The organism is Pseudomonas sp. FW305-3-2-15-E-TSA4, from assembly GCF_058787295.1.
This window is the reverse complement of sequence record NZ_JBYSZP010000004.1, coordinates 55,809-169,298: the sequence shown is the minus strand read 5'-3', so window position 1 is coordinate 169,298 and position 113,490 is coordinate 55,809. Positions and strand designations below refer to the sequence as shown.

The 113,490-nt window shown below is 60.0% G+C and carries 104 protein-coding genes, 1 tRNA gene and 4 pseudogenes (2 of these 109 running past the window's edge); 63 read left to right on the top strand and 46 right to left on the bottom strand.

The window, feature by feature from the left end; all coding sequences use genetic code 11:
* Window positions 1-304: the 5' portion of a histone-like nucleoid-structuring protein MvaT gene (mvaT, locus tag AC3WMV_RS07005; RefSeq protein WP_003227581.1), read on the bottom strand. The gene continues 74 nt to the left of window position 1, outside the view; only the first 304 of its 378 coding nucleotides appear in the window; its start codon is at window positions 302-304; the stop codon falls past the left edge of the window.
* Between the two features lie 338 nt (window positions 305-642).
* On the opposite strand from mvaT, the gene purU reads away from it, so the two are divergent.
* On the top strand, window positions 643-1,491 hold the full coding sequence (purU, locus tag AC3WMV_RS07000) for a formyltetrahydrofolate deformylase (RefSeq protein WP_003227580.1): 849 nt from the start codon (window positions 643-645) through the stop codon (window positions 1,489-1,491).
* An 88-nt stretch (window positions 1,492-1,579) separates the two neighbouring features.
* Window positions 1,580-1,756, top strand: a complete 177-nt coding sequence (locus AC3WMV_RS06995) for a hypothetical protein (protein ID WP_167797083.1) — start codon at window positions 1,580-1,582, stop codon at window positions 1,754-1,756.
* Here AC3WMV_RS06995 and gpgF read toward each other — a convergent pair.
* From gpgF to AC3WMV_RS06970, 5 genes and pseudogenes are all read right to left on the bottom strand, one after another.
* Entirely contained in the window at window positions 1,719-2,738 is a 1,020-nt protein-coding gene (gene gpgF / locus AC3WMV_RS06990) for a glucosaminyl phosphatidylglycerol flippase (RefSeq protein WP_103367414.1), read from the bottom strand. The genes AC3WMV_RS06995 and gpgF overlap by 38 nt on opposite strands.
* On the bottom strand, window positions 2,735-3,511 hold the full coding sequence (gene gpgD, locus AC3WMV_RS06985; protein WP_103367415.1) for an N-acetylglucosaminyl phosphatidylglycerol deacetylase: 777 nt from the start codon (window positions 3,509-3,511) through the stop codon (window positions 2,735-2,737). Before gpgD ends, gpgF begins: the two co-directional genes overlap by 4 nt.
* On the bottom strand, window positions 3,504-4,616 hold the full coding sequence (gene gpgS, locus AC3WMV_RS06980) for an N-acetylglucosaminyl phosphatidylglycerol synthase (RefSeq protein WP_103367416.1): 1,113 nt from the start codon (window positions 4,614-4,616) through the stop codon (window positions 3,504-3,506). The genes gpgD and gpgS overlap by 8 nt, the downstream gene beginning before the upstream one ends.
* 210 nt (window positions 4,617-4,826) lie before the next feature.
* Window positions 4,827-5,591 (bottom strand): methyl-accepting chemotaxis protein, encoded by a 765-nt coding sequence (locus tag AC3WMV_RS06975; RefSeq protein WP_371043227.1) that lies wholly within the window; start codon window positions 5,589-5,591, stop codon window positions 4,827-4,829.
* Window positions 5,592-5,684: 93 nt separating this feature from the next.
* Window positions 5,685-6,716, bottom strand: a pseudogene (locus AC3WMV_RS06970) (HAMP domain-containing protein); the annotation flags it as partial.
* Window positions 6,717-6,902: 186 nt separating this feature from the next.
* Between AC3WMV_RS06970 and AC3WMV_RS06965 the strand changes: the two are divergent.
* Complete coding sequence (locus AC3WMV_RS06965) at window positions 6,903-8,390, top strand: helicase HerA-like domain-containing protein (protein WP_103367417.1); 1,488 nt, start codon at window positions 6,903-6,905, stop codon at window positions 8,388-8,390.
* Window positions 8,391-8,517: 127 nt separating this feature from the next.
* On the opposite strand, the gene AC3WMV_RS06960 is transcribed toward AC3WMV_RS06965, so the two are convergent.
* Window positions 8,518-8,973, bottom strand: a complete 456-nt coding sequence (locus AC3WMV_RS06960) for a DUF721 domain-containing protein (protein WP_096795098.1) — start codon at window positions 8,971-8,973, stop codon at window positions 8,518-8,520.
* 307 nt (window positions 8,974-9,280) lie between these two features.
* Between AC3WMV_RS06960 and secA the strand changes: the two genes are divergently transcribed.
* From secA to AC3WMV_RS06940, 4 genes are all read left to right on the top strand, one after another.
* On the top strand, window positions 9,281-12,016 hold the full coding sequence (gene secA / locus AC3WMV_RS06955; RefSeq protein WP_027612522.1) for a preprotein translocase subunit SecA: 2,736 nt from the start codon (window positions 9,281-9,283) through the stop codon (window positions 12,014-12,016).
* Between the two features lie 122 nt (window positions 12,017-12,138).
* Window positions 12,139-13,356, top strand: a complete 1,218-nt coding sequence (gene argJ / locus AC3WMV_RS06950) for a bifunctional glutamate N-acetyltransferase/amino-acid acetyltransferase ArgJ (protein ID WP_103367418.1) — start codon at window positions 12,139-12,141, stop codon at window positions 13,354-13,356.
* Window positions 13,357-13,642: 286 nt separating this feature from the next.
* Window positions 13,643-14,275, top strand: coding sequence for a glutathione S-transferase family protein (locus tag AC3WMV_RS06945; protein WP_096795096.1), 633 nt, complete (start codon window positions 13,643-13,645; stop codon window positions 14,273-14,275).
* On the top strand, window positions 14,272-15,216 hold the full coding sequence (locus AC3WMV_RS06940) for a Nudix family hydrolase (RefSeq protein ID WP_103367420.1): 945 nt from the start codon (window positions 14,272-14,274) through the stop codon (window positions 15,214-15,216). The genes AC3WMV_RS06945 and AC3WMV_RS06940 overlap by 4 nt, the downstream gene beginning before the upstream one ends.
* A gap of 125 nt (window positions 15,217-15,341) precedes the next feature.
* On the opposite strand, the gene AC3WMV_RS06935 is transcribed toward AC3WMV_RS06940, so the two are convergent.
* The 3 genes from AC3WMV_RS06935 to AC3WMV_RS06925 are packed head-to-tail and all read right to left on the bottom strand — an operon-like array spanning window position 15,342 to window position 18,929.
* A complete protein-coding gene (locus AC3WMV_RS06935) occupies window positions 15,342-15,926 on the bottom strand; it encodes a cob(I)yrinic acid a,c-diamide adenosyltransferase (protein ID WP_027612526.1) in 585 nt (194 codons plus the stop codon).
* A gap of 3 nt (window positions 15,927-15,929) precedes the next feature.
* Window positions 15,930-17,966, bottom strand: coding sequence for a sensor histidine kinase (locus tag AC3WMV_RS06930; RefSeq protein WP_007962086.1), 2,037 nt, complete (start codon window positions 17,964-17,966; stop codon window positions 15,930-15,932).
* Window positions 17,967-18,011: 45 nt separating this feature from the next.
* Window positions 18,012-18,929: a putative 2-dehydropantoate 2-reductase gene (locus tag AC3WMV_RS06925; RefSeq protein WP_103367421.1), complete on the bottom strand. Its 918-nt coding sequence runs from the start codon at window positions 18,927-18,929 to the stop codon at window positions 18,012-18,014.
* 140 nt (window positions 18,930-19,069) lie between these two features.
* Here AC3WMV_RS06925 and AC3WMV_RS06920 point away from each other — a divergent pair, with 140 nt between their 5' ends.
* A complete protein-coding gene (locus tag AC3WMV_RS06920) occupies window positions 19,070-19,555 on the top strand; it encodes a YajQ family cyclic di-GMP-binding protein (RefSeq protein WP_003227548.1) in 486 nt (161 codons plus the stop codon).
* 184 nt (window positions 19,556-19,739) lie between these two features.
* A complete protein-coding gene (locus tag AC3WMV_RS06915) occupies window positions 19,740-20,582 on the top strand; it encodes a mechanosensitive ion channel family protein (RefSeq protein WP_027612528.1) in 843 nt (280 codons plus the stop codon).
* A 245-nt stretch (window positions 20,583-20,827) separates the two neighbouring features.
* Here the strand turns inward: AC3WMV_RS06915 and AC3WMV_RS06910 are convergent, their stop codons facing one another.
* Window positions 20,828-22,171, bottom strand: a complete 1,344-nt coding sequence (locus AC3WMV_RS06910; protein WP_103367422.1) for an OprD family porin — start codon at window positions 22,169-22,171, stop codon at window positions 20,828-20,830.
* 897 nt (window positions 22,172-23,068) lie between these two features.
* Between AC3WMV_RS06910 and AC3WMV_RS06905 the strand changes: the two genes are divergently transcribed.
* Entirely contained in the window at window positions 23,069-23,494 is a 426-nt protein-coding gene (locus AC3WMV_RS06905; protein ID WP_027612530.1) for an HIT family protein, read from the top strand.
* 3 nt (window positions 23,495-23,497) lie between these two features.
* Window positions 23,498-23,704: a SlyX family protein gene (locus AC3WMV_RS06900; protein ID WP_007962092.1), complete on the top strand. Its 207-nt coding sequence runs from the start codon at window positions 23,498-23,500 to the stop codon at window positions 23,702-23,704.
* A 73-nt stretch (window positions 23,705-23,777) separates the two neighbouring features.
* Here AC3WMV_RS06900 and AC3WMV_RS06895 read toward each other — a convergent pair whose 3' ends face one another.
* Complete coding sequence (locus AC3WMV_RS06895; protein ID WP_027612531.1) at window positions 23,778-24,380, bottom strand: cold-shock protein; 603 nt, start codon at window positions 24,378-24,380, stop codon at window positions 23,778-23,780.
* 310 nt (window positions 24,381-24,690) lie between these two features.
* Between AC3WMV_RS06895 and AC3WMV_RS06890 the strand changes: the two genes are divergently transcribed.
* The 19 genes from AC3WMV_RS06890 to nadA all read left to right on the top strand — a co-directional run bounded on the left by AC3WMV_RS06890 (window position 24,691) and on the right by nadA (window position 39,758).
* Window positions 24,691-25,161 carry a Dps family protein gene (locus AC3WMV_RS06890; protein WP_007912745.1) on the top strand — a complete coding sequence of 157 codons (471 nt, stop codon included), beginning with the start codon at window positions 24,691-24,693 and terminating at the stop codon, window positions 25,159-25,161.
* 186 nt (window positions 25,162-25,347) lie between these two features.
* Window positions 25,348-25,683 (top strand): ribbon-helix-helix domain-containing protein, encoded by a 336-nt coding sequence (locus tag AC3WMV_RS06885; RefSeq protein WP_027612532.1) that lies wholly within the window; start codon window positions 25,348-25,350, stop codon window positions 25,681-25,683.
* 133 nt (window positions 25,684-25,816) lie between these two features.
* Window positions 25,817-26,038, top strand: a complete 222-nt coding sequence (locus AC3WMV_RS06880) for an FmdB family zinc ribbon protein (RefSeq protein ID WP_003227532.1) — start codon at window positions 25,817-25,819, stop codon at window positions 26,036-26,038.
* 100 nt (window positions 26,039-26,138) lie between these two features.
* Window positions 26,139-27,914: an aspartate--tRNA ligase gene (gene aspS / locus AC3WMV_RS06875; protein ID WP_003227530.1), complete on the top strand. Its 1,776-nt coding sequence runs from the start codon at window positions 26,139-26,141 to the stop codon at window positions 27,912-27,914.
* A 127-nt stretch (window positions 27,915-28,041) separates the two neighbouring features.
* Window positions 28,042-28,788 (top strand): YebC/PmpR family DNA-binding transcriptional regulator, encoded by a 747-nt coding sequence (locus tag AC3WMV_RS06870; RefSeq protein WP_003227527.1) that lies wholly within the window; start codon window positions 28,042-28,044, stop codon window positions 28,786-28,788.
* Between the two features lie 158 nt (window positions 28,789-28,946).
* Window positions 28,947-29,474 (top strand): crossover junction endodeoxyribonuclease RuvC, encoded by a 528-nt coding sequence (gene ruvC / locus AC3WMV_RS06865; RefSeq protein WP_007962095.1) that lies wholly within the window; start codon window positions 28,947-28,949, stop codon window positions 29,472-29,474.
* Between the two features lie 114 nt (window positions 29,475-29,588).
* Window positions 29,589-30,197 carry a Holliday junction branch migration protein RuvA gene (gene ruvA / locus AC3WMV_RS06860; protein ID WP_003227522.1) on the top strand — a complete coding sequence of 203 codons (609 nt, stop codon included), beginning with the start codon at window positions 29,589-29,591 and terminating at the stop codon, window positions 30,195-30,197.
* A complete protein-coding gene (gene ruvB / locus AC3WMV_RS06855) occupies window positions 30,198-31,259 on the top strand; it encodes a Holliday junction branch migration DNA helicase RuvB (protein WP_007962024.1) in 1,062 nt (353 codons plus the stop codon).
* 127 nt (window positions 31,260-31,386) lie between these two features.
* On the top strand, window positions 31,387-31,854 hold the full coding sequence (gene ybgC, locus AC3WMV_RS06850) for a tol-pal system-associated acyl-CoA thioesterase (protein ID WP_027612533.1): 468 nt from the start codon (window positions 31,387-31,389) through the stop codon (window positions 31,852-31,854).
* Complete coding sequence (tolQ, locus tag AC3WMV_RS06845) at window positions 31,844-32,539, top strand: protein TolQ (RefSeq protein ID WP_007912733.1); 696 nt, start codon at window positions 31,844-31,846, stop codon at window positions 32,537-32,539. Before ybgC ends, tolQ begins: the two co-directional genes overlap by 11 nt.
* A gap of 23 nt (window positions 32,540-32,562) precedes the next feature.
* A complete protein-coding gene (tolR, locus tag AC3WMV_RS06840) occupies window positions 32,563-33,015 on the top strand; it encodes a protein TolR (RefSeq protein WP_161794900.1) in 453 nt (150 codons plus the stop codon).
* Window positions 33,015-34,091 carry a cell envelope integrity protein TolA gene (gene tolA, locus AC3WMV_RS06835; RefSeq protein WP_041068568.1) on the top strand — a complete coding sequence of 359 codons (1,077 nt, stop codon included), beginning with the start codon at window positions 33,015-33,017 and terminating at the stop codon, window positions 34,089-34,091. The genes tolR and tolA overlap by 1 nt, the downstream gene beginning before the upstream one ends.
* Window positions 34,092-34,108: 17 nt before the next feature.
* Entirely contained in the window at window positions 34,109-35,389 is a 1,281-nt protein-coding gene (tolB, locus tag AC3WMV_RS06830; RefSeq protein ID WP_164747834.1) for a Tol-Pal system beta propeller repeat protein TolB, read from the top strand.
* Between the two features lie 52 nt (window positions 35,390-35,441).
* On the top strand, window positions 35,442-35,939 hold the full coding sequence (pal, locus tag AC3WMV_RS06825) for a peptidoglycan-associated lipoprotein Pal (protein WP_003178634.1): 498 nt from the start codon (window positions 35,442-35,444) through the stop codon (window positions 35,937-35,939).
* Between the two features lie 6 nt (window positions 35,940-35,945).
* Complete coding sequence (gene ybgF, locus AC3WMV_RS06820; protein WP_047296035.1) at window positions 35,946-36,782, top strand: tol-pal system protein YbgF; 837 nt, start codon at window positions 35,946-35,948, stop codon at window positions 36,780-36,782.
* 166 nt (window positions 36,783-36,948) lie between these two features.
* Window positions 36,949-37,596, top strand: coding sequence for a 7-carboxy-7-deazaguanine synthase QueE (gene queE / locus AC3WMV_RS06815; RefSeq protein ID WP_027612537.1), 648 nt, complete (start codon window positions 36,949-36,951; stop codon window positions 37,594-37,596).
* A gap of 1 nt (window position 37,597) precedes the next feature.
* Window positions 37,598-38,290 carry a 7-cyano-7-deazaguanine synthase QueC gene (gene queC, locus AC3WMV_RS06810; RefSeq protein WP_103367424.1) on the top strand — a complete coding sequence of 231 codons (693 nt, stop codon included), beginning with the start codon at window positions 37,598-37,600 and terminating at the stop codon, window positions 38,288-38,290.
* Between the two features lie 62 nt (window positions 38,291-38,352).
* Window positions 38,353-38,428 (top strand) — tRNA-Lys (locus AC3WMV_RS06805).
* 271 nt (window positions 38,429-38,699) lie between these two features.
* Entirely contained in the window at window positions 38,700-39,758 is a 1,059-nt protein-coding gene (gene nadA, locus AC3WMV_RS06800) for a quinolinate synthase NadA (protein ID WP_003227499.1), read from the top strand.
* A 136-nt stretch (window positions 39,759-39,894) separates the two neighbouring features.
* Here the strand turns inward: nadA and AC3WMV_RS06795 are convergent, their stop codons facing one another.
* The 12 genes from AC3WMV_RS06795 to arcD (AC3WMV_RS06740) all read right to left on the bottom strand — a co-directional run bounded on the left by AC3WMV_RS06795 (window position 39,895) and on the right by arcD (AC3WMV_RS06740) (window position 54,664).
* The gene (locus AC3WMV_RS06795) at window positions 39,895-40,383 is read right to left on the bottom strand and encodes an RDD family protein (protein WP_097085944.1); all 489 of its coding nucleotides are present in this window, start codon (window positions 40,381-40,383) and stop codon (window positions 39,895-39,897) included.
* Window positions 40,384-40,480: 97 nt separating this feature from the next.
* Window positions 40,481-40,693, bottom strand: a complete 213-nt coding sequence (locus tag AC3WMV_RS06790; RefSeq protein WP_007934683.1) for a cold-shock protein — start codon at window positions 40,691-40,693, stop codon at window positions 40,481-40,483.
* A 403-nt stretch (window positions 40,694-41,096) separates the two neighbouring features.
* Complete coding sequence (gcvT, locus tag AC3WMV_RS06785; RefSeq protein WP_096795084.1) at window positions 41,097-42,221, bottom strand: glycine cleavage system aminomethyltransferase GcvT; 1,125 nt, start codon at window positions 42,219-42,221, stop codon at window positions 41,097-41,099.
* 134 nt (window positions 42,222-42,355) lie between these two features.
* Entirely contained in the window at window positions 42,356-43,732 is a 1,377-nt protein-coding gene (locus AC3WMV_RS06780; RefSeq protein ID WP_103367425.1) for an L-serine ammonia-lyase, read from the bottom strand.
* Window positions 43,733-43,932: 200 nt separating this feature from the next.
* Window positions 43,933-46,785 carry an aminomethyl-transferring glycine dehydrogenase gene (gcvP, locus tag AC3WMV_RS06775; RefSeq protein WP_103367426.1) on the bottom strand — a complete coding sequence of 951 codons (2,853 nt, stop codon included), beginning with the start codon at window positions 46,783-46,785 and terminating at the stop codon, window positions 43,933-43,935.
* 11 nt (window positions 46,786-46,796) lie between these two features.
* On the bottom strand, window positions 46,797-47,180 hold the full coding sequence (gcvH, locus tag AC3WMV_RS06770; RefSeq protein ID WP_103367427.1) for a glycine cleavage system protein GcvH: 384 nt from the start codon (window positions 47,178-47,180) through the stop codon (window positions 46,797-46,799).
* 439 nt (window positions 47,181-47,619) lie between these two features.
* A complete protein-coding gene (gcsR, locus tag AC3WMV_RS06765) occupies window positions 47,620-49,128 on the bottom strand; it encodes a transcriptional regulator GcsR (protein ID WP_027612544.1) in 1,509 nt (502 codons plus the stop codon).
* A 209-nt stretch (window positions 49,129-49,337) separates the two neighbouring features.
* Window positions 49,338-49,700, bottom strand: coding sequence for a DUF5064 family protein (locus AC3WMV_RS06760; RefSeq protein WP_007908047.1), 363 nt, complete (start codon window positions 49,698-49,700; stop codon window positions 49,338-49,340).
* A gap of 61 nt (window positions 49,701-49,761) precedes the next feature.
* Complete coding sequence (gene arcC / locus AC3WMV_RS06755) at window positions 49,762-50,691, bottom strand: carbamate kinase (RefSeq protein ID WP_027612546.1); 930 nt, start codon at window positions 50,689-50,691, stop codon at window positions 49,762-49,764.
* Window positions 50,692-50,868: 177 nt separating this feature from the next.
* A complete protein-coding gene (locus tag AC3WMV_RS06750; protein ID WP_003227481.1) occupies window positions 50,869-51,879 on the bottom strand; it encodes an ornithine carbamoyltransferase in 1,011 nt (336 codons plus the stop codon).
* 69 nt (window positions 51,880-51,948) lie between these two features.
* Window positions 51,949-53,205, bottom strand: coding sequence for an arginine deiminase (gene arcA, locus AC3WMV_RS06745; RefSeq protein WP_027612548.1), 1,257 nt, complete (start codon window positions 53,203-53,205; stop codon window positions 51,949-51,951).
* 31 nt (window positions 53,206-53,236) lie between these two features.
* Window positions 53,237-54,664 carry an arginine-ornithine antiporter gene (gene arcD / locus AC3WMV_RS06740; RefSeq protein ID WP_097085936.1) on the bottom strand — a complete coding sequence of 476 codons (1,428 nt, stop codon included), beginning with the start codon at window positions 54,662-54,664 and terminating at the stop codon, window positions 53,237-53,239.
* Window positions 54,665-55,254: 590 nt separating this feature from the next.
* Here arcD (AC3WMV_RS06740) and arcD (AC3WMV_RS06735) point away from each other — a divergent pair.
* On the top strand, window positions 55,255-56,682 hold the full coding sequence (gene arcD, locus AC3WMV_RS06735; RefSeq protein WP_027612550.1) for an arginine-ornithine antiporter: 1,428 nt from the start codon (window positions 55,255-55,257) through the stop codon (window positions 56,680-56,682).
* 117 nt (window positions 56,683-56,799) lie between these two features.
* Here the strand turns inward: arcD (AC3WMV_RS06735) and AC3WMV_RS06730 are convergent, their stop codons facing one another.
* The 9 genes and pseudogenes from AC3WMV_RS06730 to gap form a co-directional block, all read right to left on the bottom strand.
* Window positions 56,800-58,146 (bottom strand): CoA transferase, encoded by a 1,347-nt coding sequence (locus tag AC3WMV_RS06730; protein ID WP_103367429.1) that lies wholly within the window; start codon window positions 58,144-58,146, stop codon window positions 56,800-56,802.
* Window positions 58,147-58,335: 189 nt separating this feature from the next.
* A pseudogene (locus AC3WMV_RS06725) lies at window positions 58,336-58,860 on the bottom strand (methyl-accepting chemotaxis protein); the annotation flags it as partial.
* A gap of 333 nt (window positions 58,861-59,193) precedes the next feature.
* A pseudogene (locus tag AC3WMV_RS06720) lies at window positions 59,194-60,210 on the bottom strand (methyl-accepting chemotaxis protein); the annotation flags it as partial.
* A gap of 657 nt (window positions 60,211-60,867) precedes the next feature.
* Window positions 60,868-61,263 carry a YbaN family protein gene (locus AC3WMV_RS06715; protein WP_097085930.1) on the bottom strand — a complete coding sequence of 132 codons (396 nt, stop codon included), beginning with the start codon at window positions 61,261-61,263 and terminating at the stop codon, window positions 60,868-60,870.
* A 165-nt stretch (window positions 61,264-61,428) separates the two neighbouring features.
* Window positions 61,429-62,025, bottom strand: coding sequence for a biliverdin-producing heme oxygenase (locus tag AC3WMV_RS06710; protein WP_103367431.1), 597 nt, complete (start codon window positions 62,023-62,025; stop codon window positions 61,429-61,431).
* A 111-nt stretch (window positions 62,026-62,136) separates the two neighbouring features.
* Window positions 62,137-64,722, bottom strand: coding sequence for a TonB-dependent receptor (locus AC3WMV_RS06705; protein ID WP_103367432.1), 2,586 nt, complete (start codon window positions 64,720-64,722; stop codon window positions 62,137-62,139).
* 122 nt (window positions 64,723-64,844) lie between these two features.
* The gene (locus AC3WMV_RS06700; RefSeq protein WP_103367433.1) at window positions 64,845-65,810 is read right to left on the bottom strand and encodes a FecR family protein; all 966 of its coding nucleotides are present in this window, start codon (window positions 65,808-65,810) and stop codon (window positions 64,845-64,847) included.
* A 124-nt stretch (window positions 65,811-65,934) separates the two neighbouring features.
* Window positions 65,935-66,453: an RNA polymerase sigma factor gene (locus AC3WMV_RS06695; protein ID WP_047599555.1), complete on the bottom strand. Its 519-nt coding sequence runs from the start codon at window positions 66,451-66,453 to the stop codon at window positions 65,935-65,937.
* 191 nt (window positions 66,454-66,644) lie between these two features.
* Window positions 66,645-67,646, bottom strand: coding sequence for a type I glyceraldehyde-3-phosphate dehydrogenase (gene gap / locus AC3WMV_RS06690; protein WP_095137054.1), 1,002 nt, complete (start codon window positions 67,644-67,646; stop codon window positions 66,645-66,647).
* 220 nt (window positions 67,647-67,866) lie between these two features.
* Between gap and edd the strand changes: the two genes are divergently transcribed.
* The 11 genes from edd (at window position 67,867) to AC3WMV_RS06635 (ending at window position 81,486) form a co-directional block, all read left to right on the top strand.
* Window positions 67,867-69,693, top strand: a complete 1,827-nt coding sequence (gene edd / locus AC3WMV_RS06685; RefSeq protein ID WP_047599558.1) for a phosphogluconate dehydratase — start codon at window positions 67,867-67,869, stop codon at window positions 69,691-69,693.
* On the top strand, window positions 69,690-70,640 hold the full coding sequence (locus AC3WMV_RS06680) for a glucokinase (protein ID WP_103367434.1): 951 nt from the start codon (window positions 69,690-69,692) through the stop codon (window positions 70,638-70,640). The genes edd and AC3WMV_RS06680 overlap by 4 nt, the downstream gene beginning before the upstream one ends.
* Window positions 70,641-70,817: 177 nt before the next feature.
* Window positions 70,818-71,549 carry a response regulator gene (locus AC3WMV_RS06675; RefSeq protein ID WP_007917879.1) on the top strand — a complete coding sequence of 244 codons (732 nt, stop codon included), beginning with the start codon at window positions 70,818-70,820 and terminating at the stop codon, window positions 71,547-71,549.
* Window positions 71,539-73,008 (top strand): ATP-binding protein, encoded by a 1,470-nt coding sequence (locus AC3WMV_RS06670; RefSeq protein ID WP_027612561.1) that lies wholly within the window; start codon window positions 71,539-71,541, stop codon window positions 73,006-73,008. The genes AC3WMV_RS06675 and AC3WMV_RS06670 overlap by 11 nt, the downstream gene beginning before the upstream one ends.
* A 225-nt stretch (window positions 73,009-73,233) precedes the next feature.
* The gene (locus AC3WMV_RS06665) at window positions 73,234-74,493 is read left to right on the top strand and encodes a D-mannose isomerase (protein ID WP_103369645.1); all 1,260 of its coding nucleotides are present in this window, start codon (window positions 73,234-73,236) and stop codon (window positions 74,491-74,493) included.
* 118 nt (window positions 74,494-74,611) lie between these two features.
* Window positions 74,612-75,913, top strand: a complete 1,302-nt coding sequence (locus AC3WMV_RS06660; protein WP_027612563.1) for an ABC transporter substrate-binding protein — start codon at window positions 74,612-74,614, stop codon at window positions 75,911-75,913.
* A 153-nt stretch (window positions 75,914-76,066) separates the two neighbouring features.
* The gene (locus AC3WMV_RS06655) at window positions 76,067-76,975 is read left to right on the top strand and encodes a carbohydrate ABC transporter permease (protein WP_007917874.1); all 909 of its coding nucleotides are present in this window, start codon (window positions 76,067-76,069) and stop codon (window positions 76,973-76,975) included.
* Window positions 76,968-77,813 carry a carbohydrate ABC transporter permease gene (locus AC3WMV_RS06650; RefSeq protein ID WP_007969317.1) on the top strand — a complete coding sequence of 282 codons (846 nt, stop codon included), beginning with the start codon at window positions 76,968-76,970 and terminating at the stop codon, window positions 77,811-77,813. The genes AC3WMV_RS06655 and AC3WMV_RS06650 overlap by 8 nt, the downstream gene beginning before the upstream one ends.
* A gap of 2 nt (window positions 77,814-77,815) precedes the next feature.
* Window positions 77,816-78,976, top strand: coding sequence for an ABC transporter ATP-binding protein (locus AC3WMV_RS06645; protein ID WP_103369644.1), 1,161 nt, complete (start codon window positions 77,816-77,818; stop codon window positions 78,974-78,976).
* A 193-nt stretch (window positions 78,977-79,169) separates the two neighbouring features.
* Entirely contained in the window at window positions 79,170-80,519 is a 1,350-nt protein-coding gene (locus AC3WMV_RS06640) for a carbohydrate porin (protein WP_027612565.1), read from the top strand.
* Window positions 80,520-80,631: 112 nt separating this feature from the next.
* On the top strand, window positions 80,632-81,486 hold the full coding sequence (locus AC3WMV_RS06635; RefSeq protein ID WP_007969321.1) for a D-hexose-6-phosphate mutarotase: 855 nt from the start codon (window positions 80,632-80,634) through the stop codon (window positions 81,484-81,486).
* A gap of 137 nt (window positions 81,487-81,623) precedes the next feature.
* Here AC3WMV_RS06635 and AC3WMV_RS06630 read toward each other — a convergent pair whose 3' ends face one another.
* Window positions 81,624-82,484: a MurR/RpiR family transcriptional regulator gene (locus AC3WMV_RS06630; RefSeq protein WP_169842436.1), complete on the bottom strand. Its 861-nt coding sequence runs from the start codon at window positions 82,482-82,484 to the stop codon at window positions 81,624-81,626.
* A 226-nt stretch (window positions 82,485-82,710) separates the two neighbouring features.
* Between AC3WMV_RS06630 and zwf the strand changes: the two genes are divergently transcribed.
* The 4 genes from zwf to AC3WMV_RS06610 all read left to right on the top strand — a co-directional run bounded on the left by zwf (window position 82,711) and on the right by AC3WMV_RS06610 (window position 86,461).
* Window positions 82,711-84,177 (top strand): glucose-6-phosphate dehydrogenase, encoded by a 1,467-nt coding sequence (zwf, locus tag AC3WMV_RS06625; RefSeq protein WP_097085913.1) that lies wholly within the window; start codon window positions 82,711-82,713, stop codon window positions 84,175-84,177.
* Complete coding sequence (pgl, locus tag AC3WMV_RS06620; protein ID WP_103369643.1) at window positions 84,164-84,877, top strand: 6-phosphogluconolactonase; 714 nt, start codon at window positions 84,164-84,166, stop codon at window positions 84,875-84,877. Before zwf ends, pgl begins: the two co-directional genes overlap by 14 nt.
* Before the next feature lie 17 nt (window positions 84,878-84,894).
* Window positions 84,895-85,560: a bifunctional 4-hydroxy-2-oxoglutarate aldolase/2-dehydro-3-deoxy-phosphogluconate aldolase gene (locus tag AC3WMV_RS06615; protein WP_003227433.1), complete on the top strand. Its 666-nt coding sequence runs from the start codon at window positions 84,895-84,897 to the stop codon at window positions 85,558-85,560.
* A 175-nt stretch (window positions 85,561-85,735) separates the two neighbouring features.
* Window positions 85,736-86,461 carry an intradiol ring-cleavage dioxygenase gene (locus tag AC3WMV_RS06610; protein WP_027612569.1) on the top strand — a complete coding sequence of 242 codons (726 nt, stop codon included), beginning with the start codon at window positions 85,736-85,738 and terminating at the stop codon, window positions 86,459-86,461.
* 5 nt (window positions 86,462-86,466) lie between these two features.
* On the opposite strand, the gene AC3WMV_RS06605 is transcribed toward AC3WMV_RS06610, so the two are convergent.
* Together AC3WMV_RS06605 and AC3WMV_RS06600 are read right to left on the bottom strand one after the other, a co-directional pair.
* Window positions 86,467-87,648, bottom strand: coding sequence for an aminotransferase class V-fold PLP-dependent enzyme (locus tag AC3WMV_RS06605; RefSeq protein ID WP_027612570.1), 1,182 nt, complete (start codon window positions 87,646-87,648; stop codon window positions 86,467-86,469).
* Window positions 87,649-87,675: 27 nt separating this feature from the next.
* Window positions 87,676-87,912, bottom strand: coding sequence for a DUF3820 family protein (locus AC3WMV_RS06600; RefSeq protein WP_003227425.1), 237 nt, complete (start codon window positions 87,910-87,912; stop codon window positions 87,676-87,678).
* Window positions 87,913-88,118: 206 nt separating this feature from the next.
* On the opposite strand from AC3WMV_RS06600, the gene AC3WMV_RS06595 reads away from it, so the two are divergent.
* Window positions 88,119-88,586, top strand: a complete 468-nt coding sequence (locus AC3WMV_RS06595; protein WP_003227422.1) for a ferritin-like domain-containing protein — start codon at window positions 88,119-88,121, stop codon at window positions 88,584-88,586.
* A 124-nt stretch (window positions 88,587-88,710) separates the two neighbouring features.
* On the opposite strand, the gene AC3WMV_RS06590 is transcribed toward AC3WMV_RS06595, so the two are convergent.
* Window positions 88,711-89,181: a MaoC family dehydratase gene (locus tag AC3WMV_RS06590; protein WP_003227420.1), complete on the bottom strand. Its 471-nt coding sequence runs from the start codon at window positions 89,179-89,181 to the stop codon at window positions 88,711-88,713.
* 41 nt (window positions 89,182-89,222) lie between these two features.
* Window positions 89,223-90,167 carry an alpha/beta hydrolase gene (locus AC3WMV_RS06585; RefSeq protein WP_103369642.1) on the bottom strand — a complete coding sequence of 315 codons (945 nt, stop codon included), beginning with the start codon at window positions 90,165-90,167 and terminating at the stop codon, window positions 89,223-89,225.
* A gap of 241 nt (window positions 90,168-90,408) precedes the next feature.
* Here AC3WMV_RS06585 and fadD2 point away from each other — a divergent pair, with 241 nt between their 5' ends.
* Complete coding sequence (gene fadD2 / locus AC3WMV_RS06580; RefSeq protein WP_103369641.1) at window positions 90,409-92,097, top strand: long-chain-fatty-acid--CoA ligase FadD2; 1,689 nt, start codon at window positions 90,409-90,411, stop codon at window positions 92,095-92,097.
* A gap of 362 nt (window positions 92,098-92,459) precedes the next feature.
* Window positions 92,460-94,157: a long-chain-fatty-acid--CoA ligase FadD1 gene (gene fadD1, locus AC3WMV_RS06575; protein ID WP_003227414.1), complete on the top strand. Its 1,698-nt coding sequence runs from the start codon at window positions 92,460-92,462 to the stop codon at window positions 94,155-94,157.
* Window positions 94,158-94,321: 164 nt separating this feature from the next.
* Here the strand turns inward: fadD1 and AC3WMV_RS06570 are convergent, their stop codons facing one another.
* Complete coding sequence (locus AC3WMV_RS06570) at window positions 94,322-94,699, bottom strand: hypothetical protein (protein WP_007969330.1); 378 nt, start codon at window positions 94,697-94,699, stop codon at window positions 94,322-94,324.
* A gap of 196 nt (window positions 94,700-94,895) precedes the next feature.
* Here AC3WMV_RS06570 and AC3WMV_RS06565 point away from each other — a divergent pair, with 196 nt between their 5' ends.
* The 3 genes from AC3WMV_RS06565 (at window position 94,896) to def (ending at window position 96,743) form a co-directional block, all read left to right on the top strand.
* Window positions 94,896-95,087 carry a CsbD family protein gene (locus AC3WMV_RS06565; RefSeq protein ID WP_027612573.1) on the top strand — a complete coding sequence of 64 codons (192 nt, stop codon included), beginning with the start codon at window positions 94,896-94,898 and terminating at the stop codon, window positions 95,085-95,087.
* A 163-nt stretch (window positions 95,088-95,250) separates the two neighbouring features.
* Complete coding sequence (locus tag AC3WMV_RS06560; RefSeq protein ID WP_096795060.1) at window positions 95,251-96,207, top strand: YihY/virulence factor BrkB family protein; 957 nt, start codon at window positions 95,251-95,253, stop codon at window positions 96,205-96,207.
* The gene (gene def, locus AC3WMV_RS06555) at window positions 96,204-96,743 is read left to right on the top strand and encodes a peptide deformylase (RefSeq protein WP_003227403.1); all 540 of its coding nucleotides are present in this window, start codon (window positions 96,204-96,206) and stop codon (window positions 96,741-96,743) included. Before AC3WMV_RS06560 ends, def begins: the two co-directional genes overlap by 4 nt.
* Before the next feature lie 129 nt (window positions 96,744-96,872).
* Here def and AC3WMV_RS06550 read toward each other — a convergent pair whose 3' ends face one another.
* Complete coding sequence (locus AC3WMV_RS06550) at window positions 96,873-97,292, bottom strand: GNAT family N-acetyltransferase (protein WP_103369640.1); 420 nt, start codon at window positions 97,290-97,292, stop codon at window positions 96,873-96,875.
* A 324-nt stretch (window positions 97,293-97,616) separates the two neighbouring features.
* Between AC3WMV_RS06550 and AC3WMV_RS06545 the strand changes: the two genes are divergently transcribed.
* The 4 genes from AC3WMV_RS06545 (at window position 97,617) to AC3WMV_RS06530 (ending at window position 101,169) form a co-directional block, all read left to right on the top strand.
* Window positions 97,617-98,558, top strand: a complete 942-nt coding sequence (locus AC3WMV_RS06545) for a fatty acid desaturase (RefSeq protein ID WP_096795058.1) — start codon at window positions 97,617-97,619, stop codon at window positions 98,556-98,558.
* 157 nt (window positions 98,559-98,715) lie between these two features.
* Window positions 98,716-99,507 carry a phosphate/phosphite/phosphonate ABC transporter substrate-binding protein gene (locus tag AC3WMV_RS06540; protein ID WP_103369639.1) on the top strand — a complete coding sequence of 264 codons (792 nt, stop codon included), beginning with the start codon at window positions 98,716-98,718 and terminating at the stop codon, window positions 99,505-99,507.
* Window positions 99,508-99,631: 124 nt separating this feature from the next.
* Window positions 99,632-100,159 carry a sigma-70 family RNA polymerase sigma factor gene (locus AC3WMV_RS06535; RefSeq protein WP_027612579.1) on the top strand — a complete coding sequence of 176 codons (528 nt, stop codon included), beginning with the start codon at window positions 99,632-99,634 and terminating at the stop codon, window positions 100,157-100,159.
* Window positions 100,156-101,169 carry an ABC transporter substrate-binding protein gene (locus tag AC3WMV_RS06530; protein ID WP_027612580.1) on the top strand — a complete coding sequence of 338 codons (1,014 nt, stop codon included), beginning with the start codon at window positions 100,156-100,158 and terminating at the stop codon, window positions 101,167-101,169. The genes AC3WMV_RS06535 and AC3WMV_RS06530 overlap by 4 nt, the downstream gene beginning before the upstream one ends.
* 125 nt (window positions 101,170-101,294) lie before the next feature.
* Here the strand turns inward: AC3WMV_RS06530 and gstA are convergent, their stop codons facing one another.
* Window positions 101,295-101,888, bottom strand: coding sequence for a glutathione transferase GstA (gene gstA, locus AC3WMV_RS06525; RefSeq protein WP_103368939.1), 594 nt, complete (start codon window positions 101,886-101,888; stop codon window positions 101,295-101,297).
* 99 nt (window positions 101,889-101,987) lie between these two features.
* On the opposite strand from gstA, the gene AC3WMV_RS06520 reads away from it, so the two are divergent.
* From AC3WMV_RS06520 to AC3WMV_RS06510, 3 genes and pseudogenes are all read left to right on the top strand, one after another.
* A complete protein-coding gene (locus AC3WMV_RS06520) occupies window positions 101,988-102,878 on the top strand; it encodes a LysR family transcriptional regulator (protein WP_103368940.1) in 891 nt (296 codons plus the stop codon).
* A gap of 348 nt (window positions 102,879-103,226) precedes the next feature.
* A pseudogene (locus AC3WMV_RS06515) lies at window positions 103,227-104,060 on the top strand (PAS domain-containing protein); the annotation flags it as partial.
* Between the two features lie 3 nt (window positions 104,061-104,063).
* Window positions 104,064-104,603, top strand: a complete 540-nt coding sequence (locus AC3WMV_RS06510; RefSeq protein WP_256214240.1) for a methyl-accepting chemotaxis protein — start codon at window positions 104,064-104,066, stop codon at window positions 104,601-104,603.
* A gap of 126 nt (window positions 104,604-104,729) precedes the next feature.
* Here the strand turns inward: AC3WMV_RS06510 and AC3WMV_RS06505 are convergent, their stop codons facing one another.
* From AC3WMV_RS06505 to AC3WMV_RS06495, 3 genes are all read right to left on the bottom strand, one after another.
* On the bottom strand, window positions 104,730-105,287 hold the full coding sequence (locus AC3WMV_RS06505) for a hypothetical protein (RefSeq protein ID WP_103368968.1): 558 nt from the start codon (window positions 105,285-105,287) through the stop codon (window positions 104,730-104,732).
* Window positions 105,288-105,442: 155 nt separating this feature from the next.
* Window positions 105,443-106,867 carry an MFS transporter gene (locus AC3WMV_RS06500; protein ID WP_103368941.1) on the bottom strand — a complete coding sequence of 475 codons (1,425 nt, stop codon included), beginning with the start codon at window positions 106,865-106,867 and terminating at the stop codon, window positions 105,443-105,445.
* Between the two features lie 125 nt (window positions 106,868-106,992).
* Window positions 106,993-107,433, bottom strand: a complete 441-nt coding sequence (locus tag AC3WMV_RS06495; protein WP_097085888.1) for a PACE efflux transporter — start codon at window positions 107,431-107,433, stop codon at window positions 106,993-106,995.
* 121 nt (window positions 107,434-107,554) lie between these two features.
* Between AC3WMV_RS06495 and AC3WMV_RS06490 the strand changes: the two genes are divergently transcribed.
* Window positions 107,555-108,427 (top strand): LysR family transcriptional regulator, encoded by an 873-nt coding sequence (locus AC3WMV_RS06490; protein WP_103368942.1) that lies wholly within the window; start codon window positions 107,555-107,557, stop codon window positions 108,425-108,427.
* Between the two features lie 158 nt (window positions 108,428-108,585).
* Here AC3WMV_RS06490 and gntR read toward each other — a convergent pair whose 3' ends face one another.
* Window positions 108,586-109,617, bottom strand: coding sequence for an HTH-type transcriptional regulator GntR (gene gntR / locus AC3WMV_RS06485; RefSeq protein WP_047295927.1), 1,032 nt, complete (start codon window positions 109,615-109,617; stop codon window positions 108,586-108,588).
* A gap of 216 nt (window positions 109,618-109,833) precedes the next feature.
* Between gntR and AC3WMV_RS06480 the strand changes: the two genes are divergently transcribed.
* Together AC3WMV_RS06480 and AC3WMV_RS06475 are read left to right on the top strand one after the other, a co-directional pair.
* On the top strand, window positions 109,834-110,367 hold the full coding sequence (locus AC3WMV_RS06480) for a gluconokinase (RefSeq protein ID WP_027612589.1): 534 nt from the start codon (window positions 109,834-109,836) through the stop codon (window positions 110,365-110,367).
* 82 nt (window positions 110,368-110,449) lie between these two features.
* The gene (locus AC3WMV_RS06475) at window positions 110,450-111,805 is read left to right on the top strand and encodes a GntP family permease (protein WP_097085886.1); all 1,356 of its coding nucleotides are present in this window, start codon (window positions 110,450-110,452) and stop codon (window positions 111,803-111,805) included.
* Between the two features lie 183 nt (window positions 111,806-111,988).
* On the opposite strand, the gene alaC is transcribed toward AC3WMV_RS06475, so the two are convergent.
* The gene (alaC, locus tag AC3WMV_RS06470) at window positions 111,989-113,206 is read right to left on the bottom strand and encodes an alanine transaminase (RefSeq protein WP_098965217.1); all 1,218 of its coding nucleotides are present in this window, start codon (window positions 113,204-113,206) and stop codon (window positions 111,989-111,991) included.
* A 137-nt stretch (window positions 113,207-113,343) separates the two neighbouring features.
* Here alaC and AC3WMV_RS06465 point away from each other — a divergent pair, with 137 nt between their 5' ends.
* Window positions 113,344-113,490, top strand: partial view of a LysE family translocator gene (locus tag AC3WMV_RS06465; protein WP_007969355.1) — the start only. It continues 516 nt past the right edge of the window; 147 of the gene's 663 nt are visible here — the first part of the coding sequence; the start codon lies at window positions 113,344-113,346; its stop codon lies off the right edge, out of view.

Below are 113,490 nucleotides of genomic sequence, written 5' to 3'. Positions count from 1 at the left end.
GGTTGCCACCTTTGGTTTCGATGACTTCGCCGTTATGCGGGTTTTTGTATTGTTTAACTTTGCGCGCGCGCTTGGTGCCGGTAGTTTTTACTGCGGCGCCACGGGTGCCTTTGGTTTTCGATTCCGGATCCAGCAGGGCGATGATGTCGCGCAGGGACTTGGAGTATTCGCCCATCAGGGTGCGCAGTTTGCCTTCGAATTCCAGCTCGGCTTGCAGTTTGTCGTCTTGCGACAGGTTCTTCAAACGCGCTTGCAGCTCTTTGATTGCTTCTTCGGTGGCGCGATATTCGTTGATCAAGGACATGGTAACTACCTTATGCAGATGTGTTGAATGGCAGGGGACAGTGCCGCAATAATAGTCAGGCTGTTTCATCAAGTAAACATTTAACCGGTTTTTTTATTTGAATTAGTTGCAAGGAATAACCGGTAAATTGAATGGTCATTTAAATAATGTGATGCAGTCATCACGAATATTCACAATTATCTGGCCGAACAGCTTCACTGCAGGACTATCGTTTCGCCGCGCGTGGCGTCAGGCGTCGCGAATCGGGCCTGCGTGCGGACATGTGGTCATCAATACTGCAGTTTCCGCGCACACTCGCTAGAATGGCCGCCTTTGCGAAGTTCTGGAGTTTTCCCCCCATGCGCACCTTTCGGTTGGTGATTTCCTGCCCTGACCGCGTTGGCATCGTTGCCAAAGTCAGTAACTTTCTGGCATCCCACAACGGCTGGATCACCGAAGCGAGCCACCACTCGGATAATCAGAACGGCTGGTTCTTCATGCGTCACGAGATCCGCGCCGATTCGCTGCCGTTCGGTATTGAAGTGCTGCGCGAGAAGTTTGCGCCGATCGCCGAAGAGTTCTCGATGGACTGGCGCATCACCGACACCGAGCAGAAGAAACGCGTGGTGCTGATGGCCAGCCGCGAATCCCACTGCCTGGCCGACTTGCTGCACCGCTGGCACAGCGACGAGCTCGATTGCGAAATCTCCTGCGTGATTTCCAACCACAATGACCTGCGCAGCATGGTCGAGTGGCACGGCATTCCTTATTACCATGTCCCGGTCAATCCGCAGGACAAGGAGCCGGCGTTCGCCGAAGTCTCGCGTCTGGTCAAACAGCACGATGCCGAAGTGGTGGTGCTGGCGCGCTACATGCAGATCCTGCCGCCGGCCCTGTGCCGCGAATACGCGCACAAGGTGATCAACATTCACCACAGCTTCCTGCCGTCGTTCGTCGGCGCCAAGCCGTACCATCAGGCGTCGCTGCGCGGCGTGAAGCTGATCGGCGCGACTTGCCACTACGTGACCGAAGAGCTGGACGCCGGCCCGATCATCGAGCAGGACGTGGTGCGTGTCAGCCACAGCGACAGCATCGAAGACATGGTGCGTTTCGGCCGTGACGTCGAGAAGATGGTGTTGGCCCGAGGCTTGCGTTATCACCTCGAAGACCGTGTGCTGGTGCACGGCAACAAGACCGTGGTGTTCTGATCGAACCTGCGCGTACTTGAATAAAGAAGGGCTTGGGCGTTCAATCGTCCCAGGCCCTTTTTTCGTTTCAGCCCTTGAGGAACTGCCCGTGAGCGACCCATTGGACAAAGCCACTTCGAAAGCGCCTGCCACCCTGGGGGAGGGCTGTTTGAGCCGCTACGACCCGGATGACCTGAGCCCGGAGGACGGCACCGAGTTTCCCGGCGCCGCCGAGCTGTGGGAGCAGCTCAAGGAGCAGGCGGACGAACCTGAGAAGCCTGCCTGATCTTCAACAGCTTCTTGAGCAGCGGCCGCCCGAGCATCAATAGAAACACCGGGCCGCCCACCACCAGATAGAAATAGAACGTCACCACCCGCCAGATCAGAATCGCTGCCGCCGCAGTGGATTTGCCGACCATCGGCGCCAGCAGCGCCGCCGAGGTCAGCTCTGCGGCGCCCGCACCACCGGGCAACAGGCTCATTTGACCAGCCCCCAGCGATAGCATCTGCACCAGAAAACTCCAGGCCCACTGCAGATCCGCGCCCAGTCCGCGCAGGGCCAGATACAACACGCTGTAGCGTAGCAGCCAGTGCATGCAGGTCAGGGCGAACACCTTGACCAGGGTTTGCCACGGCAACTTGAGGGTGTCGATAAACGCGTCGAGAAAATGCAGCAGCTTGCGCGCCCAGCGCCGACGCGTGGCCGGTTGCACGTTGAGGCGGGCAAGCAGGCGTCCGCTCAGAAGGATCAGGCGGCGGTGGTAGCGCGCCAGCAGCACGCAACTGAACAGCCCACCGAACAGTGACACGGCGCTGACCATCAGCAACCACTCCAGGCGGTCACTGAGATGCTGAAACAACGCGTAAATCAGGATGCCGCTCAGGGCGCAGAGAAAGAACAGCAGATCGCTCAACTGATCCATGGCAAACACTGCGCTGCCACGGGCCGGGCGTACGCCGCAGCGCGCCAGCAACGCCATGATCGTCAGCGGTCCGCCACTGCCGCCGGGAGTGGCGCAGTAGGCGAACTCGGCGGCCATGACCACGCCGAGACTTTTCAGCGGCGTTACCTGATCGCGCTGATCACCCAGCAGCAGGCGCAGACGCAGGGTGTTGATGCCCCAGCAGAGCAGAATCATGCCGAACATGATCAGCAGCCATTGCAGGGGGAAACTTTGCAGGCGCGCACCGATCTCGCCGCCGCCGAGCAACACCGGGATCAGTACAGCAGCGAGCAGGCCGATCAACAACACAATGCCGCGACTCATGCAGCGCGCTCCATTCGCTCGCGTTGCTCGGCGAGCCAGTCGATTTTGGTCATGGGCGTGCGTCCTTCTGCCAGCAGCCGTTCAAGGGTTCGTAGCCAGTAATCACGCGCGAAGGCGTGGCGCATGTCTACCGGGTGCAAGCCTAGACGAATCACCGCGGCGTCGCGCCACTGCTGTTCGCGTTGCTCGCTGACGAGTTTTGACAGACCCCGGCGCCAGGCGCTGCGCGCACTCCACACCAGACCCGGGGCGTTGATGGCGGTGAAATCCGGTAATTGATAAAGATGTAGCGGGTCGCTGGTGTAGCTCAATGGTGTTTCGCGAAGGGCCTGGCGCGTGCCCTCGCTCATCAGCCATGCCGGGGCGACGAAGCCGTGCAACGGCCAGTCATTGCGCCGGAACAGTTCGATGCCGTCGCGCAGTCGCGCCAGGGCGGCTTCGTGGGACAGGCGATAAAACTCCCCTTCGTGGGTATAGATTCGGCGCATGAACCAGTCGCGGGGTGTGGCTGGCGCTGGCTCGCGGTCGTCATGGTAATAGCCGTGCAAGGCCAGTTCATCGCCACGGGCCAGCCGCTCGCCGAGCATTCGGCAAAACGCGGGATGATCCTCAAGCGCGTCGTGGCCATGGAAATCCGGAACGACCAGCCAGGTCATCGGCACGCCGCCCATTGCATCGACCGCCTCGACAAATGGTCGATAATCCGCCCAGGTCGACGGTGCCACGTCGTGCAGCACCAGCAGCACTGCGCGGTCATTCAAGGAATCAGCCATTGGCCACCCTGGGCAGAGAGGGACCGAGCACCGCGTGGTAATGGCCGAGCAGGCTGTCGACCACGCTGTCCCAGGAATAACGCCGTTCAACGTGTTGCCGCGCCTGTTGGCCGAGTTTCACGCAGCCGCGACTGAACAGCTCGCGCACGGCATTGGCCATGGCTTGTGGGTTGTTCGGCGCACAGAGCAAGCCGCAGTCGTCGGCGACGATCTCTTCAAACGCCCCGGCCGCCACCGCGACCACCGGAATCCCGCAGGCCATGGCTTCAAGGATCACCAGGCCAAAGGTTTCCTGGTCACCGGCATGCAGGAGGGCATCGGCGCTGGCCATCAACCGGGCCACGGTGGCGGCGGGACAGAACCCGTCGATCACGCTGACATTGTCCGGAACCACGGCCGGCATCGACGAGCCAACCAGCAGCAGGTGATAGCGTGGGCCGAGGCGCTGCATGCATTTGAGCAGCACTGGCAGGTTCTTCTCTTTGGAACCGCGCCCGGCAAAGATCAGCAGACGAGTGTCTTCGGCAATTCCCAGTTCGGCGCGCAGGCCGTTGTCGCGGGCGTCAGGGTGAAAGGTTTGCAGATCCACGCCCAATGGCTGCACGAATACATTGCGCACCCCCAAACCGGTGAGCTTGTCGGCCATCACCTGGCTGGGCGCCAGCACTCGATCGAAGTTGCCATAGAGCTTGGTGACGTACGCCTCGACGTTCGGCGTGACCCAATGGCCCATGCGATTGCCGACCAGTAGCGGCAGGTCCGAGTGATAAAAGCCGATCACCGGCACGTCCAGTTGCCGTCGCGCGTCCAGCGCCGCCCACGCGGTGAGGTACGGGTCGCCGACTTCGATCAGATCCGGCTGCAAACCCTGCAGGACATTGCGCCATGGCGCGAGGCGCAGCGGGAAGCGATAGCCTTTGCCGAAGGGTAGGGCGGGTGCGGGCACGGTGTAGATACCATCGTTTTCACCGAAATGCGCGCCGGGAATCAGCAGGCTATGACGAATGCCCGTTTTGCCCCCCAACCGGCGATGCTTGGCATCCAGATAGGTGCGTACGCCGCCGCTGGCCGGGGCGTAGAACATGGTGATGTCGGCGATATGCACTGTGATCAACCCTCCGCTGCGTTGCACTCCCTTGGTTGACCTTTATCCAGAATAGATGTTCGGTCGGGATTGCGCGGTGGGAGTGTCAGGGAGGTGTTGTGGTGTTTGTCAGGATGCCTTCGCGAGCAAGCCCGCTCCCACAGGTATCTGCAAACGACACAGATCCGATGTGGGAGCGAGCCTGCTCGCGAAGAGGCCCGTGGCAGCGATTTAGATGCGGAAACTGCCGACCAGCTGCTTCAGGCGCGAAGCCTGCTGCTCCAGATCCGAACAGGCTCGCAACGTCGCCTGCAGGTTCTCGACGCCTTCCTGGTTCAGCGTATTGATCTCGGTGATGTCGACGTTGATGGATTCCACCACCGCGGTCTGCTCCTCGGTCGCTGTTGCCACCGACTGGTTCATTCCGTCGATTTCGCCGATACGCTGGGTCACGCTGTTGAGGCGTTCGCCGGCGAGGTTGGCGATTTCCACGCTGTCCTGGCTGTGGCGCTGGCTGTCGCTCATGGTGCTCACCGATTCACGGGCGCCGACCTGCAGCTCCTCGATCATGGTTTGCACCTGCTGCGCCGATTCCTGAGTGCGGTGCGCCAGGTTGCGCACTTCGTCGGCGACCACGGCAAAACCGCGTCCGGCCTCACCGGCACGCGCCGCTTCGATGGCGGCATTGAGCGCCAGCAGATTGGTCTGCTGGGAGATGCTGGTGATCACTTCGAGGATCTGCCCGATGTTCACGGTTTTGCTGTTCAGCGACTCGATGTTGCTGCTGGAGGCGCTGAGCATGCTCGACAGTTGATTCATCGCCTTGATGCTGCGATCCACCACTTGCTGGCCGTCTTCGGCGAGGCCGCGGGCGTCACTGGCCTGGTTCGAGGCTTGCGCGGCGTTGCGGGCGATTTCCTGGGCGGCGGCGCCCAGTTGATTGATCGCCGCGGCGACGCTGCTGGTGCGCGAAGCCTGCTGGTCGGAGTTGTACATCGACGAGTTGGACGCCGCGACCACGCGCAGCGCAACCTCGTTGACCTGGCCGGTGGCCGACGACACTTCGCGGATCGAGCCGTGAATACGCTCGACGAAACGGTTGAATGCGGTACCCAGCACGCCAAACTCATCGTTATTGACGATGGTCAGGCGCTTGGTCAGGTCGCCTTCACCGTCGGCGATGTCTTCCATGGCGCGGGTCATGACATGCAGTGGCTGGATCAGCAGGCGAATCAGCATGCCCAGCAACGCGATGATGATCACCACCGCAATCACCGTGGCAATCACCGCCGAGGTGCGGAACTCACTGAGCATCGAGAAGGCTTTGTCCTTGTCCACCGACAGCCCGATGTACCAGTTGACCGACGGCAGGCCTTTGATCGGCGCGAAGCTGACGATGCGAGTCTTGCCATCGACGGTGATTTCACTGAAATCGCTGCTGATGCGCGGGGTGTCCTGCGGATAGGCTTCTTTCAGTGATTTCATCACCAGTGCCTTGTCCGGGTGCACAAGGATCTTGCCGTCGGCGCTGACCAGGAAGGCGTAGCCCATGCCGGAGAAGTCCCGGGCGGTGAGGGTGTCGACCAGGGTTTGCAGGCTCAGGTCACCGCCGACCACGCCAACGCTCTGACCGGCCTTTTTCGAGGCGGTGGCGATGGAGATGATCAACTGGCCGGTGGCGGCGTCGATGTACGGTTCGGTCAGGGTCGACGCGCTGCTGCTCTCGGCCCCTTTATACCAAGGGCGCACCCGTGGATCGAAACCGTCCGGCATCTTCACGTCCGGACGGATGGTGAAGTGACCGGTGGCATCGCCCAGGTAAGTGGCCATGAACGTCGAGGTCAGGGATTTCTGTTCCAGCAGGCTGGCGACGTTGGCCGGGTCCGGATTGATGGCAATATTCTGGGCGGCGTTCTCGACCAGCAGAATGCGCCCGTTGAGCCAGGTCTGGATGTTATCGGCGGTGACTTCGCCCATCTCGTTGAGATAGTTGTTCAGGTCATCGCGGATCGCGTTGCGTTGCAGCCAGTCGTTGTACAGCGTGAACGAGGCGAAAGCGGCGATGACGATGAGGGCGGCGGCAAGCAAAATTTTATGGCTGAAGCGCAGGTTTTTGTTCATGGCTTGGGGTTCCGCTAAGGTCTTAATGTCCTGGGCGTGCTTTTATAAAGACGCGCAATATGGGCAAGGGTGAAACAAACTGATATTTCCGACTCTCCTTAGGGAAATGTCCGACCGACTTTTCAGTCAGGTTCTCGCCCTTATCTATCGGCCACAGCGGATTAAAGATTAACCATAGGTGACAAAATGCCTGACACATCGCAACTCGTTATCGGCGCCGATCTGGCGGGGCAACCGATTGCTCAGGCCATGCGCCTGGCTAACCGCCACGGGCTGATCGCCGGTGCGACCGGCACCGGCAAGACCGTGACTTTGCAGCGCCTTGCCGAAGCATTCAGTGACGCCGGGGTCGCGGTGTTCGCCGCCGACATCAAGGGCGATCTGTGCGGCCTGGGCGCCGCCGGCAATCCGCAGGGCAAGGTCGCCGAGCGCATCGCCGGGATGCCCTGGCTCAACCACAAGCCGCAGGCTTATCCGGTGACGCTGTGGGACATTCACGGTGAATCCGGTCATCCGTTGCGCACCACGTTGAGTGAAATGGGCCCGTTGCTGATCGGCAGCCTGCTGGAACTGACCGACAGCCAGCAGTCGGCGCTGTACGCGGCGTTTAAAGTGGCCGATCGCGAAGGCCTGTTGCTGCTGGATCTGAAAGACCTCAAGGCGCTGCTCAATCACCTCAAGGACAACCCGCAACTGTTGGGCGAAGACGCCGCGCTGATGACCACCGGTTCCAGTCAGGCACTATTGCGCCGGCTGGCGACTCTGGAGCAGCAAGGCGCTGAAGCCCTGTTCGGCGAACCTGCGCTGCAACTCGAAGACATTCTGCAACCGTCCGCCGATGGCCGTGGACGCATTCATTTGCTAGATGCCAGCCGTCTGGTACACGAGGCGCCGAAGGTCTACGCGACGTTCCTGCTGTGGCTGCTGGCCGAGCTGTTCGAGCAATTGCCGGAGCGCGGCGATGCCGACAAACCGCTGCTGGCGCTGTTCTTCGATGAAGCGCATTTGTTGTTCGGCGATACGCCCAAGGCGTTGCAGGAGCGTTTGGAGCAGGTGGTGCGGCTGATTCGCTCGAAAGGCGTGGGTGTGTATTTCGTCACCCAGTCGCCGGGCGACCTGCCGGATGACGTGCTCGCGCAACTTGGCCTGCGGATTCAGCACGGCTTGCGTGCGTTCACCGCCAAGGAACAGAAATCCCTGCGAGCGGTAGCCGATGGCTTCCGGCCGAATCCGGCGTTCGACACCTTGTCGGTACTGACCGAGCTGGGCATCGGTGAAGCACTGGTCGGGACGCTGCAGGAAAAAGGCACGCCGGAGATGGTCCAGCGGGTGCTGGTGGCGCCGCCACAGTCGCGGATCGGACCGTTGAGCGAAACCGAACGCACGATGCTGATCGCCGGGTCGCCGTTCAAGGGGCGTTATGACAAGCCGATTGATCGTGAGTCGGCATATGAAATCCTGATGGGCCGCAAGGATCTGGCGCCGGAGGCGGATGCGCCAGCGGGTAAGCCGGCAGCCGAAGAGCCGAGCCTGGCTGATCGTGCCGGAGAGTTTCTGGGCACGGCGGCGGGGCAGGCGTTGAAGTCAGCCATGCGTCAGGCGGCCAATAATCTGGGTAAACAACTGGTGCGCGGCTTGATGGGGTCGTTGCTCGGTGGCAGCAAACGGCGTTGATCCAAACTGTGGGAGCGGGCTTGCTCGCGAAAGCGGTCTGCCAGTCAACAATAATGTTGACTGAAAGGACGCCTTCGCGAGCAAGCCCGCTCCCACATTAGATAAGTGGCAGTTTTCTGGATTGAGATCAGGATTTGTCTTTGGCGTGTGCCGCCAAGCGCTCAAGTGCCGCACGCAGAGCGGGATCGCTGATCCCGTCCGCCGTGGACTGAATGGTCGCCGCCGCATTGCTCGACAGGTCCATCGTGTGCCCGACAGCCCCAGGCTGGACGATCGGTGGTCGCACGCTGAATTTGATTCGCGTCAGGTTGGCGAACTCTTCGAACAGCTGCAATTGCCGTTGCAGGCGTTTTTGCTGGTAGCGCAGGCGTGTCGCCCAATGGCCGTCGGTGACCACCAGCGACAGTTCGCCTTCACGCCACTTGGCCACATGACAGTGTGCGCGAGCGGCGGGTTGCAGTTGGCTTTCAAGCAGTCGTTGCAGATGAGCGAGGCGTTGGGCATGGCCAAGAATGGCTTTGAGCGGCTTGGCTTCGCGTAGCAGAACGGCGGGCGCTCTGGCTGTAAGGGGGCGAAATGCCATGATCGAACACCTGAAGTAACAGAGGCGCCATGTTAGCAGAAAGCAACGGAACCACTCGCCCATTGCTTTTGTCCCTGCTTTACCCATTAAATCAACAACTAACTTCTTGCCTTGATGGGTTGAAGTTGAGCAAAACGCCCTTATTTTAAGTGAGCCCCGTCAAAGCGCAGTGCCAGCATCGTGGAATATCGCCACTTTCCTCACCACCGTTTCCGGGTAGAATGCTCGTTCGCATGCGGCCATGAGGGCTGCACGGGCGACTCACGGGGCCGCCCTCCATCCCTTTAGTGTGGAAGATCCTGCCGATATGTTTGCGCCTTTGTTAAAGAAACTTTTTGGAAGCAAGAACGAGCGTGAAGTCAAACGCATGCTCAAGACGGTGCAGCTCGTCAATGCCTTCGAAGAGCAAATGGTGGCCCTTTCGGACGATCAATTGCGCGCCAAGACCAATGAGTTCAAGGCCCGTATCGCCAAAGGGGAATCCCTCGACAAGCTGTTGCCTGAAGCCTTCGCGGTCGCCCGTGAAGCCGGCAAGCGCGTCATGGGCATGCGCCACTTCGACGTCCAGTTGATCGGCGGCATGACCCTGCATGAAGGCATGATTGCCGAAATGCGTACCGGTGAGGGTAAAACCCTCGTAGCGACCCTGGGCGTTTACCTCAACGCGCTGTCCGGCAAGGGCGTGCACGTTGTAACCGTGAACGACTACCTGGCCCGCCGTGACGCCAACTGGATGCGCCCGCTGTATGAATTCCTCGGCCTGACCGTCGGCGTCGTGACGCCGTTCCAGCCGCCGGAAGAGAAGCGCGCCGCCTACGCTGCCGACATCACCTACGGTACCAACAACGAATTCGGGTTCGACTACCTGCGCGACAACATGGCGTTCAGCATGGAAGAGAAATTCCAGCGCGAACTCAATTTTGCCGTGATCGACGAAGTCGACTCCATCCTCATCGACGAAGCCCGTACCCCGCTGATCATTTCCGGTCAGGCCGAGGACAGTTCCAAGCTGTACATGGAGATCAACAAACTGATCCCGCAGCTGGAACTGCACGTCGAAGAAGTCGAAGGCCAGGTCACCAAGGCCGGTCACTACACCATCGACGAGAAGACCCGTCAGGTCGAACTCAACGAAGCCGGTCACCAGTACATCGAAGAAATGCTCACCGGCGTCGGCCTGCTGGCTGAAGGCGAGAGCCTGTACTCGGCGCATAACCTGGGCCTGCTGACCCACGTCTATTCGGGTCTGCGTGCGCACAAGCTGTTCCACCGCAACGTCGAATACATCGTGCAGGACGGTCAGGTCGTACTGGTCGACGAACACACCGGTCGTACCATGCCGGGTCGTCGTCTGTCCGAAGGCCTGCACCAGGCCATCGAAGCCAAGGAAGGTCTGAACATTCAGGCCGAGAGCCAGACTCTGGCTTCGACCACGTTCCAGAACTACTTCCGTCTGTACACCAAGCTGTCCGGCATGACCGGTACCGCCGACACCGAAGCGTTCGAATTCCACCAGATCTATGGCTTGCAGGTCATGGTGATTCCGCCGAACAAGCCGTTGGCGCGTAAAGATTTCAACGACCTGGTGTTCCTGACCGCCGAAGAGAAATACGCGGCGATCATCAATGACATCAAGGAAGGCATGGCCCAGGGCCGTCCGATCCTGGTGGGCACCGCGACCATCGAAACTTCCGAGCATGTGTCCAACCTGCTCAACAAGGAAGGCATCGAACACAAGGTGCTGAACGCCAAGTTCCACGAAAAAGAAGCCGAGATCATCGCGCAAGCCGGTCGTCCGGGCGCCCTGACCATCGCCACCAACATGGCCGGTCGTGGTACCGACATCCTGTTGGGCGGTAACTGGGAAGTGGAAGTCGCGGCGCTGGAAAACCCGAGCCCCGAGCAGATCGCCCAGATCAAGGCTGACTGGCAGAAGCGTCACCAGCAAGTGCTGGAGTCCGGCGGTCTGCAGGTGATCGCCTCTGAGCGTCACGAATCCCGTCGTATCGACAACCAGTTGCGTGGCCGTGCCGGGCGTCAGGGTGATGCCGGTTCCAGCCGCTTCTACCTGTCGCTGGAAGACAGCCTGATGCGCATCTTCGCCTCTGACCGGGTGAAGAACTTCATGAAAGCCCTGGGCATGCAGCCGGGCGAAGCGATCGAGCACCGCATGGTGACCAACGCGATCGAGAAGGCGCAGCGCAAGGTGGAAGGTCGCAACTTCGACATCCGTAAACAACTGCTCGAGTTCGACGACGTCAACAACGAACAGCGTAAAGTGATCTATCACATGCGTAACACGTTGCTGGCCGCCGACAACATCGGTGAAACCATCGCCGATTTCCGTCAGGACGTGCTCAACGCCACCGTCAGCGCGCACATTCCACCGCAATCGCTGCCAGAGCAGTGGGACGTGGCCGGTCTGGAAGCGTCGATTGCCAGCGACTTCGGGGTGAAACTGCCGATCCAGCAATGGCTCGACGAAGACGATCACCTGTACGAAGAGACCCTGCGCGAGAAGCTGATGGTCGAGCTGATGGCGGCGTACAACGAGAAAGAAGATCAGGCCGGTGCCGAAGCACTGCGCTCGTTCGAGAAGCAGATCGTTCTGCGCGTGCTCGACGACCTGTGGAAAGACCACCTGTCGACCATGGATCACCTGCGTCACGGCATCCACCTGCGTGGCTACGCCCAGAAAAATCCGAAGCAGGAATACAAGCGCGAGTCGTTCACGCTGTTCTCCGAGCTGCTGGATTCGATCAAGCGCGACTCGATCCGTGTGCTGTCGCACGTTCAGGTGCGCCGCGAAGATCCGGAAGCCGAAGAACAACGCCTGCGTGAGGAAGCCGAAGCACTGGCCGCGCGCATGCAGTTCGAACACGCCGAGGCCCCTGGTCTGGAGCAGCCGGAAGTGTTGGGTGAAGAGGTCGATGTAGCCCTCGCCACCGCGCCGGTGCGCAACGAGCAGAAGTTGGGCCGCAACGAACTGTGCTACTGCGGTTCGGGCAAGAAATTCAAGCATTGCCACGGGCAGATCCAGTAAACCCCGTTTCAATCGCTGAAATACCCGCGCCGCGACCGGCTCCTGCCGTCGCGGCGTTTTGCCATTTACACCACCGCCATCCCTGTGAGCGGTGCTGACATCATTGAGTAAGGAGCGCATTCATGGCTGTTGGTCTTGGTCCTTTGCCAACGTTGCACCCGGTTGCCGGTTTTGAACTCGGTATCGCCTCGGCCGGCATCAAGCGCCCCGGGCGCAAGGATGTGGTAGTGATGCGCTGTGCCGAAGGTTCGACCGTGGCCGGTGTGTTCACGTTGAACGCCTTTTGCGCCGCGCCGGTGATCCTGGCGAAAAAACGCGTGCACAACGACGTGCGTTACCTGCTGACCAACACCGGCAATGCCAACGCCGGTACCGGTGAGCCGGGTCTGGCGGCTGCCGAGCGCACCACCGCCAAACTGGCCGAGCTGACAGGTGTCGATGCCAGCCAGATCCTGCCGTACTCCACCGGCGTGATCGGTGAGCCGCTGCCGGTCGAGAAGATCGAAGGCGCGCTGCAGGCCGCACTGGATGATCTGTCGGAAAACAACTGGGAAGCTGCCGCCACTGGCATCATGACCACCGACACCCTGCCCAAGGGTGCCAGCCGCCAGTTCGAGCATGATGGCGTGACCATTACCGTCACCGGCATCAGCAAAGGTGCAGGCATGATTCGCCCGAACATGGCGACCATGCTCGGCTACATCGCCACCGATGCCAAAGTTTCCCGCGACGTACTGCACAACCTGATGCTCGACGGCGCGAACAAGTCGTTCAACCGCATCACCATCGACGGCGACACCTCGACCAACGACTGCTGCATGCTGATTGCCACCGGCAAGGCTGCACTGCCGGAAATCACTCGCGCCGAAGGCGAGCTGTTCAACAAGCTGAAACAGGCTGTGTTCGAAGTGTGCATGGACGTGGCCCAGGCCATCGTGCGTGACGGCGAAGGCGCGACCAAGTTCGTCACCGTTGAAGTCAACGGCGGCGGCAATCATCAGGAATGCCTCGACGTCGGTTACACCGTGGCCCACTCGCCGCTGATCAAGACCGCGCTGTTCGCCTCCGACCCGAACTGGGGCCGTATTCTGGCCGCTGTCGGCCGTGCCGGCGTGCCGAATCTGGATGTGAGCAAGATCGACGTGTTCCTTGGCGACGTGTGCATCGCCAGCCGTGGCGCACGCGCAGCAACCTACACTGAGGCACAGGGTTCGGCGGTGATGCAGCAGGAAGAGATCACCATCCGTATCGAACTGGGTCGCGGTGATTGCAGCGAAACCATCTGGACCACCGACCTGTCGCATGAATACGTGAAGATCAACGCCGAGTACCGCACCTGATCCAAGACCGGGTCGCTTCTTTCGCGAGCAGGCTCGCTCCCACAGGGGGATTTGTGACAACACGATCCAATGTGGGAGCGAGCCTGCTCGCGATGGCGTTGTATCAGGCAACATCAATGTTGAACGTGCCGGCCTCTTCGCGGGCAAGCCCGCTCCCACAGGGTTCTGTGGTGTACACGAGATTTGTGCACGACCGAAACTACTGTGGGAGCGGGCTTGCCCGCGAAAGCGTCGGCCCAGTCACCACAAGTCTTGAAGCTTTCCACTGACGAAAAGGCGCCACACCATGTCCCTGCACCTGATCATCGGCGACAAACTGCTTTCCTCCTGGTCCCTGCGCGCCGCTCTGGCGCTGGAGCTGACCGGCGCTCCCTACAGCGAAGAGCTGATCAAACTCGGCAAGCCCGACACCCGCGAGAAGCTGCTCAAGCATTCGCCGACCGCCAAGGTGCCGCTGCTGCAAACTTCTCGCGGCACCATCGCCGACTCTCTGGCGATCGCCGAATACCTGGCCGAGCAGTTCCCGTCCGAACAGCTCTGGCCAACCGACCTGTTCGCCCGTGCCCAGGCGCGATCCGCCTGCGCGCAGATGCACAGTGGCTTTTTCGCCATGCGCAATCACATGCCGTTCAACCTGAGCCATGACGCACCGCTCAACCCGGTGCCGCCAGAGGTGAAGGTCGATATCGAACGCATGCTCGCGCTGTGGGCTGAATGCCGTGCTGCCGCCACGGAGCCTGGGCCGTATCTGTTTGGCCGGGTGAGCCTGGCTGACGCGTTCTTCGCACCGATTGCCGTGCGCCTGCGGACTTACCAGGTGCAGTTGCCGACGGTTGATCAAGCCTATGTTGAAACCGTCTACCAATGGCCCGCCTTCAAGGCGTGGCAAAAGGCTGGACTGGAGGAGTTGAATCCGTGAAACGCGTACACGTCGCGGCTGCCGTCATTCGGGACGACAGCGGCAAAATCCTCATCGCCCGCCGTGCCGATACCCAGCATCAGGGCGGCTTGTGGGAATTTCCCGGCGGCAAGGTCGAGGCTGACGAATCGGTCGAAGGCGCCTTGGCGCGCGAGCTGCAGGAAGAGCTGGGTATTGTCGTTGGCGCCGCTCGTCCACTGATTAAGGTCCGCCATGATTACCCCGACAAGCAGGTATTGCTGGATGTCTGGGAAGTGTCTCAGTTCACCGGTGAGCCACACGGTGCCGAAGGTCAGCCACTGGCCTGGGTGACCGCCAAGGATCTGCTGAACTACGAGTTCCCGGCGGCCAATCAGTCGATCGTGGCCGCGGCGCGCCTGCCCGGCGAATACCTGATCACGCCGGACGATCTGGAAGCCCCGGCCTTGCTGCGCGGCATTCAGAAGGCGATTGCCGGCGGGATCAAACTGATCCAGTTGCGCGCGCCGAACGGCTATGACCCCAAATACCGCGATCTGGCGGTGGATGCAGCCGGTCTGTGTGCCGGCAAGGCGCAGTTGATGATCAAGGGGCCGTTCGAATGGCTCGGCGATTTCCCGTCTGCCGGTTGGCACATCACCGCCGCACAACTGCGCAAATACGCCGAAGCAGGGCGGCCGTTGCCGCCTGAGCGCTGGTTGGCGGCTTCGTGCCACAACGCTGAAGAACTGGCACTGGCCGAGCAGATGGGCGTGGATTTCGTCACCCTGTCGCCGGTTCAACCAACCTTGACCCACCCGGATGCGCAGCCATTGGGCTGGGATCAGGCTTCGACGTTGATCGAGGGCTTCAGCAAGCCGGTGTTCTTGCTCGGCGGGGTCGGCCCGGCGGAGCGCGAGAAAGCGTGGGGCGTTGGGGCTCAGGGTGTGGCGGGGATTCGCGCGTTCTGGCCAGAAGCTTGATTATGTTGTGAGGCTGATGGCCTCTTCGCGAGCAAGCCCGCTCCCACATTTTGACTGCATTCCAACTGGATGAATGCAATCAAAATGTGGGAGCGGGCTTGCTCGCGAAGGCGTCCTTACAGGCGCTATATATCTGAAGGCTTCGCCGCCGGTTGCCACAAAATCTCCGCAATCCCCTGCCGCCGCGCAATCAACCTTGCGGCCACGAACAACAGATCCGACAGCCGATTGATATACGCCAAACCAACCCCGGCCAACGGCTCGATCGCGTTCAAATGCTGACAACGCCGCTCGGCACTGCGCGCCAGACTGCGGCACACATGGGCCTGGGCAATCAGCATCGAACCGCCCGGCAGAATGAAATTCTCCAGCGGCCCCAATTCCTCGTTCCACACATCAATCGCCGCTTCCAGGCGCTCGATTTCTGCCGTGTTCAACGCCTGATATTCCGGCATCGCCAGCTCACCGCCAAGATCAAACAGACGATGCTGACAAGGCGCGAGCACGTCGATCAGTTCATTCAATCCCGGGAATGCCTCACGTTCGGCGATCAACCCGGCCAGCAGCACACCGACCTGACTGTTCAGCGTATCGACTTCGCCAATCGCTTCGATGCGCGGGTGATCCTTGGGCACGCGGCGGCCATCGCCCAGGCCGGTTTCGCCAGTGTCGCCGGTGCGGGTGTAGATCTTCGACAAGCGAAAGCCCATGGGTTACCTCGGTAGTTGATTGGTTTCGGCGGCGATGGCCGCCGGTTGGGTCAGTGGCAGGCGCAACGTGAAGCAGGTGCCCTGGCCCGGCGCCGATTGCACTTCCATCTGCCCTTTGTGGTTGTTGGTGATGATGAAGTACGACACCGACAGCCCCAGCCCTGTGCCCTGGCCGATTTCCTTGGTGGTGAAGAACGGCTCGAAGGTGCGTTTGCGCACGTTTTCGCTCATGCCGATGCCGTTGTCCTCGACCTGAATCTCGGCCCATGGCGGATTGAGTTTGGTGCGCAGGATGATCCGCCCCGGCTCGCTGTCATCTTCGCGCTGATGAATGGCTTGTGCAGCGTTTTTCAGCAGGTTGAGCAACACTTGTTCCAGTTCGTTGGCGGTGCCCGGCACCGGGCCGAGCGCCGGGTCGAACTGGCGGATGATCGCCTGGCCCTTGAAGTCGAAACCGATCGCCAGATCGAAGTCGTTACCGGCAATTTCCACCGCCTGATCAATCAGCGCCGGCAGATCGCAGGGGGCCATTTGCCTAGTGCTGCGGCGGCTGAAACTGAGCATGTGCGTGACGATTTTTGCCGCCCGCGCGCCGGCCTGCTGGATGCCGTCGAGCAGTTTCGGCACTTCGCGGCTCTGCAGGTAACGGTTGACCGTGTCCAGTTCGATGCCGAGCTGTTCAGCGGTTTCGAGGTTTTTTGGCAGATCTGCCGACAGCCGCCGCCGAATGTTCTGCACGTTGTGCAGGATCGCGCCCAGCGGGTTGTTGATCTCATGGGCCATGCCGGCGGCGAGGCCACCGACCGAGAGCATCTTCTCCGACTGCACCATCATTTCTTCCAGCGACAGGCGCTGGGTGATGTCGTCGATACGGATCACCACACCGCGCCCTGCACCGCCCATCAGTGGGTAGAAGGTCAGGGCGTAGTGCTTGGGCTCGTCGTCCTTGAACCAGGTCACCCGCTCGATCTTCGCCACGGTGTGTTCTTCGACCGTTTGCTTCAGTTGTGGCAGAAACGGCTTGAGCGGTTCGAAGGCGAGGAAGATCGGTTGGTTCAGCGCCTCATCCAGGCGCGTCCCGGAGAGGGCGCTGGCCTCCTGGTTCCACTGGGTCACGTAGAGTTGCTCGTCGAGAGCAATCAGCGCCGAGGGCATGGAGTCGATGATGCTGTTGAGGTAGTTCTGGAATCCGGTGAGCTTCTTCTCGATCTTGCTCCGAACCTGGACTTCCAGCTCCAGTTTTCGGTTGGTGTGGCGGGTTTCTTCGGCCAGGCCCTGGGCCTGATCGTAGGCGGCCTGCGAGTCATCGCGGGCCCGTTTGAGCTGCTGTTCGCGGGCTTCGATGCGCGAGAGCATGGTGTTGAACGCCTCGGCGAGGCTGCCGATTTCATCGTGGTTGCCGCGTGAGGCGCGCAGGGCATAGTTCTCTTCGCGAGTGACCTGACGCGACAGTTCTTCCAGCTCATGGATCGGGCGGGTGATCAGGCGTTTGATCTGCCGCGCAATCACCAGCCACAGCAGCACACTGAAAATCAGGATGCCGAGACTGGCAGTCAGGGTGCCGGTGTAGAACGCCATCGGCAGTTCACTGCTGGCGACCAGCAGCAAGTGCCCGGGCGCGGTGCCGGGGCGGGGCAGGGTGATCAACTGATTGCTGCGAAACTCGGTGAGCTGCCAGGCTTCGACGTGTCGATAGCGTTCCGGCAGATTGAGCTTGTCGCCACGCTGCACCTGGGCGATGCGGTCACCCTTGCCGTCATACAACGCGGCGGCGCGCAGTGGCGAATAGCTGTCGAGTTCCTTGAGCAGGCGTTCGGCGCTCTGGGGCGACTCGAGGGCTTGTGCGACCAGGCTCGGGTTGGAGATCAGCCGGCCGATGGTCTGCAAAGCTTGCGGCGCCATGCTTTCCTGAGAGATGTAATAGGCGGCGCTGATAAAGGTCAGGTTGGCGACCAGCAGGACGGTGGTCAACAACACCAGCAGGGCGGCCAGCAGTTTCTGGCCGACCGGCAGGTTTTCAAGGCGCTGGCGCAATGGCATCAGGTTTATCGCAGCAAAGGAACAAGTGGCCAGCGTAGCCGCTGCTCAGTCGCTGGGCAATCCAAGGCTGTGCAGATGAGCGATCAGACGCTGCTGCAATTGATTGAGGTGTGGCAGGTTCAACTGGTGACGGGTGGCGACTTTGCAGGCGTGGCCCAGCAGGTAACTGATTTCGGTGCGGCGCTGGTTCGCCACGTCCTGATACATCGACGAGTAATTGGCTGCGGTGGCGTGAATCACCCGCTCGACTTCCTGTTGCAGATTGACCGCTGCGGCCGGTTGACCGCAGTGCTCCAGTAATTCGGCCAGCTCGTTGCACAGCGTGGCGACTTCGCATTGATGCTGTTCCAGCCCGCCGTTACGGCAATCGTGGAGCACGGTCAGCGGATTGATCGCGCAATTGAGCGCCAGTTTGCGCCACAGCCGGGTGAGGATGTCGGTGCTCCATTCGTGGGGAATGTTCGCCGCTTGCAGGTCGTCCAGCCAGATCGGCGCCACCGGATGGCCGGCATCACCCAGCCAGGTGAAACCGTGGCCGGCAAACACCACGCGCCAGTCGCCGTCGCGGAACGCGCCTTCGGTGCTGGAGGCGCTGATGCAGCGTGCCTGCGGAACCACCGCTGCGACGGCGTCCTGACTGCCGAGGCCGTTCTGCAGCAGGATCAGCTCGGCATCTGCGCTCAGGCGCGGGGCGAGGCGGGCGACGGCGCTTTCGGCGTCATAGGCCTTGCAGGCGACCAGCAGGCGGCGGATCGGCTCCGGGTCGTCCGCCGTTTGCGCGGGGACGGCATAGGTAGTGGCTGCGCCGTGTTCGACCAGCGTCAGGCCGCCGGCCACCTGATAGCTGCGCAAACGCTCGGCATCCCGCACGATCAGCCGCACCGGCAGACCGGCCCGAGCCAGACGCGTGGCCCACAGGGTGCCAAGGCTGCCGGCGCCGAGAACGTGCCAGGGGGTGGACATCAGTTTTTCACTCGGTAAGGTACTGGCATGCAAGGCTCGCCGTATCGCTGGGAAAAGACCCGTTATAATGAGCCGGATTTTAACCGCAAGCCAAGCGCGCTCCCTCCTGATCGAGCGCGCCTTTTTATTGGAGAGATTACATGCCGTCGTTCGACGTGGTATCCGAACTGGACAAACACGAGCTGACCAACGCGGTCGAGAACGCCGTGAAGGAACTTGATCGTCGCTATGACCTGAAAGGCAAAGGCAGCTTCGAGTTCAAGGAAAAGGACCTGACCGTCAATCTGACCGCTGAAGCCGGGTTCCAGCTGGAAGCGATGATCGAGATCCTCAAGCTGGCTCTGACCAAGCGCAAGATTGATGTGCAGTGCCTTGAAGTCAAAGATGCTTACGCCTCGGGCAAGCTGATGAAGCAGGACGCCATTCTCAAAGAAGGCATCGACAAGGAGCTGGCGAAGAAGATCGTCGCTCACATCAAGGACGCCAAGCTCAAGGTACAGGCCGCCATTCAGGGCGAGCAGGTGCGTGTGACCGGCAAGAAGCGTGATGACCTGCAGGAAGCCATCGCGGCCCTGCGCGCCAAGGAATTCGGCATGCCACTGCAGTTCAACAACTTCCGCGACTAAGTCCGGTCAGAAGATTTGTGGGAGCGAGCCTGCTCGCGAAGGCGGCGTGTCAGTCAACCTCCTGGCTGAATGACACACCGCCTTCGCGAGCAGGCTCGCTCCCACATTTGATTTATGTGCACCCCGGCGGGTTTCTGCCGCTTATCTTTCGCGTGCCGAATGGCCGGAAATCAGGAGATGGAAGATGGATTTGAATGCTGAGGTAGACAACCTGGTCAAGGCGTCCCAGGCGTGGATTCCGATGATCATGGAATACGGCAGCCGTGTGTTGCTGGCGGTGATTACCCTGGCCATTGGCTGGTGGCTGATCAACAAGGTCACGCAAAAACTCGGCGGTCTGCTGGCCCTGCGTAATGCCGACCTGGCGCTGCAAGGCTTCATCAGCAGTCTGGCGAACATCATTCTCAAAGTGCTGCTGATCGTAAGTGTGGCCTCGATGATCGGCGTGGAAACCACCTCGTTCGTGGCCGCGATTGGTGCTGCCGGTCTGGCGATCGGTCTGGCGTTGCAGGGCAGCCTGGCGAACTTCGCCGGCGGCGTGCTGATTCTGTTGTTCCGTCCGTTCCGTATCGGTGACTGGATCGAAGCGCAAGGTGTGGCGGGTACGGTCGACAGCATCCAGATTTTCCACACCGTGCTGCGTACCGGTGACAACAAGACCATCATCGTCCCGAACGGCAATCTGTCGAACGGCATCATCACCAACACCAACCGTCAGCCAACCCGCAAAGTGGTGTTTGACGTGGGTGTGGATTACGAAGCTGATCTGCAAAAGGCCCGTCAGGTGCTGCTGGATCTGGCCAAGGATGAGCGCGTATTGCAGGACCCTGCGCCACAAGCGGTCATTTCGACGTTGGGTGACAGTTCGATCACTGTTTCCCTGCGTGTGTGGGTTAAAACTGCAGACTATTGGGACGTGATGTTCATGTTTAACGAACAGTCGCGTGACCGTTTGAAAACTGCCGGAATTGATATTCCGTTTCCACAGCGGGTTATCCGAGTAGTTCAGGAATCGGCTGTTCAGTAATACCACTGATACTTGGCTTCGCGGTCAGTTAATGAGTGGACTAACCCAAGAGCTGTTCGCACTCTTGGGTTTTTTATGCCCGATCTAGATGTTCGTTGGCTAATAAGTAGCTAGCTAATATTATTTGTTCGGTCAGAAACAGGAAGGCAGGAGTGAACTTGATTCATAAAAAAACCGCTCACCTGAGTCAGGTGAGCGGTTCTTGTTAGAGCAAAGCTCTACAGTACCTCAGCTGTATATCCCGATTAGAGGATGTTCAGTGGGTACTCGACGATCAGACGGGTGTCGTTGTTGTCAGACGCGTAGCCGCTGTAAGCGCCGTTCGAACGGTACATGGCGTAACGCAGACGGAACGACAGATCCTTGGCTGGACCTTCCTGGATCACGTACTTGGACTCGGCGTTCCACTCGTTCTCTTTACCTTCACCCAGACCGTTGGTCTTGATGTTGTCACCCTTCACGTAGCGGGTCATGAAGCTCAGGCCAGGAACGCCATAGGTCTTCATGTTCAGGTCGTAACGAGCTTGCCAGGAGCGTTCTTCACGGCCCACGAAGTCGGAGATCTGAATGGAGTTGGCAACGAAGATGGTGCTGTTGCCGTCAACGCCATAGTAGTAGGCATTGTCGCCGCTGGAGCGCTGGTGCGCGACGGTGAATTTGTGCGCGCCGATGCTGTATGCAGCAGCCAGGGACCACAGTTTGTTGTCCACACCACTGGTGCCGTCGCCGATAGCGTCAACCAGATCGCCGCGCTTCTCGCCTTCGGTTTTATAACCGTTGAAGTCGAAGTTCAGAGACTGTTCTTCGTTGATTGGCAGGGTGTAGTTCAGATTGATGTATTGCTTTTTAAAGTACTGGTCGGCATCCGAAGCGGCCAATGCACCGGTGAAATTGTCGGTGAAGGCATAGCTTGCGCCGAAGATATTGATGTTGGTCAGGCCTTTGCCGCCAAAACCGTTTTCATCAGGCAGACCGCCGATGCTGTCGCGGCCCATGCCGGTTTGCTTGCTCAGGGAGGTGAAGCGACCTGCGCTCAGTTCCAGGCCTTTGATCTCTTTGGAAGTGATCAGGGTACCGGTAGCCACTTCTGGCAACAGACGGCTGTCGTCAGTGGCGAAGACCGGGCTGGCAACGAATTGCTGACCGTATTTCAGAACGGTGTCGGATACGCGGAATTTGACTGCGCCGCCGATCTTGCCTTGGGATTTTTCCGGGTTGCCGTCACTGTCGACTGCAAACAGGCCGTTACCACGACGACCCGAGCCACCGTCCAGTTTGACCGAACCCATGGCCATGGCATCGAGACCGAAACCTACGGTGCCTTGAGTGAAGCCCGATTCGTAGGTCAGCAGTTGGCTGACACCGGTGTCCTGGCGATAGCCGCTTTCAAAACCCGGGGTGCCGTCTTTCTTTGCAACGTTACCGGCACCATTTTTGTAATCGCGGTTCATGTATTCCATACGAGTCTTCAGTTTCAGACTCTGGTCTTCCAGGAACCCTTTGGCGTCATCCTGCGAAGATGCCATTGCGAACTGCGAGGTGCCTGCTGCAACAGCCAGGGCGATCATGCTCCACTTCATCACGCGCATCGTGATTTGCTCCTTTGGTTTTTAGAAGAGTACTGCCGTCCCACCTGTTTTATTATCTGGGCGGCTCTTTCTTTTTGTGTCGGCGCAAACTTATATCACGCCGACAATGTTGGCGATACTTGCTAATCCAACCTTTCACCTTCTTTACGACGCTGTCGCAGATGGCTTTGTAGATGTCGCAAATTCACAGTACCGATGCAATCGGATCGACAACTTTCTCGCTGTTTTTCTAGCCTTTTGCATCGCTAAAAAAGAGTCCCTGGCAAAACACTTGAATCTCCATCGGGCAACCCTGCCACTGTTTTTGTTGGGCCTAAGGCTCCCACTTCCCGTGGTGCGCTTATAGTCCATATGGGTACGAATGCAACAAGCGTGCACAAACTGCTTTCTCTATGCGGTTATTTTTCTGAACACTCGTCACTCGCTGTAAAAACCTCATAAATACTGGGCCTCAAGCCCTTCTTTATCAGGGCTTGACGCCATCCCTCGCTTGGTGTTGTCGAGCAGGTTCGTGCGCGCGACAACGAAAAACGTTACCGGTTCACCCCGCCGGTGAGTATTCGGCGGATGCCCGACGCACTGAGCGTAGACGCGCTGTGCGGTTTTGGTGCAAAAATTTTTCCAGTTGTTCCGGATTCATACAGTTTGAGCGGGAGCAGGGGATGAACGCTTTGGGCTTTTCTGGTCATTTCATTGTGCTGCACCGCGCAGTCGGTTCCGTCATGGTGCGTGCCGCCCGAAAATGTCGCATGCAGGAGCGTTGAGCAATGTCTGTCCTGGCACGCTCATCGTGAAGCCCGGCGCATTCGCAGGTATGCTGCCTGCCTGTCGCTTGGCGTCATGTCTGTCTGGATGGCCGCTAAGCTGAATTGTGTAGATCAGCCGGGAGTGCACGCAGTGTTTGCTTTAGATTCACGACTTCAACAGGACACCCTGACCATCGGCGATTTCCCGCTCTGCCGGCTGCTGCTGTCCAACGATGCCAATTACCCGTGGTTCATCCTGGTGCCTCGTCGCGACGATATCAGCGAGTTGTTTCAGTTGGATGTCGCCGACCAGCAGCAGTTGTGGCAGGAAACCACGGCGCTGGCCGAGTTGCTCAAGGACTTGTTCGATGCCGACAAGCTGAACGTCGCGACGCTGGGCAACGTTGTCAGCCAGTTGCATATGCATGTGATCGTGCGCAAGCGTGACGATGCGGCATGGCCGGCGCCGGTCTGGGGCAAACACCCGGCCAAACCCTACAGCGCCGAGCAGGTCGCGAGCATTCGTGAGCGGCTGCGTCTGGTGCTGACCGAACACTTCACGTTTCTGGAGGGTTGAACCATGAACCTTGAAGAACGCGTCACCGATCTGGAAAGCCGTCTGGCTTTTCAGGATGACACCATTCAGGCGTTGAACGACGAACTGGTGGCGCAGCAGCGGGTGATCGAGCGCCTGCAGTTGCAAATGGCGGCGTTGCTCAAGCGTCAGGAGGAGATGGTCGGGCAGTTCGATTCTTTCGAGGAAGAGGCGCCACCACCGCATTACTGATGCCAACACCTTTATGCAGGCGTAAAAAAAACCGCGAGCAGCCTGGCTGTTCGCGGTTTTTTATTGCCTTGGATCAGCGACGCGGCAGGGCGGCGATCACGTCCTCGGCTTGCAGGCCTTTGTCCCGATTCATCACCGAGAACTCCACGCGCTGGCCTTCGACCAGTACGCGGTGGCCTTCGCCACGGATTGCACGAAAGTGCACGAAAATATCATCGCCGGAATCCCGGGAGATAAAGCCGAAGCCTTTGGAGGTGTTGAACCACTTGACGGTACCGGTATCGCGGTTGCTCATGTCATAGGTAGTCGGTGCAGCGGCCGGTGAAGACTTGTAGAAGCTGATGGCCAGATGCAGGACCACGGCAACCAGAGCGATCACCAGGCTGAACAACACCGCCGGTTGACCGGCGATGACTGGCATCGGTGCGATCAGGGTCAGGGTTTGCAGGACGACAGTCAGCACGAGAAGAGCGCTGACCAGATTTTGCAGATGCTGGCGCGGGCCTTTGTTCCAGTAAGGAATCACTGGAGCGATGACCAGATTCAGCAGGCCGAAAAAGGCCAGGTAAAGTGCATCGGGTTGTTGCAGGTAAGGAACGGCTTCGGATTTCAAGCTAGGTATGAACGACAGCAGCAAGGCCGCTGCGCCCATTAGCAGGTGGACGATTTTCAACATTTTGATTGGCTCACGTTATGACGGCTCACAAGGAAGAGCTGAAGGCGCACGGTTCGCTTCGGAACAATAAAGAGGCGTTGGACACGTGCCCGGCATCAGCCTATGCGCGACACCCCCGAAAAATGGGGCGTAGCGACACACTGCCTATTTAACAGCAAAGCCTGCAGCTACTCAAATTACCCCGGCCAGCGGCACGTGCCCGGTCGATTTGTCGCATGGCGAGTGAAGATTGTCGGCTGCGAGGTGGCGGCTGCCTTGCTAGAGTGGGTCTGCACCTGTTGGATGAATTCAATCGCCTTAGGGGGTAAACATGGCAATCGATATCGGTATCAGTGAAGAAGATCGCAAGTCCATCGTCGAGGGGCTGTCGCGGCTGCTGTCGGACACCTACGTGCTGTATCTGAAAACCCATAACTTCCACTGGAACGTCACCGGTCCCATGTTCCGGACCCTGCATCTGATGTTCGAAGAGCAATACAACGAGCTGGCGCTGGCGGTGGATCTGATCGCCGAGCGTATCCGCGCTCTGGGTTTTCCTGCGCCGGGTGCCTACGCGACTTACGCGCGTCTTTCCTCTATTAAAGAAGAAGTCGGGGTGCCAAGTGCCGAGGACATGATCAAGCAGTTGGTCGACGGCCAGGAAGCGGTCACCCGCACTGCTCGCGGCATCTTCCCGCTGTTGGACAAGGTCAGTGACGAGCCGACGGCCGACTTGCTGACCCAGCGCATGCAGGTGCATGAGAAGACCGCGTGGATGTTGCGCGCGTTGCTCGAGGCCTGATAGTTCGGTGCGCGGACGTCCGCAGGTGTGGATGTCCGCATACTGTTTCAAATCTTACTGAACATGTCGGCTTATCCTACGCTGCTGGGCAACTAGTCATCTGGCGCTGACTTTGCGTCTGCGTTTTTATGAAGGCACAGGATGTTGTCTTTATAAAAGCAGCGATGACAAAGGAGTGTCAGCGATATGGTAGGTGGAGACAGGCGATGCGAGCATGTCGGTTCGCAACGGGAAATGAAGGTCGATCCGTTTGTCAGCGATTTCGATTTCGAGCTGATCCGGCCGCTGGCCAGATCAGTGCGTTTGAACGGCTTTGCCACTTGCTTGAGGCTCGAGCAGGTTTACTGGAACATTCTCGGTGACATGGCTGGGCACAATGGCTGCTCGGTCAGTACGCTGCTGTCCCATGTGGACCGCGAAGTGCACCTGCGCCACGGCGGGGTGAAAAACTTCAGCGGTCTGGTACGGGTGGTGTGTGTGATGAATGGCCTGCGGGATACCCCGGCGGCCGTCATGCCCTGAACGGGCAATACTTGAAATGACGTGGCGGGCTGTGCAGTCTTACGGCTGCACAGCCCGCATTTAATGGATATAATCCCGCTCTTTCGCCGCAAAGCCCTGCGCGCGGTGGCAATCTGATCGCCGAGACACCCCCATGCCGATGTACGATTATCAATGTGCTTCCTGTGGTCATCAGTTGGAAGCCATTCAAAAGATCAGCGAGGCACCGCTGGTCGACTGCCCTGCCTGTCAGGCGCCAGAGCTCAAGAAACAGCTGTCCATGCCGGGTTTTCGCCTCAGCGGCAGCGGTTGGTACGAAACCGATTTCAAGACCGGAGCCAAGAAGAATCTGGCCGGTGGCGACAAATCTGACTAGGGTTCAGGCCCAGGTCGAACGACACGCGTGAGATTTCGCAGTGCTTGAGTGCGACGGGATCTCCACCGAATTTCGAATTACGAGAAGCGAAACCACTACCATGATGCGCAGCCATTATTGCGGCCAACTGAACGAAAGCCTGGAAGGCCAGGAAATTACCCTTTGCGGATGGGTTCACCGTCGTCGCGACCACGGCGGGGTGATTTTCCTCGATATCCGTGATCGTGATGGTCTGGCTCAGGTGGTGTTCGATCCGGATCGCGCCGAGAGCTTCGCCGCCGCCGATCGCGTGCGCAGCGAATACGTCGTGAAAATCACCGGTAAGGTGCGTCTGCGTCCGGCCGGTGCGACCAACGCCAACATGGCGTCGGGCATGATCGAAGTGTTGGGCTACGAGCTGGAAGTGCTGAACGAGTCGGAAACCCCGCCGTTCCCGCTCAACGAATACTCCGACGTCGGCGAAGAAACCCGCCTGCGCTACCGCTTCCTGGACCTGCGTCGTCCGGAAATGGCCGAGAAGCTGCGTCTGCGTTCGCGCATGACCACCAGCATCCGTCGCTTCCTCGACGAGAACGGCTTCCTCGACGTGGAAACGCCGATTCTGACCCGTGCTACCCCGGAAGGCGCCCGCGACTACCTGGTGCCGAGCCGTACTCACGCCGGTTCGTTCTTCGCGCTGCCGCAATCGCCTCAGCTGTTCAAGCAACTGCTGATGGTTGCCGGTTTCGACCGTTACTACCAGATCGCCAAATGCTTCCGCGACGAAGACCTGCGTGCCGACCGTCAGCCTGAGTTCACTCAGATCGACATCGAGACCAGCTTCCTCGACGAAAAAGACATCATGGGCCTGACCGAAGGTATGATCCGCAACCTGTTCAAGGAAGTGCTGGATCTGGAATTCGGCGAATTCCCGCACATGACCTTTGAAGAAGCCATGCGTCGTTACGGTTCCGACAAGCCGGACCTGCGTAACCCGCTGGAGCTGGTTGACGTTGCCGACCAACTCAAAGAAGTCGAATTCAAGGTGTTCAGCGGCCCGGCCAACGATCCGAAATGCCGTATCGCCGCGCTGCGCGTTCCAGGCGGGGCGAGCATGCCGCGCAAGCAGATCGACGACTACACCAAGTTCGTCGGCATCTACGGTGCCAAGGGCCTGGCGTACATCAAGGTCAACGAGCGCGCTGCCGGTGTTGAAGGTCTGCAGTCGCCGATCGTGAAGAACATCCCTGAAGCCAACCTCAACGTGATCCTCGATCGCGTCGGCGCGGTTGACGGCGACATCGTGTTCTTCGGCGCCGACAAGGCCAAGATCGTCAGCGAAGCCCTGGGTGCGCTGCGTATCAAGCTCGGCCACGACCTCGATCTGCTGACCTGCAAGTGGGCGCCAATGTGGGTCGTCGACTTCCCGATGTTCGAAGAGAACGACGACGGCAGCTTCTCTGCGCTGCACCACCCGTTCACCGCACCGAAGTGCTCCCCAGAAGAGCTGGAAGCCAATCCGGCCGGCGCTCTGTCCCGCGCCTACGACATGGTGCTCAACGGCACCGAGCTGGGTGGCGGTTCGATTCGTATCCATCGCAAGGAAATGCAACAAGCGGTGTTCCGCCTGCTGGGTATCAATGAAGCGGAACAGGAAGAGAAGTTCGGCTTCCTGCTCGACGCGCTGAAGTACGGTGCACCGCCGCACGGTGGTCTGGCCTTCGGTCTGGACCGTCTGGTGATGCTGATGACCGGCGCCCAGTCGATCCGTGAAGTGATTGCCTTCCCGAAAACCCAGAGTGCTGCGGACGTCATGACGCAAGCGCCGGGTGTGGTGGATGCCAAGGCGCTGCGCGAGCTGCACATTCGTTTGCGCGAAACGCCAAAGGCTGAGTAAGACGGGCCTGAAGGCGCATCTTCGGATGCGCCTTTTTTCTTTCTATAGAGAGCAGGTCGAGATTTTTTGTTTGCTGGCCACTGCGTGAGCAGGGCGGGCAACGTTTCAAGAGAATTCGGAGCGAGTTATGGCAGGTCATTCCAAGTGGGCGAACATCAAGCACCGCAAAGAACGTCAGGATGCCAAGAGAGGCAAGATCTTCACCAAGTGGATCCGTGAGCTGACCGTTGCGGCCCGTCAGGGCGGCGGCGATCCGGGTTCCAATCCGCGTCTGCGCCTGGCCCTGGACAAGGCCCTCGGTGCGAACATGAGCCGAGACATCATCGACCGCGCCGTTGCGCGTGGCGCCGGTGCGACCGAAGCGGACAACGTTGAAGAGCTGACCTATGAAGGTTACGGCCCAGGCGGCGTGGCGGTCATGGTCGAGTGCATGACCGACAACCGCAACCGTACCGCAGCTGCCGTGCGCCATGCGTTCAGCAAATGTGGCGGCAACCTTGGTACCGACGGTTCGGTTGCGTACCTGTTCGAACGCAAAGGGCAGATCAGCTTCGCCCCGGGCGTCGATGAAGACGCGCTGACCGAAGCGGCGCTGGAAGCCGATGCCGACGACGTGGTCAGCCATGAAGACGGCTCGATCGACGTGTTCACCTCGTTCACCAGCTTCTACGCGGTGCGTAACGCGTTGGAAGCGGCCGGGTTCAAGGGTGACGACGCAGAAATCGTCATGCAGCCGACCACCAGCGCCGAACTGGATCTGGAAGGCGCGGAGAAGGTGCTCAAGCTGATCGACATGCTCGAGGATCTGGATGACGTGCAGAACGTCTACTCCAACGCAGACATTCCCGAAGATGTGGCCGCTCAGCTCGGTTAAGAGCGACTAGGCTTCAATGTGGGAGCGGGCTTGCTCGCGAAGGCGGCGTATCAGCAAGCATCAATGCTGAATGACACACCGCCTTCGCGAGCAAGCCCGCTCCCACATTGGTTATTCGCTGTTTTGAATTTCTTGTTTTTACCGACTCCGCAGGCGTTATGACTTTAATTCTGGGTATCGACCCCGGCTCGCGCATCACCGGTTACGGGATTGTTCGCGATACCGGCCGCGGCGGCTGCATCTATGTGGCCTCGGGCTGCATCCGTACCGGCGCCGGTGAGCTGCATGAGCGGCTGCAGATCGTTTATCGCGGCGTGCGTGAAATCATTCAGACCTATGGCCCGGTGACCATGGGCATCGAAAAAGTGTTCATGGCGAAAAACGCCGACTCGGCGCTCAAACTTGGGCAGGCTCGTGGCGCGGCGATTGTGGCTGGCGCTGAAGAGTGCCTGGAGATTGCCGAGTACACCGCCACCCAGGTCAAGCAAGCTGTGGTCGGCACCGGCGCCGCCAATAAAGAACAGGTGCAGATGATGGTCATGCACATGCTCAAGCTGACCAGCAAACCGCAGATCGATGCCTCGGATGCCCTGGCCATCGCGATTTGTCACGCGCACACCCGTTCCAGCCTGCTGCCGCATGGCCTGGGTACCGCACGCAGTCGTGGCGGGCGCCTGCGTCTCTGATAGCATCAGCAATCATTTTTGCGGAATGCGGATTTCGCGCCTGGGTCGTCGGCCCGATTCCCGCCTTCCATCTGTCGCCAGCCCACGGCTGGCCAACGCTCAAGGATCTGAAACGTGATTGGACGCTTGCGCGGCACCCTGGCTGAGAAACAGCCGCCGCACCTGATTCTGGATGTAAACGGCCTCGGGTATGAGCTGGAAGTGCCCATGACCACCCTTTATCGCTTGCCGTCGGTCGGTGAACCGCTGACGCTGCACACCCATTTGGTCGTACGCGAAGACGCGCAGTTACTCTATGGTTTCGCCGGCAAGCGTGAGCGAGACTTTTTTCGCGAGTTGATCCGTCTCAATGGTGTCGGGCCGAAACTGGCCCTGGCCTTGATGTCGAGCCTGGAAGTCGATGAACTGATTCGCTGCGTGCAATCCCAGGACACCTCGGCGCTGACCAAGGTCCCGGGGGTCGGCAAGAAAACCGCTGAGCGCCTGCTGGTTGAACTGAAGGATCGCTTCAAGGCCTGGGAAACCTCGCCGGCCATGTTCGCCCTGGTGCCGAATCAGCCGGACGGCCCGGCGCCGGTCAACACCGCTGAAAACGATGCGGTCAGCGCGCTGATTTCCCTGGGCTACAAGCCGCAGGAAGCGAGCAAGGCGATTACCGCCATCAAGGACAAGAATTTGAGCAGTGAAGACCTGATCCGCCGCGCCCTGAAGGGAATGATTTAAGTGATTGAAGCTGATCGTCTGATCGCCGCCGCGCACAGCCCGCGCGAGCGCGAAGAAGTCCAGGATCGGGCCATTCGCCCGGTCAGTCTGGCCGACTATATTGGCCAGCCGACCGTGCGCGAGCAGATGGAACTGTTCATCCAGGCGGCGCGTGGTCGCAGTGAATCGCTGGATCACACGTTGATCTTCGGCCCGCCGGGTCTGGGTAAAACCACGCTGGCCAACATCATTGCCCAGGAAATGGGCGTGTCGATCAAGAGCACGTCCGGTCCGGTGCTTGAGCGTCCGGGAGATCTGGCGGCACTGCTGACCAATCTGGAACCGCACGACGTGTTGTTCATCGACGAAATCCATCGTCTGTCGCCCATCGTTGAAGAAGTGCTGTACCCGGCGATGGAAGATTTCCAGCTCGACATTATGATCGGCGAAGGGCCGGCGGCGCGCTCGATCAAGCTTGATCTGCCACCGTTCACTCTCGTTGGCGCCACGACCCGTGCCGGCATGCTGACCAACCCGTTGCGTGACCGCTTCGGTATCGTCCAGCGTCTTGAGTTCTACAGCACAGCGGATCTGGCGACGATTGTCAGTCGGTCGGCGGCGATTCTCGGTCTGCCACTGGATCCGGAGGGTTCTTTCGAAATCGCTCGTCGTGCCCGTGGTACGCCGCGAATCGCCAATCGTCTACTGCGTCGGGTGCGCGATTTTGCCGAAGTGCGCGCCAAGGGCCATATCACCAAGTCGGTGGCCGATCTGGCGTTGAACCTGCTGGACGTCGATGAACACGGTTTCGACCATCAGGACCGGCGCCTGCTGCTGACCATGATCGAGAAGTTCGATGGCGGTCCGGTGGGCATCGACAGTCTGGCGGCGGCGATCAGTGAAGAGCGCCATACCATCGAAGATGTGCTGGAGCCGTACCTGATTCAACAGGGTTACATCATGCGTACGCCACGGGGCAGGGTGGTGACACGGCATGCCTACCTGCATTTCGGTTTAAACATTCCGTCACGAATGGGTGAAATGCCTGTGGCAGACGAGTTTCTCGATGCCGTGGACGATTGATACACATTTTTTGGCGATTTATTCAGCGTTTGTACTGTCACAGGACGGTACTTTTGCGGTAAAGCCTTAAACACTGAAAAAACAGTTGCCTGGCCGGATTGGCAACCCGAGGAGTAAGCACTAGAGTATGCGCGCGCAAAACGGGCTTGAGCCGTTCGCACATCGTTGTCGCGTTTATTACGAGGACACCGATGCGGGCGGCATCGTGTATTACGTTAATTACCTCAAGTTTATGGAACGGGCTCGAACCGAGCGGCTCCGGACGCTGGGCTTTGCCCAGTCGGAACTGGCCGGGGAGGACCTGTTGTTTGTCGTGCATTCCAGCGAAGCGCGTTACCACGCGCCGGCGCGACTGGACGACGAACTGCTGGTAAGCGCTGATGTAATCGAATTGAACCGTGCCAGCCTGCGCTTCAAACAGCAGGTCAGGCGGGCCACGGATAATGTGCTGCTCTGTGAAGGGCAGTTTCTGGTGGCCTGCGTGCGCACCGACAGTTTGAAACCCCGGGCCATGCCCGAATCCTTGCGTGCGGCCTTTGCCGACGCGGGCGGCACGGGTACACACTCAAAGCAGGAGATAAAGCGTGGAAGCTAACGTCGTCGACCATTCCTCCATGTGGAGCCTGGTCAGCAATGCCAGCATCGTGGTGCAGTTGGTAATGTTGACCCTGGTGGCCGCATCGGTGACCTCATGGATCATGATCTTTCAGCGCAGCAATCTGCTGCGTGCCGGTCGACGCGCCCTGGAGAGCTTCGAAGAGCGCTTCTGGTCGGGTATCGATCTGTCCAAGCTGTACCGTCAGGCCGGCAGCAACCCTGATCCGGATTCGGGCGTAGAGCAGATCTTCCGTGCCGGTTTCAAGGAATTCTCCCGTCTGCGTCAGCAGCCAGGTGTTGACCCGGAAGCGGTGATGGAAGGTGTGGCCCGTGCCATGCGCGTTGCCATCTCCCGTGAGGAAGAGAAGCTGGAGCAGAGCCTGCCGTTCCTCGCCACCGTTGGTTCGGTCAGCCCGTACATCGGTCTGTTCGGCACCGTGTGGGGCATCATGAACTCCTTCCGCGGTCTGGCCAGCGCCCAGCAGGCGACCCTGGCCACCGTGGCCCCGGGCATCGCCGAAGCCCTGATCGCCACCGCGATCGGCCTGTTCGCCGCGATCCCGGCCGTTATCGCTTACAACCGTTTCTCTGCCCGCAGCGAAACCTTGCTGAGCCGCTACTACACCTTCGCCGATGAGTTCCAGGCGATCCTGCACCGCAAAGTGCACACCAGCGAAGAATAAGCAGGTATTTCCCGATGGCTTTAATCGCTCGAGCCCGAAACAAGCGCAAGCCGGTCGCCGAGATGAACGTGGTGCCATACATCGACGTGATGCTGGTGCTGCTGGTTATCTTCATGGTGACCGCGCCGATGCTCAATCAGGGCGTGAAAGTGGATCTGCCCAAGGTTTCCAGCGAAGCCTTGCCGCAGGACAACAACACTCAGGTGCTGACCATTTCGATCAAGGCTGACAAGACCTACTACTGGAACCTTGGCAGCGAAGTCGATACCGAAAAGCAGCAGGACAGGGCAATGACCCTGCCGCAGATGACTGACGCGGTGACCAAGATCATTCGCGCCGGCACCGAAGGCGGCAAGCGTACCCAGGTCTTTATCCGAGGCGACAAGTCGGTCGACTACGGCGCCGTGATGGGTGCCATGGGCGGGTTGCAGAAAGCCGGGGTCGGTAATGTTGGTTTGATTACCGAGGCCCCCTGATGCAGCAACAGCGAGAGCCGTCCGCCTCGGAAAGCTACTTCTGGCCTAGTGTTCTGGCGATTGTCCTGCACGTGCTGGTGTTCGGCATGCTGTTCGTCAGTTTCGCCTTCACACCCGAGTTGCCGCCGGCCAAGCCGATTGTCCAGGCGACCCTGTACCAGCTGAAATCGAAAAGTCAGGCAACCACCCAGACCAATCAGAAGATTGCGGGTGAGGCGAAGAAATCCGCCGCGCGCCAGACCGAAGTCGAGCAGATGGAACAGAAAAAGGTCGAGCAGGAAGCGGTGAAGGCTGCGGAACAAAAGAAAGAAGAAGCGGCTCAAAAGGCCGAGGAAGCCAAGAAGGCCGACGAGGCGAAGAAAGCGGACGAGGCGAAAAAGGCTGATGAAGCCAAGAAAGCCGACGATGCGAAGAAAGCCGAGGCCAAGAAGGCAGAAGAGAAACAATTGGCTGATATAGCCAAGAAGAAAGCCGAAGAAGAAGCCAAGAAGGCGGCTGAAGAAGAGGCCAAGAAAGCGGCCGCTGAAGAAGCCAAGAAGAAGATCGTCGAAGACGCGAAGAAGAAAGCCGCCGAAGACGCCAAGAAAAAAGCTGAAGCTGAAGAGGCGAAGAAGAAAGTCGCCGACGAAGCGAAGAAGAAAGCTGCTGCCGATGCTGCGAAGAAGAAATCGCAGGAAGCGGCACGTAAATCCGCTGAAGAGAAAAAGGCTCAGGCCCTGGCAGATTTGCTTTCCGACACGCCACAGCGTCAGCAGGCCTTGGCCGATGAGCAGGGTGACGAAGTCGCGGGCAGTTTCGATGACCTGATTCGTGCGCGGGCAGCGGAAGGTTGGGCGCGTCCTCCTTCGGCACGCAAAGGCATGACGGTCGTGCTGCAAATCGGCATGTTGCCGGACGGTACGGTGACTTCGGTCAGCGTGGCCAAGTCCAGTGGCGATGGTCCGTTCGATGCGTCGGCAGTCGCGGCAGTGAAGAATATTGGACGTTTGACAGAAATGCAGGGAATGAAGCCGAGCGATTTCGCTCCGTATCGTTCATTCAAGATGACATTCACACCTGAGGATCTAGCCTTGTGAGAAACCTTCTTCGAGGAATGCTGGTCGTGATCTGCTGCATGGCAGGGATCGCGATGGCTGATGAAAAGAACATTCTGGTCACCAGCGGCAGCGATCGGGCCACCCCGATCGCCGTCGTACCGTTCGGTATGCAGGGCGGTGCGGTGCTGCCGGACGATATGGCTGAAATCATTGGTAACGATTTGCGGAACTCGGGCTACTACTCGCCGATTCCAAAGCAAAACATGATCAGCCAGCCAAGCCAGCCGAGCGAAATCATCTTCCGAGACTGGAAGGCGGTGGGTGCTCAATACATGATGGTCGGCAGCATTGCTCCTGCGGGCGGTCGTCTGCAGGTGCAATGGGCACTGTTCAACGTGGCCACCGAGCAGAAAGTGGCTGACGGCAGTGTTTCCGGTACCACCGAGCAACTGCGTGACATGGCGCACTTCATCTCTGACCAGTCGTTCGAAAAACTCACCGGCATCAAAGGTGCGTTTTCGACCCGTCTGCTGTACGTGACAGCCGAGCGTTTCTCCGAGAAGAACACTCGCTACACCCTGCAGCGTTCGGACTACGACGGTGCCCGTGCCGTGACTCTGCTGCAATCGCGCGAGCCGATCCTGTCGCCGCGTTTCGCCCCGGATGGCAAGCGCATCGCCTACGTGTCGTTCGAGCAGAAGCGCCCACGGATCTTCATGCAGAACATCGACACCGGTCGCCGTGAGCAGATCACCAACTTCGAAGGCCTGAACGGCGCTCCAGCCTGGTCGCCGGATGGCAATCGCCTGGCTTTCGTACTGTCGAAAGACGGCAACCCGGACATCTATGTGATGAACCTGGGTTCGCGTCAGATCACTCGTGTGACGGCAGGTCCTGGCATCAACACCGAACCGTACTGGGGCAAGGATGGTTCGACCATCTACTTCACCTCGGACCGTGGCGGCAAGCCGCAGATCTACAAAACCAGCGCCAGCGGCGGTGGTGCCGAGCGTGTGACCTTCATTGGCAACTACAACGCCAACCCGAAGCTTTCGGCTGATGAAAAGACGCTGGTGATGATTCATCGCCAGGATGGTTTCACCAATTTCAAGGTGGCGGCCCAGGATTTGCAGCGAGGTAGTGTAAAGATCCTCACTGATAGCACTCTGGACGAGTCACCTACTGTTGCGCCCAACGGCACCATGGTAATCTACGCCACCCGCCAGCAGGGCCGGGGAGTCTTGATGCTCGTGTCCATTAATGGACGCGTGAGGCTCCCGCTTCCTACCGCACAAGGCGAAGTCAGAGAACCGTCCTGGTCCCCTTACCTGAACTGACGCGGCGCTTTACGTTTTACTTAACACACTGGGGTTCATTAGGAGTTTCACGATGGAAATGCTGAAGTTTGGTAAATTTGCTGCGCTGGCTCTGGCCATGGCTGTAGCTGTAGGTTGCTCGTCCAAAGGCGGCGACAACGCCGGTGAAGGCGCTGTTGATCCAAACGCTGGTTACGGCGCAAACACTGGTGCCGTTGACGGTTCCCTGAGCGAAGAAGCTGCTCTGCGCGCAATCACCACCTTCTACTTCGAATACGACAGCTCGGACCTGAAGCCAGAAGCCATGCGCGCTCTGGACGTTCACGCCAAAGACCTGAAAGCAAACGGCGCTCGCGTTGTTCTGGAAGGCAACACCGACGAACGTGGTACTCGTGAGTACAACATGGCACTGGGCGAGCGTCGTGCGAAAGCCGTTCAGCGCTACCTGGTACTGCAAGGTGTTTCCCCAGCTCAGCTGGAACTGGTTTCCTACGGCGAAGAGCGTCCAGTTGCTACCGGCAACGACGAGCAGTCCTGGGCTCAAAACCGTCGCGTCGAACTGCGTAAGTAATTCGATATGCGAACGTGCCGTCGTGCTGTAACTGTTCTGGCTCTCAGCCTCGCGCCGCTTGCGGCGTGGGCTGCGGTTCCTGTGGTCGATGACAACTCCGGTTATAACAATAGCGGGAGCAGTTATCCGCCTGCGGGTTACGGTACGAACGGCGCCTATGCCGGGGGAGCGGCTTCGGCCCCTGCCTCGGCACAGGGCATGCTGTTCAACCAACTGCAACAGATGCAGGATCAGATATCGCGCCAGCAAGGTGTGATCGAAGAACTGCAGAATCAGGTTGCGCGCATGAAACAGGAATCCCTGGAGCGATACCAGGATCTTGATCGGCGCATAGGATCCGGTGTTGCACCTGCCGCGACTCCTGAGAATTCTTCTGCCGGTGGCGATGCAAGTGCTGCTGCCGGTGCTGCCGCTGGCGCCGGGGCTGCTGCCGCCCAGGCACCTGCTGCAAGTAGCGAACCGGGTGATCCGGCCAAGGAAAAGCTGTATTACGATGCCGCTTTCGACCTGATCAAAGCCAAGGATTTCGACAAGGCCAGCCAGGCTTTCTCGGCATTCCTGCGCAAATACCCGAACAGCCAATACGCGGGCAATGCCCAGTACTGGTTGGGCGAAGTGAACCTGGCCAAGGGCGATCTGCAAGGTGCAGGTCAGGCTTTCGCCAAGGTGTCGCAGCTCTATCCCAAGCACGCCAAAGTGCCGGATTCGCTGTACAAGCTGGCTGATGTAGAGCGCCGCCTCGGTCACACCGACAAGGTCAAAGGCATTCTGCAACAGGTGGTTTCCCAATACCCGGGAACCTCCGCTGCTCAGTTGGCCCAACGCGACCTGCAACGCATGTAAGTGTGTTTGACCCGTTTGGAAGAAACCCGCGCTTGTCGCGGGTTTTTTCGTTAGAATTCACGCCCTTTTTCTGAAACACGCTTCTGGTGATCTACGCGTTGGCGGGGTTGCCTGAAGTGCCTGACGGAGGCGGACAGCCTGTTTAGCTGTTACGCCCGTGGCGACTATGCAAGACACATTGAGAATTACCGAAGTTTTCTACTCGTTGCAGGGGGAAACGCGGACTGCCGGGCTGCCCACGGTTTTTGTGCGCCTGACCGGTTGTCCATTGCGTTGCCAATACTGCGACAGCGCCTATGCGTTCAGCGGCGGTACGATCCGCACCCTCGACGATATCCTCGAACAAGTGGCCGGGTTTCGCCCGCGCTACGTCTGTGTGACCGGCGGTGAACCGCTGGCGCAGCCCAATGCCATCCCGTTGCTCAAGCAATTGTGTGATGCCGGTTACGAAGTGTCACTGGAAACCAGTGGTGCACTCGATATCTCGGCGGTAGATTCGCGCGTCAGTCGCGTAGTCGACTTGAAGACGCCGGACTCCAAGGAGGCGCACCGCAACCGCTACGAAAACATCGAACTGTTGACGCCCAACGATCAGGTGAAGTTTGTCATCTGCTCGCGGGACGACTATGACTGGGCGGTTTCCAAACTGATCCAGTACGGTCTCGATCAACGTGCGGGTGAAGTGCTGTTTTCCCCAAGTCATCATGACCTCAATGCCAGGGATCTGGCGGACTGGGTGGTGGCAGACAACCTGCCGGTGCGTCTGCAATTACAGCTGCACAAGTATCTTTGGAATGACGAGCCGGGGCGCTGAGATGACTGAACAACTGAACACCACCGAACAGCGTGCAGTGATTTTACTGTCGGGCGGTCTGGATTCGGCCACGGTCGTGGCGATGGCCCGAGCCGAAGGTTTCGCCTGCTACACCATGAGTTTCGATTACGGCCAGCGCTCCCATGCAGAGCTGCATGCCGCCGCGCGCGTCGCTCGCGATCTGGGTGTGGTCGAGCACAAAGTGATCGGCCTGAACCTGAACGGCATGGGCGGCTCGGCGCTGACCGACACCAGCATCGACATCCCGGAAGAGCTGGGCGAGGGCATCCCGGTGACCTACGTGCCGGCGCGCAACACCGTGTTCCTGTCGCTGGCACTGGGCTGGGCTGAAGTGCTTGGCGCGCGTGACATCTTTATCGGTGTCAACGCGGTGGACTATTCCGGTTACCCGGATTGCCGTCCGGAGTTCATCGAGTCGTTCGAGCGCATGGCCAACCTGGCGACCAAGGCGGGTGTGGAAGGCGACGGTTTCCGCATCCAGGCACCGCTGCAGAACCTGAGCAAGGCGCAGATCGTCCAGGCGGGCGTGAAGCTGGGCGTGGATTACGGCCTGACAGTTTCCTGCTATCAGGCGGACGATGAAGGCCGCGCGTGCGGCAAATGCGACAGCTGCCGCCTGCGTGCAGAAGGCTTCGCAGCGGCCGGTGTAAGCGATCCAACACCTTATTTTTGATTTTTTTCAAAAAGGTGTTGAATAGTCCTTAAAAATCAGTATTATACGCGCCACCACACAGCGGGTCGTTAGCTCAGTTGGTAGAGCAGTTGGCTTTTAACCAATTGGTCGTAGGTTCGAATCCCACACGACCCACCATATTTGGCGGTTTAGAAAATCCGGAAGGCCCACGAAAGTGAGGATTTCCGGGTTTTTTTTTGCCTGCGATTCAGGCACCTCTCCCTTGATCGTTGCCTGCGCTGACACAGGTCAGAATCATCTTTTGTATCAACGGGATATTCTGTAGCCTTGCGCAGCTTCAACGCTGTCCGTGCCTGATAATACTCACTCTCCCGGCGGTACCCTCAAGTGGTCCGGAGCCGGGTGTATACTCGACTTTCGCGCGAAAGCGCCTGCAGGTCTTGCGAACATGACGCAGATTTCCGAACGCCTTCTGGTTCAAGCCCACCTCGATGCCAAACAGCCCAAACCGCTGACTGCCGAGGAAGAGGCCTACTACCGTTCCGCCATCGCCGCCGAGCTCAAGGCTCAGGACGCGGTGCTGGTGGCCCACTTCTATTGCGATCCGGTGATTCAGGCCCTGGCCGAAGAAACCGGCGGCTGTGTGTCCGACTCCCTCGAAATGGCGCGCTTCGGCAACGCTCACCCGGCCAAGACCGTGGTGGTCGCCGGCGTAAAGTTCATGGGCGAGACCGCGAAGATCCTCAACCCGGAAAAACGCGTGCTGATGCCGACCCTGGACGCGACCTGCTCGCTGGACCTCGGTTGCCCGGTGGACGAGTTCTCGGCGTTCTGCGATCAGCACCCGGAGCGCACGGTGGTGGTGTACGCCAACACCTCGGCCGCGGTCAAAGCCCGGGCTGACTGGGTGGTAACGTCGAGCTGCGCACTGGAGATCGTCGAAAGCCTGATGGACAACGGCGAGACCATCATCTGGGGCCCGGACAAGCACCTGGGCACCTACATCCAGCGCAAGACCGGCGCCGATATGCTGCTGTGGGACGGTGCCTGCATCGTCCACGAAGAGTTCAAGTCCAAGCAGCTCGAAGACATGAAGGCGCTGTACCCGGACGCCGCGATTCTGGTGCATCCGGAGTCGCCGACCTCGGTGATCGAACTGGCGGACGCAGTAGGTTCCACCAGTCAGTTGATCGCAGCCGCGCAAAGCCTGCCGAACAAGACCCTGATCGTCGCCACCGACCGTGGCATCTTCTACAAGATGCAGCAGCTGTGCCCGGATAAGGTCTTCATCGAGGCGCCAACCGCCGGTAACGGCGCGGCGTGCCGCAGTTGCGCACATTGCCCGTGGATGGCCATGAACACCCTTGAGCGCACGCTCAAGAGCCTGAAGGAAGGGACGAACGAGATCTTTGTCGATCCGGCGCTGATTCCGCAGGCGATCCGTCCGTTGAAGCGCATGCTGGATTTCACCCAGGCGGCGCGGATGAAGCTGGCGGGTAACGCCTGAGGTCCTTCAGAAACAGCGCAAAACCTGTGGGAGCGAGCCTGCTCGCGAAGGCGGTGAATCAGCAAACATAAATGTCGGCTGATACTACGCTTTCGCGAGCAGGCTCGCTCCCACAGTGGTATTCGGTGTCTGGAAACTATTTGGTCTTCTTCGGAATCCGCACCACGCGGGTATCGGAGTAGATGTCGTGCCAGGTGCGCTTTTGCTTGTCGTACAGCGACCAGAGAAACCCTAGCCCTGCGCACAGCCACGAAGCGATCGATACCATGAAGCGCAGCAGCGCCTGCCACAGGCTGATCGCGCTGCCATCGGCGTTCTGTACGCGGATGCCCCATACCTGCATGCCCAGTGTCTGCCCGCCGTGGGTCCAGAACTTGGCGAAGAACGCAAACAGCACCAACAGCAACACTGTGGAATACAGCGGATCGCCATCCATTTTTCCGGCGTCGGTCAGCACACGCAGGCGTTCTTCACCGATGATCGCTGCCTGGATCAACTTGTAGACGAATCCGGTGACGATCAGCAGGGCAGTGCACAACAGGAAGTCATAGAACATCGCGGCCAGGCGCCGGCCGAGGCCAACAGCAGGAAAGTCGCCCTGGGGAGTGAGCAGGTTCTTCGACATGGCAGCCTCTGGACGCAAAATGAAGCGCCATTTTACGGATTCGCGCGCACAAAAAAGCCCCTGATATCAATATCAGGGGCTTTTTCGTTACAGAAGATTAACCTTCTGCTTGTACTTCATCAGCCTGCATGCCTTTCTGGCCTTGCACAGCAACGAAGGTCACTTTCTGGCCTTCTTTCAGGCTCTTGAAGCCGTTGCCCTGAATAGCGCGGAAATGCACGAACAGATCCGGACCGCTTTCTGGAGTGATAAAACCAAAACCTTTCTCGTCGTTAAACCACTTGACGGTACCGCTCTGACGTTGGGACATTTCTTATTTCCTTTGACGCATAAATTGATGACAGCCTCTTTCTCATGAAAGAGTACTGGGGCTGGTTGCAGGAGAGTAAGAAGACGTCGAGCGGGATGTAGCTAACTTGTAGGCTACTGCCCAGGTCACGATTCCAAGCTGACCCATGCAAACACAGTGGACAAACTCTACGCCAACTACGGGAGAAAAAACAAGCCCCGCGAAGGCCCCGGTTTTACTGTCCCGGCTGGCAGTTAGTCAGTCTGCTAGTGCGGCTTGGACGATTAGCTTGTTCAAAAGTTTTCGAACGTTATAAGTAAAGTTCATAATCGAATCAAATGTTAGAAAATGCACTTTTTTGTGGCGATTGCGTTACATATTAGTGCACGCATAACGCAATCGCGTTACTTATAGAAACAGTCAATCAACCACGATAGTAGCGTTGTGGAACAAATGGCATTTTGCTTACAAGCATTTGCACCTTTTTCCCACGAACGATGGCCCAGACTGGCGTATCCAGGGTGACATAAGCGCTGTCGAGGTAACCCATCGCCAACGGGCCACCCAAGGTCGGACCGAAGCCGCCGCTGCACACGCTGCCGATGATTTCGCCCGCGTCGTTGACGATTTCTGCGCCTTCACGCACCGGCGTACGTTCCTGTGGCAGCAGACCGACGCGTTTGCGCGCGACGCCATTCTGCTGCTGAGCAAAAACTGTCTCTGCCCCCGGGAAACCACCGGCCCGTGCGCCGTCGGCACGACGTGGCTTGGAGATTGCCCACAACAGGCTGGCTTCGATCGGCGTGGTCTCGGTGTTCATGTCGTGCCCGTACAGGCACAGGCCGGCTTCCAGGCGCAGCGAGTCGCGGGCGCCGAGGCCGATGGCCTGAACTTCCGGTTCGGCCAGCAGGGCGCGGGCGAGTTTTTCTGCATCGGCGGCGGGCACCGAGATTTCGAAACCGTCTTCACCGGTGTAGCCCGAACGGCTGACGAAGCAATCCACGCCCAGCAGTTGCACGCGATTGAACTGCATGAACGTCATCTTCGCCACCTCTGGCGCAAGACGCGCCAGCACGGTGACCGCAGCCGGGCCTTGCAACGCCAGCAGCGCGCGCGCTTCGAACAGCTCCGTAATGGTGCACTGATCGCCAATGTGTTTTTGCAGATGCGCCAGATCCTGATCCTTGCACGCGGCGTTGACCACCAGGAACAGCTCGTCGTTACCGAGATTGGCGACCATCAGGTCGTCGAGGATGCCGCCGTTGTCGTTGGTGAACATTGCGTAGCGCTGCATGCCCACCGGCAGGTCGATGATATCCACCGGCACCAGGGTTTCCAGAGCCTTGGCGGCATTAGCGCCGGTCAGGCGGATCTGGCCCATGTGCGAGACATCGAACAGCCCGGCCTGCTCACGGGTGTGCTGGTGTTCTTTCATCACGCCCAGCGGGTATTGCACCGGCATGTCGTAGCCGGCGAACGGCACCATGCGGGCGCCGAGTTCGATATGCAGAGCGTGCAGCGGGGTTTTCGACAGTTGTTCGGTGGACATGCGTGGCTCCTTGAAAGTTTGAGTTTGGGGGCATGGGGCTAGATTTAGATCAAGATCAAAAGCCCCTCACCCAGCCCTCTCCCAGAGGGAGAGGGGGCTAAGTGCGGTCCTCTCCCAAAGGGCGAGGACATAAATCAGCATTCGATGATGTTGACTGCCAGACCGCCGCGGGCGGTCTCTTTGTATTTGCTTTTCATGTCGGCGCCGGTCTGGCGCATGGTGCGGATGACTTTGTCGAGGGAGACGAAGTGTTGCCCGTCGCCGCGCATGGCCATGCGCACCGCGTTGATCGCTTTCACCGAACCCATGGCGTTGCGCTCGATACACGGGACCTGCACCAGCCCGCCAATCGGGTCGCAGGTCAGGCCGAGGTTGTGTTCCATGCCGATTTCCGCCGCGTTCTCGACTTGCTGCACGCTGCCGCCGAGCACTTCACACAACGCGCCGGCGGCCATCGAGCAAGCCACGCCGACCTCGCCCTGACAGCCGACTTCGGCGCCGGAGATCGAGGCGTTTTCCTTGTACAGAATGCCGATGGCGGCGGCGGTCAGCAGAAAGCGCACCACGCCGTCATCGTTCGCACCCGGGATAAAGCGCATGTAGTAATGCAGCACCGCCGGGATGATGCCCGCCGCGCCGTTGGTCGGCGCGGTGACTACACGACCACCGTTGACGTTTTCTTCGTTGACCGCCAGTGCATAAAGGTTGACCCAGTCGAGCACCGACAGCGGATCGCGCAACGCCGATTCCGGGTTCTTGCACAATTGCCGATGCAGCGCCGCCGCCCGGCGTTTGACCTTCAGCCCGCCCGGCAGAATGCCTTCGTTGCGACAGCCAGCGGCGACGCAGTCCTGCATCACTTGCCAGATTTTCAGCAGACCGGCGCGGGTTTCCGCTTCAGGGCGCCAGGCGCTTTCATTGGTCAGCATCACCTGGCTGATCGACAGACCGTAGGTGGCGCAATGGCCGAGCAAGTCCTTGGCACTTTTGAACGGGAAGGTCAGCGGTGTCGCGTCTTCGACGATGCGGTCGGCACCGGCCGCATCTTCATCGACTACAAAGCCGCCACCGACCGAGTAGTACTCGCGGCTGCGAATCTGAATACCGGCAGCATCGAAGGCGCGAAAGATCATGCCGTTGGGGTGATAGGCCAACGGTTTGCGGATCATCGCCAGGTGTTCTTTCTCGTTGAACGCGATGCTGTGTTCGCCGAGCAGGTTCAGCCGGCCATTGCCGCGAATTTCCTGCAGGCGCGCGGCGACGGTTTCGGTATCGACGGTGTCCGGGTGTTCACCTTCAAGGCCGAGCAGCACGGCTTTGTCGCTGCCGTGCCCCTTGCCGGTGGCGCCGAGCGAGCCGTACAGCTCGACTTTGACGGTGCTGGTGGCCAACAACAGGTCATCGCGGCGCAGGCCTTCGGCGAAGCGCGCAGCGGCACGCATCGGGCCGACGGTGTGGGAGCTGGAAGGGCCGATGCCAATCTTGAACAGGTCGAACACGCTTAACGACATGAGTGGTTCTCCGGTTTCTTGTTATAGGAATTGGCGGATTTTTGCGGCTGACCGCATTCCCTTGTAGGAGTGAGCCTGCTCGCGATAGCGGTGTGTCAGATAACAGTAATGTCGACTGATACACCGCTATCGCGAGCAGGCTCACTCCTACAGGGATCTGCGGTGTTTGCGGGATCAGCGATAACTGATCCCGCATCCGTTTAAGCGTAGCTTTCGATCGACGGGCAGGCGCAGACCAGGTTGCGGTCGCCGAACACGTTGTCGACGCGACCGACCGGCGGCCAGTATTTACCTTCGATCAACGACGCCACCGGATACACCGCCTGCTCGCGGCTGTACGGGTGGGTCCACTCGCCGACCAGTTCCGCTGCAGTGTGCGGGGCGTTTTTCAGCGGGTTGTCTTCCTTGTCCAGCGTGCCGTTTTCCACCGCGCGGATTTCTTCGCGGATGCGGATCATGGCGTCGCAGAAGCGGTCCAGTTCTTCCTTGGATTCACTTTCGGTCGGCTCGATCATCAGCGTGCCGGCGACCGGGAACGACATGGTCGGGGCGTGGAAGCCGAAGTCGATCAGACGCTTGGCGACGTCATCGACGCTGATGCCGCTGCTGTCTTTCAGTGGACGCAGATCGAGGATGCATTCGTGCGCCACCAGCCCGTTGCTGCCGGTGTACAGCACTGGATAGTGCTCTTCGAGGCGACGGGAAATGTAGTTGGCATTGAGGATCGCCAGTTGCGAAGCACGCTTGAGACCGGCGCCGCCCATCATGCGAATGTACATCCAGGTGATCGGCAGAATGCTTGCGCTGCCGAACGGTGCTGCGCAGACCGCGCCTTCCTTGCGTGCCATCTGGCCGTGACCCGGCAGGAACGGGGTCAGGTGCGACTTGACGCCGATCGGGCCGACACCCGGGCCGCCACCGCCGTGCGGAATGCAGAAGGTTTTGTGCAGGTTCAGGTGCGACACGTCGCCGCCGAACTTGCCCGGTGCGCAGAGGCCGACCATCGCGTTCATGTTGGCGCCGTCGATGTACACCTGGCCGCCGTTGTCATGAATGATTCCGCAGATTTCGCGGATGCCTTCTTCGAACACGCCGTGGGTCGACGGGTAGGTGATCATCAGCGCCGCGAGGTGTTCGCGGTGCTCGATGGCTTTGGCGCGCAGGTCTTCGATATCGACGTTGCCGCGCGCATCGCACGCGGTCACCACCACGCGCATGCCGGCCATGTTGGCGGTGGCCGGGTTGGTGCCGTGGGCCGACGACGGGATCAGGCAGATGTCGCGGCGCTCGTCGCCACGGCTCTGGTGGTAAGCGCGAATCGCCAAGAGACCTGCGTATTCACCCTGCGAACCGGCGTTCGGTTGCAGCGAGATCGCGTCGTAACCGGTGGCGGCGCAGAGCATCGCTTCCAGTTCATCGGTCAGTTGCTGATAACCGGCGCTTTGTGCGGCCGGGGCGAACGGGTGCAGGGCGCCGAATTCGGCCCAGGTCACCGGGATCATTTCGCTGGCGGCGTTGAGTTTCATGGTGCACGAGCCCAACGGGATCATGGTGCGATCCAGTGCCAGGTCCTTGTCCGCCAGTTTGCGCAGGTAGCGCATCAGCTCGGTTTCCGAGTGATAACGGTTGAACACCGGGTGGCTGAGGATCGGCGACTGACGTACTAGCGCCGCCGGGATGGTGCTTTTCACCGAAGTAGCCAGTGCAGTGAAGTCCGGCAGGGTCTTGCCGTCGGCGAACAGCCCCCATAGGGTTTCGATGTCAGCCTGAGTGGTGGTTTCGTCCACCGACAGGCCCAGACGCTCGGCATCGATGACTCGCAGGTTGATCTGCGCGGCATGCGCCTTGTCGTGCAGCGCGGCGGTGTGTGCGCCGGTGGCGAGGGTCAGGGTGTCGAAGAAGCTGGTCTGCTCGACTTTAGCGCCCAGTGCGCTCAGGCCCTTGGCCAGAATCGCGGTCAGGTGATGCACGCGGTTGGCGATCCGGGTCAGGCCTTTCGGGCCGTGGTACACGGCGTACATGCTGGCGATGTTGGCCAGCAGCACCTGCGCGGTGCAGATGTTCGAGGTGGCCTTCTCGCGGCGGATGTGTTGCTCGCGGGTCTGCATCGCCAGACGCAGCGCCGGCTTGCCGAAACGGTCAACCGAGACACCGACCAGACGGCCGGGCATGTCGCGCTTGAACGCATCTTTAGTCGAGAAGTAAGCCGCGTGCGGGCCACCGAAGCCCAGCGGCACGCCGAAGCGTTGTGCGGAACCGATGGCGACGTCGGCGCCGAACTCGCCCGGGGCGGTCAGCAAAGTCAGGGCCAGCAGGTCGGCAGCCACGGCCACCAGCGCGTTGGCGGCGTGGAAACGCTCGGTTAGTTCGCGGTAGTCGAACAGGTCACCGTTGCTCGCCGGGTATTGCAGCAGCGCGCCGAAAAACGGCGTGACGTCGCTCAGTTCACGCTCATCGCCAACCACCACGTCGATGCCCAGCGGCTCGGCACGGGTGCGCAGCACGTCGAGGGTTTGCGGGTGGCTGTGGATCGAGGCGAAGAACTGGTGGCTGCCCTTGTTTTTGCTCAGGCGTTTGCAGAAGGTCATGGCTTCGGCAGCGGCGGTGGCTTCGTCGAGCAGCGAGGCGTTGGCGATCGGCAGGCCGGTGAGGTCGCTGATCAGGGTCTGGAAGTTCAGCAGCGCTTCGAGACGGCCCTGGGAAATTTCCGGCTGGTACGGGGTGTAAGCGGTGTACCAGGCCGGGTTTTCCAACAGGTTGCGCAGGATCGGCGACGGCGTGTGGCAGTTGTAGTAGCCCTGGCCGATGTAGGTCTTGAACAGTTGGTTTTTGCCGGCGATGGATTTGATCATCGTCAGTGCATCGGCTTCGCTCAGGCCGTCGTCCAGGCCGAGCACGCTGGTGCCCTTGATGCTTTCCGGGATGACGCTGGCGCTCAGCGCTTCGAGCGAGTCGAAGCCGAGGCTGTTGAGCATGGCTTGCTCGTCACCGGCGCGCGGGCCGATGTGACGGGCGATGAATTCGTTGGCAGTGCCGAGGTTTACTTGGGTCATGTCGTTACTCCTCAGGCTTCGGCTTGGGCTTTGATCAGGCGGTCGTAGGCGTCTTGATCGAGCAGTTTGCCGACAGCGGCGGCGTCACTTGGCTGGAAGCGGAAGAACCAGCCTTCGCCCAGCGGATCTTCGTTGACCAGTTCCGGGCTGCCGTCCAGTGCCGGGTTCACTTCCACAACGTCACCGTCGAGCGGCATGTACACGCCGCTGGCGGCTTTCACCGATTCCACGGTGGCGGCTTCAGCGCCTTTTTCGTAAGCCTGCAGCTCAGGCAGTTGCACGAACACCACGTCGCCCAAAGCGTTCTGCGCGAAAGCGGTGATGCCGACAGTAACGCTGCCGTCAGCTTCGGTGCGCAGCCATTCGTGATCTTCAGTAAAACGCAACTCGCTCATGGAAACTCCTAAGGGGGCCAGACTCGTCTGGTGGACGCGGTGGAAGGCTTGGGCATGAAAGCCCTGATTTTATGAGCGGTTACTTAGCAAGAACGCGGCCAGATTGTATTTATATATATAAATCAAATGGTTATGTGTTTCTGGTTGTGATGGGTGTGGGGCTTCTGTAGCGAAATCGCTACAGCTTGGGGCGGGGAGAAAAGCTGAAGCGGATCAAAGCCTTGCACAGCGGTGATTGGAGGTGGGTGTATCGATATCGTTCCGCTGTAGCGCTTTCAGTACAGATGGAGGTCGGTTTTGAACGGATTTCGAATCCGTCACATGAACCCCCTGTGGGAGCGGGCTTGCTCGCGAAAGCGTCAGGTCAGTCGACATCACTGTTGAATGGCCCACCGCATTGGCGAGCAAGCCCGCTCCCACATTTTTGACCGCGTGCGGCTTACGGTTTGTTGGGAATGCCGTACTTGCGCAGTCGATGGGCAATCGCCGTGTGCGAGGTCTGCAGGCGGCTGGCCAGTTGGCGGGTCGAGGGGTAGCTGACGTAGAGTTTTTCCAGCAGCGATTTTTCGAAGGATTCGACGGCTTGTTCGAGGCTGTCGACGTCGCTGTCGGTCTGCCGCGCCACCGAGGTGCCGGCGATGTCGAGGTCGCCGATGTCGACCAGGCTGCTCTCGCAGATCGCCGCGGCGCGGAAGATCACGTTCTGCAACTGGCGCACGTTACCCGGCCAACGATTACCAAGCAGCGCCGGATAGGTACCGGGCGCAAGGCGACAGACTGGACGCTGAATCTGCGCACAAGCCTGCTGCATGAAGTAGCGCGCCAGCAGCAGAATGTCCTGGCCACGCTCACGCAGCGGCGGCACTTCAACGTTGAGTACGTTGAGGCGGTAGAACAGGTCTTCGCGGAACAGGCCTTCGCTGACCATTTTTTCCAGGTCGCGGTGGGTCGCGCTGAGGATCCGCACGTTGACCTTCACTTCACGATCGCCGCCCACTCGACGGAAGCTACCGTCGTTCAAAAAGCGCAGCAGTTTGGCTTGCAAGTACGGCGACATCTCGCCGATCTCGTCGAGAAACACCGTGCCCTGGTTGGCCAGTTCCATCAGCCCCGGTTTGCCGCCACGTTGCGCGCCGGTAAAGGCGCCGGGGGCGTAGCCGAACAGTTCGCTCTCGGCGAGGTTCTCCGGCAGGGCCGCGCAGTTCAAGGCGAGAAACGGCGCACTGTGCCGCGCACTGATCGCGTGGCAAGCGCGGGCCACCAGTTCTTTACCGGTGCCGGTTTCGCCTTGAATCAGCAGCGGTGCGTCGAGGGCTGCGACTCGTTGCGCGCGGGCCTTCAGCGTGCGGATCGCCGGGGATTCGCCGAGCAGTGCATCGAAACCTTCGGCATGGTCATGGTGCAACGCCGAGAGCTGTTCGCCGATACGGTTTGGCTGATACAGGGTCAGCAGCGCACCGGCGTCGGTGATCGGCGTGGCGTCCAGCAGCAGGGTCTGGCCATTGACGGTGATCTCGCGCAGCGGCAGGCGGAAGCCTTGTTCGAGCAGGGTTTCCAGCAGGCCGGGATCGTTGAACAGTTCCGAGACACTTTCCCCCGCCGGTTCGCGGCCGTACAGGGCGATCAGTGCCGGGTTGGCCAGCAGCACCTTGCCGGCGCTATCGAGGGCGAGTACCGGATCGGTCATCGCCGCGAGCAACGCATCGAGCTGCAGGTGCCGGCGCTGACCAGGGAGGATGTCGACCACCACCACGGCCTCCACACCGCGCACCCGAAACAACGCATCTTTGAGCTCTTCGAGCACTTGCGGGCTCAAGGTCGGTGCATCGATGTAGACGTTGGGCGGAATCATCTCCACCGCATCCAGATTGAGATTGCGCCCACCGAGGATAGCCAGGACTTCCTGGGTGATGCCGACGCGGTCGATGAAGCTGACGTGGATACGCATGGGGGCGGTTCAGTGTTCTGGAATGCGGAGGGGGGCAAGTATGCCTTGGGGCGGGCTAATGGTGAAACCGGACACAGGATTTCAGGCCAACACGGACCCTTGTAGGAGTGAGCCTGCTCGCGATAGCGGTGTGTCAGAAACAACGATGTTGACTGATACACCGCTATCGCGAGCAGGCTCACTCCTACAGGGGATGTGCAAAATCCAGGTTATTCGAAGTGCTCGAGATTGACCGGGTCGCCGGACTTCATATCAAGTTGCTTGCGGATGTCTTCAAACATCATGTCGTAATGCTTGTGAACCGAGCCGATCTGGCTGTGGGTCTTGGGAATGCCGTACTTCTCGGCGATTTTCGTCACATTGTTGGCAAAGTTGTAGGCCTCCTCTTTGGGCAGGAAGAAGGTCTCTTTCATGTCCTTGCCCTGAAGGTTGCCGTGCATCGTGAACTGTATGCCTTTGCCTTTCTGCGGATCGGTGAACACTTCATAGTCGAGGTGCACGTTGTAACTGACGTCATCCGGAGTCAGCGCGTGCCGCTCAATATGCAAATGACCGGGTTCAAACTGGGCCATGGGTTTCTCCTTTCAAGGCATGGGAGAAGGGCAGACCCTGAGCCTGCCCTTGAGTTTCTAATTATCGATAGCTGATGCCCGGCTTCGCCGTGCTGACGCGTGTACCGGCAGTACCCTGGACGATCGCTTCGATGTCCGCGAGCGAACCGATCACCGCGACCTTGCCAGTATGGCGCGCGAATTCGCAGGCTGCCTGCACCTTCGGTCCCATGGAGCCAGCGGCGAAACCGAGGCGTTCGAGTTCATCCGGGTGGGCTTCGGCGATGGCTTTCTGCGACGGCTTGCCATAGTCGACGAACGCCGCGTTGACGTCGGTGGCGATCACCAGCAAGTCAGCTTCCAGTTGCTCGGCGAGCAGCGACGAGCACAGATCCTTGTCGATTACCGCCTCGATGCCCTTGAGGTTGCGGTGCTCGTCGTACATGGTCGGAATGCCGCCGCCACCGGCGCAGATGACGATGCTGCCCTTGTCCAGCAGCCACTTGATCGGACGGATCTCGAAGATGCGTTTTGGCCGTGGGCTGGCCACCACACGACGGAACTTGTCGCCGTCCGGAGCGATGGCCCAGCCTTTTTCAGCAGCGAGTTTTTCCGCTTCAGCCTTGTCGTAGACCGGGCCGATCGGTTTGGTTGGATTCTGGAAGGCCGGGTCCTTGGCGTCGACTTCAACCTGGGTCAGCAGGGTGGCGAACGGCACTTCGAAGTCCAGCAGGTTGCCCAGTTCCTGTTCGATGATGTAGCCGATCATGCCTTCGGTTTCGGCACCGAGCACGTCCAGCGGGTAAGGGGTGACGGAGGTGTAGGCCGCTGCCTGCAGCGACAGCAGGCCGACTTGCGGGCCATTGCCGTGGGCGATGACCAGTTGATTGCCGGGATGGATCTTGGCGATTTGCTCGGTGGCGATGCGGATGTTGGCGCGCTGGTTGTCAGCGGTCATCGGCTCGCCACGACGGAGCAGGGCGTTACCGCCCAGAGCTACGACGATACGCATGGTGCATGTCCTTCTGGAAAACAGTGAAAGCTCGCAGGACGAATGCGGTCCCTGTGGGAGCCGGGCTTGCCCGCGATGGCGGTGGATCAGGCAACATTGTCGCTGGCTGACACACCGCTATCGCTGGCAAGCCAGCTCCCACAGTGACCGTGTCGTGTCAGTGAGAGCTGTATTGGTTTACAGATCAGCCAGGGTCGAGACCAGGATCGCCTTGATCGTGTGCATGCGGTTTTCCGCTTGCTCGAAGGCGATGCAGGCGGGCGACTCGAACACGTCGTCGGTGACTTCGATGCCGTTGGCCAGGTGCGGATACTGTTCGGCGATCTGTTTGCCGACCTTGGTATCGCTGTTGTGAAACGCCGGCAGGCAGTGCATGAACTTGGTGCGCGGGTTGCCGGTGGCTTTCATCAGCTCTTTGTTGACCTGGTACGGCAGCAGTTGCTGGATACGTTCGGCCCAGGCTTCAACCGGCTCGCCCATCGACACCCAGACATCGGTGTGGATGAAATCGACGCCTTTGACCGCGGCTTTCGGGTCTTCGGTCAGGGTGATGCGCGCGCCGGATTCTTCCGCGTATTTCTTGCAGCGATCGACCAGATCGTCGTGCGGCCACAGGGCTTTCGGCGCGCAGATGCGCACGTCCATGCCGAGCTTGGCGCCGACCAGCAGCAGCGAGTTGCCCATGTTGTTGCGCGCGTCGCCGAGGTAGGCGTAGCTGATTTCGTGGATCGGCTTGTCGGCGTGTTCACGCATGGTCAGCACGTCGGCGATCATTTGCGTTGGGTGATATTCGTCGGTCAGGCCGTTGAACACCGGCACCCCGGCGAACTTCGCCAGCTCTTCGACAATTTCCTGTTTGAAACCACGGTATTCGATGGCGTCGTACATGCGACCCAGCACGCGGGCCGTGTCTTTCATGCTTTCCTTGTGGCCGATCTGCGATGAGTTCGGGTCGATGTAGGTGACGTTGGCGCCTTGGTCGTAGGCCGCCACTTCGAACGCGCAACGGGTGCGGGTCGAGGTTTTTTCGAAGATCAGGGCGATGTTGTTGCCCTTGAGGTGTTGCTGCTCGGTGCCGGTGTACTTGGCGCGTTTCAGATCGCGGGACAGGTCGAGCAGATAACGCAGCTCACGTGGGGTGTGGTGTTCCAGGCTGAGCAGGTTACGGTTGTGGATGTTAAAAGCCATGATGGATCTCCTTCGGTGTCGGTTATCCCCCTGGCCGCGCTTTGTAAGTCGCGGCCAAGGCTCAGAGGTTTAGTAATCGATTGGGTCGCGGATGATCGGGCAGGTCATGCAGTGGCCGCCGCCGCGACCACGACCGAGTTCGCCAGCGCTGATGGTGATGACCTCCACGCCTGCCTTGCGCAGCAGGGTGTTGGTGTAGGTGTTGCGGTCGTAGCCGATGACCACGCCCGGTTCCACGGCCACCACGTTATTGCCGTCGTCCCATTGCTCGCGTTCGGCGGCGAAGCTGTTGCCGCCGGTTTCCACCACGCGCAGTTTCGGCAGGTTTAGCGCAGCGGCGACAGTGTCGAGGAAGCTGCCTTCTTCGCGGCGGATGTCGATGCCGCCCTGTTTGCTTTCGTCAGGACGCAGGGTGAAGGCGACGATCTGGTTGACCACTTCCGGGAAAATCGTCACCAGGTCGCGGTCGCAGAAACTGAACACGGTGTCCAGGTGCATCGCGGCGCGGGACTTCGGCAAGCCGGCGACGATGACTTTTTCCACGGCTTTGTTCTTGAACAGGTTCAGTGCCAGTTGGCCGATCGCCTGTCGCGACGAGCGTTCGCCCATGCCGATCAACACCACGCCGTTGCCGATCGGCATCACGTCGCCGCCCTCAAGGGTCGAGCTGCCATGGTCCTTGTCCGGGTCGCCGTACCAGATCTCGAAATCGGCGTTGGTGAACTGCGGGTGGAATTTGTAGATGGCGGTGGTCAGCAGGGTTTCCTGACGTCGCGCCGGCCAGTACATCGGGTTCAGCGTCACGCCACCGTAGATCCAGCAGGTGGTGTCGCGGGTGAACTGGGTGTTCGGCAGCGGCGGCAGGATAAAGCTGGAGTGGCCGAGGAAGTCGCGGAACATCTGGATGGTCTTGCCACCGAAGCTGTCCGGCAGATCATCGGCGGATACGCCACCAATCAGGTATTCGGCGATGTGTCGCGGCTCAAGGCTTTTCAGCCAGGATTTGACTTCGCTGATCAGACCCAGGCCCACCGAGTCGGCGGTGACCTTGCGCTCGAGAATCCAGTCCAGCGCTTCCGGGATGGCGACGATGTCGGTCAGCAGGTTGTGCATTTCCAGCACGTCGATCCCGCGTTCACGCATTTTGGTCACGAAGTCGAAGTGGTCGCGCTTGGCCTGGGCGACCCACAGCACGTCATCGAACAGCAGTTCATCGCAGTTGTTCGGGGTCAGGCGCTGGTGGGCCAGACCTGGGGAGCAAACCATGACTTTGCGCAGTTTGCCGGCTTCGGAATGGACGCCGTACTTAACTTTTTCCGTGGTCATTGCAGTGATCCTCCAGATTACAAATCAAGGGTTACAAGGTCAGGAAGCCGTCGTAGAGACCGTAGGCAGCCACCAGGGCACCCACGACCACTGCGGCGAAAATCAGCTTCTCGACGTTAGTGAAAATCGGTTGTTTGAGTTCCAGCTTGGCCTTGGCGAACAGGATCGCGCCGGGTGCGTAGAGCAGGGCCGAGAGCAGCAGATACTTGACCCCGCCGGCATATAGCAGCCACACCGCGTAGATCAGCGCGATGCCGCCGATAATCAGATCCTTACGTCGTTCGGCCGCGAAGCCTTCGTAGCTTTCGCCGCGTACCGCCAGCAGCAGGGCATAGGCCGCCGACCACAGGTACGGCACCAGAATCATTGAGGTGGCGAGGTAGATCAGCGACAGATAAGTGCTGGCCGAGAACAGGGTGATGATCAGGAACAGCTGGACCATCGCGTTGGTCAGCCACAGGGCGTTGACCGGTACGTGGTTGGCGTTTTCCTTGCGCAGAAACTCGGGCATGGTGTGGTCTTTGGCGGCGGCGAACATGATCTCCGCACACAGCAGCACCCACGACAGCAGCGCGCCCAGCAGCGAGATGATCAGGCCGACGCTGATCAGCACCGCGCCCCAATGACCGACCACGTGCTCAAGCACGGCGGCCATCGACGGGTTCTGCAGTTTGGCCAGTTCCGGCTGGGTCATGATGCCCAGCGACAGCACGTTGACCAGCACCAGGAACAGCAGCACGGTGATGAAACCGATGACGGTGGCCTTGCCGACGTCCGAGCGTTTTTCCGCCCGCGCCGAGAAGATGCTCGCGCCCTCGATGCCGATGAACACCCACACGGTGACCAGCATCATGTTGCGCACCTGGTTCATCACGCTGCCCAGATCCGGGTTTTTCACACCCCAGATGTCGGCGGTAAAGATGTCCAGTTTGAAGGCGAAAATCGCGATCAGGACGAACAGCAGCAGCGGCACGACTTTGGCGACGGTGGTCACCAGGTTGATGAACGCCGCTTCCTTGATCCCGCGCAGTACCAGAAAGTGCACGGCCCACAGCAGCACCGAGGCGCCGATCACCGCCGCTACCGTGTTGCCTTCGCCGAAAATCGGAAAGAAATACCCGAGGGTGCTGAACAACAGAACAAAGTAGCCAACGTTGCCCAGCCAGGCACTGATCCAGTAACCCCAGGCGGACGAGAAACCCATGTAGTCGCCAAATCCGGCCTTGGCGTAGGCGTAGACACCGCCGTCCAGGTCAGGCTTGCGATTGGCGAGTGTTTGGAAGACAAAAGCGAGGGTGAGCATGCCGACAGCGGTGATGGCCCAACCAATCAATACCGCGCCGACGTCGGCGCTGGCGGCCATGTTTTGTGGCAAAGAGAATATCCCGCCACCAATCATTGAGCCGACTACCAAGGCAACCAGTGCACCGAGTCGTAGTTTTCCGGGAGCTTCAGACATTGCATGACTCCATTGCAGGAGAGAAGAGTTCACAGCGTAGATCTGTTGTCTGTTCAATCAGCTGACATAGATCAGTGCATGGCCACATTCCATTGTTAATGAATGACTTATGAAAGAGCTGATGGCATAAAGCTGCTGCCCGAAAAGGCCCATTCCAGAGGCTTTTGGCAGATGTGGTTGGGAATTTCTCCTATTACTTTGGAATTATCACGCTAGTTGGTTTTCAGCTTTTGGCAAATTTTTCACATCTGTTTTCAGTACAGAATCGAATAATCAGGATTCGCGCACAAAAGCGATTAGTCGAGCTATGCGTTAGCGTTGTTGGCTATATATAAGAGGGGTGTTGGCGTTATTCAAAAAACGTACTTACGCTTTATCCGTTTAGTTAATACCCGGAAATAGACACACCCTGTGGCGAGGGGATTTATCCCCGAGGGGGGGCGTAGCCGCCCCAGATCCATTCAGCGCGGTGTATCAGGCAGAACGAGTTCTCAGGTTTTGGGGCGGCTATGCCGCCCATCGGGGATAAATCCCCTCGCCACAGGTATAAACAGGTTTCGAGAACCGTTGTCAGGAAAAGGGAGACTGGAATGTCGCAACCGACGCAAAAGCTGCGACTGGGTGCGTTGATCGCCCTGGTGGTGGGTTCGATGATTGGCGGGGGGATTTTTTCCCTGCCGCAGAACATGGCGGCCCGCGCCGATGCCGGGGCAATCCTGATCGGCTGGGGGATCACCGCCATCGGCATGCTGACCTTGGCCTTCGTGTTCCAGACCCTGGCCAACCGCAAGCCTGAACTGGACTCCGGCGTCTACGCCTACGCCAAGGCCGGGTTTGGCGACTACATGGGGTTTTCATCGGCCTGGGGTTACTGGATCAGCGCGTGGCTGGGCAACGTCGGTTATTTCGTCCTGTTGTTCAGCACGCTCGGTTACTTCTTCCCGGTATTCGGTCAGGGCAATACGCCGATCGCCATCGGCTGCGCGTCGGTGCTGTTGTGGGCGGTGCATTTTCTGGTGATGCGCGGGATCAAGGAGGCGGCGTTCATCAATCAGGTGACCACGGTCGCCAAGATCGTGCCGCTGATCATGTTCATCGTGATTGCCGCCGTGGCGTTCAAGGCCGACATTTTCACCCGCGACATCTGGGGCCGCAGCAACCCGAGCTTCGGCGGGGTGATGGATCAGGTGCGCAACATGATGCTGGTCACGGTGTTCGTGTTCATCGGCATCGAGGGCGCCAGCGTGTATTCGGCACGGGCGGAGAAACGCAGCGACGTCGGGCGCGCAACGGTGATCGGTTTCCTCGGCGTACTGGCGCTGTTGGTGCTGGTCAACGTGCTGTCGCTGGGGATCATGAGCCAGCCCGAACTCGCGACTTTGCAGAACCCGTCGCTGGCGGCGGTGCTGGAGCACATCGTCGGGCCGTGGGGCGCATTGTTGATCAGCCTCGGTCTGGCGGTGTCGCTGCTTGGCGCATTGCTGTCATGGGCGCTGCTGTGCGCGGAAATCCTCTTCGCCACGGCCCGGGACAAGACCATGCCGGCGTTCCTGAAAAAGGAAAACGCCAACCATGTGCCGGTCAATGCGCTGTGGCTGACCAACGTGATGATTCAGATTTTCCTGCTGATCACGCTGTTTTCCGCCGGCACCTACACCAGCCTGATCTACCTCGCTTCGTCGATGATTCTGGTGCCGTACCTGTGGTCGGCGGCGTATGCGGTGCTGCTCAGCGGACGTGGCGAAACCTACGAACATGCCTCGGCCGAACGCACCAAGGATCTGCTGATTGGCGGGATCGCCCTGTGCTACGCGGTGTGGTTGTTGTATGCCGGCGGGGTGAAATACCTGCTGCTGTCGGCGCTGCTGTATGCGCCGGGGGTGGTCCTGTTCGCCAAGGCCAAGCATGAGCAGGGCGAGCCACTGTTCACCCCGGTCGAGAAAGGTATTTTTGCCTGTGTGCTGATCGGCGCAGGGCTGGCGGCGTATGGTTTGTACAGCGGGGTGTTGTCGTTGTAGGTGGATTGATTGTGCATCGGTGGTGTCAGTGCGGGCCTCTTCGCGAGCAAGCCCGCTCCCACAGGGGAATGCATTTCAAATGTGGGAGTGAGCCTGCTCGCGATAGCGATTTCAAATTCACCACAACGGGCGATGTGAACCCAGTTCGGTGGCCGGCAACGCCCACTGCAGCGGCGTTCCGCTGATCGTCATCGGTGCCAGCAAGCGGTGCGCCGGCCCCCACGGGGTCTGCTCCAGATGCGAGTTTTGATCCTGCGCATCTTCAGCCCGCAACGCTTCGCTCGACCCCGGCTCCTGTTCGATCAATAGCTTGGCGGTACGCGCCAGCGACAAGCGCGCCGAACCACCGCGGCCCGTCTTCAATCGCTGCGTCAGAAGCCGTATCGCACTGGCCGCCATCAAATACCCGGTGCCGTGATCCAGCGCCTGCACCGGCAGCGGCGTCGGCTTGTCAGCCTGTTTCCAGCGCTGTCCGGCCTCGGCGATGCCGCTGCTCATCTGCACCAGGCTGTCGAAGCCACGGCGGTTGCGCCATGGGCCGCTCCAGCCGTAGGCATTGAGACAGATGTCGATCAGCCCCGGCGCCAGTTGTCGGCGGCGTTCGGCGCCGAAACCGAGGTGTTCCAGGGCATCGGCACGGTAGCCATGTATAAGGATATCGGCGTCCTTCAACAGGTTTTCGAACACTGCACGATCGTCCGGTTGCTGCAGGTCCAGCCGCGCACAGCGTTTGCCAAGAGTCATGTCGGGAATGACACCCGGCTCGTTCCAGCTCGGCGGATCGATGCGCAGCACGTTGGCACCGAGGCCCGCGAGAAAACGGCTGGCGGTGGGACCGGCGAGCACGCGGGTCAGGTCGAGCACCTTGAGCCCGGCCAGCGGTTGCGCCACCGAGCCTTGCCACGCGTTGGCCTTTTCATCCTGCGAATCGATGAAATGCACCAGCGGCTCGGCATTCACTGCCATCCCTTGCGGATGCTGCTGCCATTGCGCCCAGCTGCGCATTTCGGCGGCGCAGCCTTTGGCCTCGACCACCGCTTGCTCCAGATCGGCACTGCGCCATTGCGCGACTTTCGTCGCCATCGCGGCGCGATCGGCGCAGGTACCGAGCACGCTTTCAGCCGCAGCACGGTGATGTGGGGCGTTGGTGTGCAGGCGGATCCAGCCGTCCTTGGTTGCGTAGTCACCAGCGACCGGATCCCACAGCGGCGGGACTTCCCAGCCGATCGGCCGCAACGAGGTGGCAAACCAGAACGACGCCAGACGCCGATCGACTTCCACGGCGGGCAAGTGCCCGGTCTGTTGCCGGAGCAGTTCGCTGACGGCCTGACCGGCAGCGCCGATGCTGGCGCAGGCCAGGTCGGTGACGGCGAATGCCGAGGGCAGGGCGCCACTGGCGGTGAACGGAATCGGCGTGTGGGGCAAGCCGAGTGCGGCTTGAATGGACGTGAGTAAATCAGTCATCGAAGGCCCTCCGGGAGAGAGGGCGATGATAGTGCAAAAAAATCTCGGGTCAGATGAAATTCCGGCAGGTGAACACTTACCCCTGTGGGAGCGAGCCTGCTCGCGAAAGCGGTGGATCAGTCACTTTGATGTTGAATGTGCTGCCGTCTTCGCGAGCAGGCTCGCTCCCACAGGGATTTTTGCAGTTTGCTAGACGCGGAACTGATCCATCAGCTTCATCTGCTGGCTCGCCAGGGCATTGAGCTGGCTGCTGATCGCCGCCGACTCGGTGGCTTGCTCGGTCAGGGTTTCAGTCACGGTGCGAATCGCCGAGACGTTGCGGTTGACCTCTTCGGCCACAGCGCTCTGCTGTTCGGCGGCGCTGGCGATCTGCAGGTTCATGTCGCTGATCACCGTCACCGCATCGCTGATCTTGCCCAGTGCGTCCACGGCCTGGCGGATCTGCCCGGCGTTGTTGTGCGCCTGGGTCTGGCTCGAATGCATGGTCGCGACCACTCCACGGGTGCCGGTCTGGATGCGCTCAATGACGATGCGGATTTCTTCCACCGAATCCTGAGTGCGCTTGGCGAGGTTGCGCACCTCGTCGGCCACCACCGCAAAACCACGACCGCTTTCCCCGGCGCGGGCCGCTTCGATGGCGGCGTTGAGCGCCAGCAGGTTGGTCTGTTCGGCGATGCTGCGGATGACTTCCAGCACCGAACCGATCTGCTCGCTGTTGACCGCCAGCGCTTCGACTTCGGTCACCGCTTTGCTGACTTCATCGGCCAGTTGATTAATGTCGCGGGTGCTGCGCTCGATGATCGACAGGCCGTCCCTGGCCGACTGATCGGCGCCCTTGGCGGCGTTGGCCGCGTTCGACGCGCTGTTGGCGACGTCGTGGGCAGTGGCGCTCATTTCATTGGAGGCGGTGGCGACCTGATCGATTTCGCGGAACTGCACCTGCATGCCTTCGCTGGTCTGGCGAGCGATTTCCGATGACTGATCAGCAGTGCCACGCGCTTCAGTGATGCTCTGTTTGATCTGGGCGATGGTCGGTTGCAGCTTGTCGAGGAAGCGGTTGAACCAGTTCACCAGTTCGCCCAGTTCATCCTTCTTGCTGTAGTTCAGGCGCTGGGTCAGATCGCCTTCACCGCTGGCGATGTTTTTCAGCATCTCGGCGACATTGTTGATCGGGCGAGTGACACCGGAGGCGGTCAGCCAGATCAGCAGCAAGCCAATCAAACCGGCAACTGCCGCCACCGCCAATGCGGTGAGCACACCGGTTTCCTGCGCGTCGTCGAGGACCGCTTGCAGCTTCACCGAGTCGGCCAGCAGCACCTGTTTCGGCAGGTCGATGACCACACCCCAGGCCCGCGAGTTGCCAATCGGATCGACCGGGTACACCGCGCGAATCAGCTCGCCCTGTTCGAGAATCTTCGGCGTGCCGCTGCTGACCAGTTGCAGAAGATCCTTGCCATCGGCACCGAGGGTATCGCTGATCTTTTTACCAACCTTGGTCGCATCGGAACTGTCGGCAGCGAGCACGCCGCTGCCGGAGACGATCAGCATGTGCCCGGCGTTGTTGAACAGGTTGCGCTGCGACTCTACGGCTGCCGCTTGCAAGGCATCGAGGGCAATGTCGACACCGACCACGCCGATGGCTTTGCCGTCGACGATCAACGGCACGGAAATGGTGGTCATCAACATTTCCTTGCCGCCCACGGTGTCGGCATACGGGTCGAGCAGGCAGGTGCGCTTGTTGTCACGAGGGCAGGTGTACCAGCTGTTGTACGGCGTGCCGCTGACGCTGAGGGTGGTCTTGGTCATGTCTTCTTCGACCATGATCGTGTTCAGCGCCGAGCCGGCAGCGCGGCTCCAGTAGCTCGCAAAACGCCCGGCTTCGTTGGACTGGCGCGCGGCGTCGTTGACGAACTCGCTGTCCTTGCCGTCGAGGCCGTTGGGTTCGAAGGCAAGCCAGATGCCGAGCACCTTGTCGTTGCGCTCGAACGCGGTTTTCAGGCTCAGGTTCAACTCTTCACGCAGGGCCCCGGCGTCCAGTGAACGCTTGGCGGCCAGCAGGCGCATGTCCTTGATCTGATCGGCCAGCGCGGTGATCACCGTCAGGCTTTCGCCAAAGGTCTTCTGCACCCGCACTGCTTGTTCGGCGGCTTTGGCCTGCAACAGGTTCTGCACACTGGCAGTGAGCAACTGGTTGCTGGAGTTGCTGACCAGTTCGTCGTTCTGATTGGTCTGGTAAATGTTCATGCCGACGATCAGCGCAACCACACCCAGCAGGCACAGGCCGGAGAGCAGGACGATTTTCAGGCGAATGGAGAGAGAGTCGAACATGGGGCGATCTCGTGAATGAATGAGCAGGTGGCCACGGGATGAACTACCCGGTTCGCCAAATCCATTCAGCGCCATGCATTGCTCATCGGCGCGCAGCGAGAGGGCATGAGCCGCTTGCCGACGAACGGTCAGCGCTAAACGTTTGCGCAGGGGAATGTGCTGAAAAGGCGATTAATTACAGGGAAGTTTCAGCCTGATGAACACCGGGGAGCTGTTGGTGATGAGGCTTTGTGGTGAGGGGATTTATCCCCGATGGACTGCGCAGCAGGCCCAAAACCTGACAACCAGTTTTAACTGAAACTCTGCGGATGCCTGATTTAGTGGCTGCTGCGCAGCCAATCGGGGATAAATCCCCTCACCACAAAAGCCACATCCACAAAGCATAGTGGGAGGTCAGGAAGAGGAGGGGAGCGCTTCCGGACGCGACCAGATCCACAGATTGCCCAGACTCATCCCGGCAATCGCCAGATACACCGGCCAGCCGTGATCGAGCATTACCAGCATCAACGTCGCGCACAGCAGCATGCTGATGGTGGCGCTGACCTTGGCTTTGCGCGCGATGATCTTGCCGTTGCGCCAGTTGCTCAGGATCGGCCCGAACAGCCGATGGTTTTCCAGCCAGGCGCTCAGGCGCGGCGAGCTGCGAGTCGCGGCCCAGGCGGCGAGCAGGATGAACTCGGTGGTCGGCAGGCCGGGCACGACGATGGCGATCAGGCCAATGCCGAGGCTGACGTAGGCCAGCAGGCCGAACAACAGACGGGCGAGTTTTGAGGTGGCGGGTTGCGGCATGGGCTCAGCGGTTGCTTTTGAAGCGGAAGGGAGATCTTACAGGTTGTTGCAGTTCCAATGTGGGAGCGAGCCTGCTCGCGAAAGCGGTGGATCAGTCACATTAATCTTGAATGTGCTGCCGCCTTCGCGAGCAGGCTCGCTCCCACAAGGGGAGTTTGTGTTGTGTCAGGCCGGTTCGGCCTCGGTGGCGTAAGCCTGTTCCAGCAGCACGGTGAAGCGGTTGAACGCGTCGATTGCGCCTTGCTCGACTTCGGCTTCCTCTTCGGCGGTGAACGGCAGGGAATCGAGGGTGCGCACGAAGCTTTTCCAGCCCTCGGCACGTCCGCCTTCCGGTTCACCCAAGTGACGGGCGCCGAAGGTTTCGCTCAGCTCCAGCGCCACCGCACGTTTGATCAGGAACGCAGCGCCGAGCTTCGAACCTTCGGAGACAAAGATCCAGCCCAGTGCACGGGCCTTGCTTGGGTTTTTCACCGCGCCAGCCACAGGCGCCGGCACTTCAGTTTCCAGATCCGCCAAATCTGCCTTCGCGGCTTCGGCGCGGCAACGGGCCGGCAGATCCGGGACGATGGCAGTCAGTTCAGCGTTGTTATAGAGGTCGACCAGTTCCGACTGGAACAGGTACTGCGCCACCACGAAACGCGCGAAGTTGGCGCGGGTTTCGAACGGCGCGTGGGCCTTGACCAGGGCGTCGAGCTTGCTGTGCGGCTCATGGGTGATCTGGTTCAGGCGTTGCGAACGCAGGGCTTTTTCCGAAGTGGTCATGGGGTGTCCTTGATAAAAGAGGCGCTTGATAACGAGACGAACGGGAAGCTGGCAAACCGTAAAAAAAGCCCCGCGACGCGCTGATCAATGCGCGTCGCAGGGCCGTGCGGATCAGATGTCCCAGACCAGATTGATCGCGAAGTTGCGGCCCGGCTGGGTCAGGCGATCGAGGTTGGCCGGTTGCGTCACCGAGGCTTCGCCGACGCTGTCGTAACCGCGCACGTCATCCCACAGCCAGTACTTCTTGTCGGTCAGGTTGTAAATGCCGCCGCTGACGGTGACGTCGTCGGTGACTTTGTAATAGCCGGCCAGATCGAGAATGCCGAAGCCCGGGGTCTTGAACTGGCTGCTGACGCCATCCGGCGACTTGAAGTTGCTGTCGTCGACGCGATCCTTTTTCTTCACCACGGTCCAGCTCAGCAGGCCGCCGTAGTTGTCCTGGTCGTAACCCAGACCGAATACGCCGGTCAGCGGATTGACGCTGTTGAGCGGCTCGCCGTTGTCGTTGTTGCGACCGTAGGCGTAAGCGATCGAGCCTTGGGTGTAGAGGCCCTGCGGCGCGCCGAACGCATCGAGGTTCAGGCGACCTTTGACTTCGGCGCCCTTGATGGTCGCGTGCTTGATGTTGCTCGACTGGAAGGTCAGCTCGTCGTAACCGGGAGTGACCGCGTCTTCGTTGATGAAATCGCGGTACTTGTTATAGAACATCGCCACGTCGAACGAGCCTTGTTCGAAGTTGCCGCGCAGACCGGTTTCATAGCTTTTGCTTTTTTCCGGTTCCAGGTTCGGGTTGGGCGCCACGTTGTAGCCGGTGGTGCTGTTTTCGAAGCGCCCGTACAACGCTTTCGCGGTCGGTGTGCGGAAACCTTCGGCGTACTGGCCGTACCAGGTGTAGTTATCGGTCAGGGCGTAGGTCAGGCCGAATTTGGGCGAGACTTTGTGCCAGCTCTTGTTCGCGTCGCTGACCGTGCCGTTGCCATCGGCGGCCACGGTGTTGAGGAATTCCTGAGTGATGTGCGGCTTGAGCTGGGTGTGGTCATAGCGCAGGCCCGGCAGGAAGGTCCACTGGTTCCAGCTGATCTGATCCTGGGCGAACAGGCTGTAGGTGTTGATGGTCGGGTCCGGGAAGTCGCTGGATTTTTTCAGCACGTCCGCCGCGCTGGTGGCGCCGATGGCGGTGCAACCACGCCCGACTGCCAGGCACTTGCCGTCGCCGCTGCGCGAACCGGTGACTTTCTGCTGTTTGATCGTGGTGCCGTAGGTCAGCACGTGATCGGTGTCACCGATGGCGAAGGCCTTGTCCAGTTGCGCATCGAATACCCACTGTTTCTCCTCGTAGACCGTGTCGCGGGTGCGCAGCACTTTACGGGTCATCGGATAGTAGAACTCTTCGGTGCTCTGATCGGTTTTGGCGATCTGGTGATTGAGGCTCCACTTCACGTTATCGGCCAGCAGGCTGTCGAGGGCGAAGCTGTGCTCGAGGCCGAAACGCTCGCGGGTGATGGTGTCATTGCCGGTGCGCCACTGGTACATGCCGCCGGGCAGCATGCTGTTGGGGATGGTCGGCGCGCCGTTGAAGTACGGGCCGCCGTAGGCACTTTTCTGATCGGTGTCGCGATCGTCCTTGTACTTCTCGTAGGTCAGGCCCAGACGGGAATCTTCGTTGTAGTTCCAGCCGATCTTCGCCAGAACGTTGGTGGCCTTGACGTCTTCCGGGTTGGCAGCGGTGCGCGCCAGGCCAGTGCCGTTGTTGCTGCCGTAGGAATCGGTTTCGTGACCGTCGCGCTGGCTGAAGTGCAGCAAGCCGTCGAACTGCTCGGCACGCCCGGCGACGGTGGCGGATTTCAGCCAGCTCTCATCGGCGGAGCTGTAACCGGTTTTGAAGCGAGCGCCGACATCTTTGCCGGGCTTGATGATGTCGTCCGGGTCGAGGGTGTAGTAGCTGACGGCGCCGCCGATGGCGTTGCTGCCGTACAGCACCGAGGCCGGGCCACGGAGGATTTCCACGCGTTTGACGATTTCCGGGTCGACGTAATTGCGCTGGGTCTTGGCGTACGGGCCGTTGAAGAAACCGTCCGGCACTTCGACGCCGTCGACCTGCGTCAGGATGCGGTCGCCGTCGATGCCGCGAATGTTGTAGCCGCTGATACCGCCACGCTGGCCGGCGCCGCCGACGGACACGCCCGGCTCGTAACGCACGAGATCCTTGATGGTGTTGACGTTGTTGCGATCCAGATCCTGGCGGGTCTGCACAGTGACGGTGGCCGGCACGCTATTGACCGACTGTTCCTGGCGGGTGGCGCTGATGGTCACCTGATCCAGATTGAGTGCGCCGCTGGTGGCGCGCTTCTCCAGCACCACATTGTTGTTGCTCAGCTTGCGGAAGCTCAGGTTGGTCCCCACCAACAGGCGCTCCAGGGCTTTTTCCGGCGGCAGCGAACCGCGCACACCAGGCGACGACACGCCTTGACCCAGTTCTGCCGGCAAGCCGACCTGCCAGCCGGTGACGCTGGTGAAGGCATTGAGCGCCGACACCAGCGGTTGCTGGCCGATGGAGAACGAATAATCACCCATGTTGCGCGCCGGCTGTTCGCTGGCAGCCATCAGCGGTGCAGTGCCGGCCATGAGGATGGCGGCCGTCAGCAGCGACAATACGCGGGAAGGGGTAGCAGTCTGGCGGGTAAGGCGAGAGGACATCGATAGCGCTCCGTGTCGCACGAATCTTTATAGGTGCTGATCCGCCTCCGAAGATGCGAATCAATTGCATTGGCTATAACGAGACGAACGGGCTTTGGCTATCGAGTAAAAATAATTCTCATTTAGTTCAGGATCACCAGCGCGGGGAATTCCTGCAGGCGCGCCGAGGTGATGTGGGCGAGGGAACGCACCACGTCCAGCGGCTGGTCAAGGCGGTAGTTGCCGGTGACGTTGACGTCGGCCAACTGCTCGTTGGTGTTGATGATCCAGCCTGGGTAGTAGCGGCGCAGTTCGGCCAGCACCTTGTCGAGCGGACAGTTCTCGAAGATCAACCGGCCCTGAACCCAGGCCAGGTCGGTGGCAGTATCCAGTTTGGCCGGACGATCGAAACCGTTGGGGCCGATGCGGATGCTTTCGCCGGCGCTCAAACGCACCCGCGCGTCGTTGTGCGTGGCACGCAAATCGACATCGCCGCGCTGCACATTGACCTGCGCGACGCCGTCCAGATAGCGCACGGCGAACGCGGTGTCGCGCACGCTGGCCTGCACCGGGCCGGCATCGATTTGCAGCGGCTGGCCACGGTTGGCGGCCACTTCGAAAAACGCTTCGCCCTGATACAGGCGCGCCACGCGCTGGCGCTCATTGATGGTGCTGGAGAATGCCGAGTTGGTGTTGAGCAGCACCTTGGAGCCATCCTCCAGTTGCAGGCGCTGACGCTCGCCGACCACGGTCAGGTGATCGGCCTGAATGCGCATCGGCAGATTGCTGAAACCGAACAGGCCCAGAATCAGCACCGCAGCGGTGGCCAACGGTTTCCAGTGCGGACGCAACCGCTGGAGGACGGTGACTTTGGCCGGTTTGGCCGCGAGGCTTTGCGCGCACTGGGCAACTTGCGGCCCGTCCCAGATCGCCTGCGCCTTGGCGAACGCCTCGACATTCAACGGATCGGCCGCCAGCCAGGCATGGAACTGCCGGGTCTGTTCCTCGTCCGGGCTGCCGAGCACAATGAGCCAGTCGAGTGCCTGATCCATTGCGTTGGCAGCGTCCTGCGCCGAATCCGGCGAAGGCGAGCGGTGGGTGTCCGTCACGGTGTTTCCTCGGCAGTGTCTGTGCACGGCTGTTTTTTAAGTGAAGCGTAAAAGTCGGCCAAGGGTAGCAAAGCCCAATGATCAGTGCAGACGATCCTGACACTTACAGAAAAGCCCTACGACTTCAGTCGCCATTCAGACGTTCGGCGACGCCAATACAAATGGTCATGATCAGCTTTAGCTCCTTCTGCACGGTGCTGAGGGACACGTTCAGCTCGTCGGCGATTTCCTGATAGCTGTGCCCGTGCAGGCGGCTGAGGATGAAAATCTGCTGCTGACGCGGGCTGAGTTGACTGAGGCTCACGTTCAGGCGCTCCAGCAATTGTTCGGCGTGGGCGGCGTCTTCGGCGCTGCTGGCGGGGGCGGCGACGCTGTGCACCACATCCTGCGGCACGTCATCGACCATGGTTCGCGAATGGATCTTGCGCGCACGCAGGTGATCCAGCGCCAGATTGCGCGCGGTCTGGAACACGAAGGGTTCAAGGTGATCGATGGCGCGCTCGCTCAGCGCCCGCGTGACGCGCAGGTAGGTCTCCTGCAGCAGGTCTTCGGCGGTGCTGTGGTTGTTGACCATCCGCTCGATCGTGCGCAGCAGGGACGTGCGCTGAGAGAGGAAGACATGATTGAAGCGCGATTGACTCACGGGGGAACCTGATCCATTTCGAGCGAATGATAATGCTTATCATCTAGTCGAGTGGTCAAGTGTTGATTTCAGATTGAAATCAAAAACCTGTGGGAGCGGGCTTGCTCGCGAATGCGATGAGTCAGTCGATACATTAATTGCCTGACACGACGCCTTCGCGAGCAAGCCCGCTCCCACATGGGAGGAGGGAATTACTCCGCGTTGCAAAGCGCCAGGCAGTTATCCAGCATGCGATTCGAGAAGCCCCATTCGTTGTCGTACCACGCCAGTACCTTCAGCAGTTTGCCGCTGGCTTTGGTGTGGTTGGCGTCGAAGATCGACGACAGCGGGTTGTGATTGAAGTCGCTGGAAACCAGCGGCAACGTGTTGTAACCCAAAATTTTCGAGTGCTGGCTGGCCGCTTTCATCAGCGCGTTGACCTCGTCGGCCGTGGCTTCCTTCTTCAACTGCACGGTCAGGTCCACCAGCGACACGTTGATCACCGGCACGCGCACGGCCATGCCGGTCAGTTTGCCCGCCAGTTCCGGCAGCACCAGGCCTACCGCTTCAGCGGCGCCGGTCTTGCTCGGGATCATGTTCTGCGTGGCCGAGCGCGCGCGGTACGGGTCGGTGTGATAAACGTCGGTGAGGTTCTGGTCGTTGGTGTAGGCATGAATCGTGGTCATCAGACCGCTTTCGATCCCCAGTTCGCGGTGCAGCACTTGTGCCACCGGCGCCAGGCAGTTGGTGGTGCACGAAGCGTTGGAGATGATCTGGTGCGACTGGCGCAGAATGTCGTGGTTCACGCCGTAAACCACGGTAGCGTCCGCGCCTTTGGCCGGGGCCGAGATGATGACTTTGCGCGCGCCGGCAGTAAGATGCGCGGCGGCTTTGGCACGGTCGGTGAACAGACCGGTGCATTCAAACACCACGTCGATCTTTTCCGCGGCCCATGGCAGCTCGGCCGGGTTGCGAATCGCGCTGACCGCAATGCGGTCGCCATTGACCGTCAGGCTCTCATTGTCATGCGCCACTTCGGCGTCGAATGTGCCGTGAACGGTGTCGTATTTGAGCAGATGGGCATTGATTGCGCTGTCGCCCAGATCGTTGATGGCGACGATCTGCAAATCCTGTCGATAGCCTTGGGTATACAGTGCGCGCAGGACATTACGGCCGATGCGGCCAAAACCATTGATTGCGATTCGAAGAGTCATTGAACAGCGCCGCCGTCGTTTTGTTGTTGGAATTACAAGATTATTCGCATAAAAATAGAAAACAAGCCTTTTTAGTGGCAATATTTTGTTTTATCTACAACGAGTGACCTGAATCAACTGGTCCGAATGGTCAAAAAAGCCGTCTGTCATTCCAACAACAACGGCGTTTGATCAGCATAGACAATCAGGTCGCCACATCCGTTAGCCTGGAGTTCTACACATGCATCCCCGCGTTCTTGAGGTCACCGAACGGCTTATCGCCCGCAGCCGCGCCACGCGTCAGGCTTACCTTGCACTGATTCGCGGCGCCGCCACCGACGGGCCGATGCGCGGCAAGCTGCAATGCGCCAACTTCGCCCACGGCGTAGCCGGTTGCGGCAGCGAAGACAAGCACAGCTTGCGGATGATGAACTCGGCGAACATCGCCATTGTTTCTTCGTATAACGACATGCTCTCGGCGCACCAGCCGTACGAAGTCTTTCCCCAGCAGATCAAAAACGCCCTGCGCGAAATCGGCTCGGTCGGCCAGTTTGCCGGCGGTACGCCAGCGATGTGCGATGGCGTGACCCAGGGCGAGCCGGGCATGGAACTGAGCCTGCCGAGCCGTGAGGTGATCGCCATGTCCACGGCGGTGGCGCTGTCGCACAACATGTTCGACGGCGCGCTGATGCTCGGCATCTGCGACAAGATCGTCCCGGGCCTGATGATGGGTTCGCTGCGCTTCGGCCATCTGCCCACGATCTTCGTCCCGGGCGGGCCGATGGTTTCGGGGATTTCCAACAAGGAAAAAGCCGACGTGCGGCAGAAGTACGCCGAAGGCAAGGCGACCCGCGAAGAGCTGCTGGAATCGGAGATGAAGTCCTACCACAGCCCGGGCACTTGCACCTTCTACGGCACCGCCAACACCAACCAGTTGCTGATGGAAGTCATGGGCCTGCACTTGCCGGGCGCGTCTTTCGTCAACCCGAACACCCCGCTGCGTGATGCCCTGACCCGCGAAGCCGCGCATCAGGTGACGCGCCTGACCAAGCAGAACGGCAACTTCATGCCGATCGGCGAAATCGTCGACGAGAAGGCGCTGGTCAACTCGATCGTCGCGCTGCACGCCACCGGCGGCTCGACCAACCACACCCTGCACATGCCGGCCATCGCCATGGCCGCGGGCATTCAATTGACCTGGCAGGACATGGCCGACCTCTCCGAAGTCGTGCCGACCCTGAGCCACGTCTACCCGAACGGTAAAGCCGACATCAACCACTTCCAGGCTGCTGGCGGTATGTCGTTCCTGATACGCGAACTGCTCGAAGCCGGCCTGCTCCACGAAGACGTCAACACCGTGCTCGGCCATGGTTTGAGCCGTTACACCAAAGAGCCGTTCCTCGATAACGGTGAGCTGGTGTGGCGCGAAGGCCCGATCGAAAGCCTCGACGAAAACATCCTGCGCCCGGTCGCTCGTGCATTCTCCGCCGAAGGTGGCTTGCGAGTGATGGAAGGTAACCTCGGTCGCGGAGTGATGAAGGTTTCCGCCGTGGCGCTGGAAAACCAGATCGTCGAAGCTCCGGCCATGGTGTTCCAGGATCAACAGGACCTGGCCGATGCGTTCAAGGCCGGTTTGCTGGAAAAGGATTTTGTCGCGGTGATGCGCTTCCAGGGCCCGCGCTCCAACGGTATGCCCGAGCTGCACAAGATGACGCCGTTCCTCGGCGTGCTGCAGGATCGCGGCTTCAAAGTCGCGCTGGTCACCGACGGGCGCATGTCCGGCGCGTCGGGGAAAATCCCGGCGGCGATTCACGTAAGTCCCGAAGCGTATGTCGGTGGTGCTTTGGCGCGGGTGCAAGAGGGCGATATCATCCGCGTCGATGGCGTCAAAGGCACTTTGGAACTCAAGGTCGACGCCGCCGAATTTGCAGCGCGCGAACCTGCCAAAGGCCTGTTGGGCAACAACATCGGCAGCGGTCGCGAACTATTTGGCTTCATGCGTTTGGCCTTCAGCTCGGCGGAGCAGGGCGCCAGCGCCTTCACTTCTGCCCTGGAGACGCTTAATTGAAACTGGCTTTGGTCGGTGATATCGGAGGCACCAACGCGCGGTTCGCGTTGTGGAAAAACCAGCAACTGGAATCGGTTCAGGTGCTGGCGACAGCCGACCACGCCAGCCCGGAACAGGCGATCAGCCTGTACCTGAGCGGCCTCGGTCTGGCGCCGGGTTCGATCGGTTCGGTGTGCCTGTCGGTGGCAGGGCCGGTGAGTGGTGATGAGTTCAAGTTCACCAACAACCACTGGCGCCTGAGCCGCACGGCGTTCTGCAAGGCCTTGCAGGTCGAGCAACTGCTGCTGATCAACGACTTCTCGGCGATGGCGCTGGGCATGACCCGTTTGCAGCCCGGCGAATTCCGCGTGGTCTGCGAAGGCACGCCGGAGCCGTTGCGCCCGGCGGTGGTGATCGGCCCGGGCACTGGCCTGGGCGTCGGCACTTTGCTCGATCTCGGCGAAGGCCGGTTTGCCGCGTTGCCGGGGGAGGGCGGTCATGTCGACCTGCCGCTGAGCAGTCCGCGTGAAACCCAGCTCTGGCAGCACATCCACAACGAAATCGGCCACGTCAGTGCGGAAACGGCGTTGAGTGGTGGTGGTTTGCCGCGGGTGTATCGTGCGATCTGCGCGGTGGACGGACATGAACCAAAACTTGATACGCCGGAAGCGATTACCGCAGCCGGTCTGGCTGGCGATCCGATCGCCCTGGAAGTGCTGGAGCAGTTCTGCTGCTGGCTCGGCCGCGTGGCCGGCAATAACGTGCTGACCACCGGTGGTCGCGGCGGCGTGTATATCGTTGGCGGGGTGATTCCGCGCTTTGCCGATTTCTTCGTCGAAAGCGGTTTCGCCCGCAGCTTCGCCGACAAGGGCTGCATGAGCGATTACTTCATGGGCATTCCGGTGTGGCTGGTGACGGCGCCGTATTCCGGGCTTGTCGGCGCTGGTGTGGCACTCGAACAGGCTTGAGACCGAGTCGCTTTCATCGCTGGCAAGCCAGCTCCCACAGGATTGAAGACAATCTCAGGATGTGTACAAGACCTTGTGGGAGCTGGCTTGCCAGCGATGAGGCCAGAACAGGCAACAAATTTCCAAGGTTCATCAGGCATAATCCGCCCCAATTCCAACAACAAGGATGCCTTCGAAGTGAGCTCAGTCAACAAGTCGATATTGTTGGTCGATGACGACCAGGAAATACGCGAGTTGCTGGAAACCTACCTGACCCGCGCCGGGTTTCAGGTGCGGGCCACCGCCGATGGCGCCAGTTTCCGCCAGGCGCTTAATGAAGCGCCGAGCGATCTGGTGATCCTCGATGTGATGCTGCCCGATGAAGACGGTTTCAGCCTGTGCCGCTGGGTGCGTCAGCATCCGCGTCAGGCGCAGGTACCGATCATCATGCTCACCGCCAGTTCCGACGAAGCCGACCGGGTAATCGGGCTGGAGCTCGGCGCTGACGACTACCTCGGCAAACCTTTCAGCCCCCGTGAACTGCAAGCGCGAATCAAGGCTTTACTGCGTCGCGCGCAGTTCGGTCAGGAGCGCAGCGGCAGCGACGTGCTGGCCTTCGACGAGTGGCGGCTGGACATGGTCAGCCATCGACTGTTCCACACCGACGGCGAAGAAGTGATTCTCTCCGGTGCCGACTTCGCGTTGCTGAAGTTGTTTCTCGATCATCCGCAGGAAATTCTCGACCGCGACACCATCGGCAACGCCACCCGTGGCCGTGACCTGATGCCGCTCGACCGCATCGTCGACATGGCCGTCAGCCGTTTGCGCCAGCGCCTGCGCGACACGGAAAAACCGCCGCGTCTGATCCGCACCGTGCGCGGCAGCGGTTATCAACTGGCAGCCAATGTGGTTGCCGGCAATGCTCACTGAGTCGCTGCGCCGGCTCGCCAGCAAAGTGCCGGTGCCGCGTTCGCTGCTCGGGCGGATGCTGCTGCTGACCTTGTTGGCGGTGTTGTTTGCGCAGACGTTGTCGAGCGTGATCTGGGTCTCGCAACTGCGTGCCACCCAGCTTGAAGGCCTGGTCACCAGCGCCCGCAGCCTTGCCCATTCGATGACCGCCAGCGTCAGTTATTTTCGCTCGTTGCCGGTGGCGTATCGGCCGCTGGTGCTCGACCAGTTGCGCAGCATGGGCGGCACCCGGTTCGTGGTGACGCTCAACGACAAGCCGCTGGGCATGGACGTGCTGCCGATCACCCCGCGCAAGGCTGCGGTGATTCAAGCGGTGGACGAAGTGTTGCGCCAGTCGCTGGGCCACGATACCGATATCTCGGTGACCTTCGTCAGCCCCGAGGATCTGCGGATCTTCAATGCCGGGCTGAAACTCGATGAGCTGCCGCGCTCGTGGGCGCATTACGCGCTGACGCTGGAACCGGTGAATCCGCCGGTGCTGGTCACGCAGATTCAAATGGCTCCCGGCGAATGGCTGTACATCGCGTCGCTGTTGCCCGAGCCCTACACCAGTCTTGAAGAGCAAGGCCTGCCGGCACAGCAGGTGTGGTTCATCGTCCTCACCAGCGGCTTCTTGCTGTTGTTCATCGGCCTGCTGGTGCACTGGCAGAGCCGGCCGCTCAAGCGTCTGGCGCGGGCGGCGCGGGATCTGTCGCTGGGTGCCGATGTCGAGCCGGTGGCCGAGGGCGGCGGCAGTGAAGTGGTGGAAGTGGGCCGTGCGTTCAACACCATGCGCGAACGCATCAGCCGTTACCTGACCGAACGCAGCCAGTTGTTCAGCGCGATTTCCCATGACCTGCGCACGCCGATTACCCGCCTGCGCTTGCGAGTCGAACTGCTCGAAGACGAGAAGTTGCAGGCCAAGTTCGGTCGCGATCTGGATGAGTTGGAGTTGCTGGTAAAGGGCGCGCTGCAGTGCGTGAAAGACACCGACATCCACGAGAACATCGAGCCGGTCGACCTCAATCATGTACTCGACTGCCTCGTAGAACCGTATCTGGCGCCCAACGGCAATGGCCGCGTGACCCAGCAGGGCAAGGCGCTGGCGGCGTATCCAGGCAAACCTCTGGCGTTGAAGCGCTGCATCGGCAACCTGATCGACAATGCGCTGAAGTACGGGCAGAACGCGCATCTGCACATCGATGACGATGAGCGCGCGTTTGTCCTGCACGTCGACGACGAAGGCCCGGGCGTACCGGAGCAGCGGCTGGAGCAGGTGTTCGAGCCGCACTTTCGCTTGGCCGGGCAGCAGCAGGGTTATGGTCTCGGCTTGGGCATTGCGCGCAACATTGCCCACAGTCATGGCGGCGAGGTGACGCTGCAGAATTTGCGTGAGGGCGGGTTGCGCGTGACGTTGCAGTTGCCGCGCAGTGTTGATTAGTCAGACCGAGTTATCGTTCTTCGCGAGCAGGCTCGCTCCCACAAGTTGATTGCGTTTCAACTGAAGGAACGCAGTCGAATGTGGGAGCGAGCCTGCTCGCGAAGGCGTCGGTCCATCCAACATAAATGTCACGAGCTGGTGACAAAACCCGCCCCCTTCGTTACAAGCCCACCCCGGCCCGTTGTTTAGACTGCCCGCAGTCATAACAACAAAAAAGGGCCACTCATGGACACCTTTCACCCAGACTTCAGCAGTTGGCTGAATGCCCCTGCCCACCAGCAATGGCTCGCCGACGAAGGTCTGCGCCTGCTGGCATTCGCCAAGGCTTCCAGACTGCCCGAGGGTTTCGGCAATCTCGACGAGCGCGGCCGTTTGCCGGCGCACGCGCAAGCCGAAACCATGAACACTGCACGCATGACCCACAGTTTCGCCATGGCTCACATTCAGGGTCTGCCGGGGTTTGCCGAACTGGTCGATCACGGTATCGCAGCCTTGCGCGGACCATTGCGTGATGCGCTGCATGGCGGCTGGTTTGCGGTCGCCGAACACCGCGATGGCAACACCGGCAAGAACGCCTATCTGCATGCCTTTGTCGCGCTCGCGGCCAGCTCGGCAGTGGTCGCGCAGCGTCCCGGCGCCCAGGCGCTGCTGGATGATGCGATCGACATCATCGACACGTATTTCTGGAGCGAAGAAGAGGGCGCCATGCGCGAATTCTTCAATCGCGACTGGCGCGAAGAAGAGGCCTATCGCGGCGCCAACAGCAACATGCACGCCACCGAAGCATTCCTCGCGCTGGCCGATGTCACTGAAGATCCGCGCTGGCTGGTACGTGCGCAGCGCATCGTCGAGCGGGTGATCCACGGTCACGCCGCCGCCAATGGCTACATGGTCATCGAACACTTCGACCGCGACTGGCAACCGCTGCGCGAATACAACCGCGACAATCCGGCCGACGGCTTCCGCCCTTACGGCACCACGCCGGGCCACGGTTTCGAGTGGGCGCGGCTGTTGCTGCACCTTGAAGCCGCGCGGGTCCAGGCCGGGATGCTTACGCCGGGCTGGCTGGCGACCGATGCACAGAAACTCTTCGAACAGAATTGCCGCAACGGCTGGGACGTCGATGGCGCGCCGGGGATCGTTTACACCCTCGACTGGGGCAATAAAGCCGTGGTGCGTCATCGCTTGCACTGGACCCATGCTGAAGCCAGCGCGGCTGCCAGCGCCTTGCTCAAACGCACCGGTGATGCGCAATACGAGACCTGGTACCGGCGGTTCTGGGAATTCTGTGAAGGCCATTTCATCGATCGCTGCGACGGCAGCTGGCATCACGAACTCGATCCGCAAAACCGTCCGAGCGCCGATATCTGGCCGGGCAAACCCGATCTGTATCATGCCTGGCAGGCGGTATTGATCCCTCGTCTACCCTTGTCACCGAGTATGGCGACAGCTCTGGCGCGATTATCCCGGGCTGTTCCTGTGTAACCATGTGGTGACATTTGCGCGTCCCTTCGTTACCTGCGAAGGGAATCGCCCTGTTTAAACTCCTGTGCAGCGCAAGCACCAGACTTGCATGCATAACAACAAGAAAGGTACATCTCAGATGAATGCGATTTCTCGCCTCGCTACTGTCATTTCTGTCGCCTCCCTGTTCCCGCTCGCAATTCTGCCTCTCAGTGTTTCCGCTGCCGAATCCAAAGGTTCGGTCGAAGTCGTGCACTGGTGGACGTCCGGTGGCGAAAAAGCCGCTGTCGATGTGCTCAAGGCGCAAGTTGAAAAAGACGGTTTCACCTGGAAAGACGGCGCTGTCGCCGGCGGTGGCGGTGCCACGGCGATGACCGTGCTGAAAAGCCGCGCCGTTGCCGGCAACCCACCAGGTGTCGCCCAGATCAAGGGCCCGGACATCCAGGAGTGGGCTTCCACCGGTCTGCTCGACACCGACGTCCTGAAGGACGTGGCCAAAGAAGAGAAGTGGGACAGCCTGCTCGACAAGAAAGTCTCCGATACCGTGAAGTACGACGGTGATTACGTGGCCGTACCGGTGAACATTCACCGGGTGAACTGGCTGTGGATCAACCCGGAAGTCTTCAAAAAGGCCGGCATCACCAAGAACCCGACCACCCTCGAAGAATTCTACGCCGCCGGCGACAAGCTCAAGGCTGCGGGCTTCATCCCGCTGGCTCACGGCGGTCAGCCTTGGCAGGACAGCACCGTGTTCGAAGCCGTGGTGCTCTCGGTCATGGGCGTTGATGGCTACAAGAAAGCCCTGGTCGACCTGGACAACAAAGCGCTGACCGGTCCGGAAATGGTCAAGGCGCTGACCGAGCTGAAGAAAGTCGCGACCTACATGGACCAGGACGGCAAGGGTCAGGACTGGAACCTGGAAGCGGCCAAGGTCATCAACGGCAAGGCCGGCATGCAGATCATGGGTGACTGGGCCAAGTCCGAATGGACCGCCGCCAAGAAAGTCGCCGGCAAGGACTACGAGTGCGTAGCGTTCCCTGGCACCGACAAGGCGTTTACCTACAACATCGACTCCCTGGCGGTGTTCAAGCAGAAAGACAAAGGCACTGCGGCCGGTCAGCAGGACATCGCCAAAGTCGTGCTGGGTGAAAACTTCCAGAAAGTCTTCAGCATCAACAAAGGCTCGATCCCGGTACGTAACGACATGTTGAACAACATGGACAAACTCGGTTTCGACTCCTGCGCGCAGACCGCTGCCAAGGACTTCCTGGCAGACGCCAAGTCCGGTGGTCTGCAGCCGAGCATGGCGCACAACATGGCGACCACGCTGGCGGTGCAGGGCGCGTTCTTTGATGTCGTGACCAACTACATCAACGACCCGAAAGCCGACCCGGCCGATGCGGCCAAGAAACTGGGCGCGGCGGTTCAGTCGGCCAAATAACTAAAAGCAGGCTCGAACCCTGTGGGAGCGAGCCTGCTCGCGAAGGCGTCATGTCAGTTGCTACATCCGTCGACTGACACACCGTTTTCGCGAGCAGGCTCGCTCCCACAAGGGATCTCACTGTAGTTTTTATTCCCTGTACTGGATTTCCCCATGAGTTCTGTTGCTGTGTTCAGCAAGGCCTCGCCGTTCGATGCACTGCAGCGCTGGCTACCGAAACTGGTGCTGGCGCCGAGCATGTTCATTGTGCTGGTGGGCTTCTATGGCTACATCCTGTGGACGTTCGTGCTGTCGTTCACCACCTCGACGTTCCTGCCCAACTACAAGTGGGCCGGCCTGGCGCAATACGCGCGGTTGTTCGACAACGATCGCTGGTGGGTGGCGAGCAAGAACCTCGCGGTGTTCGGTGGCATGTTCATCGGCATCACCCTGGTGATCGGTGTGCTGCTGGCAGTGTTCCTCGACCAGCGCATCCGTCGCGAAGGCTTTATCCGCACCATTTACCTGTACCCGATGGCGCTCTCGATGATCGTCACCGGTACCGCGTGGAAATGGCTGCTCAACCCGGGCATGGGCCTGGACAAATTGTTGCGTGACTGGGGCTGGGAAGGCTTCCGTCTGGACTGGCTGATCGACCCGGATCGCGTGGTCTACTGCCTGGTGATCGCTGCTGTGTGGCAAGCCTCGGGCTTCATCATGGCAATGTTCCTCGCCGGCCTGCGCGGGGTCGATCAGTCGATCATCCGTGCCGCGCAGATCGATGGCGCGAGCATGCCGACCATCTACTGGAAAGTCGTGTTGCCAAGCCTGCGTCCGGTGTTCTTCAGTGCGGTGATGATCCTCGCCCACATCGCGATCAAGAGCTTCGACCTGGTCGCGGCGATGACGGCGGGTGGCCCGGGTTATTCCTCCGATCTGCCGGCGATGTTCATGTACTCCTTCACCTTCAGTCGCGGCCAGATGGGCATGGGCTCGGCCAGTGCGATTCTGATGCTCGGTGCGATTCTCGCGATCATCGTGCCTTACCTGTACTCCGAGCTGAGGACCAAGCGTAATGACTAGTCTCGCTGCCAAACCCGCTTTCAGCCTGAGTCGCGTCGCGATCTACGCGGTGCTGATCCTCGCGGTCCTGCTGTACCTGATTCCGCTGGTGGTGATGCTGCTGACCAGCTTCAAGACCCCGGAAGACATCAGCACCGGCAACCTGCTCAGTTGGCCGACCGTGGTCAGCGGCATCGGCTGGGTCAAGGCCTGGGCCACGGTTGACGGGTACTTCTGGAACTCGATCAAGATCACCGTGCCGGCCGTGGTCATCTCCACCGCCATCGGCGCGTTGAACGGCTACGTGCTGTCGTTCTGGCGCTTCCGCGGTTCGCAGCTGTTCTTCGGTCTGCTGCTGTTCGGCTGCTTCCTGCCGTTCCAGACCGTGCTGCTGCCGGCTTCGTTCACCCTCGGCAAGATGGGCCTGGCGAGCACCACCACCGGCCTGGTCTTCGTGCACGTGGTCTATGGTCTGGCGTTTACCACGCTGTTTTTCCGTAACTACTACGTGAGCATTCCCGATGCGCTGATCAAGGCTGCACGGCTGGATGGCGCGGGTTTCTTCACGATCTTCCGGCAGATCATTCTGCCGATGTCGACCCCGATCATCATGGTTTGCCTGATCTGGCAGTTCACCCAGATCTGGAACGACTTCCTGTTCGGTGTGGTGTTCTCCAGCGGTGATTCGCAACCGATCACGGTGGCGCTGAACAACCTGGTCAACACCAGCACCGGCGCCAAGGAATACAACGTTGATATGGCAGCGGCGATGATCGCCGGCCTGCCGACCCTGCTGGTCTATGTGGTCGCAGGCAAGTATTTCGTGCGCGGGCTGACGGCCGGCGCAGTCAAGGGGTAATCATGGCAACGCTCGAACTTCGCAACGTCAACAAGACCTACGGTGCCGGCCTGCCGGACACCCTGAAGAACATCGAACTGTCGATCAAGGACGGTGAGTTCCTGATTCTGGTCGGCCCGTCGGGCTGCGGCAAATCGACCCTGATGAACTGCATCGCCGGCCTCGAGACCATCACCGGTGGCGCGATCATGATCGGCGATCAGGACGTCAGCGGCATGAGCCCGAAGGATCGTGACATCGCCATGGTGTTCCAGTCCTACGCGCTGTACCCGACCATGAGCGTGCGCGAGAACATCGAGTTCGGTCTGAAAATTCGCAAGATGAGCCAGTCGGCGATCGACGAAGAAGTCGCGCGCGTGGCCAAGCTGCTGCAGATCGAACACTTGCTCAACCGCAAGCCGGGCCAGCTCTCCGGTGGTCAGCAACAGCGCGTGGCGATGGGCCGTGCGTTGGCGCGTCGGCCGAAGATCTATCTGTTCGACGAACCGCTGTCCAACCTCGACGCCAAGCTGCGCGTCGAGATGCGCACCGAAATGAAACTGATGCACCAGCGCCTGAAAACCACCACGGTCTACGTGACCCACGACCAGATCGAAGCGATGACCCTGGGCGACAAAGTGGCGGTGATGAAGGACGGGATCATTCAGCAGTTCGGCACGCCGAAAGAGATCTACAACGATCCGGCCAACCTGTTCGTGGCGAGCTTCATCGGTTCGCCGCCGATGAACTTCATTCCGCTGCGTCTGCAACGCAAGGACGGTCGTCTGCTGGCACTGCTTGACAGCGGCCAGGCGCGTTGCGAGTTGCCGATGAGCATGCAGGATGCAGGGCTGGAAGATCGCGAAGTGATCCTCGGCCTGCGCCCGGAACAGATCGTTCTGGCGAACGGCGAGGGCAATGGTCTGCCGAGCATCAAGGCCGAAGTGCAGGTCACCGAGCCGACCGGTCCGGACACCCTGGTGTTCGTCAACCTGAATGAAACCAAAGTCTGCTGCCGCCTGGCACCGGACGTGGCACCGCAGGTGGGCGAGACCCTGACCCTGCAATTCGATCCGTCGAAAGTGTTGTTGTTCGATGCCAGGACTGGCGAGCGTCTGGGCGTTGCGGGCCAGGCGCAGACCGAAGCGCGGTCTGCGAACGTGGCCCAGTTCAAGGGGCGCTGAGGAACAAATGTGGGAGCGAGCCTGCTCGCGAAAGCGGTCTGACATCCAGCATTGATGTCGCCTGATACACCGCATTCGCGAGCAGGCTCGCTCCCACAAAGGAGCACGCGGTGGATGGCCTGTATTCCATCGCAATTTATGTAAACCGCGTTGGAAAAAAACAGTTAATAACAATAAAGACGAGGATGTAGGGATGAAAAAGAAACACGTCAATGCCCGGTTGATCTGCCAAGTGTCAGCTGCGGCGGCATTGGTGCTGGCCGGTAACGCCATGGCGGCGGATGCCTTCAGCTCCGACTCGAAATGGATGACCGGTGACTGGGGTGGCGAGCGGACCAAGCTGATCGAGCAGGGTATCGACATCAAGGCTGACTACGTTGGGGAAATGGGCGCCAACCTGCATGGCGGCTATAACGACGACAAGACCGGTCGCTACAGCGATCAGTTCGGTCTGGGCGTGGCGCTGGACCTGCAAAAACTCTGGGGCTGGGACAACACTCAGGCCAAGATCCAGCTGACCAACCGTAACGGCCAGAACATCTCCAACGACCGCGTTGGCGATCCGCGTGCCGGCACTCTGTCGTCGTCGCAGGAAGTCTACGGTCGGGGCCACATGGTACGTCTGACCCAGTTGTGGATTCAGCACCAGTTCTTCGACAACAAGCTCGACGTCAAGGCCGGTTACTTCGGTGAAGGCGAAGACTTCAACACCTTCCCGTGCGACTTCCAGAACCTGGCGTTCTGCGGCTCGCAAGTGGGTAACTGGGCGACCAACATCTGGTACAACTGGCCGGTCAGCCAGGCCGCGATCCGTGTGAAGTACAACATCAACGACGAGCTCTACGCGCAGATCGGTGCTTACAACCAGAACCCGTCGCAACTGGAACACGGCAACGGCTTCAAGCTCAGCGGCAGCGGCACCAAAGGCACCGTTCTGCCAGTCGAACTGGTCTGGTCGCCGAAGGTCAACAGCCTGCCGGGCGAATACCGCGTCGGTTACTACAAGAGCACGGCTGACGCCAATGACGTCCGTGAAGACGTCAACGGCTTCGACGCTGCAACCACTGGCGACGCGTACAAGACCCACAGCAGCAAACACGGCTACTGGTTCGTCGCGCAGCAGCAACTTACCAGCCACAACGGTGATGCATCGCGCGGTCTGAACATTGCGGCCAACGCCACGTTCCACGACAAGGACACCAATTTCATCGACAACTACCAGTCGGTGATGTTTGTCTACAAGGGCCCGTTCGACGCGCGTCCTAAAGATGACGTGGGTATCGGTGCGGCGCGTATTCATGTCAACGATGACGTGAAGAAAAACGCCGAGTTCCTGAATGCGTCCAACGGTGTTTCGGACTACGACAATCCGGTGTTCTCGCCGATTCGTGAAACCGAATACAACTACGAGATCAACTACGGCTTCCACGTCACCAACTGGCTGACCGTACGTCCTAACCTGCAGTACATCACTCACCCGGGTGGTGTGGATGAAGTGGACAACGCATTGGTCGCCGGTCTGAAAATTCAGTCTACGTTCTGACGCGTCTGCGATAAGCTCCTCTCTATGTGCGCATATTTGCGGACAGCCAAGGCTGTCCGCTTTTTTTTGAGGGTGGCGCAACCCATGACAGTCGAATTCGGAACCGTAGCCAATGCATGAGCATCCGCTGCAACGCTTCTTCAAATCCCTGCGCGAGCGACCGGTGTTCGCCTGGGAGCGCTATCAGATGCGCGATGTGCTGGTGATCGACCATCCGCTGTGTCAGGCGGTGTTCAGCCGCCAGGGCGCGCAGTTGCTGCACTTTCAGCCACGCGGGCAGAAACCGTGGCTGTGGTGTGCGGCAAAGTGGCCCCACGTTGGCGCCATTCGCGGCGGCGTGCCGGTGTGCTGGCCGTGGTATGGCCGCCATCCGAGCGAAAATGCCTGGCCATCCCATGGCTGGGCACGACTGCTCGACTGGAAATTGCTCGACAGCAGCAGCGCCGAGGATGGCGTGCGACTGCACTGGCAATTGCAGTTGTGCGACTGGCAGGTTGACCTGCATGCGCACCTCGGTGAACGAATGGAATTACGCCTGAGCACCGAGCATCAGGACGACATGCCGTGCCAATTGAGCCAGGCTTTGCACGCTTACTGGCGTATTGGTGATGTCGGTGAGATAGCGCTGTCTGGGCTTGAAGGTGCGCAGGGTTATGACCAACTGAGCCGCCAGTCCTGTCAGCAGGAAGGCGAGTTGCGCGTCGATGGCGGCTGTCAGCGGGTGTTCCAGCACGACGGCGAATTACAGCTCAAGGATCACGCCTGGCAGCGCGAGTTGTGCATCGATACCGGTGATAGCGGCGATACCGTGGTCTGGCATCCTGGCTCGCGCCCCCTGTTGGGCGTGAGCTGGGATGAAGTGACGGAGTTCGTTTGTGTCGAAGCGGCGGCGGGCGGTACCGACAGCCTGCATCTGGCGCCGGGGGAGAAGGCGCATTTGAGTTTGCAGGCGTGGGCGGCGGCCTAGATTTGCGGTGAGTCGACTGGCGCCTTCGCGAGCAAGCCCGCTCCCACAGTAGATGGCATTCCAATTGAAGGAACCCGATCACCTGTGGGAGCGGGCTTGCTCGCGAAGAGGCCGGATCAATCAGCCTGAATTCTGGATCAGTTGAACTCGTCACCCACCGGATACCGGCTGGCATTCAAGCTCTCTTTGATCTTGCGCAGATGCGGCTGGAAGTCCACCCCGCGACGCAGCGTCATGCCGGTCGCCAGCACATCCAGCACCGTCAACTGAATGATCCGCGAAGTCATCGGCATATAGATGTCGGTGTCTTCCGGCAGCGGAATGTTCAGGCTCAGGGTACTGGCTTTGGCCAGCGGTGAATTCTCGGCGGTCAGGCCCAGCACCGAAGCGCCGTTCTCCCGGGCGATGCGCGCCACTTCCACCAGTTCGCGGGTGCGGCCGGTGTAGGAAATGATCACGAACAGTTCACCGGTATGCGCCACCGAAGCAATCATTCGCTGCATCAGCACATCGGCATGCGCGGTGACGGCGAGGTTGAAACGGAAGAATTTGTGCTGCGCATCCAAAGCCACAGGCGCTGAGGCACCGAGGCCGAAGAAGTGGATCTGCCGGGCCTGAATCAACAGGTCGACGGCGCGGCTGATCAGGTTCGGATCGAGCGCCTGACAAGCGCTGTCAAGCGAGGCGATGGCGCTGCCGAAAATCTTCTGCGTGTACGCCTCGGGATTGTCATCGGCCTCCACCGCGCGGCTGACATACGCCGCGCCACTGGCCAGGCTTTGCGCCAGTTGCAGCTTGAGTTCAGGGTAGCCGCTGACACCGAACGAACGGCAGAAACGGTTGACCGTCGGCTCGCTCACCGATGCGGCCTGGGCGAGGGCGGCGATGCTGAAGCGGGTGGCCTGCTGCGGGTTGAGCAGGATCACCTCGGCGACTTTGCGTTCGGCCTTGTTCAGCTCTTCAAGGCGACTCTGGATCTGTTCCAGTAAATTTCGCACGCGGTCCATATGGAATTCCTAATTCACCTGCGCAAAGGTGCGCCGGGCTATGCAAATTGGGCCTTTGATGTGGCCCGTAACGGTGGCCTATCCTACTGGTGGCTCCGACCGACCACCACTCGGAATCTGTATTTTGCGAAAATGTTGTGGTTATTACTACATTTTCCCTTGAGTGATGCCTTGAAAAAAGGTATTTGTAGCTTAACTTGATAAAAGAACAAACATCATGCCTTCGATTACGGTTGAACCGTGCACCTTTGCCTTGTTCGGCGCTCTGGGCGATCTGGCCCTGCGCAAGCTGTTTCCTGCCCTTTATCACCTCGATGGCGCCGACCTGTTGCACGAGGACACGCGCATCATCGCGCTGGCCCGTGAACCCGGCTCCGAGCAGCAGCACATGGCGTTCATCGCCGCCGAATTGCGCCGTTACGTCGGCAAAGAGCTGGACGAGGCCGTGGCCGAGCGCTTTCTGGCGCGCCTGAGCTACCTGCACGTCGACTTCCTCAAGGCTGAAGACTATGTGGCGCTGGCCGAAGCGGCCGGCAGCGCGCAACGCATGATTGCCTACTTCGCCACACCAGCAGCGGTGTACGGCGCGATCTGTGAGAACCTGGCAAAAGTCGGTCTGGCAGAAAACACCCGCGTGGTCCTGGAAAAGCCGATCGGCTCCGATCTGGAATCCTCGCGCAAGGTGAACGACGCCGTGGCGCAGTTCTTCCCGGAGAACCGCACCTATCGCATCGACCACTACCTGGGCAAAGAGACCGTCCAGAACCTGATCGCGCTGCGTTTCGCCAACAGCCTGTTCGAAACCCAGTGGAACCAGAATTACATCTCCCACGTGGAAATCACCGTGGCCGAGAAGGTCGGCATCGAAGGCCGGTGGGGCTACTTCGACAAGGCCGGCCAGCTGCGCGACATGATCCAGAATCACCTGTTGCAGCTGCTGTGCCTGATTGCGATGGACCCGCCAGCCGACCTGTCCGCCGACAGCATCCGTGACGAAAAGGTGAAAGTGCTCAAGGCCCTGGCGCCGATCAGCCCGGAAGGCCTGACCACCCAAGTGGTGCGCGGTCAGTACATCGCCGGGCACAGCGAAGGCAAGTCCGTGCCGGGCTACCTCGAAGAGCCGAATTCCAACACCCAGAGCGACACCGAAACCTTCGTCGCCCTGCGTGCCGACATCCGCAACTGGCGCTGGGCCGGCGTGCCGTTCTACCTGCGTACCGGCAAGCGCATGCCGCAAAAGCTGTCGCAGATCGTTATCCACTTCAAGGAACCGTCGCACTACATTTTCGCGCCGGAACAGCGCCTGCAGATCAGCAACAAGCTGATCATCCGTCTGCAACCGGACGAAGGCATTTCCTTGCGGGTGATGACCAAGGAGCAAGGCCTGGACAAGGGCATGCAACTGCGCAGCGGCCCGCTGCAACTGAATTTCTCCGACACCTGGCGCAGTGCGCGGATCCCCGACGCCTACGAGCGGTTGTTGCTGGAAGTGATGAACGGCAATCAGAACCTGTTTGTCCGTAAAGATGAAATCGAAGCCGCGTGGAAGTGGTGTGACCAGTTGATCGCCGGCTGGAAGAAGTCCGGTGACGCGCCCAAGCCGTATGCGGCCGGGTCGTGGGGGCCGATGAGCTCGATTGCACTGATCACGCGGGACGGGAGGTCGTGGTATGGCGATATCTGATGTGAAACTGCCCGCGGGCGTGAATGCCCACGAATTCAAGAGCCCGGTGCTGTTGGCCGAAGGTCTGGCGCTGAACGTCGCCAAGCAGTTGAGCGATGCCATCGCTGCACGCGGCAACGCGGTGCTGGTGGTCTCAGGCGGTCGCAGCCCGGTGGCGTTTTTTCAGCACCTGGCCAAGCAGGAGCTGGATTGGTCGAAGGTCGTCGTGACCCTCGCCGACGAACGCTGGGTACCGGTCGAACACGCCGACAGCAACGCCGGCCTGCTCAAGCAGTACCTGCTCAAAGGCCCGGCCGCCAAGGCGCAGCTCCTCAGCCTCTACAGCGCGGCGGCCAACGTCGAGCAGGCTGCGGAACAGGCCGACCGTCTGGTCGCGGAATTGCCGCCGATCGACGTGCTGGTGCTGGGCATGGGCGATGACGGTCACACCGCGTCGCTGTTCCCCGACAGCCCGAACCTGACTGAAGCCTTGCAGGCTGACGGCAGCCGTCGCTGCTGGCCGATGCTGGCGCCGAGTGTGCCGCGTCAACGTCTGACCATGAGCCGTGCGCTGCTGGCTTCGGCGAAGCACAAGATTCTGTCGATTTCCGGTCAGTCGAAACTGACCACTCTGAATGCCGCACTGGCATCCGACGACGTCGCGGCCATGCCGGTGCGCGCGTTTCTGCAACCTACGTTAGAGATTTACTGGTGCCCATGAGCCAAGGATCAGCCGCTATGAAAAATCCATCCCCGACCGTTTCCATGGCGGACAAAGTTGCCCTGATCGACAGCCTCTGCGCCAAGGCGCGGATCCTGCCAGTGATCACCATCGCCCGTGAACAGGACGTGCTGCCACTGGCCGACGCTCTGGCCGCCGGTGGCCTGACCGCGCTGGAAGTGACCCTGCGTTCGCAGTTCGGTCTCAAGGCGATCCAGATCCTGCGTGAGCAGCGTCCGGAACTGGTGACCGGTGCCGGCACCGTGCTTGATCGCAACATGCTTGCAGCGGCGGAAGCGGCGGGTTCGCAATTCATCGTCACCCCGGGCATCACCCGTGACCTGCTCGAAGCCAGCGTCGACAGCCCGATTCCGCTGCTGCCGGGCATCAGCAACGCCTCTGGCATCATGGAAGGCTATGGCCTGGGCTATCGCCGCTTCAAGCTGTTCCCGGCGGAAGTCAGCGGTGGCGTGGCAGCGATCAAGGCCCTCGGCGGCCCGTTCGGCGAAGTGAAATTCTGCCCGACCGGTGGCGTCGGCCCGGCCAACATCAAGAGCTACATGGCGCTGAAAAACGTCATGTGCGTGGGCGGTAGCTGGATGCTCGATCCCGAATGGATCAAGAACGGCGACTGGGCGCGCATTCAGGAATGCACCGCCGAGGCCCTGGCGCTGCTGGACTAAACGTTTTACCTGACACTTCGTTGTGTGTTCTACGGCTTTACGGTGCGCTTGGTCGGTGCACCGTTTTTTTTTGCCCGGCAAAAATACTCATGGAAACGGCGCGACACATAGTTACCGCACCGCGGGGCTCGTGCGCCGTTAATCTGCGTTCATCTTATGGAAAAGAGAACGCGTCATGGAACGAGACACTTCAACCGCATCGTCATCATCAATCTACCAGTTGGCCCCCGAGCAGATCGCCGGGCCGTACTTTCGCAATCCCAAATTGCTGCGGCGCAACATCAGCGAAGGCGCCGAAGGGCTACCCTTGCTGTTGCGCCTGAGCATTGTCGACGCGATGACCGGTCAACCGGTGAGCGGAGCATTGGTGGACATCTGGCACTGCAATGCACGAGGCGCCTATTCGGGGTGGAGCCGGATCAATCCGGATCTGGAGGTCGACTCCGATGCTATCGGCTCGGTGCCGCGCACCGACGATGACACCTATCTGCGTGGCAGCCAGTTCTGCGATCAGCAGGGGCGGGTGCGCTTCACCACCATCTATCCGGGGTTCTATGCCGGTCGGGCGCTGCACATTCATGTGGCGGTGCGCATGGTCAGCGGCAGTGAATATCTGGAGGAGCGCAACGTGGCCTGGGTCGGTCAGCTGTATTTCCCCGAAGTGGTGTCACGCGCGGTGCTCAATGCCCGTGACTATCGCGGGCGAGCCTCGACACCCTTGAACAATGCCGATGACAGCTACTACAGCAACATGCGCGGCGAAGATTCGACCCTGACCGTGTGGCCGATCGGCCGCGACTCTCACGAGGACGGTTTCTTCGGCCACCTGACCATCGGCATCGACACCTTTGCCGCCTCGTCGCAGATCAAACCCGAGGACTTCGACAAGTACACCGTGTGAACCGATCAACGCAGCTCGTTGAGTGCACGGGTCAGCAACTGCATGTCAGCCGCAGTGGTGGTCAGCCCCGGCGTGATGCGAATGCTCGGCCCGCTCGCTGCGCCGTTGCGTACCACGGTGAACAGGTTGTACTCGTTGAGCAGGCGCTCGACCATTGCCTGTTGATCGGCGTGGCGAGTGAAACGCATCGAGGTGATCCCGCAATACAGGCGCGGATCGTCCGGGGTCATCACCTCGATCCCCGGCAGGTGCCGCACCGCGCTGACCCACAGATTGCGCAGGTAATTGAGCCGTGCGCTTTTGGCCGCAGCGCCGCCGAGCGAGCGGTGCTCCTCGAGCGCCAGCGGCAGCGACATCAGCGCCGGAATGTTCGGCGTGCTGTACGGCGTGCGGGCGCGGATGTCGGTGGCCGGAAAGTGCATTTCGCCCATGTCCGGATCGATGTCGGCCAGGCGCTGCGGGGCGATGTACAGAAAGCCCAGGGTCAATGGCGCGCCAATCCACTTGTGCAGGTTGAAACCGGCGAAGGCGATGCCCATCGCTTCCAGATTGAACTCGATCTGGCCAAGGGCGTGAGCGCCGTCGAGGATGATGTCCACGCCATGCTGTTTCGCCAGCTCGGCGATGGCCTGCACCGGCATCACCAGACCGGTGCGGTGGGTAACATGGGTCAGGGCCATCAGTTTGAGTTTCGGATAGCGGATGAAGGCTTCGCGGTAACTGTCCAGCAGGCTGTCGAAACTGGCCGGGTGAGTGTGGTTGATCTCGATCACGTCGACGCCGCGATAGCGTGACAGCCAGCGCATGGCACCTTTGACCGTGTCGTATTCCAGGTCGCTGATCAGCACCTGATCGCCCGGAAGCAGGCGATTGTAATTGCGGATCAGCGATTGCAGCGCATCACTGGCGTTGCGGGTGAAGGCCACGCTCTGCGCGCGCACACCGATGGTCTCGGCCAGTTGCGCACGGATCTCCAGGCTGTCGTGCTGTTCGAAACGCTGGCGCACGTACACCGAGTTGCTGGTGTTGATCAGCTCGATATTGCGCTGATAGTCCTCGATCACTGTGCGCGACATGCGCCCGAAGTAACCGTTCTCCAAGTTCAGCGGGCCGGTTTGCGCTTCGTAACGATCGGCGAAGGTTTGCCAGAACGCTTCGTCACGGGCACGGCGGGTGTTATCAGGCATGGTCGAGGCTCTAGGGAGGAGGGCGCTTCAGTGGCGCGGGGCAGGTTTGCCGTGTTTGGCGCGTAGTGGTTCGAGCAGATCCGACAGGCCGTTATGGTCGATTTCCTGCATCAGCGCCAGCAGTCCGCCGAGTTCGCCGTGGGGAAAGCCTTCGCGGGCAAACCAGTTGAGGTAAGGCCCCGGCAGGTCGGCAATGATCCGGCCCTTGTACTTGCCGAAGGGCATTTCACGGGTGATCAACAGCTCAAGCTTTTCAGGATTCATCAGTGGCAATCATCTGGATTCAATCAGTCAGGAAAATACAGGCATTCTGCATGCAGGCCAAATGACAGATCATGCAAATAACCGTGATACAGATAGTTCAAATATCTTTAACTTATTGAAATATAACGATTTATTTTTGAATGAAAAGCTGGCACGCACACTGCAATAACCCTTGCATCTTCAACCAACCGCAAGGAATTGAAAAAATGACTGACATGAATAAAGAAGCGATCTCTGTACTCAACGACCTGATCGAAACCTGCAAGGACGGCCAGGAAGGGTTCAAGACTTGCGCTGAAGACATCAAGCATCCAGAACTCAAAACCCTGTTCGTGACCCGTTCTGCCGATTGCGCGACTGCTGCCGCTGAACTGCAGGCTGAAGTGCGTAAACTGGGCGGTGATCCGGAAACCTCTACCAGCGTCAGCGGTGACCTGCACCGTCGCTGGGTCGACGTCAAAGCCATGTTCACTGGCAAGGACGAAGAGGCTGTGCTGAACGAAGCCGAGCGCGGTGAAGACCACGCCCTGAAGGCTTATCGTGAAGCCATCGAGAAAATCAACAAGCACGGCCTGGTCGGTATTCGTGACCTGGTTGAGCGTCAGTACCACGGCGTACAACGCAATCACGACCAGGTGAAAGCCCTGCGTAACCAGGCTCGCGCTCGTTCGTAAGCCACGCTAAAAAACTGTGGGAGCGGGCTTGCTCGCGAAGCGGTGTGTCATGCAACGATGCTGTTGCTGACACGACCCCTTCGCGAGCAAGCCCGCTCCCACTTTTGTTTTGTGTACCTGATGATCAGCCGATGCTGATCGCCGGCAGCGTCGGCAAGGTCACGGTCTGCTGCTTGCGCGGTGCCAGAATTTCGGCCTCGCCATCCACCACCAGCTCATCGCGCTGGTTGAACACGCGAGTGGCGATGCGCACGCGAAACTTCGGCAGCTTCTCGAGGATTTCCAGGCGCACGGTCAGGGTATCGCCGATCTTCACCGGCTTCTGAAAGCTCATCTGCTGACCGATGTAGATGGTGCCCGGCCCAGGCAGCTCGCACGCTACGGCCGCGCTGATCAGTGCACCGCTGAACATGCCGTGGGCGATGCGTTCCTTGAACATGCTGGCGGCGGCGAACTCGGCATCCAGGTGCACCGGGTTGTGGTCGCCCGACATCGCGGCGAACAGCTGAATGTCGCGCTCTTCGACAGTCTTGCTGTAGCTGGCGGTCTGGCCGACTTCGAGGGCTTCGTAAGGGATGTTGGTAACCTGGGTCATCGGTCTTGATTCCTGTGACGGATTAAAGTGAATCCACAAAATTATTCGCTTCGATGGGGGCGGCGATGGCTCAGCGCCTGGTCGATCCAGGTCAGCACATCGGCAACCACTTCGTCGCGATTGGTTTCATTGAACAATTCGTGCCGCGCCTGCGGGTAGATCTTCAGTTGCAGGTTCTGGCTGCCGGCCGAGCGCAACGCTTCGGCCAGATCTGTCAGACGCTTGCCTTCGCTCACCGGATCACATTCACCGCCGATCACCAGCAGCGGCAGGCCCGGGTCGATCTGGGCGAGATTGGACGCTTTGCTGATCTGCTGCAAGCCGCCGAGCAAGTCGATCCACAATTGATTGGTGCAGCGGAAGCCGCACAACGGGTCGTTGGCATACAGATCGACCTCGACCGGGTCGCGGCTCAGCCAGTCGAACGGCGTGCGCGCCGGTTTGAATTTTTTGTTGAACGAGCCGAACGACAACCACTCGATCAGCGCACTGCGGCCCTTGCCACCCTGACGCAGTTTTTCGAAACGGGCGATTTGTCGCGCCGCGCCGTAAAGCGCCACCGGCTGGAAGTTCGAACCGCTGAGAATCGCCCCATGCAGGCTGGCGCTGTGATGCAGCAGGTAACCCTGAGCGAGGTAGCTGCCCATGCTGTGCCCGAGCAGGATGATTGGCACGTCGGGATGCTGCTGGCCGATGTGCTGATTGAGGCTGGCCAGATCGCCGATCACCTTGCACCAGCCGTCGTCATCGGCGAAATGCCCGAGCGTCCCGTGTTCGGCGGTTTTGCCATGGCCGCGCAGATCCGGGGCGTACACACCGTAGCCTTGTTCACAGAACGCATTCGCCAGCCGCTCGTAGCGCGCGCTGTGTTCGGCCATGCCGTGGGCCAGCAGGATCAGCGCTTTCAAGGGCGCAGCCGGCAACCACTGGTTGACGAACAGGCGGCTGCGGTCACTCGCGTCCAGCCAAAAGCCTCGGTGGATCATGGCAATTCCTTTTTATCGAGCGGTATCGGCCCGCAGTCGTTGCATTGTATAGCGCGTCCGATCAGCTCACGCCACGGCAGGAAGATTCATACGATCAATGTCGCCATCGCCCATATTTGCCTCAATGGCCATAACTGCTAGTGTCCGTGAAGCTCCGCTTTTTGCTTTGTGCCCTCAGGGATCAGCGCGAAACCACAGAAAAGCGGCTCCCGGATCGATTCAGGTAAAGAGGACAAGAACAATGCAACCTGATTTCTGGAATGACAAACGCCCCGCCGGCGTACCACTGGACATCGACATGGGCGAGTTCAAGTCGGTGATCGAGGTGTTTGAGCGTTCCTGCAAGAAATTCGCGGACCGTCCGGCCTTCAGCAATATGGGCGTGACCCTGACCTACGCTGAACTCGAGCGCTACAGCGCGGCGTTCGCCGGTTACCTGCAAGCCCACACCGATCTGGTGCCGGGGGATCGCATCGCGGTGCAGATGCCCAACGTGCTGCAATATCCGATTGCCGTGTTCGGTGCCTTGCGCGCCGGGCTGATCGTGGTCAACACCAACCCGCTGTACACCGCGCGCGAGATGCGCCACCAGTTCAAGGATTCCGGTGCCCGCGCGCTGGTGTACCTGAACATGTTCGGGCAGAAGGTCCAGGAAGTGCTGCCGGACACTGACATCCAGTACCTGATCGAAGCGAAGATGGGCGACATGATGCCCACCGCCAAGGGCTGGCTGATCAACACCGTGGTCAGCAAAGTGAAGAAAATGGTCCCGGACTATTCGCTGCCGCAGGCGATTTCGTTCAAGAGTGCGCTGCGCCTGGGCCGTGGTCTGGGGATCAAGCCGTTGAAGGTCGGTCTCGACGACATCGCCGTGTTGCAATACACCGGCGGCACCACCGGCCTGGCCAAGGGCGCGATGCTGACCCACGGCAACCTCGTGGCCAACATGCAGCAGGTGCGCGCGTGTCTTGCGCAATTGGGGCCTGACGGTCAGCCGCTGCTGCGCGAAGGGCAGGAGGTGATGGTGGCGCCACTGCCGCTGTACCACATCTATGCCTTCACCGCGAATTGCATGTGCATGATGGTATCGGGCAACCACAACGTGCTGATCACCAATCCGCGCGACATCGCAGGCTTCATCAAAGAGCTGAAGAACTGGCGCTTCTCGGCGTTGCTCGGACTGAATACGTTGTTCGTCGCGCTGATGGAGCACCCGGACTTCAAGACCCTGGATTTCTCCAGTCTCAAGCTGACCAACTCCGGCGGTACTGCGCTGGTCAAGGCCACCGCCGAGCGCTGGGAGCAGATCACCGGTTGCCGCATCACCGAAGGTTACGGCCTCACGGAAACGTCGCCGGTGGCCTGCACTAACCCGTATGGCGACAAGTCGCGTCTGGGCACGGTCGGTCTGCCGGTGCCGGGTACGCTGCTGAAGGTCATCGATGACGAGGGTGTCGAGCAGCCGATGGGCGAGCGCGGCGAGTTGTGCATCAAGGGCCCGCAGATCATGAAAGGCTACTGGCACAAACCCGAGGCCACCGCCGAAGTGCTGGATGCCGAGGGCTGGTTCAAGTCCGGTGATATCGCGGTGATCGACCCGGACGGCTTCGTACGCATCGTCGATCGCAAGAAGGACATGATCATCGTCTCCGGTTTCAACGTGTACCCCAACGAGATCGAAGACGTGGTGATGGCCCACCCGAAAGTCGCCAACTGCGCGGTGATCGGCGTGCCGGACGAGCGTTCGGGCGAAGCGGTGAAGCTGTTTGTGGTGGCGCGGGAAACCGGGGTCAGCCTCGAAGAACTGAAGGCGTACTGCAAAGAGAATTTCACCGCTTACAAGGTGCCGAAACACATCGTGCTGCGTGAGTCATTGCCGATGACGCCGGTCGGGAAGATTCTGCGGCGGGAGTTGCGCGATATCGCCTGATCGGTGAATGGCCGCGCGTGGCGCGGATCGCGGGCAAGCCACGCTCCCACAGGGATCTCCATCAACCTTGTGGGAGCGGGCTTGCCCGCGATGCTTTTTTGGGGGGGAAGGCCCGGAAAACCGGGGCTTTCAGGGTGTTATAGGATTTTTGCTCTAAAATGACTGCTGGAAAGTCTTGAGTCACTAAAGTGACCATGGAGGCCGCTTTTGGCTCTAGTCGGCCCTCGGCAAAGCTGCTACTCTCGGCGCGCTTTGTGACTTCTCGGCCTGTAGAAAAGCCAGATTCACCAATACAAAACACACACCAATAATAATCGCATCAAATGCGGTGAAGAATTCGCGTTGCTGAGGAGTGGGCTTCCATGATCGAAGACTTTTGGAAGGATAAATACCCGGCTGGAATTGCTGCCGACATCAATCCAGACGAGTACCCGAATATTCAGGCAGTGTTGAAGCAATCCTGCCAACGCTTCGCCAACAAGCCGGCTTTCAGCAACCTGGGCAAGACAATCACCTACGGTGAACTGTACGAATTGTCCGGTGCGTTTGCCGCGTATCTGCAACAGCATACCGACTTGCAGCCCGGTGATCGAATCGCCGTGCAACTGCCCAACGTTCTGCAGTACCCGGTGGCCGTCTTCGGTGCGATCCGCGCCGGGCTGATCGTGGTCAACACCAACCCGCTGTACACCGCGCGGGAAATGGAACACCAATTCAACGACTCCGGCGCCAAAGCCCTGGTCTGCCTGGCCAACATGGCGCACCTGGCGGAAGCCGTGGTGCCGAAGACCGGCGTCAAGCACGTCATCGTCACCGAAGTCGCCGACCTGCTGCCGCCGGTCAAGCGCCTGCTGATCAACAGCGTGATCAAGTACGTGAAGAAGATGGTCCCGGCTTATCACCTGCCCAAAGCCGTCAAGTTCAACGACGTGCTGAGCAAGGGCCAGGGTCAGCCGGTGGCCGAAGCCAATCCGCACAGCAGCGATGTCGCGGTGTTGCAGTACACCGGCGGCACCACCGGCGTGGCCAAAGGCGCGATGCTGACCCATCGCAACCTCGTCGCCAACATGCTGCAGTGCAAGGCGCTGATGGGCTCCAACCTCAATGAAGGTTGCGAGATCCTGATCACCCCTCTGCCGCTGTACCACATCTATGCGTTCACCTTTCATTGCATGGCGATGATGCTGATCGGCAACCACAACATCCTGATCAGCAACCCGCGCGACCTGCCGGCGATGGTCAAGGAACTGTCGAAGTGGAAGTTCAGCGGTTTTGTCGGCCTGAACACGCTGTTCGTCGCGCTGTGCAACAACGAAGGTTTCCGCAAGCTGGATTTCTCCAATCTGAAAGTCACCCTGTCCGGCGGCATGGCCCTGCAACTGGCCGCCGCCGAGCGCTGGAAAGCAGTGACCGGTTGCTCGATCTGCGAAGGTTACGGCATGACCGAAACCAGCCCGGTGGCCACGGTCAACCCGATCCAGAACATCCAGATCGGCACCATCGGTATTCCGGTGCCGTCGACCCTGTGCAAAGTCATTGACGATGCCGGTGTCGAGCAGCCTATGGGCGAAATCGGCGAGCTGTGCGTCAAGGGCCCGCAAGTGATGAAGGGCTACTGGCAGCGTCAGGAAGCCACCGACGAGATCCTCGACAGCGAAGGCTGGCTGAAGACCGGCGACATCGCGCTGATCCAGCCCGATGGCTACATGCGCATTGTCGATCGCAAGAAAGACATGATCCTGGTATCCGGTTTCAACGTTTACCCGAACGAACTGGAAGACGTGCTGGCGACCCTGCCGGGCGTATTGCAGTGCGCGGCCATCGGCGTGCCGGATGAGAAGTCGGGCGAGGCGATCAAGATCTTCATCGTGGCCAAGCCGGGCGTGACCCTGACCAAGGAAACCGTGATGGAGCACATGCGCGCCAACGTCACCGGTTACAAGGTGCCGCGTTCGGTGGAGTTCCGCGATGCGCTGCCGACCACCAACGTCGGCAAGATCCTGCGTCGTGAGTTGCGTGATGAAGAGCTGAAGAAGATCAAGGCCAAGTCCGCCGCCTGAAGCAAAAAGCCCCGCAGATGCGGGGCTTTTTGTTGGAGTAGGTGGTGGATCTGTAGTGACTGTGATGCCGCCTTCGCGAGCAAGCCCGCTCCCACATTCAACCGCGTTCCTCCAGTTGGAATACAGTCAAATGTGGGAGCGGGCTTGCTCGCGAAGCTTTTCGGTTACTGCCGGAACGGCGCGAAATTCACATTGGTTCCCGCCGGACGCATGTCCTGCAGATACGAATCCTTGTCTGCACTCAATTCCAGGCTCAACGCCGCCTTGCGCTTGCCTTCGTTGCGAATCACCAGGCCTTCGAGCTTTTCCCGCAGGAACACGGTCGGCACTTTCAGGTGCAGCAGTTCGTCGGTGGCCGGGGTGTGCATCAGCAGGTGAATCCACTCGTACTGACCGACGGCGAGGCGCGTCACCGGCAGGTCGAACCACCAGATGTTGCGGTTGCGGTTCAATTCGGCGAAGTGGCAGTTGTTGGTGCCGAGCACAGCGCCGCCCAGTTCCTGGTTGCGACGGGCAATGGCCTGCTTTTTATCGAGTTTCATAACATTCCTGCGGGATCTGATCGTTGGCGCACGGCGCCCATAGGTGCGCATTCTCGGGGCTTGCGGGGCAAACATAAAGCCCAACCTGCATGGCACGACGAAATGAAGGGCAAAAATAAATGAAACTCGTGGCAAACCCGGCCAGTCAATCATTACGTACTGACTTTTCCCCTTCAATGCACCAAGGAGAAACACCATGAGTAGCACTGGCGATAAAGTAAAAGGCATGGCTAACGAAGCAGTCGGCAACGTCAAGCAAGGCGTCGGCAAAGCAACCGACAACACCAAGCTGCAAGCCGAAGGCAAACTGCAAGAGAAAAAAGGCGAAGCCCAGCAAGCTGTCGGCAAAGCCAAAGACGCCATCAAGAAAGGTGTCGACAAGGCGTAATTCCGCCTTGAACGAAACACACGAGCGGCCATCCAAGGATGGCCGTTTTTGTGTCAAAAACCGACAGCCATCCACGAAGGTCGCCAAGTAGGCTACCGTGATGTAGAAAACGGCCCCTGAGTCGCCACGACTTCAACCTGTAATGCGGCGAAAGGAGACGCGAATGATTTTTCCAGACATGAAAGGTCTGCCACTGCACCGGGTGATGGTGCGCACGGTCACTGAATTCGTCGACGACGAGATGTCGACCTACGCCTCGGCACTGGCCTACCAGATGCTGTTCTCGCTGTTCCCGTTCATTCTGTTCCTGATTGCCCTGATCGGTTTCCTGCACCTGCCGGACTTCTTCACCTGGTTGCGCCTGCAGTCGGAACTGGTGCTGCCACCGCAGGCGCTGGAACAGGTCAACCCGGTGATCGATCAATTGCAGCAGTCCAAGGGCGGCTTGCTTTCGGTCGGTATCGTCATCGCCCTGTACACCGCATCTGCCGGTGTGCGCTTGATGATGAGTGCGATGAACGCCGCTTACGACGTGGTCGAGGGCCGGCCGATCTGGAAGCGTTTTCCGCTGTCGGTGTTCTACACCGTCGGCATTGCCGGCATGTTGCTGGTGGCGGCCGCACTGATGGTGCTCGGGCCGCAAGTGATGGGCTGGATTGCCGCGCAGGTAGGGCTGGAAGACTTCATCGTCACCGTGTGGACGATTGCGCGCTGGCCGGTGATCGTGATCCTTATGATGGTCGCGGTGGCGCTGATCTATTACGTGATGCCCGACGTCAAACAGGAATTCCGTTTCATCACCCCCGGCTCGGTACTCGCCGTGGTGGTGTGGATCATCGCCTCACTGGGCTTTGCGTTCTACGTCAAAACCTTCGCCAACTACAACGCGATGTATGGCAGCATCGGGGCGATCATCGTGCTGTTGCTGTATTTCTACATTTCCTCGGCGGTGCTGCTGCTCGGCGCCGAGATGAATGCGGTGATCGAACACATGTCCAGCGAGGGCAAGGACGAGGGCGAGAAAGTCCCCGGCGAACTCGATGAACATCCCAAACAACATGTCTCTGGCCTGGGGCGCGACCACTCGCTCAAGCCGGACACTGACGAAGCCCGACCATGATCCGTGAAATCCTCAAAATGGGCGACGAACGCCTGCTGCGCATTGCTCCACCGGTGCCGCCGGAAATGTTCGACAGCCCCGAGCTGTGGCAACTGATCGATGACATGTTCCAGACCATGGAAAGCGTCGGTGGCGTCGGCCTGGCTGCGCCGCAGATCGGCGTCGACCTGCAACTGGTGATCTTCGGTTTCGAGCACAGCGAACGTTATCCGGACGCCGAAGCGGTGCCGCAGACGATCCTGATCAATCCGCTGATCACGCCGCTGAGTCCGCTGACCGAGGAGGGCTTTGAGGGCTGTCTGTCGGTGCCCGGCCTGCGCGGTGCGGTGGATCGTTATCAGCAGATTCGCTACGAAGGCTTTGATCCCAAGGGCGAGCCGATCGTACGCGTGGCGTCAGGCTTCCATGCGCGGGTAGTGCAGCACGAGTGCGATCATCTGATCGGCCGCTTGTATCCGTCGCGGATTACCGATTTCAGCAAGTTCGGCTTTACCGAAGTGATGTTCCCGGATCTCGATCCAACGGCTGACGATTGATCCTGAGACTACCTTCACTTTCCAATGTGGGAGCGAGCCTGCTCGCGAATGTGCTCGATCAGTGATCAATTTGGTGACTGACACACCGTTTTCGCGAGCAGGCTCGCTCCCACAAGGGTATCTGTGATCTTAGATTGAATGTGGTTCCAGCCCCATCGCAATCATCGGCTTGCTCCGCGCATACCGGCTCAACCGCTCGGCCAGTGCGTAGGGCAGGGCGGGATCGAAACTGAAACCGCGCCGCTCGTAAAACCCGCGCAAGTCCGGATGACAGAACAGCCACACCGGCTCCTGCAAATCCTTCACCGCCGCCGTGATCAACTCTCCGGCGATCCCTTGCTCACGGCAACCCGGATCAACAAACAATCCGCTCAACCAGTACCCGCCCGCCACCGGCCGCAAGCACAATGCGGCAACGATGTCCTCTCGACGGGCCACCCATAACTGCGCATCGCGCACCGCCTTCATCGACGATTGGTGGCGGCGGTAAAACTTGTTCATCAACGGCCACAAAGGCTCGTCGAGCAGGACGTATCGGGTATCGGGCATGGGATCGGACTGGCGGCGGGCAAAGCGCCGATTATAAAAGAACGCGCGCCGCGCGATAGGTGTATACCTGAGCCTATATCCCTGTGAGTGGAGTACGCATCATGTCCAAAGGTATGGATTCAAAGAAAGCCGCGAAGAAGAAACCGGTGAAGACGGCGATTGAAAAGCGTGCAGAGAAGAAAGCCAAGAAGGTCGATATTTTCGGTCATTGATCACGTCCTTCGGGAGCCCGTCCCCCGGGCTCCCGTTTCAGCGCAAAAATAATCTGCAAGATTGCTCGGCTTCGTTGCACAGAAGGGGAAGATTCCCGTTCCGAGCCACGCCATGCCGAATTACTTCGACGCCGACCATCGCCAGCAGATCGAAACCCTGCGCCAGCGCTTCACCGCTCGCACCGAATGGCCGACCTGGCTGCTGCTGATCGGCGTGTATGGCGGCTGGTTCGCAATCATCCTCAACAGCCACTGGCTCGGTCGCGGCTTGAGCACATTGCTGCTCATTCCGCTGCTGGTGCTGTGGTTGTCAGTGCAGCATGAATTGCTGCATGGGCACCCGACCCGCTCGGTGCTTTTCAATAAAATCCTCGGCTACGCACCTTTTGCGGTGTGGTACCCGTATACCTTGTATCGCGACAGCCACCTGCTGCATCACCGCGATGAACACCTGACTGTGCCCGGTATCGATCCGGAAAGCCGTTATCTGACGGCCGCGCGTTGGCAGGGCAGTTCCTTGTTCGAACGCAGCCTGCACTGGCTGAATAAAACCGTAATCGGCCGCTTCATCATTGGTGCGCCGCTGGGATTGATCGCACTGGCTGCCGAAGAACTGCAACGCCTGAAAAACCGCGAGCGTCAGGCCTGGTCGATGTGGCTGACCCACGGTGCGTTCAGCGTGTTGATGCTGTGGTTTATCGCGCGCTTCAGCGTGTTGCCGGTCTGGCATTACCTGCTGCTGATCAGTGTGCCGGCACTGTCGATCGCGATGATCCGCTCCTACTATGAACACCGCCCGCACGTTCAGCCGGAGCAGCGCACCGTGCTTAACGAAGCCGGCTGGCCGTGGCGCTGGCTGTTTCTGAATCTGAATTTTCATCTGGTGCATCACGACCTGCCGGGGCTGGCGTGGTATGACTTGCCGGCGGCCTACCGGATGCGCCGCGAACAATGGGTAGCGCGCAGTGGCGGGTTTCTGGTGCAGGGTTATGGGCAGTTGTGGCGGCAGCACGGTTTGAAGCCGATCGACAGTCCGCAACATCCTTACCACTAACCTCAAAAACACCACAAAACCCCTGTGGGAGCGGGCTTGCTCGCGAAAGCGGTAGAACAGTGACATGTCTGGTGTCTGACACACCGCTTTCGCGAGCAAGTCGAATCGTCGCACCGCCGCTCCCACAGGGGTAAGTATTTGCAGGGAAATAACGTGTATGACCCAACACCACCTCGAACTGCTGATGTACACCGCCCCCGAGCCCATTCGCGCGGCCAACGAACGCTGGATCGCCCGCATTCTCGAACACCTCGGCCATTCCCGCCTCAACGCCGCAAGCCTGTCGCTCCCCGAGCTTTGGTTGTCGCCGGATCTGCTGCTGACCCAGACCTGCGGCTATCCCTTGATGACCTTGCTGCGCGATCAGGTGCGCATCGTCGGACGTCCACGCTACGAACTGCCCGACGCCAGCGCCGGCAATCACTGCAGCCTGATCCTCAGCCGTGCAGACGATACGCGCAAAACCCTGGCGGATTTTCGTGGCAGTCGCGGGGTGATCAACAGTGACGACTCCAACAGCGGCATGAACCTGTTGCGCCAGCGTCTGGCGCCCTTACACCGCGATGGGCTGTTTTTCGCCACGGTCGGCATCAGTGGGGCGCACCGCGAAAGTCTGCGTTGGTTGCGTGAAGCGCGCGCCGATCTGGCGGCGATCGACAGCGTGACCTATGCCTGCCTTGCTCAATACGCACCTGAGGAGGTCAACGGATTGCGGGTTGTGGCGCGTAGTGCGTTCAGCCCGACGTTGCCGTTTATCACCGCCGCGACTGCCACGAATGAGCAGATCGGACAGTTGCGCCGGGTAATGAATCAGGCGTTGCGTGAATTGCCTGATGTGGCGCAGATCCTCGGCTTGCCTGAAGTGTTGCCCGCCAGCGAAAGCGATTATCAGATCTTGCTCGACTATCAACGTGAGGCTGAAGAGTTGGGCTACGGCCGCTTGCGCTGAACAGCCTTATATTTCCAAAAAGAATATAAAAATGAAATATTAATCTTATTAATGCATAAGGCGCCTTGCTACGATCGCGCCACCGGATCACCGGACATTCAGCGACCCTTACCCAGGAGCCCTTATGTCCGGCGCCGACACCGCTCACCGCAATCATCTCGACGCTCTGTTCCGCGCCCACTACCGCTGGCTGTGCACTTACCTGAGCCGACATCTGCACGACTCCGCAGGCGCGGAAGACATAGCCGCCGAAACCTTCGCGCAATTGCTTCAGGCGCCCAGTATCACGGCGATTCGCGAACCCCGCGCGATGCTCACCACGATTGCTCAGCGCTTGCTTTATCAGCGCTGGCGCCGGGCGGATCTGGAGCGCCGGCATGCGCAGCAGATCGACGTCGAGGTCGCTATCTCGCCTGAAGACCTCGCGCAACTGAGCCAGACCCTCAAACGCCTCGACCACAGCCTGCAACGCCTGCCCGGCAAGGTCCGTTCGACCTTTCTGCTGGCGCGGATCGATGGCCTGACCTACCCGCAAATCGCCGCCGAACTGGGCATCTCCCAGCGTTCGGTCAGCGTTTACATGAGCCGCTCCCAAGCCCTGTGCGACCGCCACAGCGCCAACCAAATCCTGACAGACAAGAGGTCCGCATGAGATCAATCAAAACCCTGCTCGGCCGTTCGTTGCTGGCGCTGAGCCTGAGCGTCGGCGCTGTTTCGGCGGCGGAAAAAACCGCACCGATCCACTTCGGTGACATCACTTGGGAAAGCGGCAGTTTCATCACCGAAGTGCTGCGCCTGATCGTCGAAAAAGGTTACGGCTACCCGACCGACACGCTGCCGGGCAGCACCGTCAGCCTGGAAGCTGCGCTGGCGAAAAACGATATTCAGGTGATCGGCGAGGAATGGGCCGGGCGCAGTCCGGCGTGGGTCAAGGCCGCCAATGAAGGCAAGGTGTTCGGCCTTGGCGACACGGTCAAGGGCGCGACCGAGGGCTGGTGGGTGCCGGAATACGTGATCAAGGGCGACCCCGAGCGCGGGATCAAACCATTGGCACCGGAGCTGAAATCGGTGGCCGACCTGCCGCGCTACAAGGACGTGTTCCGCGACCCGGAAGACCCGCGCCGTGGACGCTTCCTCAACAGCCCGACCGGCTGGACTTCGGAGATCGTCAACAGCCAGAAGCTCAAGGCCTATGCACTGACCGACAGCTACGTCAACTTCCGCACCGGCTCCGGCGCGGCGCTGGATGCCGAGGTGGCGTCGTCGATCAAACGCGGCAAACCGGTGCTGTTCTATTACTGGTCGCCGACGCCGCTGCTCGGGCGCTTCAAACTGGTGAAGCTCGAAGAGCCGCCGTTCGATGCTGAAGCCTGGAAAACCCTGGCCGATGCCAACAACCCGAATCCCAAGGGCACCCGCTCGATGCCGGCCAGCCTGGCGATAGGCGTGTCGGCGCCGTTCAAGGCGCAATACCCGGAGCTGGTGTCGTTCTTCGAGAAAGTCGATTTGCCGATTGATCTGCTGAACCAGACGCTGGCCGGGATGAGCGAAAAACGCCAGCCACCACGGCAGGTAGCCGAAGCATTTTTACGCGATCAGCCGCAGGTGTGGAGGGCGTGGGTACCGGGGGAGGTGGCGAGCAAGGTGACGGCGGGGCTTTGAGTTTCTGCCGGTTGATCGGTGTTGTTTGAACTGATGCCTTCGCGAGCAGGCTCGCTCCCACACTGGATTTTTGACGTGCACAAAACCCCTGTGGGAGCGAGCCTGCTCGCGAATGATCTAAAGACTTACGCCGCTTCCGCAGCCAACGCCGCCGCCACGGTCGGCCGCTGCTCAATCCGCGCCTGAAACCGCGCCAGTGCCGGCCACTGCGCCAGCTCAATCCCGAACAACCCGGCCCAACGCAACACCACAAACAACAAGGCATCCGCCACGCTGAAGCCGCTCGGCAACAGATACTCCTGCTGCTCCAGTACCGCGACCAACACCGCAAAACGCTTGAACAACTTCTCCTTGATCACCTCGGCCGGCAACCGCTCATCGAACAGCGCACCAAGCCCGCCGTGGATCTCGCTCGAAATGAAATTCAGCCACTCCTGCAAACGCAGCCTTTCAAAACTGCCGGGTGCTGGCGCCAGTCCCGATTGTGGTTGCAGATCCGCCAGATATTGCAGGATCACCGGGCCTTCGGTCAGTACCGTGCCGTCGTCCAGTTGCAGGGCCGCGACGTACCCCTTGGGATTGATCGCGAGAAAGTCTTCACCGCTGGCGGTGCGCTTGCTGCGGTTGTCGACGCGGATCAGCACGAAGGGCAGCTTCAGTTCGCGCAAGACAATGTGCGGCGCCAGTGAACAGGCTTGCGGGGCGTAATACAGCTTCATCGGCAGCTCTCTGGTGAGGATTTGGCGCCAGTGTCATAGTGCGCCGCACCCTCGGTAAAATTAATCTTTCAGAAAGCAGTCATAAGGACAGCTACTGCCATGATGAACCTGATGCATTGGCGGCTGGTGGTCGCCGTGGCCGATCACGGCAATATCACTCGCGCTGCCGAAAGGGTCGGCATGACCCAGTCCGGCGCGAGCCAGGCCTTGGCGCTGATGGAAGAAACCCTCGGCGTGCAACTGTTCAGCCGCGAAAGCCGACAGACCCTGCCCACCGCCATCGGCCTGCCGGTGATCGAGCAGGCGCGGCTGATGCTCGGCGCGCTGCAAACCATTCGCCAGACCGTCGACAGCGTGCGCCCGATGCTGCGCGGGACGATCCGCCTGGCGAGTTTCCCCATGGTGCTGGCGAGTTTTCTGCCGCCGCTGCTGCGTCAGTTCAATCGGCTGTATCCGGGGATCGAAGTGGTGGCGCTGGAGGTCAGCGATGACGAGGTGGAAACCCTGCTCGCGGCCGGCCTGGTGGATGTTGGCGTGGTGCTCAACCCGGCACCCGAGCGTAACGCCGGGCCATTGGGTCGGGATGAATGGGTAGCGGTGGTGCCGGCAGGGCATCCGCTGGCGCTGCGAGGAACCGAGCAGGGCGTCAGCCTGCAAGAACTGACGGCGCTGCCTTTTGTGCTGGCCACCGGCGGTTGCTCGACCAACGCCCGCAGCCTCGCCGCCGAGGCCGGGTTGCAGTTGCAGGATGTGCGGGTCGAAGTGCGTGAATGGAGCAGCGCCTTCACTCTGGTGCGGGAAAACCTCGGTGTGACCCTGGTGCCGGAAATGACCTTGCCGGCCGAGCGCCAGGGCTTGCGCGTGATTGCCCTGCAGCCACGTATCGAACGGGTGTTTTCGCTGGTGCTGCCTGCGGGGCAGACGCCGCCAGCGGCGGTGCAGGCGTTGCTGGATCTGGTGGCGGAGACGGCGGGCGCGACAGCTCGCTGAACCGTTTCTTGTGCAAAAAGTGCCAGATACTGGCCGACTAGTGGCCTTGCGCACGGCATGGCGATGGCTATGCTAGCTGTAACTAACTATGTCGACCGTCATCTGTTAGCCGTGATTTCAACGCTGCCAGAGTGCGCAACCCAAGGCACCGGACACTGAACCAACAAGGAGCAAGTTGTACATGGAAGTTTTCTGCACGTTAGGGCTGGCCCGCTGCTGGGCTATCAAGAGAAGGATGTCTTGATTAGAGCGTCGCTGCATGGACCCTCGGATTAAACATCATTTATCACCTGACAACTTCCTCCCGTGGAGGAATGCGTGTGCCTGTTCTGTGGAACGTAGTGGTGGATGCTGAAAGACCTGACTTTCATCAAATCAAAAGACCGCGCGGAAGGTGATACAACCATGTTCAACCTACATCACAAGGCTGACCTGCAGGAAATCGAGCGTTTCAGCTGCGCCTTGACCGAAGCCAACGCCAAGCTCGAAGCGATCAGCCGCTCGATGGCGATGATTGAATTTACCCCCGAAGGCATTGTTCTGGATGCCAACGAAAACTTCTGCAAGACCATGGGTTACAGCGCCGAGGAAGTGCGGGGAAAACATCACCGGGTGTTTTGCGAAGAAGCGTTTTACCGCAGCGAGGAGTACGCCAAATTGTGGCGCGACCTGGCCCGGGGTGAGCCGATCAGCGGCACGTTTCTGCGCTTGAACAAGTCCGGCAAGGAGATCTGGCTGGAAGCCAGTTACATGCCGGTGTACGGCGCGGACAAACAAGTCAAAAGTGTGATCAAAGTGGCGTCGGACATCACCGCCCGGGTCAACAAAGAGCACGAAGAAGAAAGCATGCTGGCGGCGATAAGCCGTTCGATGGCGGTGATCGAGTTCACCCCGGACGGCAACGTGATTACCGCCAACGACAACTTTCTGAAAACCATGCAGTACTCGCTCAACGAAATCGTCGGCCATCACCACAGCATGTTCTGTCACCGTTCCGAATCCGAATCGGCGCAGTACAAGGCGTTCTGGGCGTCGCTCAATCGCGGCGAATATCACTCGCACCGTTTCGAGCGCAAGAACAAGTCCGGGCAGATGGTTTATCTCGAAGCCTCGTACAACCCGCTGTTCGACACCAAGGGCCGTTTGTACAAGGTGGTGAAGTTCGCCAGCGACATCACCCAACAAATGACTACGCTGCAGAACGCCGCGGAATCGGCCCACAGCACCTCGGTACAGAACGACGCCTGCGCGCAAAAAGGCTCACAGGTGGTGCAGCAAACGGTGCAGATCATTCAGGACATTTCCCGCGACCTCAACGAAGCGGCGCTGAGCATTGATGCGGTCAGCAAGCAGTCGGACATCATCGGCACCATCGTCCAGACCATCCGCGGCATCGCCGACCAGACCAACCTGCTGGCGCTCAACGCGGCCATCGAAGCGGCGCGAGCCGGTGAACACGGACGCGGATTTGCCGTGGTCGCGGATGAGGTGCGCAGTCTCGCGGCGCGCACCAGTCAGGCGACCCTGGAGATTGTCGAAGTGGTACGCAAAAACCATGACCTGTCGCTGAGCGCGGTGTCGAGCATGCAGTCGAGTCTGAGTCGCACCGGGCTGGGTGTGGAGTTGGCGAATGAGGCGGGGGAGGTGATTCTGGAGATTCAGCAGGGATCACGGCATGTGGTGGATGCGATCGGGCAGTTCAATGCGACGTTGCAACTAAACTGACACCCATCAACAACTGTAGGAGTGAGCCTGCTCGCGATTGCGGTGCGTCAGTCACTGGATAAGTAACTGATGTATCGCTATCGCGAGCAGGCTCACTCCTACATTGGTTTCTAAGCAACTTTCAGATCACAGCGCTGCGAGAAACTTGTCCGCCAGTTTGTCGCTGTCTTTGACGTCATTGACGTTGTCTTTTTCCGCTTGCGCCAGCTTCATCTTGTCCTGCAGACGCTCGGCGATCTCTTTGCCGATGGCCAGTTGTTTCTCTGGCGGCATGGCTTTGATGTCGTCTTCGGTGATGCCCATGCTCTGAAGGATACTGTCGCGCAGGCGCTGTTCCGGCGACTTGCTCATGTAGTCCTTGAACGCGTCGGTGGCCGACGTGCCAGCGGGCTTGGAACTGGTGGCATCAGTGGTTTTCAGGCCGACACGGGTCTTGGCGAACGCTTCGTCGACGTTATCGCTGATGCGCGCGGCGGCGGCCACTTGCTGGGTGGCGATCTGCGTGGCCGAATCCTCAACCTTGGAGGTCGCGTCGGTCGCCTGCGACTGAGCCTGGTTCTGCAGCGATTGCAGCATGGCGCCGTGCAGGCCGCTTTGCAGACCGGCAGCGGCGGTCGTGGTCGCGTCATCCGCCAGCCGCTTGGGCAGGTGGATGAGCTGCTGCTGTTTGGCACTGACCAACATCATGATGGAGACCTTTGGATAATTGCTGACGGGCATATCCGAGCAATTACCGTGCCTTTAAAGAAAGTTCTTTTATTTCAACGTGTTAGTGATCCGGCATGTGCAACAAAGCGGTCATCCCTTGCCGTCGGGCGGCAGAGGATGACCGTGTAGCCTCAGCGATGGGCAATGTTTTCCAGCGCCAGGTTGCGCGTACGCGGGCCGAACCAGCCGATGGTCAGCATCACGATCAGCATGCTGCTGACAATGAACGCGAGCACCCCGGGCGTGCCGAAGTTGTCGAGGAACAGCCCGATCAACAGGCTGCTGAACACCGTCGACAAGCGACTGAACGAATAGCAGAAACCCACCGCTCGGGCACGGATGTTGGTCGGGAACAGTTCGCTCTGGTACGAGTGATAACTGAAGCTCAGCCAGGCATTGCAGAAGGTGATCATCACCCCGCAGAAGATCAGGCCGAAGGCGCTGGTCTGCAAAGCGAACAAGGTGCCGAAGGTCATGGCGCCGAGGGCCGAGCCGACGATCTGCCATTTGTTCTCGAAACGGTTGGCAAACTTCACGAACAGCAACGGCCCGAGCGGGTAGGCGAGGGTGATGATAAACGCGTACATCAGGCTGTGGGTGACGCTCACACCCTGGCCGGACAGCAGCGCTGGCAGCCAGTTGCCGAAACCGAAGAAACCGATCGCCTGGAACACGTGAAACACGATCAGCATCAATGCCCGGCGCCGATATGGCGGCTGCCAGATGTCGGCGAAACGACCCTTGCCTTCGACATCCACCGGGACGGCTTCGGGGGCATCCAGTGGTTGGCGGTAATCCTTCTCGCAGCGGGCTTCGATGTCGTCGAGAATCCTGTTCGCTTCATCGAAACGCCCATGTTGCGCCAGCCAGCGTGGCGACTCGGGAAGACGCTTGCGCAGCCACCAGATGAACAGTGCAAACACAGCGCTCGCCAACACCACCCAACGCCAGCCGGACACACCGAACGGCGCCTGCGGCACCAGCCACCAAGACATCAATGCCACCGCCGGCACCGAGAGAAACTGCACAAAAAAGGCGAAGGCGAACGCTGAACTGCGCATGCGTTTGGGCACCAGTTCCGAGAGGTAGGCGTCGATGGTCACCAGCTCGATACCGAGGCCGATGCCCACCAGAAAGCGCATGCAGATGATGCCCAGCGCCGAACTTTGAATGCCCATCAGCACCGTGGCCACGGTGTACCAGACCAGCGCAAAGGTGAAGATCGCGCGCCGGCCGAATCGATCGGCCATCGGGCTGAGCAGGCTCGCGCCGAGGAACAGGCCGAGGAAGGTCGCCGACGCGAACGCTGCCTGATCGGAGAAGCCGAACACGCCCTGATTACCGGTGGCGAAGATCCCGTCACGGATCAGCCCGGGGCTTATGTAGGCGGTCTGGAACAAATCGTAGAGTTCGAAGAAACCACCAATCGACAACAACGCGACCAATCGCCAGATGGTGGCGACGGCGGGCAGGCGGTCGATGCGGGCGGAAATCTCGGCGGCGCGTATCGGGTCGATGCCGTCGCGTTGCGCGGCGGCGGGGGCGTGAGCAGTCATCGGCGGATCCATTTTTTATTGACGGAAAAGCTTAGCCTGCTATCGGAGTTCACGGATTGTGAATTTCGGCGGTTAGCCCCGGAGAACCGCCGATTTCTTGCAATAACTGCTTACCAATTAACGATTTATGCCGCAGCGGCCGAATCAGGCAGCGCCGATGCCGGCAAGCCGAAGACGCGATCGAACAGCCAGTTGAAGGCAAACGTGTAGCACGGGATGAAGATGATCAGCGCCAGATCCAGCAGGAACGCCTGCACCAGACTGATGCTCATCCACCAGGCGATCAGCGGAATCAGGAACACGATCAGCGTCAGTTGGAAACCCACTGCATGAGCGATGCGCCGCTTGACCGTGCGGGTGCGCGACTGCTGGCGGCTTTCCCAGTGCTCGAACAGCGAGGTGTAGATGAAATTCCAGGTCACGGCGATGGTGGTGATGATCACCGCCAGTGGGCCTGTGCTGCCGGGCGACGTGCCGGACAACAGTGCCAGGCCGAGGGCGGAGAAGGTCATGCCGATCACTTCGTAGAGCGACACATAGACCAGTTTGCGTTTGACGCCTTGCATGGGGATTTGCCTCTGTATTGAACTCGATGGCCAGCGGGACTGGCGAAGGCGGCGAAAGATAGCTTCAATAGACGTGACAGAAAAAGTCAGAAGCTTTCAGTTTTGGTGATAGGTAGGTGAAGTGAATTTCAACAGCGACAGCATCGAACTGTTTCTGGCGGTGATCGAGCGTGGCTCGTTCTCCGCTGCTGCCCGCGCTTTGGGCCGGGTACCTTCGGCAGTCAGCATGGGCATCGGCAATCTTGAGGCGGAGCTTGGCTATCCGCTGTTCGACCGCAGCCACCGCGAACCCCAACCGACCGCGATGGCGCTGTCACTGGTGCCGCATGCGCGGCTGATCGCCGAGCAGCTCAAGCAACTGCAGGTGCTCGCGGTGGAGTTGTCGCTGGGGCTGGAGAGCAGGCTGTCGATAGGCGTGGTCGCCGACATCGACCGCCGCCGCTTGCTCGCCGCGATCAAGGTGATTGCCGAGCGTCATCCGCTGCTCGATATCGAAGTGTTGACCGCACCGCAGGACGACGTGCTGGCGATGCTGCACAGTGGCCGTGTCAGCGTGTGTCTGGCGTTTGCCGGGTTGAGCATGAACGTGCTGGAGCGTTTTCAGTTTGTCGGCAGCGAACGGATGATCGCCACGCTGGCGGCGGACAGTCCGTTGTTGCAGGGGCAGGATCTGTTTCTCGAAGACCTGGTGCATGTGCGGCAGATCTTCGTCGCCAGTCGCGACTTGCCGATCAGCGAAACTCGACCGCTGGTGGCCGAATCGCATTGGCGCACCGACACCCTGGAGACTGCGCTGGAGATGGTCGAGGCGGGGCTGGGCTGGGGCAATTTCCCGTTGTCGGTGGTGCAGCCGTGGCTGGACAGCGGACGACTGAAGCGCCTGAATTTCCGCAACATCGAAAACGGCCTGGTACTGCCGGTCCACGCGGTGTGGCTCAAGAGCCAGCCGCTGCAAAAGGGCGCGCTGGCGCTCGTCGACCTGCTCAGCCACTAGAAACAGTGGAGATCCAATGTGGGAGCGAGCCTGCTCGCGAATGCGGTGTGTCAGACGACACAGGTTTATCTGCACCACCGCTTTCGCGAGCAGGCTCGCTCCCACAAGGGGTGAGTTTCAATCCAGCATCTGTGACGCATCACAGAATTCTTGGGTGACTATGTACTCTCGCGAATCTTCAATTCAAAACCCATATCTTCCACCGGCCGCGCCACACTATTCCCCGCCATCAACGTCAACATTTGCTCCGCCGCACGCCGGCCGATCGCCTCGCGTGGGGTGTTGATGCTGCTCAGGCGCGGGACCATGTGTTCGGACATCGGCAAGTCGTTGAAGCCGAGGATCGCCACCTGCTCGGGGATCTTGATCCCGTTGCGCAGCGCCTCCAGCAGCGCACCCTGCGCCAGGTCGTCGTTGCCGAAGAAGATCGCATCCACATCCGGATGCGCCGCCAGCAGTTGCAGGAACAGTTCACCGCCCAGGCCCACGGACGAGGAGCGCGGGGTCAGCACTTCCAGATCCGGGTCGTAGCGCCCGGCCTTCTGCAGGGCTTTGCGGAAACCTTCACCGCGCAACAAGGTGCGCTGATCCAGTTGCGCACCGATGTAGGCCAGACGCTTGCGACCGCGCGAGAGCAAATGTTCGGCCGCGGTTTCGCCGGCGCTGAGCTGCGAGAAACCCACGCAATTCACTCCGGCGGCGCTGTCGAGTTCCATCATGTACACGCAGGGAATATTGCTGGCCTCGATCATCCGCCGCGAACTTTCCGTGCGATCAAACCCGGTCAGCAGCAAACCACGCGGCTGATAAGCCATGTAGTTGCGCAGCAGGTTCTCTTCTTCATCGCGCGAATAGTGGAAGTTGCCGATCAGCACTTCGAAGCCCTTGGGTGTCAGCACCCGATGAATGGCTTCCAGCGTATCGATGAACAACAGGTTGGACAGCGATGGCACCAGCACCACCACTGAATGGCTCTGCGCCGAGGCCAATGCGCGGGCGGCAGGGTTGACCACGTAGTTGAGTTCAAGCGCGGCTTTCTGCACTTTTTCCACCAGTTCCGTGGCCACCGTGCTGACCCCGCGCAAGGCGCGGGAGGCGGTAATCGGGCTCACGCCGGCGAGGCGGGCAACTTCATTAAGGGTGGGACGGCCGGTGGTGCGAGTGTTTTTATCGTTTTTAGGGGTGGTCATCGGGCGGCTTGCCAAACAAAAATCAAGGCTCTAAGGTAGCGCTGTCCTGATGCAGCTGCAAATGCGTAAGCGAGGTCCTGCCTGATCTTCGCTTTTTGGCGTTGGGAACAAACCTGCTGCAACCCAAAAAAACGACAAGAAGGCGTCGGCAACTTCTGCCTGTGCACTAGAGTCATAGCTAGCAAAGGTAGCGCTGTCTGCGCGCTGAGGTGTTATATGAGTCATCCCATCACCGCCCTGGTCATCATGGGCGTTGCCGGTTGCGGCAAGACGTGCGTCAGCGAGGCCCTGTGCCAATTGAGCGGCGCCACTGCCATTGAAGGCGATACTTTTCATCCGGCCGCCAACATCGAAAAGATGAGCGCGGGGATCCCCTTGAACGACGACGACCGTGCCGGCTGGCTCGACAGCCTGTGCGATGAACTGCGTCGCGTCGATGCATCGGGTAAACGCCCGGTGCTGACCTGCTCGGCTCTTAAACACAGTTATCGCGAAGTGCTACGCAGTGCCTTGCCGGGCCTGGGCTTCGTGTTTCTTGAGCTGACCCCTGAAGTCGCCGCCGACCGCGTGTCCCATCGCCCCGGCCACTTCATGCCGGCGACGTTGATCGAAAGCCAGTTCGCCACCCTCGAATCGCCAGTCGGCGAGCCGTTGACCCTGGCACTGAATGCTTCGATCCACAGCGTTGAAGAACTGGCTGCCCAGGCGCACGTCTGGTGGCAGGCCCACGGTTTGAAACAGGCGGTATGAGTGTGTTGAAAGAGCTAGCGCTGTCCTCACGAATTCTGTTTAACCCGCTTTAATAACAACAACAAGCCAGGAGACACCCCCAATGTTTGGCATGTCCCACGACGCCTACCTGCTGCTCGATGCAGTGGTCACGGTAATCGGCCTGATTATCCTGATCACCAAATTCAAGATTCACCCCTTCATCTCGCTGACCATTGCGGCCGCGTTCCTCGGCCTGACGTCCGGCATGCCGATCGGCACCATCATCAAGGCGTTCCAGGACGGCTTCGGTGGCGTGCTCGGTTTCGTCGGCATCATCCTCGCGCTGGGCACCATGCTCGGCAAAATGATGGCCGAATCCGGTGGTGCCGATCAGATCGCGCAGACACTGATCCGCGCCTTCGGCAAGGACAAAGTCCAGTGGGCAATGATGTTCGCCGCGTTCCTGGTGGGCATTCCGCTGTTCTTCGAAATCGGCTTCGTGCTGCTGATTCCGCTGGTGTTCATCGTTGCCCGCCGCACCGGTGTGTCGATCATCAAGATCGGTATCCCGCTGCTCGCCGGCCTGTCCGCAGTACACGGTCTGGTGCCGCCGCACCCGGGCCCGCTGCTGGCGATCGGCGTGTTCGGCGCCGACATCGGCAAGACCATCCTCTACGGTCTGATCGTTGCGCTGCCGACCGCCATCATCGCCGGTCCGATCTTCGGTACCTTCATCGCCAAGCACATTCCCGGCACGCCGAATCAGGAGCTGGTCGATCAACTGGCCCGTGAAAGCGACGACTCAACCAAGTTGCCGAGCTTCAGCATCACCCTGATCACCGTGCTGCTGCCGGTGTTCCTGATGCTGCTGAAAACCTTTGCTGACGTGGCGCTGCCGGACGGTCACTTTTTCCGCACCTGGATGGACATGATCGGTCACCCGATCTCGGCACTGCTGCTGGCGTTGCTGCTGTCGCTGTACACCTTCGGTCACAAGCAGGGCATCGGTTCGCAGCAGATGCTCAAGTGGCTGGACGCGAGCCTGGCGCCAACCGCCGCGATCATCCTGATCATCGGTGCCGGTGGTGGCTTCAAGCAGATGCTGGTGACCAGTGGTGTGGGCGACGTGATCGGCCACATGGCGGTCAGCGCGCAGATCTCGCCGATCCTGCTGGCGTGGCTGGTTGCGGCGGTGATTCGTATCGCCACCGGTTCGGCCACCGTGGCGACCATCACGGGCGCCGGCATCGTGGTGCCGGTGGTGGGAATGATTCCGGGCGTCAACCGTGAGCTGCTGGTGCTGGCCACCGGTGCCGGTTCGTTGATCCTGTCTCATGTGAACGACGCCGGCTTCTGGCTGGTGAAGCAGTACTTCAACATGACCGTGGCCGAAACCTTCAAGACCTGGACCGCGATGGAAACCATCCTGTCGGTGGTGGGCCTGGGCTTTATCCTGCTGTTGTCGCTGTTCGTGTAAGCGGCGCTTTGCAGACACAAAAAAACCGCAGCGATGCGGTTTTTTTGTGGGTGACGATATCAGGCTGAATGCATTACCCCTGTGGGAGCGGGCTTGCTCGCGAAAGCGGTGTATCAGTCGCTGAAAATGTTGACTGACACGACGCCTTCGCGAGCAAGCCCGCTCCCACAGGGAGGGTAGGTGTCAGGCAGTGGTTTTCGGGGCCAGGCCATCCGCCCGGAACATCCCGCGAATCCCGCGCACCGCCTGACGAATCCGGTCCTGGTTCTCGATCAGCGCGAAGCGCACGTGATCATCGCCATACTCACCAAAGCCAACCCCCGGCGAGACGCAGACCTTGGCCTCGGCCAGCAGCTTCTTGGCGAATTCCAGCGAACCCAGATGCGCGTACGCCTCGGGAATCTTCGCCCAGACATACATCGAAGCCTTCGGATTCTCGACCATCCAGCCCAGCTCATGCAGGCCTTTGACCAGCACGTTGCGGCGCTGGCGATACTGCTCGGCGATGTCGCGCACGCATTGCTGATCGCCTTCCAGCGCGGCAATCGCCGCCACTTGCAGCGGAGTGAAGGTGCCGTAGTCGTGGTAGCTCTTGATCCGCGCCAGGGCGTTGACCAGCTCCGGGTTGCCGACCATGAAACCGATGCGCCAGCCAGCCATGTTGTAGCTCTTGGACAGGGTGAAAAACTCCACCGCGATGTCCTTGGCGCCGGGCACCTGCATGATCGACGGGGCTTTCCAGCCGTCGTAGACGATATCGGCGTAGGCCAGGTCGTGAATCACCAGCACGTCGTACTGCTTGGCGAGGGCGATCACCCGTTCGAAGAAATCCAGCTCCACGCATTGTGCGGTAGGGTTGGACGGGAAACCGAGGATCATCATTTTCGGCTTGGGGATCGAACCGCGAATCGCCCGCTCCAGTTCATCGAAGAAGTCCACGCCCGGCACCAGCGGCACCGAACGCACCTGGGCGCCGGCAATCACCGCGCCGTAGATGTGAATCGGGTAACTCGGGTTCGGCACCAGCACCGTGTCGCCCTGATCCAGGGTCGCCAGCATCAAGTGCGCCAGGCCTTCCTTGGAACCGATGGTGACAATGGCTTCGCTTTCCGGGTCGATATCGACCGCGTAGCGTTCCTTGTACCAGTTGGAAATCGCCCGGCGCAGGCGCGGAATGCCCTTGGACGTGGAGTAACCGTGGGTGTCTTCACGTTGGGCAACTTGTACGAGTTTTTCGACGATGTGCGGCGGTGTGGCCCCGTCGGGATTGCCCATGCTCAAGTCGATGATGTCTTCACCACGACGCCGCGCGGCCATCTTCAGCTCGGCGGTGATGTTGAAAACGTAAGGGGGGAGTCGATCAATGCGCGCAAAGCGGCGCGGCGAACCTTGTTCAGCCATTGTTGCCTCGGATAACGTAAGCGCCCGGAACCGTCCGAGCGACGCTGGTCACTGCGGTGACCTGTGGCGGAAGATAAGGGCAGCGATGGCAGACTGTCCAGCGTGCACGACAATAATTTTTTCCAAGGAAATGCTTAATGGAATTCACCAGCGGCTTCTTGCTGAGCCTTTCGCTGTGCCTGGACATCGGCGTAGCCAACATCGCGATGATCACCCTGGCGATGCAGCGCGGATACTTTCAGGGCTTCGCGCTGGGCCTTGGCACCTGCGTCGGCGACCTGATC

What these genes read in the sequence shown, in the direction of transcription:
- purU (WP_003227580.1), top strand. Translation starts at nt 643, where the DNA reads ATGCGCACCTTTCGGTTGGTGATTTCCTGCCCTGACCGCGTTGGCATC.
- gpgF (WP_103367414.1), bottom strand. Translation starts at nt 2,738, where the DNA reads ATGAGTCGCGGCATTGTGTTGTTGATCGGCCTGCTCGCTGCTGTACTG.
- gpgD (WP_103367415.1), bottom strand. Translation starts at nt 3,511, where the DNA reads ATGGCTGATTCCTTGAATGACCGCGCAGTGCTGCTGGTGCTGCACGAC.
- AC3WMV_RS06975 (WP_371043227.1), bottom strand. Translation starts at nt 5,591, where the DNA reads ATGTACAACTCCGACCAGCAGGCTTCGCGCACCAGCAGCGTCGCCGCG.
- AC3WMV_RS06965 (WP_103367417.1), top strand. Translation starts at nt 6,903, where the DNA reads ATGCCTGACACATCGCAACTCGTTATCGGCGCCGATCTGGCGGGGCAA.
- AC3WMV_RS06960 (WP_096795098.1), bottom strand. Translation starts at nt 8,973, where the DNA reads ATGGCATTTCGCCCCCTTACAGCCAGAGCGCCCGCCGTTCTGCTACGC.
- secA (WP_027612522.1), top strand. Translation starts at nt 9,281, where the DNA reads ATGTTTGCGCCTTTGTTAAAGAAACTTTTTGGAAGCAAGAACGAGCGT.
- argJ (WP_103367418.1), top strand. Translation starts at nt 12,139, where the DNA reads ATGGCTGTTGGTCTTGGTCCTTTGCCAACGTTGCACCCGGTTGCCGGT.
- AC3WMV_RS06945 (WP_096795096.1), top strand. Translation starts at nt 13,643, where the DNA reads ATGTCCCTGCACCTGATCATCGGCGACAAACTGCTTTCCTCCTGGTCC.
- AC3WMV_RS06935 (WP_027612526.1), bottom strand. Translation starts at nt 15,926, where the DNA reads ATGGGCTTTCGCTTGTCGAAGATCTACACCCGCACCGGCGACACTGGC.
- AC3WMV_RS06930 (WP_007962086.1), bottom strand. Translation starts at nt 17,966, where the DNA reads ATGCCATTGCGCCAGCGCCTTGAAAACCTGCCGGTCGGCCAGAAACTG.
- AC3WMV_RS06925 (WP_103367421.1), bottom strand. Translation starts at nt 18,929, where the DNA reads ATGTCCACCCCCTGGCACGTTCTCGGCGCCGGCAGCCTTGGCACCCTG.
- AC3WMV_RS06920 (WP_003227548.1), top strand. Translation starts at nt 19,070, where the DNA reads ATGCCGTCGTTCGACGTGGTATCCGAACTGGACAAACACGAGCTGACC.
- AC3WMV_RS06915 (WP_027612528.1), top strand. Translation starts at nt 19,740, where the DNA reads ATGGATTTGAATGCTGAGGTAGACAACCTGGTCAAGGCGTCCCAGGCG.
- AC3WMV_RS06910 (WP_103367422.1), bottom strand. Translation starts at nt 22,171, where the DNA reads ATGCGCGTGATGAAGTGGAGCATGATCGCCCTGGCTGTTGCAGCAGGC.
- AC3WMV_RS06900 (WP_007962092.1), top strand. Translation starts at nt 23,498, where the DNA reads ATGAACCTTGAAGAACGCGTCACCGATCTGGAAAGCCGTCTGGCTTTT.
- AC3WMV_RS06895 (WP_027612531.1), bottom strand. Translation starts at nt 24,380, where the DNA reads ATGTTGAAAATCGTCCACCTGCTAATGGGCGCAGCGGCCTTGCTGCTG.
- AC3WMV_RS06890 (WP_007912745.1), top strand. Translation starts at nt 24,691, where the DNA reads ATGGCAATCGATATCGGTATCAGTGAAGAAGATCGCAAGTCCATCGTC.
- AC3WMV_RS06885 (WP_027612532.1), top strand. Translation starts at nt 25,348, where the DNA reads ATGGTAGGTGGAGACAGGCGATGCGAGCATGTCGGTTCGCAACGGGAA.
- AC3WMV_RS06880 (WP_003227532.1), top strand. Translation starts at nt 25,817, where the DNA reads ATGCCGATGTACGATTATCAATGTGCTTCCTGTGGTCATCAGTTGGAA.
- aspS (WP_003227530.1), top strand. Translation starts at nt 26,139, where the DNA reads ATGATGCGCAGCCATTATTGCGGCCAACTGAACGAAAGCCTGGAAGGC.
- AC3WMV_RS06870 (WP_003227527.1), top strand. Translation starts at nt 28,042, where the DNA reads ATGGCAGGTCATTCCAAGTGGGCGAACATCAAGCACCGCAAAGAACGT.
- ruvC (WP_007962095.1), top strand. Translation starts at nt 28,947, where the DNA reads ATGACTTTAATTCTGGGTATCGACCCCGGCTCGCGCATCACCGGTTAC.
- ybgC (WP_027612533.1), top strand. Translation starts at nt 31,387, where the DNA reads ATGCGCGCGCAAAACGGGCTTGAGCCGTTCGCACATCGTTGTCGCGTT.
- tolA (WP_041068568.1), top strand. Translation starts at nt 33,015, where the DNA reads ATGCAGCAACAGCGAGAGCCGTCCGCCTCGGAAAGCTACTTCTGGCCT.
- tolB (WP_164747834.1), top strand. Translation starts at nt 34,109, where the DNA reads ATGCTGGTCGTGATCTGCTGCATGGCAGGGATCGCGATGGCTGATGAA.
- pal (WP_003178634.1), top strand. Translation starts at nt 35,442, where the DNA reads ATGGAAATGCTGAAGTTTGGTAAATTTGCTGCGCTGGCTCTGGCCATG.
- ybgF (WP_047296035.1), top strand. Translation starts at nt 35,946, where the DNA reads ATGCGAACGTGCCGTCGTGCTGTAACTGTTCTGGCTCTCAGCCTCGCG.
- queE (WP_027612537.1), top strand. Translation starts at nt 36,949, where the DNA reads ATGCAAGACACATTGAGAATTACCGAAGTTTTCTACTCGTTGCAGGGG.
- queC (WP_103367424.1), top strand. Translation starts at nt 37,598, where the DNA reads ATGACTGAACAACTGAACACCACCGAACAGCGTGCAGTGATTTTACTG.
- nadA (WP_003227499.1), top strand. Translation starts at nt 38,700, where the DNA reads ATGACGCAGATTTCCGAACGCCTTCTGGTTCAAGCCCACCTCGATGCC.
- AC3WMV_RS06795 (WP_097085944.1), bottom strand. Translation starts at nt 40,383, where the DNA reads ATGTCGAAGAACCTGCTCACTCCCCAGGGCGACTTTCCTGCTGTTGGC.
- AC3WMV_RS06790 (WP_007934683.1), bottom strand. Translation starts at nt 40,693, where the DNA reads ATGTCCCAACGTCAGAGCGGTACCGTCAAGTGGTTTAACGACGAGAAA.
- gcvT (WP_096795084.1), bottom strand. Translation starts at nt 42,221, where the DNA reads ATGTCCACCGAACAACTGTCGAAAACCCCGCTGCACGCTCTGCATATC.
- AC3WMV_RS06780 (WP_103367425.1), bottom strand. Translation starts at nt 43,732, where the DNA reads ATGTCGTTAAGCGTGTTCGACCTGTTCAAGATTGGCATCGGCCCTTCC.
- gcvP (WP_103367426.1), bottom strand. Translation starts at nt 46,785, where the DNA reads ATGACCCAAGTAAACCTCGGCACTGCCAACGAATTCATCGCCCGTCAC.
- gcvH (WP_103367427.1), bottom strand. Translation starts at nt 47,180, where the DNA reads ATGAGCGAGTTGCGTTTTACTGAAGATCACGAATGGCTGCGCACCGAA.
- gcsR (WP_027612544.1), bottom strand. Translation starts at nt 49,128, where the DNA reads ATGCGTATCCACGTCAGCTTCATCGACCGCGTCGGCATCACCCAGGAA.
- AC3WMV_RS06760 (WP_007908047.1), bottom strand. Translation starts at nt 49,700, where the DNA reads ATGGCCCAGTTTGAACCCGGTCATTTGCATATTGAGCGGCACGCGCTG.
- arcC (WP_027612546.1), bottom strand. Translation starts at nt 50,691, where the DNA reads ATGCGTATCGTCGTAGCTCTGGGCGGTAACGCCCTGCTCCGTCGTGGC.
- AC3WMV_RS06750 (WP_003227481.1), bottom strand. Translation starts at nt 51,879, where the DNA reads ATGGCTTTTAACATCCACAACCGTAACCTGCTCAGCCTGGAACACCAC.
- arcA (WP_027612548.1), bottom strand. Translation starts at nt 53,205, where the DNA reads ATGACCACGGAAAAAGTTAAGTACGGCGTCCATTCCGAAGCCGGCAAA.
- arcD (WP_097085936.1), bottom strand. Translation starts at nt 54,664, where the DNA reads ATGTCTGAAGCTCCCGGAAAACTACGACTCGGTGCACTGGTTGCCTTG.
- arcD (WP_027612550.1), top strand. Translation starts at nt 55,255, where the DNA reads ATGTCGCAACCGACGCAAAAGCTGCGACTGGGTGCGTTGATCGCCCTG.
- AC3WMV_RS06730 (WP_103367429.1), bottom strand. Translation starts at nt 58,146, where the DNA reads ATGACTGATTTACTCACGTCCATTCAAGCCGCACTCGGCTTGCCCCAC.
- AC3WMV_RS06715 (WP_097085930.1), bottom strand. Translation starts at nt 61,263, where the DNA reads ATGCCGCAACCCGCCACCTCAAAACTCGCCCGTCTGTTGTTCGGCCTG.
- AC3WMV_RS06710 (WP_103367431.1), bottom strand. Translation starts at nt 62,025, where the DNA reads ATGACCACTTCGGAAAAAGCCCTGCGTTCGCAACGCCTGAACCAGATC.
- AC3WMV_RS06705 (WP_103367432.1), bottom strand. Translation starts at nt 64,722, where the DNA reads ATGTCCTCTCGCCTTACCCGCCAGACTGCTACCCCTTCCCGCGTATTG.
- gap (WP_095137054.1), bottom strand. Translation starts at nt 67,646, where the DNA reads ATGACTCTTCGAATCGCAATCAATGGTTTTGGCCGCATCGGCCGTAAT.
- edd (WP_047599558.1), top strand. Translation starts at nt 67,867, where the DNA reads ATGCATCCCCGCGTTCTTGAGGTCACCGAACGGCTTATCGCCCGCAGC.
- AC3WMV_RS06670 (WP_027612561.1), top strand. Translation starts at nt 71,539, where the DNA reads ATGCTCACTGAGTCGCTGCGCCGGCTCGCCAGCAAAGTGCCGGTGCCG.
- AC3WMV_RS06665 (WP_103369645.1), top strand. Translation starts at nt 73,234, where the DNA reads ATGGACACCTTTCACCCAGACTTCAGCAGTTGGCTGAATGCCCCTGCC.
- AC3WMV_RS06660 (WP_027612563.1), top strand. Translation starts at nt 74,612, where the DNA reads ATGAATGCGATTTCTCGCCTCGCTACTGTCATTTCTGTCGCCTCCCTG.
- AC3WMV_RS06655 (WP_007917874.1), top strand. Translation starts at nt 76,067, where the DNA reads ATGAGTTCTGTTGCTGTGTTCAGCAAGGCCTCGCCGTTCGATGCACTG.
- AC3WMV_RS06650 (WP_007969317.1), top strand. Translation starts at nt 76,968, where the DNA reads ATGACTAGTCTCGCTGCCAAACCCGCTTTCAGCCTGAGTCGCGTCGCG.
- AC3WMV_RS06645 (WP_103369644.1), top strand. Translation starts at nt 77,816, where the DNA reads ATGGCAACGCTCGAACTTCGCAACGTCAACAAGACCTACGGTGCCGGC.
- AC3WMV_RS06640 (WP_027612565.1), top strand. Translation starts at nt 79,170, where the DNA reads ATGAAAAAGAAACACGTCAATGCCCGGTTGATCTGCCAAGTGTCAGCT.
- AC3WMV_RS06635 (WP_007969321.1), top strand. Translation starts at nt 80,632, where the DNA reads ATGCATGAGCATCCGCTGCAACGCTTCTTCAAATCCCTGCGCGAGCGA.
- zwf (WP_097085913.1), top strand. Translation starts at nt 82,711, where the DNA reads ATGCCTTCGATTACGGTTGAACCGTGCACCTTTGCCTTGTTCGGCGCT.
- pgl (WP_103369643.1), top strand. Translation starts at nt 84,164, where the DNA reads ATGGCGATATCTGATGTGAAACTGCCCGCGGGCGTGAATGCCCACGAA.
- AC3WMV_RS06615 (WP_003227433.1), top strand. Translation starts at nt 84,895, where the DNA reads ATGAAAAATCCATCCCCGACCGTTTCCATGGCGGACAAAGTTGCCCTG.
- AC3WMV_RS06610 (WP_027612569.1), top strand. Translation starts at nt 85,736, where the DNA reads ATGGAACGAGACACTTCAACCGCATCGTCATCATCAATCTACCAGTTG.
- AC3WMV_RS06605 (WP_027612570.1), bottom strand. Translation starts at nt 87,648, where the DNA reads ATGCCTGATAACACCCGCCGTGCCCGTGACGAAGCGTTCTGGCAAACC.
- AC3WMV_RS06600 (WP_003227425.1), bottom strand. Translation starts at nt 87,912, where the DNA reads ATGAATCCTGAAAAGCTTGAGCTGTTGATCACCCGTGAAATGCCCTTC.
- AC3WMV_RS06595 (WP_003227422.1), top strand. Translation starts at nt 88,119, where the DNA reads ATGACTGACATGAATAAAGAAGCGATCTCTGTACTCAACGACCTGATC.
- AC3WMV_RS06590 (WP_003227420.1), bottom strand. Translation starts at nt 89,181, where the DNA reads ATGACCCAGGTTACCAACATCCCTTACGAAGCCCTCGAAGTCGGCCAG.
- AC3WMV_RS06585 (WP_103369642.1), bottom strand. Translation starts at nt 90,167, where the DNA reads ATGATCCACCGAGGCTTTTGGCTGGACGCGAGTGACCGCAGCCGCCTG.
- fadD2 (WP_103369641.1), top strand. Translation starts at nt 90,409, where the DNA reads ATGCAACCTGATTTCTGGAATGACAAACGCCCCGCCGGCGTACCACTG.
- fadD1 (WP_003227414.1), top strand. Translation starts at nt 92,460, where the DNA reads ATGATCGAAGACTTTTGGAAGGATAAATACCCGGCTGGAATTGCTGCC.
- AC3WMV_RS06570 (WP_007969330.1), bottom strand. Translation starts at nt 94,699, where the DNA reads ATGAAACTCGATAAAAAGCAGGCCATTGCCCGTCGCAACCAGGAACTG.
- AC3WMV_RS06565 (WP_027612573.1), top strand. Translation starts at nt 94,896, where the DNA reads ATGAGTAGCACTGGCGATAAAGTAAAAGGCATGGCTAACGAAGCAGTC.
- AC3WMV_RS06560 (WP_096795060.1), top strand. Translation starts at nt 95,251, where the DNA reads ATGATTTTTCCAGACATGAAAGGTCTGCCACTGCACCGGGTGATGGTG.
- def (WP_003227403.1), top strand. Translation starts at nt 96,204, where the DNA reads ATGATCCGTGAAATCCTCAAAATGGGCGACGAACGCCTGCTGCGCATT.
- AC3WMV_RS06550 (WP_103369640.1), bottom strand. Translation starts at nt 97,292, where the DNA reads ATGCCCGATACCCGATACGTCCTGCTCGACGAGCCTTTGTGGCCGTTG.
- AC3WMV_RS06545 (WP_096795058.1), top strand. Translation starts at nt 97,617, where the DNA reads ATGCCGAATTACTTCGACGCCGACCATCGCCAGCAGATCGAAACCCTG.
- AC3WMV_RS06540 (WP_103369639.1), top strand. Translation starts at nt 98,716, where the DNA reads ATGACCCAACACCACCTCGAACTGCTGATGTACACCGCCCCCGAGCCC.
- AC3WMV_RS06535 (WP_027612579.1), top strand. Translation starts at nt 99,632, where the DNA reads ATGTCCGGCGCCGACACCGCTCACCGCAATCATCTCGACGCTCTGTTC.
- AC3WMV_RS06530 (WP_027612580.1), top strand. Translation starts at nt 100,156, where the DNA reads ATGAGATCAATCAAAACCCTGCTCGGCCGTTCGTTGCTGGCGCTGAGC.
- gstA (WP_103368939.1), bottom strand. Translation starts at nt 101,888, where the DNA reads ATGAAGCTGTATTACGCCCCGCAAGCCTGTTCACTGGCGCCGCACATT.
- AC3WMV_RS06520 (WP_103368940.1), top strand. Translation starts at nt 101,988, where the DNA reads ATGATGAACCTGATGCATTGGCGGCTGGTGGTCGCCGTGGCCGATCAC.
- AC3WMV_RS06510 (WP_256214240.1), top strand. Translation starts at nt 104,064, where the DNA reads ATGACTACGCTGCAGAACGCCGCGGAATCGGCCCACAGCACCTCGGTA.
- AC3WMV_RS06505 (WP_103368968.1), bottom strand. Translation starts at nt 105,287, where the DNA reads ATGTTGGTCAGTGCCAAACAGCAGCAGCTCATCCACCTGCCCAAGCGG.
- AC3WMV_RS06500 (WP_103368941.1), bottom strand. Translation starts at nt 106,867, where the DNA reads ATGACTGCTCACGCCCCCGCCGCCGCGCAACGCGACGGCATCGACCCG.
- AC3WMV_RS06495 (WP_097085888.1), bottom strand. Translation starts at nt 107,433, where the DNA reads ATGCAAGGCGTCAAACGCAAACTGGTCTATGTGTCGCTCTACGAAGTG.
- gntR (WP_047295927.1), bottom strand. Translation starts at nt 109,617, where the DNA reads ATGACCACCCCTAAAAACGATAAAAACACTCGCACCACCGGCCGTCCC.
- AC3WMV_RS06480 (WP_027612589.1), top strand. Translation starts at nt 109,834, where the DNA reads ATGAGTCATCCCATCACCGCCCTGGTCATCATGGGCGTTGCCGGTTGC.
- AC3WMV_RS06475 (WP_097085886.1), top strand. Translation starts at nt 110,450, where the DNA reads ATGTTTGGCATGTCCCACGACGCCTACCTGCTGCTCGATGCAGTGGTC.
- alaC (WP_098965217.1), bottom strand. Translation starts at nt 113,206, where the DNA reads ATGGCTGAACAAGGTTCGCCGCGCCGCTTTGCGCGCATTGATCGACTC.